This window comes from Thermoanaerobacterium aotearoense (assembly GCF_009905255.1).
Lineage (GTDB): Bacteria > Bacillota > Thermoanaerobacteria > Thermoanaerobacterales > Thermoanaerobacteraceae > Thermoanaerobacterium > Thermoanaerobacterium aotearoense.
Genome location: NZ_CP047602.1, coordinates 692,058 through 807,400, shown reverse-complemented (window position 1 = coordinate 807,400; position 115,343 = coordinate 692,058). Strand labels below are relative to the sequence as shown.

The window sequence follows — 115,343 nt, the reverse complement described above, 5'->3', positions numbered from 1 at the left end:
AGTTTGTACAATGGAGATATCCACTAACTAATGAATATTCAAGATTTTATTTTATAGATTCAAATGATATTGAAAAATATAAAGAAACAACAACACTTAATAAAAAAGCTGATCAGTTTTATCACAGTATTTATATCAAAAGCAGTTTATTTAACAATTTTAGTTTTGACAGTGATGATTCTCAGACATGTTTATTTAATAGCAAATCAAGCGATGAATATAAATTTTTAATGAATTCTATAGAAAAATTATTAAAAGAAAAAAGAAAATCATTTTTAAGAAAATCATCTGAAAAACTTATAGATAATTTAGAAAAAGCTAATGCGTATCCCAAGTTTGACAAAGATAATTTTATTGATCAATATAAAAAATCTCAATTAGATGACCTTATATCAGCTCTTTATCAGGCACAGCCTAAAATTTTTACTAGTTTAAATGACATACAAAAAAAGACATTCGTACACTTTTTAAATCTTATTATGGATTCTGACGAAAAAGAACAATTATTCGAAATACTAAATGAAATTATTGAATTAGAAGAAGAAGATAAAACCGAACTGCTAAAGTTACTAAAATATTCTAAACTGACAAATATAATTAAAACAATAAAATTAATAAAGGATAGATTTAAAGCAATTGAAGAATTAAAATGTTTAGTATTTAATAAAGATTTGAATGCAAATGAAATACCTCATCTACAAGCTTTTATAGAAAGTCATTATTGGATATTTGGAGAACAATATCACTTAGTGACAGCAGCAGAACCAAATTTTGAAGAAGCGTTAAGAAGATACTGTTATATATTAACAGGTGAAACAGAAAAGAAAAAAATTGAGCATGAAAATAAATATAAACAAATGGATATTTTTGCCGTAAGGCAAGACATACAAAATGATATTATAAATAATATTGTTGTTGAATTAAAACATCCTAATATAAAGCTAGGCACAAAACAGTTTTATCAAGTTCAAGAATATATGGATGTTATACTTAAACAACATCAATTTAATGCACCAAATATGTTTTGGGAGTTTTATTTAGTTGGTAATGATTATGATAACTATATAAGCGGATTATTAAAAAATGCACAACCACACGGTGAAAGATCCTTAGCCTATAAAGTTGATAATTATAAAATTTATATAAAAAAATGGAGCGAAATAATTGCCGAATTTGAAATTAAGCATAAATTTTTAAATGAAAAACTTGAATTAGAAAGAAAAAAACTTATTGATAAAAATTATATTTCTGCAGACGAAATAATTGATAATATATCTAACAATACGGCAGTACAACCAAAAGAAATAGTAATGCCTAGCTATTAGCATATATAAAAGGGGGCTTTATTTTGGCTATCGACTTTTTAGACAAGCCTCTTGTGAAGGCTCTTTTAAATCAAGAAATCCCATTCTATGAGCTTATGACAGCGTATGATATACAAGTATCTATTGCAAATATTGATACTTGTATATACGGCTTTACATATGTCAGCCGACAAGGCAATTATTATTTAATACTTAATGGTAATACAGATTATGAAACACAATGCAAAGTCTTTATACACGAATTAAAACACATCTTAGAAGATTGCCCAAAGCAAAGTTATTACATAGGTTTAGACATGCAATATAAGTATATAGAAATTGAAGCTGATAAGGTTGCGGAGGATATTGTAAAGTATTGCAGATAAAAATTAATATAATTTGAAGATGTCTATAAATGATTTCCAACTTGTTAGTTTTTAGTCTACCTATGAGGGATTGAAACTATGTTTTGAGTGTGGAAATAAAATCTTTAGATTAAAAAACAGCAAATAGGAGGAGGTATTATCTATGCGTGGCCATATTAGAAAGCATGGCGATGGCTGGCAATATGTTGTTTATATTGGCAAAGATCCTATCACCGGCAAGAAAAAATACAAATCAAAAACATTTAAGAGGCAATCTGATTGCGAAAAGGCTATGAACAAATTAATTAGGGAGTTGGAAACTGGACAATTTGTAGATTCCAGAACTATGACTTTAGCAGATTATCTCGATTATTGGCTTGAAACATATGCAAAAGTCAATGTCACAAGTAGCACTTATAAAAGATATGCTGAATTTACAACTAATATAAAAAATCATATTGGTATTGCAAAACTTCAAGATTTAAAACCAGCACACATACAACAATATTACAGCAAACTTGTTGATGAAGGTACATTATCTAATAGTACAATATTGAAGATACATAGAATGCTGCATCTAGCCTTAAAACATGCTGTAGGCTGGCAAATGATATATAACAACCCATCTGATTCCGTTACACCACCTAAAGTAGCAAAAATCGAAATGAAGGTATGGGATGAAGATACCGCAAAAAACTTTTTAGACTTTATAAAAGATGAAAAAATATATCTTCCGGTTAAAATAGCATTAGAAACAGGTATGCGTGAAGGCGAAATATCCGCACTTAAATGGGAAAATGTTGATTTAATTAATGGAATTATATATGTCACATCAAATATGCAATATCTATATGGAACATTAACTTTAAAAGAACCAAAAACAAAAAAATCCAAGCGCAAGATTGTATTATTTAAAACGACAATAGAAGCTCTTAAAGCACAAAGGAAAAAACAAATTGAAAATAAATTACTACTAGGTGAATTATATAATGATAACAATTTTGTATGCACTCATGAAAATGGAGATCCTCTCATTCCACAGTACATTTCTAAAAGATTTCAGCTATACGAAAAAGCTTATAACAAAGAGAACAACAAAGCTCCTATAGAAATTATCCGTTTCCATGATTTAAGGCATACACACGCTACATGGCTATTAAAGAAAGGAATAAATCCTAAAATTGTAAGCGAAAGATTGGGCCATGCTAATGTAAGCATTACTCTTGATACGTATTCGCATGTATTACCAGATATTCAAAAACAAGCTATAGAATCAATAGAAATTATGCAATAAAAATCTCGGATTGTCATGGGATTGTCACGGATTTATTTTTAGAAATTAAACAAAAAAATAAAAGCCATGAAAGGCTTGATATCGCTTGAATAAATATGGAGGCGGCATCCAGATTCGAACTGGAGATAAAGGTTTTGCAGACCTCTGCCTTACCACTTGGCTATGCCGCCAAATTTTGGAGCGGACAACGAGACTCGAACTCGCGACCCTCACCTTGGCAAGGTGATGCTCTACCAACTGAGCTATGTCCGCTTAACTTAATGGTGCCTCGAAGTGGAATCGAACCACTGACACAGGGATTTTCAGTCCCTTGCTCTACCGACTGAGCTATCGAGGCTTTTTAAATTTTATGGCGACCCAAAAGGGGCTCGAACCCTCGACCTCCAGCGTGACAGGCTGGCGCTCTAACCAACTGAGCTATTGGGCCATAATGGTGGTCGCAATAGGGCTCGAACCTATGACCCCCTGCTTGTAAGGCAGGTGCTCTCCCAGCTGAGCTATACGACCAATTTCCGTGACAAGTATTAGTATACATAAAAAACGCCGATTCGTCAATATCCTTTTTTAATTTTTTTCGCATCTCGTCAAAATATACACTGCCATATATCTCAAAACCCTAACATCGCTGTTAGGGTTGATTTTCTCCATTAGGAAACTTTTTTAACGTTAGCGGCCTGTGGCCCTTTTTCAGCCTCCACTATATCAAACTCAACTTCCTGTCCTTCTTCTAATGTCTTAAAACCATCCTGTTCAATTGCTGAGTAATGAACAAATACGTCCGAGCCACCTTCTCTCTCTATGAAGCCATAACCTTTCTCAGCATTGAACCATTTTACTTTACCTCTTACCATTATATCTTCCTCCAAACGTGATAAATAATTTACCTCTTTATAATAGCACTGAAACATATACATTGTCAAATGAATTTTAGCCTTATTGCACTGTCTTTAAGTATCTTACGATTTTACTTAAAGCTTCACCTGCCGATTCTCTTATGACTGCATCAGCCCTTCTATCTTCTGGCGTCTCTGATTTATTTATTATGACAAGATGCTTTGATAAGCCCGGCAGGAAGTTTACAGGTGATACGGTAAGCGATGAACCAATGACTATCATTAAATCGCTGTCTTCTGCTTCATGCCATGCCTTTTCAAAATCTTCAGGCATCTGATCTCCAAACATCACAACATCTGGTCTTAAAACTCCGTTGCATTTGTCGCATTTAGGTGGGATTTCCCCTTTAGACACTTTCGCCTCCAGCAAATCAATTGAGACTACTTCGCCACAATTTGTGCAGCTTCCTGTCCTTGTCTGACCGTGTACTTCGTACACTTTTTTCGACCCAGCTTTTTGATGCAAATTATCTATGTTTTGAGTAATTACGCATGATATAAACCCATCCTGCTCCAGTTGGGCCAATATGTAGTGTGCTTTGTTTGGCTTTGCATCTTTCATTGATAGCAAAATTTTAAAGCCGCTTTTGTAAAATTTTTTAGGATCATTGTATAAAACTTTTGTAGACAGCGCTTCCATAGGGTCCATCTTTTCCCAAAGCCCAGTTCCCGGACTCCTAAAATCGGGAATGCCGCTTTCTGTAGATATTCCAGCTCCTGTCAATATAACGGTTTTTTTAGAATTCTCCATCAATCTTGCGACTTTTTCATATACGTCTTCTTGAGCCATTTGTCTCACCTCAAATACAAGTATACCACTACAACAAAAATTTTACATGGCAGATTTATATTTTTTCTTTTTTACAATGGCTCCAATTTTTCCGGTTTCTTGTGCTGTCAAATTTGACCATCCTACTTTATGTACCTTATCTAATAGTCCCAATTCTTTCGCCGCCTCTATCTTTAATTTTTCATCCATCGTATCATCTCCTAATATCCTTTTTCAAATTCATTTATGGATATTTTTTGTTTAGTCAACGCATCCACTATTAAATCCATCGTAGGCAAACGGTATATTGGCTTAAGTCCATATTTGCTTGTATACAAATAACAAAGAGATGGTTTCTCATCTATTAATATGTTTCTTGCAATGCTTTCATTCAAAATATCTCTTGTTGATGGTTTATCAGCTTCATCCCAATTTAATGAGACATTTATTATTTTACCGTTTTTATCTGTTTTAATTCTCACATAATTATCCAAAACTATTGCATCATTGTAAACCCGATAAAACATGTACGTATAATCATCATTCCCTACGACAGGTTTTTTTAAAAGATTCAGCTTGCAATCTTTTCCTCTCAAAATTTTCTTAGCAAAATCTATTATCCTATCTAAATTGCCATATGTATCGAATAACCCATCATCATCAGAAATATCTACATTCTCACTCATTATAATTCCGCTTTCTTTGTCGACTGCTATATTTGCATTAACTATTAAGCTTTTATCAGTATGATTCATATTAAATGTATACGCTGCCTTTTCAGTGAGAAAATACCTTTCAATTGTCTTGCTGTCTAATACTTTAATATCATTTATCCGAAAGTTATTCATTTCATTCATTGCTATTTTCAATGCCTCATCGTAAGACACCATGTTACCTGAATTTTTTAGCTCGTTAGTACAACCCTTAATTGTTGCGACATCATCGTACAGCTTATCACCACTAAAATCTACCAAATCGCCGTTTAATGCGTCAACTCCAACAAGATTATAGTCGATGCTTAAAGCATAGTACAGCCGATATTTTGGAAAATCATCGTCATTGTTCTTTAAATACACAAGAGTAGGATTAAGTTTGCTATTAAATGCCTTTAAGGCATCAACACTGCCAATCGTCTTTATGTCTTTATTATAAGATGATTCATCTATACTTTGTCCTTTTAATTTCAATATATCGCCGCTTTCGGAGTCAATGTAAACATAAGCGTCTAAATTGTACACAGGCACATCATCAACTAAATTTTTGTAACGAAATTTGTAAATTATTGGTCTTTCTAAAGCATCATCGATGTACGTTGAATCATTAACCTCTGATACATATTCAAATTTTTCTCCAAAAACATTTTCCAAAAGTTTTTTGCCTATTATTTCAGCATCGTCCTTCCCTATTTTTGATTTGCCGCTTTTGTCAAATAAGTATTTCATTTGATCAACATAATAATCTGCGCTTTTAATCTGTCCATCGTTTAATACAACATCAAGGGTTTTGTATATGTCGCCATCGCTTTTCATGTTTATTTCGATAGAACCATCGCTATTTTTTCTGATTTGATCTACTGACATATCACTTGTAAATGGCATCTTATCTTTCAACAATTTTAAGTAATCTTGATTTTGAATATCGTTGGGAAAAGCATATGAAAAGACGTTTAAGCTAAATACCATTATCAACGTCAAAGTTAATAGAAAAAACTTTTTAATCATACATAGAATACCTCCATTAAGTAAAATATTACCATATATAGTATTCTATGTATTTTTGAAAAATCCTTTTTTTGGCATAAAAAAATCCGGTTAATTCCGGATTTTTTATCTTTAAAGAGCAACAACTTCCTTTACTTCAGGTATTTCTTCTTTTATTGCTCTTTCAATTCCTTCTTTCAATGTCATTACTGCAAATGGACAGCCGCCGCAAGCACCTGTAAGCCTTACCTGAACTACGCCATCGTCAGTAACGTCGACGAGTTCTACATCTCCGCCATCTGCTTGAAGAGAAGGTCTTAAAAGCTTTAAAACTTCTTCTACTCTTTCTCTCACGATATGCCCTCCTTTTTAAAATCTACAACATATATTATAACACGAATTGAGGAAAATAGAAATAAAGCAATCTTAATGAATACGTTTTTGCCTGTAAAATAACTTTTTATTTAATAATTTTTATTTTTGCAACCTAAGTGGTAATATATATCTTGAAAGGAGATGTTCTTATGTTGTTTACACCTATAAAAATAAAAGACATTACAATAAAAAATAGGATTATGATGTCTCCAATGTGTCAGTATTCTGCAGGTAAAGACGGCCTTGCAAACAATTGGCACTTTGTTCACTACGTCAGCAGAGCCGTCGGCGGTGTAGGGTTAATAATGATTGAAGCCACAGCAGTAGAAAGTCGAGGGCGAATAACTGATCGCGATCTGGGTATCTGGAACGATCAGCAAGTAGAATCACTCAAAAAAATTGTTGAAGAGTGTAAAAAATACGGTGCTACAATGGGCATACAATTAGCCCATGCTGGCAGAAAATCAGAAGTGACAGATGAAACGCCTGTGGCGCCTTCGTCGATAAACTGGAGCGATGATTATAAATTGCCACATGAACTTACGAAAGAAGAAATAAACACCATCGTAGAAAAGTTTAAAGATGCGGCAGCAAGAGCTCTTGCCGCTGGTTTTGATGTAGTTGAAGTACACGCAGCACACGGTTATCTGTTACACGAATTTCTATCGCCTCTTTCAAATAAAAGAAGCGATGAGTACGGCGGTGATGTCATCAACAGAGTGAGGGTACTTAAAGAAGTCATAGAAGCTATAAAAAAAGTATGGCCAGAAAACAAGCCTTTATTTGTAAGAGTTTCATCCGATGATTACATTGAAGGCGGCATCGATATTGACGAAATGATAAGAATTTTATCGCATATAAAGCCATTAGGCGTTGATGTAATAGATGCAAGCAGCGGAGGACTTTTAAATGCAAAAATCGATCTTTATCCAGGCTATCAAGTCAAATACTCTGAAAAAATAAAAAGCCAGCTCGGTTTTAAAACAGCGGCAGTAGGCTTAATAACAAAAGCTGAAATGGCTGAACAAATACTTAAGGATGAAAAAGCCGATATCATCGCTTTAGGCCGTGAGCTTCTGAGAAATCCGTATTGGCCACTGTATGCAGCCCACGACCTTAAAGAAGATGTAGAATGGCCAAAGCAATATGAAAGAGGAAAATTCAGGGTTTAGCGGCCAGCTCCACCTCCACCGGTGGAACCGCCGCCAAAACTTCCACCTCCTCCGCTGCCAAAGCCTCCTCCAAAACCACCGCCGCCAGTTCCAAATCCGCCGAAACCACCGAATCCTCCAGGGCCAAACCCGCCAGGACCACGCCACCACCAACCACGTATATTAGAAAAAATAATAAGCAATATTATCATGGCGATTACAGAAATTATTCCTTCCGCTTTGTTACTGCCATTGTCATTTTGCTGAGCATACTGGCTTTGGTCGACATTTTTTAAATCCACGTTGTATTCTTTGGCGACCAATGCCGCTATTGCTTTATATCCTTCTACAATGCCTCCTGAATAATCTTTATCGTTCCATTTAGGCAATACGTAATCGTCCAGAATCCTTCCTGCGACAGAATCTGGAATAGCACCTTCCAACCCATACCCGACAGATATAAAAACTTTACCGCTTAATCCTTCTAAAAGCCTTTTTTTATCTACCAAAAGAAGCACGCCATTATTTTTGTCTTTTTGTCCGATTCCCCAGCTTCTAAATAAATTTAACGCATAATCCGATATTTGATAGTCTCCTATGTCATCAACCGTCACTACGATAATCTGAGCCCCAGTTAAGCTTTCTATTTCTTTCCCTATGCTTCTTATCGTATCAATATCGCTTTGGTTCATAATGTTGGCATAGTCGTACACATAATCGTACTGAGATGGTTTAGAAGGAATTGTGGCAGCAAATATTTGACCAAAAATTAATATAGAAAATAATATCAGCAAAAATAACGTTTTGGCATATTTTAACACCACATAACCTCCCTATTTTGAAAAATCGACTTTTGGAACTTCCGATGCTGAAGCTTGTGCTTTAAAATACTGTTTCTCCGTAAACCCAAACATCCTTGCTATGATGACATTAGGAAACTGCCTTATGCTGGTATTATACTGCTGAACAGCATTGTTGTAATCCATTCTGGCAACAGCTATTCTATTTTCTGTGCCTGCCAATTCATCGCTTAACTGCCTGAAATTCTGGTCGGCTTTTAAGTTAGGATAATTCTCTGATATGGCCAAAAGCCTTCCTAAAGCCGTCCCAAGTTCATCGTTGGCATTTGCTTTCTCCTGAACCGTATTTGCAGCAAGAAGCTTCTCTCTGGCTTTATTTACGCTGTCAAATACAGACTGTTCATGAGCGGCATAACCTTTTACAGTCTCAACGAGATTAGGAATCAAATCCGCCCTTCTTTGAAGCTGATTTTCTATTTGGCTCCATTTGCTATTTACATTTTCCTGCTGACTTACAAGCCCATTATAACTTGAAAAAAAGTAAACAACTATTAATAGCACGACTGCTGCTACTGATATCAACACAACAGAAGATCTTTTCATGTGATTTCTCCTTTCTCAGTTTTCTTTGATATTATATGTTCGTTTTTTTATTTTTTTACCGACTATTTCTGCCACACCTTCCAAAAATGCTCTGTCATCATCGTCAAAGGCTGCTTTTTCATCGCTATCTATGTCAATTTCACCGATTATCTCATCGTCAACTCTTATAGGCACTACTATCTCAGACTTTGTCTCAATGCTGCAAGCTAAGTAATTGTCCTCCTTTGTCACATCATCTACGACGATTGTGGCATTTTCAGCCACAGCTCTGCCACATATACCTTGACCAACTTTTATCTTTACATGTTCTGTTGGCCTTCCTATGTATGGACCAAGTTTCAACATTCCATCTTCCATGAAGTAAAAGCCTGTCCAATTGTAGTAAGGTAAATTGCTGTCCAGTATTTTCACAACCTCATTGTAAAAATCATTTAAATTATCTATCTCACTTGATGATTTCTCTATCATCGAAAGCAATTCTTTAAATAATTCCTTTTTCTCCATCACAATCTCCCTCTCTCGTTTTTTATTATATAAAAGACCCGCGTAAAGCAGGTCAATAATTCACTTTCTTATTTTCTGGATCATTTAATACACGCCTCATCATCCAATATGCCAATATAAGTATAAAAGGAGTTGCAATCTGCGTCAAAGTGAAAAAGCCGATTCCTAGGTGCTTATTCAGATAAACTGGCCAAAACAGCGGATTATCTCTTACAGTCTCTTCAATAAGCCCCCTCATAAGCTGATAGTAAAATATAAAAGACCAGAACTGATACCCGTACGGCATGTGTTTTCTCTCGATGTAGAAATAACGTATTAAAAGAATAAGTCCCATTGCTACACCAACTAATTGTGCAGGCCATCTTCCAAAAGCAAAGTCAGTCTGTCTTCCCAAAACCTCTTGATTAAATATATTTCCTATTCTTACAAGCATATTTCCTATAGCCAATCCTATGACGGCGTAATCTTCCAAAGGATTTATTTTGACGTTTTTCTTATGGCAGTAATAAAGACCTGCAAGGAATCCTCCTAATACAGCTCCATGCCACGACAATCCACCTTGATAAATCTTAAGAATCTGTATCGGATCTTTGTAAAACCAATCAATGTCATTTGCCAATACAAACATCAATCTTGCTCCTACTATTCCGGATATAACAACAATCATCAAGAGATTTAGCAAGAAATCTTCATCGTAGTTAAGCTCTTTCGACCTAACGTACAGGTAATAGGCACCAGCGGCTATAGATAAAGCCATGAAAATTCCATACCAATGTACAGCAATCGGTCCAATTTTAAATGCATACGGGCTAATAGATGGTATATACATAACTAACCTCCAATATGTTTATTTGTCATGATTTGATTATATTATTCTTTTAACGGTAAGTCAACGTTTTATTGAGTTTGCAAATGAATCAAAAACCACCCGCTATGCGAGTGGCTGCTAACTTACTTTGCTCCAATCTTTTTGGCTATAACCTGCCAAAACGACGGTGTTTCAAAACCAATTCTCCATATGCAAATGCCGTGGATGCCGTATTTCTTGGCTATATCTATTTTCTCAGCCATTGTAGTAGAATTTTCAAACCATACCTGCCTTGTGGCACCATATGTGCTGTCATAGTACGTGTAGTATGGCTCTTGATACGTATTGCTCCACTGTACTGTCACGCCTTTTTGCTGAGCATTCTGAAGTATCGTCTTTGTTGGGGCAGAAAAACCACCTGACTTATTTGCAGGCCAATCGTATCCATACGTTGCAACACCAAGGCAAATCTGACTTGGCTTAAATCCCTCTTTTAATGCATCCTTTACATTGTTCTCAACCCACTGCTCCGGAGATACTGGTCCCGGTGGCGATGAGGCATTATGCCTATCGTAAGTCATCAATGTCACATGATCAACCAATGGTGCCAATTTGTGATAATCGTAAATCCCAGATATATCAGGCGAAACCTGATAATGAGGAATCACAGACATATCTAAGATTTTACCCTCTCTTTTCATCATCGTCCTAAAAGTACCCATAAATGCCGTAAGGTAGTCTTTATCTTTAACATAATTTTTTGTGCCATGTGGAATAAACTCAAAATCTATGTTGTACCCGTCAAATCCATGTTTTTTAAGAAGACTTATAAGCTCATTCATTGTCTCAGTCTTCACTTTAGAATCAAGCAAAACCGAATCCTTGCTGTCAGCCACATTTACAAGTGGAACGACTTTTAAACCGTTTTTCTTGGCAAAGTTTAAAGCTTGCGGATTCGTTGAATCTTTAACTGATCCATCGCCTTGAACAGTAAGCCAAAGCGGTGAGACCGTATCCATGTACTTTGCGTATTTTACAAGCGAATTGTACGAGTTGTCGTATCCAGGTGAATCAACATAGAATCCAACAACATTTAAACTTCTTTTAGAAGTAACTGGCTTTTTAACTGAGCTTTTGCATCCGGCTAATGATACAGTTGCAAGTACCATGACAAAAATCAACATCATCGCAATATATCTTTTATATTTTTTCATGAGATATAACCTCCTCATAATTCTTTCTGGTTATATCTTTTCATGAAATCTACATATTTATGTAACAAAAATCCGCTTTTAGTTTTTTTGTCCCGGCGTGTAATCGCCTGGTTTCACATTAAACGAAATATTCTGCCCATCGCTTGAAGCAACTATCGTACCGCATTCATCCGTCCTATAAACTGGTATATTTCTATTTTTAAGCTTTTTTAATGTAGAACTATGAGGATGTCCGTAGTCATTGCCTTTTCCACAGGAGATTACAGCGTATTTGGGACTGACATCATCTAAAAAGCTTGCAGTAGTTGATGTTGAGCTTCCATGATGTCCAACTTTAAGAACATCCGATTTCAAATCATACCCTTTTTCAATCATCTCTCTCTCCGATTCAGCACCAGCATCGCCTGTAAACAAAAACGATGTGTTTTTATAAACAAGTTTTATAACTGCACTGTATTCGTTAAGATCGTCGTATTTAGAGCTATTTGGTGCTATCATTTCAGCGCTGACAGAATGTCCAAGATCCAAAGTCACTCCTGCTTTCGCCACATCTATCTTCAATCCCTTATTTTTCGCTGCGTTCAATACATATTCAAATGTCCTCGTGTTTGTAGTCACCTTTGGCATGTAAAACTTCCCTATTTCAAAGCTTTCTATCACTCTATCCATGCCACCAATGTGATCTTCATGTGGATATGTACCAACCAATATGTCGATTTTTGTTACACCTAAGCTTTTTATGTAGTCGACGACCTTTTTCCCCATTTCTGGAACACCAGCATCGATTAGCATCGTCTTGCCACCAGGAGACTCAATAAAAATGCTATCTCCTTGTCCCACATCGATAAAATGCACTTTAAGGAGTCCATCTTCAGATTTAACTGTAGCATTTTGAACTTCATTTTGTGACTGATTGAAATTTGTAGTGCTTGTAGCACAACCTGCTAAAGAAAAAAAGAGAACAAATATTAAACCGAAAATTGCTATTTTCTTAAACATGATGCACCTCTCTACTCTCTAAAAAGTTCGTCTGCCAGCCTTTTCATTTTCTGGCTTCGCTTAAATGTCTCTTTATCGTCAATACGCACATCAAACTTTATTACATCGCCTTCTTTTGAATCTTTTGGCAAAAGAGTCCGAGGAAAATTAAATGTGACACGTCCATACTCAATTACAGCATAATCACCTTCGAATCTGTCAATTATGCACATTTCATTCATAATCATCCCTCCCAATTTATTATATCATCGGAACCTTTTATTCCATTCGCCTAAACGCAAAAAAATAGATAATACTTTTCATGGCGCTAATTTGGCACCAAAAAAGGGTTTTGGCACTAAGTGAAATGCCAAAACCCTTCATTTTTCTAAGTGGAGATGAAGGGATTTGAACCCTCGACTCCCACAATGCGAATGTGGTACTCTCCCACTGAGTTACATCCCCATCAGGAATAATTATATCATAAGATGGCGATGATTTCTACTTTTTTTGTCAAAAAGTTGAAATCATTATCTAAAATGTGATAACATAGTTTACGATATCATATCGTCAATTTTAATAGAGGTGATTTAATATGTTATTAAAAGATGGTGATGTAGTTTTATTTCAGGGTGATAGCGTAACAGATGCTGGGCGAGATCGAGAAAACCCTGACGATTTAGGATTTGGGTACCCCAATATCATTGCATCAATGTTTTACGCATTACATCCTGAGTTAAACGTAAAATTCTTAAATAGAGGCATAAGTGGAAACAGAGTTAGAGATCTAAAAGAGCGCTGGCAAAATGACTGTATAGATTTAAAGCCAACAGTCGTGTCAATACTTATTGGAATAAATGATACATGGAGAAATTACGACAATAGCGACTACACATCACCGGAAAAATTCGAAGAAGACTATAGATACATACTTGAAAAGACAAGAAAAAACCTTGACGCAAAAATCATCATCATGGAGCCTTTTGTCCTTCCAGTACCGGAAGACAGAAAAGAATGGAGGGTCGACTTAGATCCAAAAATCCATGTAGTCAGAAATCTGTCAAGGGAATTTGAAGCATATTTCATCCCGCTGGATGGCATCATGGCAAAATATTCAACTGCAAAAGATCCGGCTTTTTGGGCTTCAGATGGTGTACACCCAACAAATGCGGGGCACGCCATAATTGCGAAAGAATGGCTTAATTTAATCAAAGCTTTCTAATTTTAAAGCCGCCTCTTAAAGGCGGTTTTTTGCAAAATAAAAACAGCTTTATAAGCTGCACATTTCAGATTGGTGGGGTTAACAGGATTCGAACCTGTGACCTCTACGATGTGAGCGTAGCGCTCTAACCGGCTGGGCTATAACCCCACTTAAAATCCATATTTAAATTTTAAATCAGCCAAAATGGTGGGGTTAACAGGGCTCGAACCTGTGACCTCTACGATGTCAACGTAGCGCTCTAACCAGCTGGGCTATAACCCCACTTGCCTTACATGTTTAGTATATTATATTTTTAGCTCTGTGTCAACATCACTTTCTACACGTAAGACCTTATAATGATGCAATTGCCAGTAACTGTGTATTTGCCAATTTCTGCAGGTATCAAAAGCGATTCACCGCTTTTTAAATCGAATTCTCCATCTTCGTAAAGTATTTTTCCTTCGCCTTCTACCATCACCAATGTATTAAAAGTGCCGTTAGTCTCCATATCAACTGTTGACTCAACGTGAATCACGTCTGTTTTAAAGTATTTTGACTGAACAACATTGGCGATGCTTCCTCCAGATATATTTTTATATTCAGGAACTATTTTATCGCTTTTTAAATTAAAATCAATTACATCTAAAGCTTTATCAATGTGAAGCTCCCTTTTGTTTCCATTGTCATCTACCCTGTTGTAATCATAAACTCTGTAAGTTAAATCTGAATTCTGCTGTATTTCGCAGATTAATATGCCTTCTCCAATGGCATGTACCATTCCTGAAGGTATGTATACCACATCTCCCCGCCTTACCTCTATTTCATTAAGGCAGTCTTCGAGACTTTCTTTTTCAAGCAATGATTTGAATTGTTCCTTCGTCGTTCCTTCTTTTAAACCGCAGATAAGTGTAGCACCAGGCTTTGCATCGATTATATACCACATTTCTGTCTTGCCTATGTCACCATTTTCATGATAATAAGCGTAATCATCATCTGGATGCACTTGAACAGACAGCTTGTCATTAGCGTCTATTATCTTTATAAGCAATGGAAATCTGTCGTACGATTTACCTTCTCCATAAAGCTCATCTCCATGCTTATTTGCAATTTCTCTTAATTTAACTCCATCGTAAATACCGCCATCTACTTCACTTACTGCAGTTTTATTGTCAGAAATGCACCAAAGCTCACCTATCTTTTTGCCGTCAGGGACATTAAAGCCGTATTTCGTCTTCAAGGCATCTCCACCCCATATCCTCTCCATGAATATGGGTTTAAACTTTAGTGGTTGCATTTTCATCACTCCCACATATTATTCAGCAATGTTTAGAGCAATTTCTATCATATCGTTAAATGTCTTCTGCCTTTCTTCCGCTGATGTAGCATGACCCGTAACTAAGCTATCGCTTACTGTCAATATAGTAAGAGCGTCTACACCATACTTAGCGGCTAAAGTGTAAAGACCTGCCGTTTCCATCTCAACTGCTAAAACACCAAACTTAGCCCATAATTTCCAACTATCTTTATCATCGTTGTAAAACGTATCTGACGAAAGTATATTTCCTACTTTTACGTTGATGCCTTTCTCCAAAGCCGCATCATAAGCCTTTTTCAAAAGCTTAAAGCTGGCTGTAGGAGCATAATCCATCCCATTAAATCTGATCTTATTTATAGCAGAATCTGTCGATGATGCCATTGCTAATATTACATCCCTTATGTTTATATCTTCTTGCATCGATCCGCATGTGCCTATCCTTATTAGATTTTTTACGTTATAGCTTTGAATAAGCTCGTTTACATATATAGATATAGATGGTATACCCATCCCTGTGCCTTGAACAGATACCCTTTTGCCCTTGTAATAACCAGTAAACCCGTACATTCCGCGGACTTCGTTGTAACAAATTACGTCCGTCAAAAAGTTATCAGCAATGTATTTAGCCCTCAATGGATCTCCAGGCAACAAAACTGTACTTGCAACTTCTCCATCTTTTGCACCTATGTGAATACTCAATTCGTCCATCTCCTTTTAATATTTTACAATTATATAATATCAAAAATGATGTAAACCTTCAATTGCTTTTTATATCAAGGCTTTCTTATCTTTATATATGGTTTCTATCACACCGCCTCCAAGGCAGTATTCGCCATCGTAAAATACGACAAATTGCCCTGGCGTAACAGCTCTCTGAAGCTTATCAAATACAACTAAATAACCATTATCCTTCTTAAAGACCATCACATCTTGATCAGGCTGTCTATACCTGAATTTTGCTTTGCACTTAAGTTCATCAAAGTCCATGTCACCGTCTATCCAATTTACATCTTTTGTAAACAAGCCGTACGAATACAATGCAGGATTTTTCTCACCTTGTGCAACGTAAAGTACATTGTTTTCAACATCTTTGTCAACCACAAACCAAGGCTCTCCTGTGCCTACGCCACCTATGCCGATGCCCCTTCTCTGTCCTAATGTGTAAAACATAAGCCCGTCATGACGTCCCAATACGCGTCCCGACAGATCCCTTATTTCCCCCGGCTTTGCAGGCAAAAACTGATTCAAAAATTCTTTAAACTTCCTTTCCCCGATAAAGCAAATACCTGTGCTGTCTTTCTTATCAGCCGTTTTGAGACCTGCCTTTCGTGCTATCTCCCTCACTTCTAATTTATCAAGGTGTCCTATTGGAAACATGGTCTTTGACAACTGCTTCTGCCCAAGCTCACATAAAAAATACGTCTGATCTTTGTTTTTGTCTACACCTTTCAGCATCCTGTAGTGCCCATCTGTATGCTCTATCCTTGCATAGTGGCCTGTTGCAATATAGTCTGCTCCAATTTTCATCGAAAACTCCAAAAATGCCTTAAACTTTATCTCTTTGTTGCACATTACGTCTGGATTAGGTGTTCTACCGCTTTTGTATTCATTTAAGAAATACCGAAAAACTCTGTCCCAATATTCTTTTGTAAAGTTTATCGAATAGTAAGGAATGCCTATAGTATCACAAACCCTTACAACATCTTCGTAATCCTCTGCTGCCGTACAGTACCCAGAATCATCTTCTTCATCCCAATTTTTCATAAATATGCCTATCACGTCGTATCCCTGTTCTTTAAGAAGCAGCGCAGATACAGAGGAATCTACTCCTCCAGACATTCCGACCACGACTTTTACGTTTCGATTCTCATTAGCCATTTAAAATTACAACCTCTCTCATAAAAAATTATTTAAAAAAAACTCAATGCCACATGACATTGAGTTTTTGCCTTTTAATACGAGCAAGTCTATAAGCCGAGTTCTGTTTTAGATGGTCATCTATCTACGATATCAGTTGCCTGATACCTCCAGCGGTTTTACCCGAGGGTCAAGCGGGCCACTTGTATTTCCCTCCTATTCTACCTTGCTCCAGGTGGGGTTTACAGAGCATTCCAGTCGCCTGGATGCTGGTGAGCTCTTACCTCGCCTTTCCACCCTTACCCACCACCAATCCGCATTGACGAATTAGTGATAGGCGGTATATCTCTGTTGCACTTTCCTTGGAGTCACCTCCACCGGGTATTACCCGGCACCTTGCCCTGTGGAGCTCGGACTTTCCTCGTACATAATGTACGCGACCATCTGGCTTACTCGTAAATATTACTCTCCAGATATAGAATGATACCACTATCAAATAAGTTTGTCAAATGGCAATTATTACATGAATATAAACGGATCAGCTTGTATTTCACTGGTGATGACGTCTAAGTCTACATTCATTTTTTGCGCTTCATCCCTTATGTATTCAGCAATGAAATTTACAGAAATCTTCTCTGTGCCAAAATGACCCGCATCTATTATAGCCAGTCCAAGATGTCTTGCGTCTACTGCATCATGGTAGCCAACATCACCTGTTATCAAAACGTCGGCGCCTTTGAAAGCAGAAATCGATACAAAGCTGCCGCCACTGCCACCACATACAGCCACTTTTTTAACTGCCTTGTTTAAATCGCCTACGACCCGTATGTTTTTTAAGCCAAGTTTTGCTTTTACATCATTTGCAAGGTTGCCTAATGTAGTGTCTTTTATTAAGCCTACTCTTCCTATTCCATATTCGTCGTACAACGTCTCAACCGGGTATATATCGTAAGCTACCTCTTCGTATGGATGAACTTTAAGCATGGCGCTTATGATCCTGTTTACCAATTTATCTGGCGCTATAGTCTCTATTCTAACCTCCTGGGTATTCTCCACTTTTCCTATCTCACCTATAAAAGGATTTGTTCCTTCTAACGGTTTAAAGCTTCCTATGCCCATCGTTTGAAACGTGCAATCGCTGTAATTTCCTATGTAGCCTGCCCCTGCATTGCACATGGCTGTCTTTACTATCTCCTCATATCCAATCGGAACGTATACTACAATTTTCTTATAGCCTTCCTTATACGTAACTTGCAAAATCTCCTCGTCGTATATTCCCAGTATGTTGCAGAGGATATCGTTCATTCCGCCTTTTGCAGCATCAAAGTTGGTGTGTGCCGAATACACAGGTATGTCTTCTCTTATGAGCATCGTCAAAACTTCCCCTAACGGATTATCAGTACGCAAGTTCTTAAATGGTTTAAATATTATAGGGTGATGCGTTACAATCATGTCGACTTTTTTTGATATGGCTTCTAATACAACCTCTCTCGTGGCATCTAAAGCCACCATGACAGACGACACATCTTTTCTGGGATTACCCACAAGAAGTCCAACATTGTCCCATTCTTCGGCACATTTGTGCGGTGCAAGTTTGTCAATCATTCCCGCTATTGTCTGGCATTTCAGACTCATACAATAACACCTCATATTTTTTTATTTTATTTAAAATATCCTCTTTCAGCAAACCACTTTCATTGCTTTTCGAGACTTCATCAAGAATCCTTTTTAGCTTCCCTATCTTATATGATATATAATCTTTAAGCAATGGGTGACGTTTTTGAAAGAGTTTTTCGCCGATTTCATAAAAAATTTCGTCGTGGACTTTTCCCTTGCCATGTTCTACAGCCATTATCTCAAAGAACTTTCCTTTCTCAAAGACTAAATCTTCATCAACAATCAAATACCCATTCTCATAAATGTACCTGCGAAGATGGTCAGATGCCGTCATAGGCTGCAAGATAAACCTCTCTACAGTTGAAGCAATGCTTTTATCCCTTTCTAAAATATCTGAAATCAAAATGCCACCCATGCCGGCTATTACAGCAGTATCAACTTCATTTGGTCTTAAAACACTTAATCCATCGCCAAGCCGTACAATTATATTTTCTGACAGATTGTACTTTTTAATAACATCAATTGCTTTATTGAGAGAAGCAGATTTTACATCTGATGCAACTATGTAGTCTGAAATGCCATTTAAGTAAAGGTAGACTGGTATATATCCATGATCTGTACCTATATCAGCAACTTTAGAATGAAGTTTTATCATCTTAATGATAGAATTTAATCTCTGTGACAGCTTCATACTATAAAATAAAAAGCATTTGTAAAATCAAATGCCTATCCTTTCATCATTATATGGTGGGCCTTCAGGGACTCGAACCCCGGACCAATCGGTTATGAGCCGACCGCTCTACCAACTGAGCTAAAGGCCCTAAATATGGCTCCTCAGGTAGGGCTCGAACCTACAGCCTACCGGTTAACAGCCGGTTGCTCCACCATTGAGCTACTGAGGAATATATTTATTATTATACTACATTTTTATACGCTGTCAAGCAGTGTCAATCCAAAAAATCTTTTAATTTCTTGCTGCGGCTTGGATGTCTCAATTTCCTCAATGCCTTTGCCTCTATCTGCCTTATTCTCTCTCTCGTAACATTGAATTCTTTGCCTACTTCCTCCAATGTCCTTGCTCTGCCATCATCAAGCCCAAATCTCAGCCTTAACACCTTTTCTTCTCTCGGCGTCAAAGTATCCAATACATCTATAAGCTGCTCTTTAAGCATTGTAAATGCCGCTGCTTCAGCAGGCGCTGGAGCATCTTCGTCTGGTATAAAATCGCCAAGATGGCTGTCTTCTTCTTCGCCTATAGGAGTCTCTAACGATACTGGCTCTTGAGCAATCTTCATTATCTCTCTGACCTTGTCAACCGACATGTCCATCTCTTTAGCGATCTCCTCTGGTAGAGGGTCACGTCCTAATTCTTGCAAAAGTTGTCTTGAAACCCTTATAAGCTTATTAATAGTCTCTACCATGTGGACAGGAATGCGTATCGTCCTGGCCTGATCAGCTATAGCTCTGGTGATTGCCTGTCTTATCCACCACGTAGCGTATGTGCTAAACTTAAATCCCTTTCTGTAGTTAAACTTTTCAACAGCTTTCAAAAGGCCTAAATTTCCTTCTTGAATCAAATCGAGAAATAACATGCCTCTTCCAACATATCTTTTAGCAATGCTTACAACAAGCCTCAAATTTGCCTCCGTAAGCCTTTTTTTAGCTTCTTCATCGCCTTTTTCTATCCTCTTTGCCAATTCTATCTCTTCATCAGGAGATAGAAGAGGTATCTTTCCTATTTCTTTTAAGTACATTCTCACTGGATCGTCAATATTTATACCTTCAGGGATAGACAGATCCAAATCCAGATCTTCCTCTGGAATCAATTCATCCTGCTGCGGTTCCTCTCCAACAATCTCTATACCTAATTTTTCAAATGTGTCATATACTTTTTCTATCTGATCCGCATCCATATCAATATCTTCAAGAGAATTCATTATTTCATTGTACGTCAACATGCCATTCTTTTTGCCTTTATCGATTAGCTCTTTTATAGAATTTTTTACTTTTTCTTTATTCACGGGTGTCCCCTCCTTTTGGGCAACCTTTTTCTCAGCCATTTTTTAAATTCAGCATCTCCTTTTCATATTTCTGTAATTGTATCAAAAGTTCTCTTTCTTTTTCCATGTCACCAGCATTATATGAATCGTCAATTTCACGCTTAATGTTCGCTATTTTTTTTCGTATGTCATCTTTGATTATCTCTTTTACACAGTCATCCACTATCTTCTCGCTTGCCATTTTCTCGCTATACAGCACGTTGAATATATCGTTAAATTCGTCTTTTAAATCAGCATTGTCCAGCATAAAGCTTAGGTCTTTTACATCCACATGTCCTCCATCTTCAAGTCTCTCAAAAACATAAGACGCTACAGCCTTTAAATGCTCATCTTCGATGTCATCTGCAGAAATCTTCCCTTTTACTCTGCTGTAAAGCTTGTTGTCAATCAAAAGCAGTGCAATCAAGTATTTAAGAGACGGTATCTTTTTTGCTCCACTGTATTTAATATTATGCCTATTATTGCCAACTGTATACCTAATTTTTTTATTATTTTGCAAAAAACCCTTGACAAATTGGTCTATTTCTGCTCTAATAGTATTTTCAGGTATTTCGGCGTCTTTTGATACGATGGAGATATACACATCTCGCTTTACTTCGTCTTTCAATGTGGCAAGATCCTTGCACACCTTTTTGATGTACTTTATCCTATCTGATGGTTTTTCTAAATCCAAATCTTTTTTGTACTTCTTTATCTTATATTCTATCAATGTATCTGTCTTTTGAAGAAGTTTTTTAAACGCATCAAAACCTTCTTTTCTGACAAATTCATCGGGGTCCTTGCCATTAGGCACTGTCAGTATATTTACATTTAGGTCAAGTTCATCCAAAAGATTTAGACCCCTCATAGTCGCTTCAATGCCTGCTTCATCTGCGTCGTATGAAATGACAACAGTATTTTTGTACTTTTTTATAAGTCTACCTTGCTCTATAGTCAGTGCAGTACCCAACGATGCAACGACATTGTCAAGTCCGCTTTGATACAATGCAATGGCATCCATATATCCTTCAACGATAATAAGCATATCTTCTTTTGATTTTTTAGCGTAATTAATCCCATACAATGTCTTTCCTTTTTTAAAAACAACCGTCTCAGGAGTATTTAAATACTTTGGTTTTACATCATCCATGACTCTGCCGCCAAATCCTATTACATTGTTTTTTTCATCTATTATTGGAAACATGACTCGATTTTTAAATCTATCATAATATGAACCGCTGCTGCCTTTTAAGACAAGACCCGCCTTTAAAAGAACCTCAATACTATAGTTTCGGCGCTTTAAATAATTAAACAATTCAAGTCCATTGGCTGGAGAAAGCCCCAATCCAAATCTTTTTATTGTAATGTCGTCTATGCCTCTATCGTAAAGGTATTTTAATGCAGCCTGTCCAAATTTAGAATAAAGGTATTTGTGGTAAAACAAAGCAGCTAACCTATTGACTTCATATATTTCATCCTTCAGCTTTTTTTTCTGATACTCCAAACTTGACAAATTTTCTTCTTCAATCTCTATACCAGCTCTATCTGCCAAGAACTCAACGGCCTCCTTAAAACCTACATTTTCAATATTCATTACAAAGGTAATGACATTTCCGCTGGCTTGACAACCAAAACAATGATAAAGCTGCTTTTCTTGGCTTACATTGAAAGATGGTGTTTTCTCATGATGAAACGGGCACAATCCCTTAAAGTCCCTGCCAGATTTTTTAAGCGAAACATAGCTTGAGACAACATCTACTATATCATTTTCTTCTATTACTCTATCGATCACGTCTTTTGAATAAGACATAAACACCACCTTAATTAATAGTTCGACAAAAAACAGGAAAATCCTCTTTTTTAAAAACAATTATAAAATTTTCATGGAATTAATATATTCGACACAAATTCCTAAAATCCTTCTTGAAATTTTTACATTTTAAAAATTTTTATCTTCCCATGGCGATGGAAGAAAAATCTCTTTATACTTTGTTATAGCGTATTTATCAGTCATTCCTGCTATATAATCGGCAACTGCCCGTTCTTTGCCATATTCATGCGTTAATTCGATAAATTCCGCAGGCATGTCTTCTACATTTTCACAAAAATAATAAAAAAGCTGTTCAACAACTTTTTTTGCTTTTGCCTCTTCGCTTTTCGCCTTCGAACCTATATAAACCTTTTTAAACAAAAAATCTCTAAGGCTGTAAGTAGCATCATAAATCTCACGGCTCATGGAGATATTATCTTTTCCCATGCTGTTTTCAATTATGTCCTTCACCATTGTATTTATCCTCTTGCTGTGAGTATCTCCTAATATCTGCCTTAAATCTTTTGGTATATCATCATTTGTCAATACCTTGCCTCGGATTGCATCATCAATGTCGTGATTCACATAGGCAATCTTGTCTGCCAATTGAACGATTTTACCTTCTAACGTCCCAGGACTGCCGGATGTGGAATGGTTTAAGATGCCATCTCGCACTTCCCACGTCAGATTAAGCCCTAAGCCATTATTTTCTATCACATCTACCACTCTTAAACTTTGAACGCTATGTCTAAAGCCATCTTTTAAAAGCCTATTTAGAACATCTTCACCTGAATGGCCAAAAGGAGTATGTCCTAAATCGTGGCCTAAAGCTATGGCTTCTGTCAAATCTTCGTTAAGCCTTAATGCCCTCGCAATAGTCTTTGATATTTGTGCAACTTCTAAAGTATGTGTAAGTCTCGTCCTGTAATGGTCGCCTTCAGGAGATATAAAAACCTGCGTCTTATGGCTCAATCTCCTAAAAGCCTTACAATGTATGATTCTATCTCTATCCCTTTGGTAATCTGTGCGAATATCGCACTTTTCCTCGTCTTTCATTCGTCCTTTTGATTCTCTGCTGTGTGCTGCGTACGGTGATAGTATTTTATACTCCATATCCTCAGATATTTCCCTTATTTTCATCATATCACCTTCTCACAAAAATAAAACCCAATAAGGGTTTTATTTTATATAGACGATATTATTTTCCCATCAGCAACGTCAATATCAACGAAGTAATTATGAAAACTACAGCACTTATCGTAGTAAGCCTCTCCAAAGTGCCTTCCATCGTTCTGGCCTTATTTTTGCCAAAGAAAGTCTCCGCACCACCTGCAATCGCGCCGGATATACCTGCACTTTTACCTTGCTGCAATAGTATAACTGCCATCATAAACAAACTAACAATAATATGAACTATAAGTACTATTATTTTTAGCATATGTTTAACCTCCGAAAATCATATTTGCACTATTGTATATTATATAACAATAGCATATTTATATCAAGCATTAATTTTCTTCATCAGGAATCGATTCGCTCATCATGCCATGCCTATGACAATGTCCATGGTGCGGTGCGTCCTCACCGTAGACTTTGTAATTGCCGCCTTCCACTCTTATGGCTTTGCCATTTACAAGTGCATCTGCAACTTTTTCACGTGCCGACATTATGATCCTAAAAAATGTAGGTCTTGAAACTTTCATCCTCTCCGCACAATCTTCTTGTTCTAATCCCTCTAAATCTTTTAGGCGTATGGCTTCAAATTCCTCAACTGTAAGCACGACTTCACTCAATGAGTGCATAGGAATCCCTACTGGTTTAAAATAGTTTATGTTTGGTTCGCACTTTACCCATCTGCATTTTTGAGGTCTCGGCATTTTATCACATCCCATTTCTTTTTTGCATAATCATATTACTATTTTATCACTTATAAGCTAATCATATCAAGATGCTTTTAGATACAATGTACACATAATCAAGATATAATGAATAGCATAAATTAGTCAACAATATATGAAGGATGATTTTTATGACGCCATCTTCCATTATTCAAGAATTATCGTCTGGAAGCTCTTTGGCAACAGCTATCGGTTATATACTTTTTGCAATAGGAATAAATGGCAATGTAAAAACAAAAGAAAATCTTGTACTTTCTGGTAGATGGATTATTTTCATAGGAACTTTTTTGTTGTACGCCCTAAATATAATATCGCTAAGGCAAAATGAAAATAAAGATGAAGCCACCATTGAAAATCCTGATTTGCTTATTTTAGCCGGCAGCTTTATGATTGCATCAGGCGCATTTGCAGACGCAGTCGGATTCGAAGTCAAAAATTTAAAAGAAGCTCAAGTATGTTGATACTGAGCTTCTTTTTTTGCATAGACAATTACTTTACGTTGTAAAATGCGTCTTTTCCAAGGTATTGTGCTATTCCGCCTAATCCTTCTTCTATCCTCATCAATTGATTGTACTTGACGACTCTATCTGTTCTGGAAGGAGCGCCAGTCTTGATCTGTCCCGCATTGACAGCAACGACAAGATCTGCAATAGTTGAATCTTCTGTTTCACCTGAGCGATGTGATACGACAGCAGTGTACCCTGCTTTCTTCGCCATCTCTATCGCGTCAAGAGTTTCAGTCAATGTACCTATCTGATTAAGCTTAATGAGGATAGAGTTTGCAACACCCATCTTAATTCCTCTCGAAAGCCTTTCTGTATTTGTAACAAAAAGATCGTCGCCAACTAATTGGATTTTCTTGCCTAATCTTTCTGTTAAGAGTTTCCATCCATTCCAATCCTCTTCTGCCAAGCCATCTTCAATTGAAACGATTGGATATTTATTTACAAGCTGCTCCCAGTAATCCACCATTTCTTCTGATGTCCTTACAACACCTTCACCATCGAAATGGTATTTGCCGTCTTCTTTGTACATCTCAGATGAAGCTGGGTCAAGTGCTATCGCTACATCTTCACCAGGTACATATCCTGCCTTTTGGATTGCCTCCAATATTACCTGTATTGCTTCTTCGTTTGATGTAAGGTTTGGTGCGAAACCACCTTCATCGCCAACTGTAGTGCTTAATCCTTTTGATTTAAGCACTGATCTTAAATTGTGGAAAACTTCAGCACATGTCCTTAAAGCTTCATGGAAGCTTTGTGCGCCAACAGGCATTATCATGAATTCCTGTATATCTACGTTGTTGTCAGCGTGCTTTCCGCCGTTTAAAATGTTCATCATTGGCACAGGAAGCACTTTTGCATTTACTCCACCTAAGTACTGATAAAGTGGCAAGCCAACTTCCTCAGCAGCAGCTTTAGCAACTGCCAATGAAACGCCTAAAATTGCATTTGCACCCAAGTTTGATTTATTTGGAGTTCCATCTAAATCGATCATGGCTTTGTCTATTGCCACTTGGTCTATTGCATCCATTCCAATTATTTCTGGAGCAATCTTTTCATTTACATTTTCTACAGCCTTCAATACACCTTTTCCTAAGTACCTGTTGTTGTCGCCATCTCTCAATTCAACAGCTTCAAACTGACCTGTTGAAGCACCAGATGGAACAGCAGCACGACCTACAGCGCCGCTATCTAATTCCACTTCTACTTCTACTGTCGGATTTCCTCTTGAATCAAGTATTTCTCTTGCATAAACATCAACAATTATAGACATAAACATTCTCCTTTCGTTTTTTATCTTCCTATTATGAGGGACTTACCTGTCATTTCCTGTGGCTTCGGCAGCCCCAATATGTCAAGCACCGTTGGTGCTATGTCTGCTAAAATACCATCGTTTCTAAGCGTTATATCGCCCTCCCCTATCACTATAAATGGCACTGGATTTGTAGTGTGAGCAGTCTGTGGCTCTTTTGTCACTGGATCAATCATCTGCTCAGAATTTCCATGGTCAGCAGTTATAAGAATAGTACCGCCAACTTCCTGACAAGCCGTCACTATTCTGCCAAGGCACTCATCAATTGCTTCTATAGCTTTGACAGCGGCGCTAAATACGCCTGTATGACCTACCATGTCAGGATTTGCAAAATTAAGCAGGATGAAACCATACTGTTTGGATTTTATTTTTTCAACTACCGTATCTGTAACTTCGTATGCACTCATTTCTGGCTTTAAATCATACGTGGCTACTTTAGGAGATGGTATAAGTATCCTGTCTTCTCCTTTATTTGGCTCCTCTACGCCACCATTGAAGAAGAATGTAACATGGGCGTATTTTTCTGTTTCCGCTATTCTAAGCTGTTTTATGCCTTTATCGCTTAGATACTCACCGAGGGTATTCTTTAAGTTCTCAGGCTTATACGCCACATGTATATTCTCAAATGTTATATCGTACTGCGTCATTGATACGAAGTAAACGGGAATATATCCTTTTTCTCTATCAAAAAAGTTAAACACTTCATCGATAAAAGCTCTTGTAATTTGTCTTGCCCTATCAGGCCTGAAATTAAAGAAGATTATAGAATCATTGGCATCTACAGTCGCAGTTGGTTTTCCGCCATCTAAAATAACCGTCGGCTCTACAAATTCATCTGTCTGATCTTTGCTATATGCAATATCAATCGCTTCTTCAGGCGAATTAGCAAAAACGCCTTTTCCCAATGCTATAGCATCGTAAGCTTTTTTAGTCCTTTCCCATCTTTTATCGCGATCCATCGCATAGTATCTTCCAGATATCGTGGCGATTTTGCCGATCCCAAGCCTATTCGCTTCATCCTCAAATGCCTTTATGTATTCTTTTGCACATGCCGGAGGAACATCTCTTCCATCTAAAAATGCATGAAGGTATACTTCGTCTAATCCTTCCTCTTTTGCAAGTTTCATAAGGGCAAAAAGATGGGTAATATGGCTGTGAACGCCGCCATCAGACAGAAGCCCAAAAAGGTGCAATTTTGAGCCATTCTTCTTTACATTTTGTATGGCGTCAAGAAATTCCTGCTTTTTGAAAAAAGCACCTTCTTTAATCTCTTTGCTTATCCTTGTAAGCTCCTGATAGACTATTCTGCCGGCACCTATATTAAGATGTCCTACTTCCGAATTTCCCATCTGTCCTTCAGGAAGCCCTACAGCTAAGCCACTTGGTATAAGCTTTGTATTTGGATAATTTTTGAAATAATAATCTAAGTTTGGTGTATTAGCTGAATAAATGGCATTTCCTTCTTTGCTGTCAGAGATGCCAAATCCATCTAAGACAACAAGCATCACAAAGTTTTTGGGCATGCAATCCTCTCCTTAATAATTTACAATTTTAGCGAAATCCTGCGCTTTAAGGCTAGCTCCGCCCACTAATGCACCATCAATATCGCTTTCTGACATAAGCTCTTTAGCATTATCAGGTTTAACACTGCCACCATATTGTATTCTTACCTCATTAGCGATGTCTATACTGTATATGTCTGCAATGGTCTCTCTTATGACCTTTATTACATCATTCGCATCTTTCGATGTAGCTGTTTTTCCTGTTCCAATAGCCCAAATAGGCTCATAAGCTATGACGACATTCAAGACATCTTCACTTTTAATGCCATCCAATGCTTTTTTTGTCTGTTCTCTTACTACATTGAAAGCTTCCCCTGCTTCTCTTTGAGATAATGATTCGCCTACGCATACAATAGGCTTAAGTCCATGACTTAATGCAGATTTGACTTTTTTATTCACAGTCTCATCCGTCTCCGCAAAATACTGTCTTCTCTCTGAATGGCCGATTACGACGTATTCTACGCCTATCTCTTTAAGCATAATCGGTGAGACTTCTCCTGTAAATGCGCCTTTTTCTTCCCAGTGCATGTTCTGTGCACCTAATTTTATATTAGAAGCATCTATGGCCTTTTTTACGTCAACAAGATCCACAAATGGCGGTATTACTACAACTTCTGCTTCTGCACCAGACACTAAAGGCTTAAGCTCATTTACAAGATTTACAGCTTCAGATGGCGTCATGTACATCTTCCAATTACCTGCAATAATAGGTCTTCTCAATCAAAACACCTCTTTATTTGTCGTTTAATGCAGCTATTCCAGGCAATACCTTGCCTTCTAAGAATTCTAATGACGCACCGCCACCAGTCGATATATGTGACACTTTGTCTGCATAGCCTAATTGTTCTACTGCCGCTGCAGAATCTCCGCCACCGATTATAGTAGTGCCACTGCACTCGCTCATGGCTTTTGCGATTGCCTCTGTTCCCTTTGCAAATTCTCTGATTTCAAATACACCCATAGGACCATTCCAAACTACTGTCTTCGCATCTTTTATGACTTTTGAAAATTCTTCAATTGTCTTTGGTCCAATATCTACGCCGATCTTGTCATTAGGCATCTTATCTATATCAACCACTTCATAAGGAACACCTGATTTTAATTCTGCACTGACTACCGTATCAACTGGCAAAAGCAATTTAACGCCTTTTTGCTTAGCCTTTTCGATCAAGTCTTTTGCAAGCTCTAATTTGTCTTCCTCCAAAAGTGATTTGCCTATTTCATAGCCTTCAGCCTTTATAAATGTGTATGCCATACCGCCGCCAATCAATAGGCTGTCAACTTTGTCTAAAAGGTTTGTGATAACACCGATTTTATCTGAAACTTTTGCGCCGCCCAGTATTGCCACAAAAGGTCTTTCTGGATTTTCCAAAGCGCCACCCATGAAGTTTAACTCTTTTTCAATTAAAAATCCAGATACTGCCGGTAGGTAACTGGCGACTCCTGTCGTGGACGCATGAGCTCTATGAGCTGTACCAAACGCATCGTTGACGAATACGTCAGCCAATGATGCCAATTCTTTTGAAAAATCAGGATCATTTTTCTCTTCTTCAGCGTGGAATCTGACATTTTCTAAAAGCAATACTTCACCGTCTTTTAATGCACTGGCTTTTGCCTTAGCATCTTCACCTATTACATCATCAGCTACAATGACTTGTTTCCCGAGCAGCTCTGAAAGCCTTTTTGCAACAGGCTTCATAGAATACTCCATGTTAAACTTGCCTTTTGGCCTTCCTAAATGAGATACCAATATCACCTTTGCATTATTGTCTAAAAGATATTGAATAGTAGGCAATGCCGCTTTTATCCTCGTGTCATCAGTGATGTTTTTTTCACTATCCATAGGTACATTAAAATCTACCCTTACAAGGACTCTCTTGCCTTTTACATCGATATCCCTTACAGTCTTTTTCATGATATACCTCCTATCGATATATTTTAGGACAAGGTTATAAGCCTTGTCCTATGATATTACAGTCTATCTGCTACATACTTAGCAAGGTCAACAACCCTGTTTGAATAACCCCATTCGTTGTCATACCATGAAACAACTTTTACCATATTGCCTTCCATAACCATCGTTGACAAGCCATCAACAATTGATGATCTTGAATCGCCTTTGAAGTCCATTGATACTAATGGCTCATCTGTATATCCGAGAATGCCTTTAAGCTCGTTTTCTGCCGCTTCTTTCAATGCTGCATTTACTTCTTCTACAGTTACGCTCTTTTCAAGCTCTGCAACAAGGTCGACAACAGATACGTCTGGTGTTGGAACTCTCATAGCAAAGCCGTTTAATTTTCCTTTTAGTTCAGGCAATACAAGTGCAACAGCCTTTGCAGCTCCTGTTGTTGTCGGAATAATTGACATTGCTGCTGATCTTGCTCTTCTTAAATCTTTATGAGGAAGGTCCAGTATCCTCTGATCGTTTGTGTATGAGTGAACAGTTGTCATTAAACCTCTCTTGATTCCAAATTTGTTATGTAAAACTTTTGCAAATGGTGCTAAGCAGTTTGTCGTGCATGAAGCATTTGATATAACGTGATGTGCATTTGGATCGTATTTGTCCTCGTTAACACCCATAACGATTGTTATATCTTCATTTTTAGCAGGTGCAGAAATTATTACTTTCTTTGCTCCAGCTTCGATGTGTTTTACTGCATCTTCCTTGTTTGTAAATCTACCTGTTGATTCGATAACTATGTCAACACCTAATTCCTTCCAAGGTAATTTTGCAGGATCTGTTTCTTTTAATATTTTTATTTCCTTGCCATTTACAACAAGTGAATCTTCTTTTGCGATTACTTCGCCTTCGAATTGACCGAATGTTGAATCGTATTTTAATAGATGTGCTAATGTTTTTGCATCAGTAAGATCATTGAATGCAACAATATCAAGATCTACATTTTTCTTTAATGCTGCTCTAAAAAAGTTTCTGCCTATCCTACCAAAGCCATTAATACCTACTTTTACTGCCATAATATTTCCTCCTTTAATTTTTATTTTTATATTAAACACCTTTCGGTGTATTAACAACTTTTTAATATCTCGAATGCCGCGCCTTCATCAGTTATGAGAACATCCACCATACCACTTATACAAGTAGATATGATCGCATCGGCTTTGCTTTTGCCGCCTGAGACAGCTATCAAATTTTTGACGTTTTTTAAATCATCCTTTGTAAGAAAAATGCTTGGCGTTTCATAAACTGTTTCACCGTTTATGTTTAAGTAAAAACCTAATGCTTCTGACGTGGCACCAACACTCTTAAGATACTCTTTAGTCGATGAAGGTAAATTTCGCCTGTCAGCCATCACATCTGCACGCCCTATGCCAAAAAGCACTACATCAGCTTCTTTCAGTATGTCAATAACGCTTTTTATGTCTGGTTCATTCATAAGAGTCTCTATGGCTTCTTTGCCTATGTTGTCAGGAATATGAAGCATTTTGTATGAACCGCCTAACTTTTTTGCAAGGACTGACGCAATTGTGTTTGCCTGTTTTTCAACTTCGCGTCCCAAGCCACCTCTTGCAGGCACTACCATTATATCTGATTTGGTGTAGCATTGAGGCATTTCATTTGCAACTTCCATCACACTTGAACCGCCAGTCAAAGCAATGATGCTGTCGTTTTTAATTATGCTTTTAAGGTAAGCTGCAGCAGATTTGCCCATATCTTTTTTTATAAGCCTGTCACTATCGACATCACCCGGTATCACTATGACTTTTTTCAGTTTCAGGCGCTCCTTTAAAGTTTTTTCCATGTTGTTTAAGCCTTTTAACTCATGGATAAACTCTTTAAGCTCCTCCAAAAGCTTCTCGCCGTCTTTAGTCACAGTCATGCCTAAAGGATTTATGTCGATAAGACCTTGCCGCTTCAAAAAAGATACCTCTGTCCTTATTATCCTTTCGCCAATATTAAGCTGATACGACAAAGCTCGCCTTCCTATTGGCTGGCTGAAATATATGTTACGCATTATAGTATACCTTTTTTGCAGCAGTTCTATTAGCTCAGGCACAATTTTCTGTTGTAATGATATTATGTCGTTCATGTATCAAAACCTTCTTCAGGACTTTTATCGACCCGTTGTATTATAACTGTCCCACCAAAACATTAAATAAATATTTTTACCTTCAATACTATTTTATATTAAGACTTCTAATTTTTCAATAGACAATATGACAAAAGAGAGCATTTTATAAAATTATTGCTCTCTTTTGTCAATATCTTTTTCTCTTGCTGGACGATGGAATATTCATCTCTTCCCGGTACTTAGCAACAGTCCTTCTGGATATCGTCACGCCTTTTTGAGATAAAATCTCAGCTATTTTTTGGTCGCTTAAAGTATCTTGAGGGTCTTCTTCGCTTATCAATTGCTTTATCATCTCTTTTATCATTTCCTGTGAAAACATCTCGCCGTCACCATTGCCGATGCCGCTTTGGAAGAAGTATTTGATTTCAAAAACACCTAAAGGTGTATCGACGTACTTTCCGTTTACTGCCCTGCTTACCGTCGATTCATGAACTCCTACTGCCTCGGCAATCTTCTTTAAATTCATAGGTTTAATGTATTTCTGCTCTCTGTCAAAAAATGACCTTTGCTCTTTCACTATCGCACTTAACACTTTGTACAAAGTATCTCTTCTCGACTCAATGCTTTTTATAAGCCACATGGCTGACTGAATCTTATTTGACAAGTATTTTTTTGTATTGTCGTCATCGGTGGCAGTCAAAATGCTTTCATAAGATTTATTTATTCTTAAGCCAGGATACAAAGATTCGTTTATAAGCACGACATAATCCCCGTCTATCTTCTTTATATAAGCATCTGGAACAACGTATTTAATATCGTTGTAGCTCGAAAAACTGCTTCCCGGCCTTGGATTCAGCTTTTTTATCTCATCAACGGCATTCTGCACTTCTTTAATGTCTACATTTAACTTCTTTGCTATAAACGAAAGCTTGTTGTCTGCAATTTCTTCTAAATAATTTTCTACTATTTCTTTTATTACGCCATCATACATATTTTTGCTTTTTAGCTGAATCATGAGACATTCTGTCAAGTTTCTCGCTGCGATGCCTGGCGGATCAAATGACTGCACTACATTTAAAGCCGCCAAAACATCCTCTTGGCTGTAATTGTAATCTTCACTGAGCTTTTTGACATCATCGTTCAGATAGCCATTACTGTCAAGATCGTAAATTATAACTTTGCATATCTCTTTTATCTTCTTCGCAAGAGGTGTTATATGAAGTTGAAATAGCAAATGGTCTGTAAGGGACGTATCAGTTGAGACCATGTTTTCAAAGCTTAAGTCGTCTCTTTCTTCGTCATCGGCGCTGTAATTGTACTTATCAAGGTCGCTATTCTTATTTAATTCGCGGTAAATCTCAATGATGTCTTCCTTATCTTCGTACGCCTCCAACATAGGATTTGTTTCCAGTTCACTTGTGATAAGCTCATTTAGCTCATACGAATTTAGCTGCAAGATCTCGATGGCCTGTTTCAGTTGAGGCGTCATCAATAATTTCTGTACTTGTTTTAAATTAAGTCCCATATCCAGCTTCATATTCTACACCCTCGTATACATCAATATTCATATTTCAATTATATCATATTTGTAACCGTTTATAAAATGGATATTTTTAGCCTGTCAGCATCATTTTACATTATTTCAAAAGAACGATACAATCCTTGGTAGTTCTCCCATTTTTGAGCTATGCTTTCTACCCTTGCCCATCTTAGTCCGTTTTTTATGTAATCGATAAGCATGTTTATGTCTTCTTCATCGCCTTCTGCTACAATTTCAACGCTTCCATCGTATAGATTCTTTGCGTATCCAGTTATATTAAGCCGCATAGCCATGTTGTAAACAGAATACCTAAGCCCGACTCCTTGCACCTGGCCTGTCAAATTAAGATGGACTGTTTTTTTCACAAGAACTCCTCCTTTTAAAAGTAAATCTGCTTACAAGATAAATTTATTTATGACGTAAGCGACGCCGTTTTCCATGTTTGACTTTGTAATAAAGTCTGCCGTTTTTTTAAGTTTATCTATGGCATTTTCCACCGCCACACCGAGACCTGCATACTCAACCATCTCTACATCATTTTCACTGTCACCTATTGCCACCATTTCTGATCTGTCAATACCTAAATATTCTCCCAATATCTTGAGGCCGTTTCCTTTATTTACACCTTTATTTAATATTTCTATATTATTGTGAAACGAGCTTGTAGTCTCTAATCTGTCGCCTTTTTCGCAGTCTATCGTTTTTCTCACTGCTTTTATTTTTTCTGAATCTTCGTCAAACATTACAAATTTAACAATGCTGTCTTTCAACTTGCTTTCAAATTCTTCATAAGAAGGTATATTCTCCACTTCTACCTTTAATGTTTCAGCGTACAATCTATTCCACTCTCCATACTTTTGATATTTGCTGGTAATCTCTGGGGAATAGACAATTTTATCGCTGTAAAAATGATAGTAAAGGTCATTCTTCTTGGCCAAATCTATCAAATACGTCAATATGTCTATATCAAGCACGCTTTTATAAATTTCCTCATCATTGTCGTCTATCACCATGGCTCCATTGCTGGCGATGATGTACGGTTTGAATCCTAAAAATTCCGAGTATGCGTAAGCGGAAGCGTAAATCCTTCCTGTGGATATGACAACATAAACACCTGCATCGCGGGCTTTTTTTAAAGCTTCTAAGTTTTCTCTCGAGATCTGCTTGTCGTGAGTCAAAAGTGTATCATCCATATCTATTGCAACTAATTTATATGCCATCGTAGTCCCCCATTCATCAGAATATTTTTTCAATATTACTATACCATTACTGACAGACAACTTCAAGTTTTCACGATTTTTCACAATGGAATTTTAAAAAATGATTGACAGCATGAAATCGCGATAGTATAATGTAACTATAAATATTACAAGAGAAATCTTATTAATTAATATTTCATAGAAAGAAGGGATATGATGGACGATATCTCGTCAATCCTGAAAGAAAAGGGATTAAAAGTTACACCTCAAAGACTTGCTATAATTAACATGCTTAAAAATACCAAGGAACATCCAAGTGCTGAGACCATATACAAGACGTTGTCGTCCGATTTCCCAACAATGAGTTTGGCTACTGTCTACAAGACACTTGAAATGCTAAAGAGTATAGGCCTTGTGCAAGAACTTAATGTTGGTGAAGGTAGCTTTAGATACGACGCAAATGTCAATTCACATCCGCATTTGATATGTTACGGATGCAACAGGGTAGATGACCTTGATGACTCAGCGTTAGATGATCTTCTTGGTGAAGTAAGCAAATACAAAGATTACCTTTTGATGGATCAAAAGCTGTATTTTTATGGCTACTGCCCTGATTGCAAAACGAAGATGACAAATTAAAAAAACGAGCGATGCTCGTTTTTTTAATTTGTAGGATTTATGTTTTGAGGTTTTCCATTTAAATCCTCTGTAGATACATTCTTTTCATCAATTTGGCTTTGAACACTTTCATTGTTACTTACCTCGTCTTTTTTCACACCACGCCTTATGACGCCGTCAACTGGCTTGTATATATCTGTATACAAAAATTCCTTTTTCACCAAAACGTTGTTCTCATAAATAAGCCTGTAAGTATTCACCTTGTATCCTGTATGCTTTTCCACATCTACCTGAGTGACTCCCTCAGGCAGTGTAGGATCATCAACGTATGTCACCTTAGGATCGTACTTCTCCACAATTTCAGAATATATATCGATCCGTTTCCCTGGATCTTCCGAATATCCGTAAAAGTTCACTACAAAATTGTTTCCACTTATATACGATTCAATGTATATAGGGTATTTCGTTGGATTTTCAAACTTTAAATCGAGGACGTCACCCGAGATCGTAGCATCTTGGCCCGGCGACACATAGCCAACCGGAAATGTATGATGGTATCTCTCATCGATTTTCATATCTGCCCTTAGTGCGGCATTGTAAAGGGTAGTGGCGACTTGACAAACCCCACCACCTATATCGGGAACAAGCTTGTTGCCGATTATCACAGGCGCTTCTTTATATCCATTCTGTATGATTCTTGGCCCTAACGTTTTATTAAGTGAAAAGACTTGCCCCGGCATAAGCAGCTTGCCGTTTACAGCTTTTGCAGCTACAGCAAGATTTTCTGACCTATTTGCGTCACCAGTATTAAATTGTGTAGAAAAGCTGACGATTTTGCTTTTTATCATGCTGAGTTCTGACGCTTTTATGTCTGCATCGACTTCTTTAACTGTAACAGGAATTTCTACATAGTCTTTATCGCCAGATATGATCACGCTCTTAACCGCACTTTTTATACTTTCAATTGTCTTATTTGCATCGACTTTTAAACCAGAAATATCATTTGTAATGTTTATCTTACCGTCAGATACGTATATTTTAGCGTCAACAGGATTTTTGTCTATGCTTTTCGATATGTCCATCACAAATTTATCTAAACCGTTAAAATCGGCTGTAGGCCTATATTCGAGATATTTACCATTTTTTGAAACATCATATATCGTCTTTATGCGATTTATGAAATTCCCACTTTTGCCTATAGAATAAGCTTCATTGACGATAGCATCATAGTCGTAGCTTATTTTAACGTCACCGCTCGGAAGCACAAACTGCTTGTCGTTGTATTTTAAAGCGACTTTTAAATTGTTTACCGCCTTAAGGTTATCTTGCAGTTTTGCATACGCTTCAGATTTAGTAAGCCCACTGAGGCTTATACCATTTACAAAAACACCTTTTGCAATAGTATTTTGATTCATGACAGAATAAAACATCACAAATGAACCGGCAAATACAGTGATTATTAATAAAAGAAGAATGATGTAAAAATAATTGCTTTTGCTTTTTATGGTTTTTGTGTCCTTTGTCTCCATTTTGATCTCCCCATTATTTAGTTTTTTTAACTTAGAACAATTTAATTATATTACAAATACTTTGCAAATAAATTACATACTGATTAATTTTTTATAAAATTTTTATAAAACTTACAAATATGATTGATGGGGCAAATATCGCACTTAGGCTTCCGTGCCGCACAGATGTTTCTCCCGTGGTATATAAGAAGATGATGAGACAAAGACCACAAATTTTTAGGAATAATATCCATAAGCTGATACTCTGTCTTTAAAACATCATCGCTTTCAGCAAGTCCAATCCTATTTGATACCCTAAAAACATGTGTATCGACAGCAATCGCATCTTTTTTGAAAGCATTGCTTATAACCACATTTGCTGTTTTCCTGCCAACACCCGGTAGCTCCATAAGCTTTTCCATATCATCAGGGACAGTACCGCCGTACTTGTCGCACAAAATCCTGCAAGTGTTTATTATGTTTCTGGACTTGTTCCTGTAAAGACCGCAATCCTTTATTTCTTCTTCAAATTCTAATGGGTCAACATCTTTTAAGTCAAATGGCGATTTGTACTTTTTAAAAAGTTTTTCTGTAACCATGTTGACCCTTTTATCGGTGCACTGTGCTGACAATATTGTGGCTATCAAAAGCTCAAAGGCATTTTTAAAGTGTAAACCAGGTTTTGCATCAGGATATGTCTTTTTAAGAATTTCCAGAACCTCCAGCGCTTCATCTTTCGTTATCCTCAAAAGTCTCACCTCTAATATTCATCATGGCTTTCTTCATGAACTCTTTTGCAGTTTCATCTTTTTCATTTAGATAAGCTTTTTCAATATGCGGAAAAGCATTTTCCTTATCAAGAATGCTTAATGCGTATGCACTATATCCTCTTATATAAGCACTTTCAGAGCTTATAAGTTTTCTCAATTGTTGGATTGAATCCTTGTCATTTAAGTTGATAGCCGCAATTATAGCATTTCTTATTATAGTATTCTTTCCTCTCCAAGATGCCGAAGTAGCACCAAACAATTCTTTGAACTTTTTGTTGTCAAGGCACAGAATATCTTTCAAATCGTGTTTAGGTTTAAGGTTTTGAGGCGTGAACTCACGCCTTGTGACTTTCTTCGCCTTTTCATTGAAAGGACAAACATCTTGGCACGTATCACAGCCATATATGCGAGTACCTAATCTTTTTAATGTGCTATCGCTTAAATATCCTTTTTGAATTGTAGCATACGACAAGCATTTGTTTGCATCTATTTTGTATTCTTCAATCAACGCTTTTCCAGGACACGCTTTAAGGCATCTTGCACAACTGCCACATTTCGACTCAACTTTGGAGTCTGGTTCAAATGGCACGTTTATCAGCATCTCTCCCAAAAATAAATATGATCCATATTCCTCATTTATTATCATATTATTTTTCCCGAAAAATCCAATGCCTGCATTATAAGCAATAGCTCTCTCCAAAAGCGGATTGTTGTCAACAAGCAAAACAGTTTTGACGGCACCGCATTTAGATGAAATGAATTTTTCCAGATTCCTAAGCAAATCAATCATGACTTTATGATAGTCTACACCCCATGCAGTCTTTGAAATAGTGCCATATCCAGACTTTGGAGGGTCAAATTTATAATCTACATTGTACGATATAGCGACAGATATTATGGTCTTGACATCATCAAGCAGATAATAGGGATTTATCCTTTTTTCTGCGTCCTTTTCTTCAATATTGCAATTTAAACCATTGTTGAATCTATAAAGCAATAAATCCCTATACTCAAAAAGGCAGTCAGGACTTGCAAAGCCTATCACGTCAATGCCAGACTTATATGCAAACTCCTTAATTTCCTCTTTTGTGACACAAGCCACATCAAACATTCCTTTCTTTATCAGATGACTTTTCTTTTGTCAGTATGTCGTAAAACGATCTTAGCTTGTTTTTCACCCTTTCGTTTATATCACTCATCTTGTGGCCTGTCAATATTTCCATACCTTCGTCTATCGTATTTACAGTGTATATGTGAAATTTACCCATCCTGCATGCATCTATTATTTCATCGTCCAAAACAAGGTTTATGGCATTTTGCTCTGGAATTATGACGCCTTGCCTACCTGTCAGTCCCTTTACTTTGCATAACTTATAAAATCCTTCGATTTTATGTGTTACGCCTCCTACAGGCTGTATGACTCCAAATTGATTGACAGAGCCGGTTACGGCTATTTCCTGTCTAATAGGAATGTCTGACAAGCTTGAAAGGAGTCCGTAAAGCTCTGTGCTGGAGGCACTGTCTCCTTCTACGCCTTCATAAAGCTGCTCAAAGCATATTCTGGCCGATAAAGTAAGCGGAAAATCCAACGCATATCTATTACCTATAAATCCTGTTATTATCATGACCCCTTTGTCGTGAATGTGACCACTCATTTTGGTTTCCCTTTCGATGTTTACTACGCCTTCTTCGCCAGGGTAAGTAGTAACCGTTATTCTGGAAGGCTTTCCAAATTGGTAATCACCTAAATTTATCACAGAAAGTCCATTTACAATCCCAACTTTTTCACCATCTACATCCATCAAAAACGTTCCATCTTTAAAGTATTCTATATACTTCTCCTCTATCATGTTGACCCGCTTTGTCTTTTCCCTTATAGCCTTTTCCACATTGTGAGCCATGACAACTTTGTTTCCTTCTATTTCCGCCCAAATGTTTGATTCGTATAGAATCTCTACGATATCATTAAACTGTGTCGATAATTTGTTTTGATCTTCTGATATCCTTGTTGAATACTCAATGACTTTTGCCACTCCAGTCTTGTGAAAAGGTCTCAAATTTTCCTCGACACAATGTTTCTTTATAAAAGAAGCCATTTTCAAGATATTTTCTTCGCTTAAATCCATCACATCGTTGAAGTCAACCTTAACTTTAAAAAGCTTTTTAAAGTCATCATCATAGTTATAAAGGATATAGTATAAATACGGCGTCCCTATGAGTATTACCTTCACATTCAAGTCAATTGGCTCAGGCTTTAGTGATGATATGGACAAAAGGCCGTATGATGATGCAACATTCTCTATGACTATTTTATCTGTCTTCAGTGTACGCTTAATGGCATCCCATACGTATGGATACGTTAAGACATCCTTAGCTTGCAGAATAAGATATCCTCCGTTTGCCTTATGAAGAGCTCCTGCTTTAATCTTTGTAAAATCAGTAATTGCCACTCCAAAATCACTTTCATATTCGATATTTCCCAATACATTGTTGTAGTTTGGATTGTACTCTACCACAACAGGTGCACCATTTGTGTTGCTGTTATCAACAAAAAGATTTACACTGTACTTTTTAAAAACATCTTTTTTATTTTTTCGCATGATGAATGGAAATTGACTGTCTTCGTCATCATCGCTTCTAAAATTATCGATATTTTCCAGTATATCTCTTTGAAGGCTGTCAAGGTATCTCATTACGCCGTCATATTGAGCGTATTTATCTCTTAAATCATCGATCAGATGTCCAACGGCCATAAGCCCTACGTTATTGTCAAGCTCGTGAACAGCATCTCTTGTTTCTTTGTCTATATTTTGTATATCCTTCCATATCTGCAGCGCCTTTTCTTCAAAATTTGCCGCTTTGGCTTCTATCTCTTTCCTTTTCTCATCATCCAATAGTTCGTATTCTTCGTTGCTTATCTGTTTTCCATCTACAACAGGTATGCTTACTATGCCAGTCTTTGTCTCTTTAAGCACAAAGCCAAAATTCTTTGCTAAATCGTTTAGCTCTTGGATCAATTGATTCTTTCTATCCTGAAATTTCTTCACGATTTCATTTTTTTGCAAGTCGTATGCCTTTGAATTAAATGCCTTAGGGATTTCTCTTTGAAGCTGCTCCACAAAATCTTTCATGTCGTTTTTAAATCTTTTGCCATCACCTGGCCTCAAATTTATGGCAATAGGCTGTGATGGTTTATCAAAATTAAAAACGTACACCCAATCATCTGGTACCTTCTCCGACGATGCCACTTCTGAAACGCTGCTTACGGCAAAGCTGGATTTACCTGTGCCAGTAAGCCCAGTAATGAATATGTTGTATCCTTTTTGCTTGATTTTTAAACCAAACTCCATGGCATCTTTGGCTCTTTCCTGCCCTATAAGATCTTTTAAAGGTTCAACATCATCCGTCGTTTCAAAGCCAAGCAAATCTGGATCTATATGCCTTTTAAGATTTTCTGCTGTTAATTCCCTCATTCAAAGCCCTCCTTTATAAATAAGAATTCGACATAGACTCTTTTTTCCCTTCTTTTAAATTACTGATGATTGCTTCATTATATGATTGAATTTACCTATAAATATTAAGCTGAAGGACATCCTTCAGCCTAATATCAATCTATCTTGCCGTCTTTTTCATCCATCTGTTTTTCAGCGTACTTAATCATCTTTTTAACCATATTGCCGCCAATTTTCCCGACTTCTCTGGTGGTCATATTTTCATAGCCTCGTCTTTCAATGTCATCATCAAGGTGCAATTCTTCAGCAACTTCTTCCTTTAAACTTTCAAGCTCGTCTTCTGCTTTTCTATAAAGCTTTTTTCCCTTTGACATAGAAAAAACACCTCCGCTTTTATTTTTCCTCCAGCGAAGGTATATATCCAAAATTGTATTTTACTCAAAAATCATATTTCTTTTATTGCCTCAGTAGGGCAACCATCTATAGAATCACGGCAAGCCTGCTCTTCTCCTTCAGGCACTTCATCGACTATTGCCTGTGATTTGCCTTCATCATTCCAATCAAAAACTGCTGGGCACGTGTCGATGCAAAGGCCACAAGCTATGCACAAATCTTGATCTACATATACTTTCATAGTTTTACCTCCTATGCTATTTTATACATCTAATATAACATATTTTTGCAAAAAACAAAATATTTATTTTATTATATAGTAACACGCTTCCAAATCGTCATCTGCAGCGTTTACAATCCTGTTTTTAAACTTGTCAATAGTTTCTTCATTTACCTTAGCACCTTTATCACCTAAAATCCGCGATACTACCATTTGACTGGCCATAGATTCTTTGTACCTTTCCACAAAGTCCATTATCTCACTTATCTCTTTTTCTCTGTTCATAAAAGCACCTCCTAAATTTAGTTTCTTAAAAAAAACTTTTATTATACAAAAAAAGACCTAAACGGTCTTAAATGTACAAAAGCGATTCTTTTAAAAAGTTATTCAACAGTGTCTTGTCATTTGTGCTTAGCTCTTTTATATATTTGTGAAATATATTGACTTTCTCAAAAACTTTTCTGCTTTCACTGGATAAATGATAATCGATGTAAAATCCAATTACGATTCCCACAAACAAAATCACAGGCGCTTCACTGCCATTAATATTTATGGAATTTTTTATATTTTCAATTACTGCTACATCAAGTGTCTTAATCTGTAAAAGCAGCGTTGTCAATGCGTAAGCACAAAACTTAAGAGGCTTTAAAGCAGCTTTTTTTTCGTTTATAAAATCATCTACTGATATGGAATCATCGTTTTTTTTGATAACATTCAATAAGACTTCTTTTACGCTGTTCCACTCGTGTATGCTGCTTTTATTCACAACATCATAAGCGCTTTCATTAGGCATGTAAACCAATATAGATCTGCCTATAGATTTATCTTCGCCAATAAAATACTGCCGTTTCACATATCCCAATTCTTCTAATTCTGTCAACATATCATAGGCAGTCCATTTGCTTATGCCCATAAAATTTGCGACGTCAGCATAGTGTACGGGAGCTTTATCCTTGTCATAAAGCTTTATAAGCGTTTCCAAAAAGTCTACCTTTCTTTTAGTTAAAGGCACACAAACACCCCATTTCTCTTACATATAATAGGGTATTTTGCCTTCGCAGTCAAGCTTCTTTTTTGACTGATGCCTTTGAATTCCAAATATCATCCGCTACTTCTCCCCATCTTTCTGCAACTTTCTCTAAATCGCTGTACAAATTTTCAATATGCGATGCATCGCTGTTTTCCGTATGCTTTGCCTTGGATTCCCTCACTATATTTAAAAGCTCTTCTGGGTTGTCTATAAGCGGGCATGGCCTCAAATGATTTTGATTAAACGGCATCCTCTTTCTGTACGCTTTCATAATAGGAGACATAAGGGCTTCCTTCAAACTTACGTCATTTATGTTTACATTGGCGTAATGGATAAAAGCACATGGTTCAACATCCCCTGCTGCATTTATGTGAAGATACCTCTTACCTCCTGCTATGCATCCTCCGCTGAACTCACCGTCATTCCAAAAGTCGATAGCAAATAGCTCTTTCGTAGCTCTTATATAGTTAATCCTTTCATAAGCGTATTTCCTCTGCTCAGGTGATACCATGAATTTTACATCCGGATCTTTCCCAACAGGAATGTAAGTAAAGTACCATGCAAAGTAAGCACCTTTGTCTATCATCGTGTCTACAAATTCATCGCTGAATATTTCTTCAATATTAGTTCTGGTGTATGTAGCAGAATAACCGAATAATACTCCATTTTCTCTCATAAGGTCCATGGCTTTCATCACTTTATCAAAAGTGCCTTTACCTCTTATTTCGTCATTTTTGTCTTTTAAGCCGTTAATGCTTACTGCAAATGTTATATTTCCCACCCTTTTTACTTCTTTTATCATTTCCTCATCTATAAGCGTACCATTTGTAAAAAGGTGAAATACCTGATTTCTGTGATTTTCGGCAAGCTTTATTATGTCTTTCATTCTGACAGTTGGCTCACCGCCAGATAGAACTATGAAATAGACTCCCAATTCTTCTGCTTCTTTGCAAACTCTATCCATGGTTTCAAATGATAGATTGTGTGGATTGTACTTCCCTGCCCAACAGCCTACACAATTTAGATTGCATGCTTCAGTAGGATCCATCAGTATGGCCCATGGAACATTGGCATCTAATTTTTGCTCCCACTCTTGCTGTTTTGGAATGCCTTTAAGGCTGGCATTTACGAGAAAGTTTATCATGAGCGTCTTTAAGATGTTCTTGTCGATATTTTTTATCCCTTTTACTGTAAACTTGTACCAGTTGCTGTCCTTGTCGTCTAAAAACGACTTTACGCTTTCTATTTGCTGTCTGTGATTCGGCAGTACCGCTATCTTTGACATTAGATTGGCCATTGCTTGAAGGTTTTTCTCTGGGTCTTTGTCAATGTAATTGATAATAACTCCAACAACTGGGTCAATGATATTCATAACATCTCCTCCTTATACCAATAAATTTAAAAATACCAAAAAAACCAAAATTCTTCTTAAAAAAATATTAGCACTAATAATATATTAATTCAATACCCTTTTAGAACTTTTACACATCTAAACAGCTTCCTCCAATGAATTCTTTCATCAGAGAATTTGGAGGTATGGCAGATTCATCTTCCAAATTCACAAAGTAACTCAATATCTCCAAAAGCTCCTGTGCAACTGAAAATGCCTTACTATCTTTATTTATCTTTCTTAAAAGAGGCTCAGCGTACTTTTTTATAACAGGCAATTCATAAGGAAGGGAAGAATTAAACATGATGTCCGCATCTTCTTGATACGGGAAAATATAGTTTTCCTCACCTTTCCTTACAGAAGGCCACATAAGAATTGTCTCTTCGGCATCGCTGGAGCGAAACTGATTATCCCTCACGATCCTTCTTAAAAGCCTCGTCTCAGTAGTAGATATTCTGTTGTGTTCATCAAGATTTAGCTGCGTCAAGGCGCTTATGTATATCCTGTACTTGCTGTCTTTTGGTATATCTTTTGTAAGCTTTTCGTTTAAACCGTGTATGCCTTCTACGAGGATTATGTGATTTCTATCAAGTTTAACTTTTTTCCCTATTTTTTCTCTTTCTCCTTTTTTGAAGTTGAAAATCGGAAGCTCTACTTCTTCACCCTGCATAAGCTTTATTATGTGATCGTTAAAAAGCTCTAAATCCAAGGCATCGATCGTTTCAAAATTGTAGTTTCCAAATTCGTCTTTTGGCGTCAATTCTCTCGGCAAAAAATAATTGTCAAGAGATATTGGAAGCGGTTTTAATCCATTTACTCTAAGTTGAACACTTAATCTGTGAACAAATGACGTCTTGCCAGATGAGGAAGGACCTGCAATAAGGACTAACTTTATCATCTTATTTTGATATATGTGATCTGCAATAGTGGCAATCTTCTTTTCATGAAGGGCTTCAGATATTAAGACAAGCTCTCGCCCATTGCCGCTTTTAATCATATCGTTTAAAGATGCCACATATCCTATATTAAGTATATTTGCCCATTCCTCAGCTTCTTTAAATACAGATGCTAACTTAGGAACATCCTCAAATACAGGAAGCACATCTGGTCTTTTTGGTTCAGGAAATAAAAGTATAACTCCCGGAAAGTAAAGTATAAGATCGTATAGCTTCAAATATCCTGTAGATGGGACACATGGACTGTAGAAAAAGTCTACAACATCTTCGCAAAAATAAACAGGGATTTTTTCTTTGTCACTGTATTTAAAAAGGCTTACTTTTTCTTCTAATCCTTCTTTCGAAAACAGATTGATAGCACTTTCTTTGTCTAAATACTTTTTTATTATCGGATAATCTGCATCAATTATCTCTCTCATCCTATGCTTTATATCATGCACGATTTTATTGTTTACAGTAGAGCCGTGAATCTCACAGTACAAACCTTTACCTAAAGAATGCTCAATTGTAACTTTTGAATCCGGCAAAATGTCTTTAACCGCTTTAATCAGGACAAATGTAAGGCTTCTTCTGTATACCATCATCCCTTCTTCTGTTGACATATCAACAAATTGTATCTCACAATCTCTATCTACCTTTGTAGACAAGTCAACCATGACATTGTCAACTTTTGCCGCAACTATCCTATACTTATGGTTATTCTTAAAATGCTCCGATATTTCTTCCAGAGTCACATGATCTGGAAAAGTGCAGACAGTACCTTCTACATTTAGATTCATAAAATCACCTCTCTCTAAATTATATTACAAATGAAGATCTTTTTAAATCTGCCAACTAAAAAAACCGGCAATTGCCGGTTTTTTTACATCCAATCCATCCCGCGAAGCCGTTCGGCTATGTTTTCAAGCCCGCTTTTAAAGTGGGTATCCTGTCAATTGCTTCTGAAGTCCCATCAATGTAGGCTTTTCATACGCAATTGAACCCAAATTCCCGTTGTCATGGTGTTGGTTGAAAACAAATTCACCGTAACTAAACTCCTCAGGACCATCTTGTTGATTACAGTATATACCTAAATGCTTTACATTGCAATAGTAGATTGCTGGAAAACAGCGAAAATTCATCTCTTGATGTTAAACACGCTAAGCGCAGCTTCAAGTCCAACTCTTTTGCTTTCAGGTACCGTCTGGAAAAATATTTCCACGCCATGATTTTTTTCAAGGTCTAAAAGTGATTCCGTTTCTTCCTTGTTAAGACTTACAGTCGGTATTATGAATTTTCTGTCAGCGCTTTTGGCTATGCCGCCAATGTTTAGCTTCTTTATGGGCAAGCCTTTTTCAATGGTGTCTTTAACTGTCTTTATATTTTTAAACAATAATATAACTTTAAATCCGTCGTAATGATCTTTTTCCCATAATTTTATTGAATCATCGACGGTCAATATTTTCAATGTAATATTAGCAGTAGATGCAGACATGATATAAATATTTTTCATGAATTCATCCTTGGCTAACTGGTCATCAATGACAAATATGGAGTTGCAATTGTACCCTTTTACCCATTTCGTCATTACTTGGCCATGTATCAGTCTATCATCTATTCTGGCAAATATGATTTCTCCCATAATGAACATCCTTTCTCATGATTTAAAATAGAGGTTTAGCTAAATCGCCATTAAAGGCGATTTAGCTAAACCATGAATATTATAAAAGTCCTGTAAAACCTAAAACTGCAAATATGACTATTAGCCATAAAAGCACTTTCACTATTTTTAAACCTTTTCTTGAGAAATACCAATATACAAGCATAACTGTCAGCAGTGGCAACAAGCCAGGCAATACCTTATCTAAAATATCCTGCAATACGAATTGTTTTCCTGACAAAGTCCATTTTAATGATGTAGTAACCGTCACATAAGAAGCCGCCAATATTCCCATCATAAAAGTACCTAAAACAGACAATCCATCAATAATTTTTCTAATTCTTGCACCACTGACAATTTCCACGACTGCAGAACGTCCAAGCCTGTATCCCAATTCAGTAAAATAATATCCGTATGTGAATGTCAATGCAACAAACAATATCCAAGGAAGAAGAGCCCCCAATGCACTGCCGGCTTTTGCCCAAGGTAAGAATATACCAATCAAAATATACTGTACCGTTCCTGAATCTATTGCATCGCCTATGCCTGCCAAGGGTCCCATCAAACCGACTTTCGTGCTATTTATGATCTCTGGATCAACTGCTTCATCGATTTTGCCTTCATTTAGCTTTTTAGCCCTTTCCTCCTCCAATGATGCCGTTATTCCAAGTATTGTGCCGCCACCCCAAATTGCTTGTGTATTGTAAAACAAAAGATGCCTTTTATACGCTTCTTTAAGATCCTCATTCTTTTTGTATATTTTCCTTAAAATAGGCATTAAACCAAACAAAAGCGAGGGTGCCAGCATTCTATCAAATGTATGAGGTATTTCATTGGCGTACCACCATCTAAACCATCCTAAAAGCAAATCTTTTCTTGTGATCTTTTTGCTGCTGTCATCAATTTCTGCTGAATTTGCACTGCTTTTCGCTTTTACATCTTCCATGCCACTTACCCCCTTCAAATTTGTTGACTATCTGCTTCTTTACTTGTAAACATTACGTAAAGATATGCCATTATTCCTCCTAAAACAGCATACGTCACAGTATTTACGTTTAAGGATTTTAGTATTACAGCCATAAAGTATGCCAAGAGGAAAAATACTACAAATTTTCTCTTGCCTATAACTGTAAGTGTCAATGCAATTCCTAACGCAGGCAATCCTCCACCTATTACCGTCAAGACATGGAATAGCTTGCCGGCTGTAACGGTCTTTATCAAAGCCGCTATCAATGGAGTCCCTTTGTAGAGCGCTATAAATATGGCTGGGAAGAACAATACAAGGCTAACTAAAATAGGTAAAACAATTATTGTCAGCGTCAAGCCTCTATCGTTTAATTCTTCTGCATACTTATCTGTAAGGCGTAGTACAAACGTATTCAAGAGAAATCTAAAAGAATACAAGTATGATCCTAATAGTCCTACAGGCACTGCGATTGCAATTGCTGCTGATGGATCGAGGTTTGCCATAACTGCAACCGGAACTGCTATAGAAGCCGCGACTGCTGGCTCACTTGGCAATGTCCCGCCAGGCGCTATTAACCCCATGTAGATTAGCTGTATGGCAGCAGTAACTACCATGGCTTCCGGTACATTGTGCATAACGATGCCTACTACAAGGCCTGTCATCAATGGCGTGAAGCGAAGCATCAATGTTGAATAACCAAGAGCACGTGCCTCAACTATAGCTACCCATAAAGCAATGATTGCAGCTTGTGATGCACTAATACTTACATGCATATAAAGTCCTCCTTTTTTTATTAAGTTTTTATATTTAAAGATAACTCTAAAAGAGCCATCTTTATTGCGGCGTATAAATTTACTTGCTGAGAATTTCTTTATTCATGTTTCTAATCCCTTCAATTCCTGATTTATAACACATATCAGCTAACATATTGACGTCGCAGCTATGCCTTGACGACAATGCTTCAATAAGCATAGGCAAATTTACTCCTGTCAAATAATTAAAAGTCAATTCCTTCAAGTTGGCTGACGTCACATTAAAAGGACTTCCTCCAAACATATCTGTCAAGACCAGCACACCTTCTCCTTCATCAAGCTCAATGATGCCTTGCCTTACTTTATCTTTTAGTTTTAAAACATCATCACCTTCATTTAATCCTAAACATATGACATTTTCCTGTTTCCCTAATATTAATTCAGCACTTTTTAATAATTCCTTGCCAAACTCACCGTGTGTTACGACTAATATCCCTATCAAGATCATCATCCTTTCAAAATGTGATGTTTTGTCTTTCATAAATTTTATATTGCAAAAACCATGCCATAAAAATGACCTATCTGCAAATGAATGTCTCTTAGGAGAGACATTCACCGTCTTTAAAATGTGTGCCATGAAAACACTTCTTCATGTAAATGTTTTTATCCAATCAAATGTGTGTCATGTCCCTAATATCAAGTGTGTCAATATATGTGTCAATCATTTCTGCTACATAGGCGTACTCACTATCTGGAATCTCTATCCCAAAGAGATTTTCTACAGCCTCAAAATGCTTTTTTATCAATTGAAACGAACCATTGTTGCGATTTTTTATTACATCCAAATCGCTATTTGGCAAATAGTCCTTTCTAATCGCCCTCTCTATCAAACAAGCACAATGAAATAAAAATTTTATCCATATCTCGTCCTCTACTTTTTTATCCTTCTCATTGAGAATATCATTTAAAATTCCTTTTAAGACAGGATAAACCTTATCAGGATTTAAAAAATTTAATGTCTGTGATAAAAGGTCTTTTAAATTCTTTTCATAAAGCGAAATATTGGTGGTGCCTGAATTCATATCACCCATGGTGCTATCGCCACTTAATAATGGATGCAAAGATACTATTTCGTCTACCAAATTGTCTATATCCATATCTGGAGTCAAGGCCTTTCTTGTAGCTTCAAGCACTAATGGAGTGCTGACCATTTCAATCGTCCTGGTTTTTATACCGGTTTTTTCGGTAATAATATCCGAAAAAGTTCTTAGAAGCCCCATATCAACCAGAATCAGCACACCTTTGCCTTGATCGATTTCTTTTATAATGTTTATAGCCTTGTCAAGAGTTACCTCTGGTTTTTCTTCCAGTGGCATATCCAACGCTCTTACATGATCAGTGCCAAGAAGTCTATTTGTAACTTCTGCAATACTGCTGGCAGTGCTATTTCCATGCGCCATAACCAATATTCCAATCTTGCTGCTGTTTTTCCCATACTGCAACGCCTGTAAAAACATGGCTATAAAAGCAGTCTCATCTTCAGGAATTTCAATATTTAATTTTTCCTCAAGCCGTTCTTTTATCAGATTTGCAGCATGGTAAGCAGATTTATAGCTTTTTGCTATGCTTTCTCTATCAGGATGCGAAATAGCAATTCCTACTTTAAGCCTCTCAATCATTGTCTTTATGTGAAATGACAGCAGATAGATGGCTTTCTGCGTTATGACTCCATCAAAGCTTTCACGAACAGCATTAAAAGCATATTCCACAGCAGTTAATATATACGGATCGACAAATTTAAACAAGACACTTCTGTTGACGCCATCAGTATCCTGTTCAATTGGATATAAATAATTTTTATAGTACAATTGTATCTGATTTTCTATGTTTTCCCTTATGTGCTCTGATGGCATCCCTTGTCTATTGAATTTTTCCCAATTGTCCATTATGAAGTCATATAAATCATCATCTGCGCTATACGAGCTTTTTAAAAAATTAATGTTCAATTTATCCTTTACGTCCATGGTGTTTTTGTTAAATACTATATCTCCATTATTGCTGATTTCCCTAAATACTATTTCTTCCCTTAAATTGTGAATTTTCAAAAGGCCTTCTTTTACATTTTGCGGCAAAGTTGATAGACAGACTTCTACCATCTCTTTTTCCTCAATGATATAATCCAAAAATGCTCTTGCGCAGATTAACTTTATATCACTTTTCAATTGTCCAATATTTCCCGGACAGTCATAAAGCATTATTGCTTTTAACGCATCATTTTCTAATTTAATGGGTACATTTAGCCTCTCATATTCCTCATAAAAAAACTGATATGTGAATAAAAAGCGCTCAATCAACGTTCTTTTATCAAGGCTTGGCAATTGAATCACCATCGGAATGCGCCTTAAGAAAGTGTGAAGTAAAGCCGAATGCGGATTTTCAGTTGTAGCAGCAATAATCAAAACTTTTACACTTCTAACATTTTCAGTCTCTCCCAACCGTCTGTATTTCCCATTGTCAATAAGGGTAAACAACATCTCCTGTCCTTCCGGCGGCATTCGGTGAATCTCATCCAAAAATAATATGCCGCCATCAGCTTCTTCAATAAGGCCTCTTTTTTCTCTATCTGCTCCAGTAAAAGCACCTTTTATATGACCGAATAGTTGGGACATAAGCAATTGAGGATTTTGAGCATAATCGGCACAATTAAATATTACAAAAGGAGAATTGCTTTTAAAAACTTTCGCTTCCACTCCAAACTTGTACATCATTTCAGCAAATGTAGATTTTCCAACACCTGTAGGTCCAATTATCAACGTATGAAGCCCATTTGGAGGATATAATATGGCTGCTTTTGCCTTTGAAACTTGCTCTTTTAAGCTGCTTTTAGCACCGATGATATTATCAAGTATGCTTTCAGAATATTTATTGCCAATTTTTTTGGCATTGATAAGTTTATTTTGATTATGTGAGTTAATCTGAAATGCTTCTTTTTTCATTATTCCTGCATTTGTTAATGTATTCACAAAATCTTCCCTATCTTCAAAAACAGACTTTGTAAAGCGGTAACTAAAGTTTTCCTTAAAATACAACTTATCTAAATACAAAACTGGCTTACCTTTTATTTTTATCGCTTTTCCTGATTTTAATAGCTTGTTAAGTTCCCTGCTGGTATTGCTTCTGGATATGTTTAGTAGCTTTCCTATATATAAAGCATCATATCCTAAAGGACCGTTAAAATCATTAAGATTTAAAGATTCCGTCAGCTCCTTTAATTTTTTATAGACTTTATCACTTCTTTTTATGCTTTCACTATTTTTGAAATCCATTACTTATACCAGCTCCTTTTACAATTCAACATAACGGTTTAAAAATTTGATGCAACGCTTTAGAGAAAAAAACGAAATTCATAAAATGATATTAAAATTTTATCACCGATGATCATTTTGTTCAATCCGAAATTTTAGCTGGTTTCTTTTAAAAAACGCGATTACAGACATAATAGAGCCAGATAACAAGTTTTTTGCATTTTATCGTTTCAGCTTTAGACATTATGCGTATACAAATTTAGGTTCTTTGCCTTCTAAAACACTTTTAAGACCCTCTACAGCCATCATATTCATTTTAATTATTGCGTCTTCAGTTGATGCGCCACAATGTGGAGAAAGTATTACATTTTCCAGTTTAATCAATTTACTATTATAAGGAGGCTCTATTTCAAACACATCTAATGCTGCACCAGCCAATCTCTTTTGCTTTAAAGCTTCGTACAGAGCCTCCTCATTTATAAGCTCTCCACGTGAAGTATTGACTATAAATGCAGTACTTTTAATCATATTTAGTTTTTCTCTATCTATAAAATGGTACATATCTTTTGTAAATGGTATATGCAATGTTATATAATCAGAATCTTTTAGCAAAGTCTGTAAATCAACATATTTCATGCCTATCTGCCTTGCAAAGTCATAATCAGGCTGCATATCGTAACCCAATATTTTCATGTCAAATCCTGTAGCCCTTTTTGCAACGCTTTTGCCGATATTCCCCGTTCCGATTATCCCGATGACCTTTCCGTATACTTCCCTGCCAATGACTTTATCCCATCTATTATCTCTCACAATTTTATCCATCTTAAACAGTTGTCTGCTAAGTTCTAATATCATCGTAAACACCAAATCAGCAACAGATTCTTTATTTGCACCAGGCGTGTAAGTTACCCTTATGCCTAACCTTTTAGCGTATTCTATGTCAATATTATCTAATCCAACGCCGTACTTTGTGATAACCTTTAATTTTTTAGCCTTCTCCAGAATTTCTCTCGTTATTTTATCTACACCTACGATAATGCCATCAACATCCTGTATAAGCTCCTTTAATTCATTTTCATCAAATGGTCTTCCAGTTTCATTGATTAGAACCTCATAATCCCTTAGCATTTCAACTATATCGTTTTTCCTATGGCACAAAGATCTCGGTGTTATCAAAACTTTGCCTTTCATTGGCTCTCCTCCAATCAAGATTGTAATTTAGACAAGACAATCTTCCCCAATATATGAAGTGCAAATTTGATGCCAATGTTGCGACACACAGCAAAATAAATTCTTATGCTTATTATAAAAAATGTGTGCAGTAAAACACATTACGAGAAATTCATTTAGATATGGTTCAAATGTGTGTCAATCCGATCATGATCATGTGTGCAAAATTAAAAGGAAGGTTATAAGCCCTTCCTCTTTAAAATGACACAAACTTCGTTTTTTCTGCTCCACAGACAGGACATTTCTCGGGTATAGGTCCTATCGTAGTATAGCCGCAAATACTGCAAATATGTACTTCATTAAAGCTTACGTCTTTTCCCATGTCCACTGACAGCTTTGCTTCTTTAAAAAGATCAGCGTGAATTTTTTCAGCCTCTCTTGCCCATGTAAATGACTTTAAAGCTTCCTGTTCTTGTTGAAATTCTGCTGTAGCGATGTAAGTTGCGTACATTTCGTTTACCTCAAAAAGCTCTCCGCTTATGGCTTTACCTAAATTATTAGACGTATTTCCTATGCCGAAACCAGCCATTGCCGGCACTAAAAAGTCTCCTTCGATATCTCTATGTGCTTTAAAATGATTTCCTGCATGAACTTCCTCTGCATACGCTATGGCATTAAAGAGCTTTGATACATTCTTAAAGCCTTCTTGCATGGCAATTTTACCCCACGATTTGTACCTTTGATATGCCATGCTTTCCCCGCCAAATGCAGAGCGCAGATTAGCTGCTGTCATATTATTTTTCATAAATACACCCTTTCTTTATCAGTTTGTCTATATTTTTTATCAATTTTGCTATTTTATACAATACATCACCATTTGTATGAACGTATATATCATTTTTCTCATAAATTGTATTGGGGGTTATATCATGGTTAATATAAAAAGCATATTAAATATGGCAAAAAAGCTATTTAAAAGAAGCAAAGGGTACGATAAAATAACGTTAAGGCTGTACGGCCTTGATGTAGAGATAGAAAGGAAGACAAACATAGATGTACCTCATGAGGTCACAGTAGTTGTGCCAAGGGTAGAATTCAGAAAAAAAATAAAAGACGGTGAAGAAGACGTAGAAATAATCATGAACAGCATCACTGTAGTTCATTCACCGCGCCACAAAGAGCTTGGTACATCTTCCCAACCGCCAAACATCCCTAAAAGGATTAACCGTGAATAAGAGCCGGAAGGCATCTTACACAGACTTGTTTTATCTCTCCTTTGTATTTATACGTCAAAATTGGTGCATCATCGTCGCTGTTGCCACAATATGAGCATGTGTCTTTGCTGATTTTTGCCTTATGCTTAAGTGCAGCTTCTTCGTTGAAAGGCATGGCTTCCCTTTCTTCGATAGACAAAGCACCTGTTGGACACACATTCAAACATACACCTGCGCCATCGCAAAGCTCTTCACTTATGACTTTGGCTTTTCCATTCACTAAAACTATTGCGCTTTCAACACATGGTGAAATACAAAGGCCGCATCCATTGCACTTTTCTTCGTCAATCTTTACTATCTTTCTTTTAACCATCTGATAACCTCCATTCATTTCTGTCCAATATATACTATACAACAAAAACAACATAATGTTTGTGATAAATATCACAGATTTTGAATTAATCCTCTATAGAATCCAATACAGAATCTAAAAAATGCGAATTTATTTTGCCGTTAACTATCTTGTAAGATTTATAGCTGTTTATGTTGTTATACCAATTAAAAAAGAATAAATGATAAGTCTTAGTGGTTGTTACAGCGACATCAATATATTTCTCATTTGTTACACTTATTCCGATTCTTTCATCTTTTTTGTCAGTATAAAATACAATATCATAAGAATGATTGTTTGCATCACTATATTTGCCATCATACTGTAGAAGTTTAAATCGCTTTAAATACGCTATCAAGTCATTTATTACCTTTGCATCACTGGTACTTTTTACGATGCCGTTCTTAGTATTGTCAGTATTTTTAACCAACATAACCGAAACGATCTTTGAATTGTGGAAGTTACTTAAAACCAGCGAATTAAACGACCCTATTCTAAAATAGTCTAAGTAAAAATGAATTGCAAGAAGTATACATAGAAAAAACGCTACAGTATACCGTATCTTTGGCCTTTTAAATTTTGGATGTTTTGAAGAAATAATCAAATATATTGTCACTATTGCAAAAATCAATGTGATAAGCAAACAAATTGACCCCCTTTAGATTATTTATGGTTAATTGGTTTGTTGATTTCTAAGCATCCATTAACTATCTTAATGCATCCTGCCATTCTTTTGGCAAAGGATAGCTTTTAGTAAAAGCTTGACCATGATATACAGGAATTACACCAGCTTCAACAGCGGTCTTTAAAGGGACATGCTGTGCAATTATTACAGAACCTGGCGGTATATCCCCAAACATCGGTACAGAGCACCAATACCTTCCGTCAGGAGGTAAATACAGAAAGACAACGCCTTGCAATGTTATATATAAAAATTTATCATTAGCTCCATTGCTTATGGATTCAGGATCGGTTTTGTCACTTTCAGAATAAATATATTTTTGCCATACTTTAGGCACTTTCCAAGAAGTGAATGAAGATGGTTTTGTACCTAAATCCTGCCAAGCGTGACCATAGATATCTGAGCCTACAACTGGTATTTGCGACATATCAAAAGCAGAACTTGCTTCTAATTGCTTCAAAATTTCTTTTTGTGATATCGGATTTCTCATATCAACACTTTGAACATTTTCAGATGCTCCATTGCCATTGACATCGTAAATGCTTGTATGTCTTGTCAACATTTGAGATAACAGTATTCCAACCATTATTCCTATTGCAAATATCATTACACTTTTTGCCTTCATACAAAGCCCCCCTCTTTCTCTTGTTTTCAGACTTACTTCTGTATAATGATTAATATGCAAAAGTGAATACTTTGCTTTTATCCAGTGAAATGACATTTATTGCGTTTCTATCCCATTGTATCAGTGAATTTTGCATCGTTACATCTTTCTCTGAGATTTCACCTAATGTATTTATCTTATGAGTTTTTATTTCATAAAGCTTCAAAAAATGACTGCCATTAGGGCCATTTATTTCTGCCGATGGCAAAAAAGCAAACTCATCTTCATTATTGGGGTTAAATGAAATTCTCATCATGCTTTCTTTTTTTGATTCATCATACCACAGTATGTTGCTTTTATTTGTGTCAGTATCAACAATGACACTAATTGGAACGTCTTGAGAAAATTCCAAAACAATATATCTTCCTGACGGAGAAGCAGTTATATAATCAATGCCGTTGAACAAATCGTACTTTAACGCGTATGAAGTTAAATCAATAGTCTTTATGACATTGTCCTTTGCATAACTAAGCTTTATATAACTTTTATCACCGTTATAACTTTCTTTTAAATCACCATTTTCAACAAATAAGAATTGATTCACCCAAACTGATACATGATCACCGTTATATGTGATAAGTTGTGGAATATGTTGGTTAATATGTGGTGTATCTATATTCTTGCTATCATTTTTTGCTGTATTTGAAAATTGAGCCTTTTGCAATTTACTGCTTGTTTTACTTCCACATCCACTTAAAAATAAAGTTAAAATCAACAAGCTTATAAAAAGTCTTTTCATATACATATACATACCTCCATAAAATCTCTAACAATATTATATATCTAACTAATCTGGTGAATATTACATAAGCTGCTAATCGATTAATCCCTTACCTGTATCTGTCCAACGCCATTCTGCAAATATACGCTCTGATAGAGGATTAAAAATATCTGCGGATTCAGTAGTAGAATGTGTAAGCACATAAAAATATCTTTTATTGTAGTATCCTAAGGCAATAGTACCATAGATTCCATTATATTGAAGTATTGCCCATTTACGTATGTTTTGATTTTCGTTGAGATTATATTTGTTTGAAAGATTTTTTATTAATTCTATTGCAGCATTTTTCTGTGTTTTTAGGATAATAAAAAATTTGAATATAATTATAATCGTGCAATGTTTCCCCTTCTTTTGATGTTTCATAAATTCGAATAACAGTACTACCATCACTTGAATTACTTAATTGAGTTTTCATAGACTCTGGAATGTATGTTAAAAAACCTGGAGATAATTTTGAACAGTCAAAAAGCTTATAAGATACTTTATACTCTATTCCTTCCTCTTTAATTATTTCCTCTTTGAATGATGGCATTTTATTTGAATTTTTAAGATTGTCTAAATTTGTTTGTGCTGTAGTAGTATCGCTAATTACCTTATTATGCTTATTTGGATTTATATTATTGTTTTTAACATCGGTAATTCCACATCCACTTAAAAATAAAGTTAAAATTAACAAGCTGATAAAAATCTTTTTCATATATAATCCCTCCCTACAACTTTTAACAATATTATACAATAAATTGAATATTTTTTATTAAAATAAACTATTAAACATTTTGATCACGTCCATATCACTGGCATGTGGATATAACCAATAATTGTAGCCTGCTTTTGATGTCCATTTTATATATTGGAAAGAGTTATTTTCAATAAAAATTTCTCCTTCTTTTATATCACTTTTAAATAATCGAAAATACGATAAATAACTTTTAACTTCTTTTACCATATCATTATTATCATAGCCTCGTATATAAATATCCCAATTATTATATTTTGTATATGCTAACTGTCCAGGAAAATTTTCACCTGTTAAAAATTCTACATCGTCAATTACTATCTTTTTAAATGTTTTATTAGGTTTAATTATTGGATATTTAATCTCATCTTTAAATTTGTTTTCACCAGCCGAAAGCAAAAAAAATGTGAGAGGGTCTAAACCGACTGGAATATAAGTTAAACGTTCATCGTTAATAGGAATAATCGCATTTATAGTATCTATAGCGATAAAATAATAATCTTTATTAGCTTCATATTTAATGGCATAGTATTTATTATTTCTGACAGAAGAACCCAGAAAATTAAGTATTTCAATTGTTGGAACATAGGTTGGCAATATGACTGGCACATTTGTGGCTTTCTGTATCTGAGGTTTAATTGTTTTTAAAACATCATAAATATTACTATCATCTATATTAGACTTTTGCAAATCTGCTTCTTTAGAATTAATTTTTGAAGTTGAGTTAATACCTGCTTTTACTTTACTATTTAGAGAGCTATTTTTTGAGTGAATATTTGCACTATTATTACTTCCACACCCACTTAAAAATAAAGTTAAAATCAACAAGCTGATAAAAAGTCTTTTCATTTTCACACCTTCTCTGAAATTTTTAACAATATTATGTAGTAAAAGGTAGGGCAGTAACCTGCCTTTATTTCATAATAGATTTCTCGCTATTTGCTGACCAAGTGTTTCCTCCATCATCTGTCACATAAGTCACAGTGTGATTTTCAGCTTTGCCATTGTTTGTCCTATAAAAATCGACGTTTAATGTTCCGTTTTTATCGTCTTTAAATACAGGTACTGAAGCCGACAAGATACAATATTTTTCATAGCCTTGTGGTATAGGAACTGAAACTTTACTCCACGTATTGCCTCCATCAACCGTTCTATACAAGATCACATCCGCTGATACCGGATTTGATACACCTACCCATCCATTATCTACGCCATAAAATATCATATCAGTTGATGTCCCTACAATTGGTAAACCTGAATAGGAATCTGATGAAGTAACATTAATTTTTTCCCACGTCTTACCTCCATCATTTGTTTCAAATAAATATTTAATTTGCTGCTCCGCTGCGCCATCAGACACAGCTAAAAGCCATCCTGTATTTTGCGTTACAAATTGGATTTTCGAAATGCTTTGTGATAATTGCGGCAGTTTATAACTTAGTTTGCTCCACGTTTTGCCTCCATCTGTCGTTTTAATCATATACAATATTGTATCGCTATTATTTATCCATGAAATCCAACCATTATCAGAGTCTAAAAAATATGGGACAACATTTTCCACATAGACGTCACTATATGCATCTTTTGGAAGAGTGTTTATAGGTAAATTTATTTCAGTCCATGAATTACCTTTATCTGTCGACTTGAAAATCTGTAAATTCTCTAATGTTTTATGATTGTTTTTAAAAGACCATTTCCACATAATATCAGATTCATTTGATTTTGAAGAATTAATTGCATTGATTTGTTTTGCAGCAATTCCACATCCAGTTAAAAGTAAAGCTAAAATCAATAGACCAGCCAAAAATCTTTTCATGTGATCATCCTCCCTCACAATTTCTAGCACTATTATACATCTAATCAATTTGTCAAATATTACATAAATATTAAAAATGATTAAGAAAAAATTAAAATTTAAAACAGTTTTTCCCATGAAGATCCACCATTATTACTGTAATATAAATGTGTATCCAATTGTGATTTAACTAAAGCCCATCCATTTTTAGAATCTATAAATTGTATTTGTACTGTATTCTTAGGAGGCTTAATTTTATTCCAGGTTTTACCGTTGTTATTTGTAATAAACAGCGAATTATTTGTTAAAATAATCCAATTATTTTTATCTACTAAATTTATCTCAATCGGTTTTTCTTTTATTGAAAATGACGATAATTCTTTCCATGTTGAGCCATCATCACTACTGTTCATAAAAATTATTTGATAGTCATTATGCTTAATATCGTAAATACAAACCGGTAAAATTACGATAGTTTCTTTTTCGCAATCAAAAAAATTAGGAGAATAAAATAAAATGCTATCATCTTTGAATTTTGAAAGTAATGGTATATCTTTTTTATTCCATGTATAGCCACTATCACTGCTTAAGTACAATCCATATTTTCCCGGTATACGATATTCTACTGTGATAATGCCAGTCTTAGCATCAGGTAAAAAAATGAAAGATGTCTTTTCGCCTTCAAATGAAATTGAATTATCATCTTTTAACGAATTGTTTGGCATTTTCCCTTTGCTAATAAGTTTCCATTTACTATCTATTAATTTATACACGTCAATAGGATTATCTCCAGAAGCCGGCCCATATTCTTTTAACATCCAACCATTTAATCCATCTTTTTTTTGAAGAAAAAATAACTTGCCCATTGTAAAAGGAACTTTAGAACCAACCCAACTTTTGCCTCTATTTCTGGTCTCATGTAAAGTTCCATCTGAATAAAGCACCCAAGAATAATTTTCGTTTAAAAAGTACCATGAAAAAATGTTATTTTTAGTAGCAGGTGATACATCAATCCATGTCTTACCTTTATCGCTAGTAATATAAATTTTATTTTCTCCTAAAGCCCAACCATTGTATTGTGTCATCATTTTAATATACTGAAAATCATATGTTTGCTTGGCATTGTTATTCTTTATAACATCATTTGTTTTGCTTACACAACCACTTAAAAATATTGTCAAAACCAACAAGCCAATAAAAAGTCTTTTCATGTAATCTTCCTCCTACTTAAAACTTTTAACAATATTATACAACTAATCATCTCCTTATTTATTACGCAAATATTACAAATTATTAAAAATTATTAAAATAAATTACATTAATTTAAAATTATGTTATAATATGTGCAATATAATAGATTTCAATGGGGAACAGGGCAAATAAATTGTTAGGCCCTGTTTTTACTTTCTTACCTATATGATTGTTTTTCCTAAAAACTACAATTAATGGGTTGTATTTTTAAAATCATGTACTTTTTAATAGATAAAGAGAAAATAGATAATTTTAAACTTTTTCTTTGATGGAGGTGTTAGAGTTGCAAGAATTTTTCAATTATACATCTCTTAGCACGTTGGCAGGTAAGGACATCCCCCTGTATTTATTAAATTCCATATTGGCTGCATCTTCATCTATAGGTACTCATTAGAAAAAAAATAAAAAAAATCTAAAGAGTTGAATCACTTTCTCTATCACATGGTCTTTTTTAAATTTATTCCAAACGCGAAATAATATTGTTTTTGATTATTCCTTTTTTCATGGTAACCAATATGACATAAATGGTATTTTCATTTATGCCTGTAGTCTTTTTAACAATACCGGTTGTATCAGTGTAAATATATAAGTATTTATTATTCACTTCAATATTTTTAATATAAAATTGTGGAACATATGTCGGTTTCGGTGGATATATTACAACACAAATGAGATTTTTGTTTGTAGTATCGAGAGAAATATTAGGAAATTGATTATTACTTAAAAATTCAACATCCTCAAAATGCTCTTTTTTAAATTCATCCCATTCTTTATCATATTTAAACACATATATTCCTTCTTTTGGAGATTTAGACATATCTGTATAAGTTAGAAAATTACTATATACAGTATAATATTCTATAGGCGTTAAATTTTTATAATTTGAATTTATATTATTATTTTTAATATTACTTCCACACCCACTTAAAAATAAAGTTAAAATCAACAAGCTGATAAAAAGTCTTTTCATTTTCACACCTTCTCTGAAATTTTTAACAATATTATGTGGCAAAAGGTAGGGAAGTAACCTGCCTTTACTTCCATATAATAGATTTCTCAAGTGATTTTATATCTTCTGGATTTAATTTATTGATAACTGAATATTTGCCATTTTTCAGATCAATAGTACATAGTTCAAAATCACTATTCTTTTCTCCTATAAAAGAAATGCGATCACCATCGCAATTCCAAAAAATTTTCGCAATATTAATATAAGGAACATGAAAATTCTTATAAAAATTATTTTCAGCATCGTACAAATATACTCCACCTTTACCTATTGTACCGGATGTAAAAGCCAATTCATCATGGTTAGGAGACCAAACCCCATTAGTCGCGCCTCCATATCTATCACCAAATTTAATAAACTTTCCATCATTAACCTGAATAATTATGCTATCAGTATCTTCAGGCAAATTAAAATTAACATATATGAGTTTATTATCATAAGACAGAGATACAGTTTTTACATCAGCAACACTTGTAATTTTGTAATCCTTCATTATTACATAATCCATCAAGTCAAATTTTTTAATCTCACCTTTTGTCTTTAATTTTACAAATATATGTTTATTTTCATCATACGCGTATACATTTGCTGACCAAGTGTTTCCTCCATCATCTGTCACATAAGTCACAGTGTGATTTTCAGCTTTGCCATTGTTTGTCCTATAGAAATCGACGTTTAATGTTCCGTTTTTATCGTCTTTAAATACAGGTACTGAAGCCGACAAGATACAATATTTTTCATAACCTTGTGGTATAGGAACTGAAACTTTAATCCACGTATTGCCTCCATCAACTGTTCTATACAAGATCACATCCGCTGATACCGGATTTGATACACCTACCCATCCATTATCTACGCCATAAAATATCATATCAGTTGATGTCCCTACAATTGGTAAACCTGAATAAGAATCTGATGAAGTAACATTAACTTTTTTCCACGTCTTACCTCCATCATTTGTTTTAAATAAATATTTAATTTGCTGCTCCGCTGCTCCATCAGATACAGCTAAAAGCCATCCTATATTTGGTGTTACAAATTGGATTTTCGAAATGCTTTGTGATAATTGTGGCAGTTTATAAATTAGTTTGCTCCACGTTTTGCCTCCATCTGTCGTTTTAATCATATACAATATTGTATCGCTATTATTTATCCATGAAATCCAACCATTATCAGAGTCTAAAAAATATGGGACAACATTTTCCACATAGACGTCACTATATGCATCTTTTGGAAGAGTGTTTATAGGTAAATTTATTTCAGTCCATGAATTACCTTTATCTGTTGACTTGAAAATCTGTAAATTTTCTAATGCTTTATGATTGTTTTTAAAAGACCATTTCCACATAATATCAGATTCATTTGATTTTGAAGAATTAACTGCATTGCTTTGTTTTGCAGCAATTCCACATCCAGTTAAAAGTAAAGCTAAAATCAATAAACCAGCCAAAAATCTTTTCATGTGATCATCCTCCCTCACAATTTCTAGCACTATTATACATCTAATCAATTTGTCAAATATTACATAAACATTAAAAATGATTAAAAAAAATTAAAATTTAAAAATACCTTTAAAAAAGGTTGTATTTTAAAAATAAAATACTCTTTTCTATATAGAAGGGTAAATCGGCCGATGAATTCCTTTCAAACAAATAATAAAAGCGAGGTGAAAATAATGACATATCCTTTTACGCGTACATTAACTGAGGGCAATACGGGACAAGATGTGTACAGATTACAATATGCATTAAATGCCGTCGGCAGATACTATTTAATTTCAAGCTGTAACTGCAAAGCAGATGGCATATTTGGACCAGAAACTAAAAATGCTTTAATGTCTTTTCAAGCCTGGGACAATATAACTGTAGATGGAATTTTCGGAAATATAAGTTCAGATCACCTTGTAAAAAGATACAATGCTGGTCCAGTTGCAGTATGGGGTGAAAAACCGTTAGATCAGGTTTTTCAATCTTAAACATAAGTGAAATAAAATAAGCGTATGAGCGAGAATATATTTTCTCTCACTCCTACGCTTACTTTAAATATCATTTATTATCTAATTTATGTCAATAAAATATATTTGCCTATTTATTCAAATCATCCTTCAATCGTTTTAATACTTCGTCATTTAAATTTGACATAATATTTACAGTTGTCTTATCTTTATGGTATTCTTGTATAAATATAAATTTTGTAAAATCCTCGTTGTAGTAGTCAAGCTCAATGGCATTTTCATTTTTATATTTCCATACCTCAAATAGCTTAAAACCTTTAGGAATCTTATCTGGTACAATTATATCAAAATTTACAGCTTTCTGGGCATCACTAATTGAACGAAAAATATTAAAATCACTTAGTCTATTAATTACAGGAACGTTTGAAGGAAAATTAGGTTTTAAACTTTCCTTGTCAACGTCAGAAGCAAAGTCTGTCTTATACGTTATTACAGTTTTAATATCGTTATGGCAAGTTTCTTGTTTTAAAATGAAATTTGTCTTTTTATCTATCCAATAAGTCTCTACCCAGTTATCATTCTTAGAATTACCTGATCTTACTTCAATTACATTGGTATCAATTCCATCTATTTTTTCGCTGCCTACCAATTTATAACTATCATTTTTTGCTATATCATCTATTTTTGATTTAAGGGCTAAGAAAGGTGAGCCAGATGGATCTGAAGGAATTATTTCAATCCGATTCAAGTCTTTATAATAATTCCATGACTTATCACCATTTACGACTCTTATAAAATCAGGCATTTCATATCGATAGTTTAATGGGCCAGCATATATTTCTTTCCAGGAATTATTAGATAAAACCACATTTGTCTTCATGTTTTTTGATATTTCTTTGCCCTCAATTACAATAGTTTTAATATTGTCATAAGTTTTTTGCATAGCATAGACAATATTATATGATGTACTTAAAGTAACCTTAGGAGCAATTTCATTTTTCTTACTTGATCCTAAAAAATGTATATTAACAAATATTACTGATAAAGACATCAAAATAGCCGCTGCTATGAATGATGTCAACAAATAATTCCATACTGATCTTTTTTGACACTCTTCGCTTGTATTTTCTGTATTTTCGTTTAAAGGTGCTTTCAATACCTTTTCTAATACATCAGGCGTATGCTCATTAGCATACTTGCGACATTCCTCATAAAAGTTATACAACTTCATAATACCATCTCCTAATATTTTTTTAATAATTTACGAAGTTTTTTCTTGATTATGGAATATTTCCACCGTACAGTACCTTGTGGAATATTCAAAATCTCACTAATTTCTCTATGTGTATAACATCCAAAGACATGCAGCGAAAATATTTCTCTCTCATCATTACTGAGATAATTCAGCATATCATTTATCATTATAGAATCCGTCACAAACTCATCAACATTTACAGCTTCTTCAACATTAGCATTTATTTCTTCATAATTTAATAATTCAAACTTTCTATCCCGCAAACAATTTAAAGCAAGATTCCGAGCAATTTTCATTATCCATGTTCGTAAATTATTAATAGAGCCATATTTATAGATGTTTGTTCTCACTCTTATGAATGTTTCTTGCATGATGTCTTCTGAAAGTCCAGCATCTTTCAGGATAGATAAAAGATAAAAATACACAGGTGTTTTGTACTTCATATATATTTTTATAAATTCATCGTCATTTTTTTGTTTTTCGTCATGCAATTTTTTACCTCCTCAATCTGAACTAATACAATCTATAGACACTTCGTCGATTCATTTTGTTGGCAAAAAGTTATAATTTAACCATAAGTTTTAAAGAAATTTTCACACTTTGTTTATACACTAAATATGATAAAATACTTATGAGGTGTTTTTAATGGTATCACAAGTATGCAATATATGTCCGAGAAATTGTAATGTTGATCGCAGTACAAAAGTAGGCTTTTGCGGCATGTTAAGTGAAATACATGTAGCAAAAGCATATCTTCATGAGTGGGAAGAACCTTGCATAAGTGGCAGCAGAGGGTCTGGGACGGTATTTTTCACAGGCTGCAATTTAAGATGTGTATTTTGCCAAAACTACAAAATCAGTCAAGAAAATTTTGGAGTAAGTGTTTCACCAGAAAAACTGGCAGATATTTTTATGAATTTAGAAAAAGCAGGTGCTCACAATATCAATCTCGTAACACCTACAATATTTATTCCAAAAATAAAAGAAGCCATAATAACAGCGAGAAACAATGGGCTTAGCATGCCTATCGTTTACAACTCAAACGCTTATGAGAATTTAGAATCTTTAAAGACTTTAGATGGACTCATAGATATATACCTGCCTGACCTAAAATATTACAGTGATGAAGTAGCTGTAAAATACTCTAATGCACCGCATTATTTTGAATTTGCCACAAAAGCGATTTTAGAAATGTATCGTCAAGTAGGCAATCCCGTATTTGACAACGACGGCATAATGAAAAAGGGGATAATTATACGCCATTTGATATTGCCAGGGAAATTAGATGAGACAAAAAAGATCCTTAGATGGATAAAAGATAATCTCCCTAAAGAAGTATACGTAAGCTTGATGGGACAATATACACCATTTTACAACGCAAGTAAATACAAAGAGCTAAATAGAAGGATAAGCAAAAAAGAATATGAAGAAGCGATAGAATACTTCTTCGAAATAGGATTGGAAAACGGGTTTGTACAGGATGATGAAAGTGCATCAGAAAATTTCATCCCTGATTTTGACTTAGAAGGCATCTTTTAAAACATCCTTCATATCGTCCGGAATAGGTGAATAAATAGATATACATTTCCCAATAAAAGGCTGCTTAAATGTAAGTCTATAAGCGTGAAGGGCCTGCCTCTTTATATAAGAAGTATCTGAGCCATATAGCGTATCACCAATGATAGGATGTCCTATATGGCTTAAATGAACTCTTATCTGGTGAGTTCTGCCAGTCTTTAACTCTAACTTTACAAGGCTTAGCTTTTCTCCCCTTTTTAGCAAACGAAAATGTGTCACCGCCATATCTCCTTCATCGTCTACCATTCGCTCAATTGTGCTGCCTGGTTTTCTTTTTATAGGCAAATCTATCGTTCCTCTGTCATCCATATCTCCTTCGACTATTGCAATGTACAATTTTTTCATAGGGCAGACGATCTGAAGATAATTTTGCATAAAGGGATTTTTGGCAAAAATGATTAAGCCAGATGTATCTCTGTCAAGCCTGTTGACTGGCCTTATCGGCACCTTAATATTATTTTTTTCGTAATACCAAGCTACACCATTTGCCAGTGTGCCATCAGGATGCCCGGCTGTAGGATGGACAACGATGCCGGCATCTTTATTGACAACCAATATGTCATCGTCCTCATAGCATATATGTAAATCCATTTTTTCGGGCCTTACTGATGTGTTTTCATCATCCAAAAAAAGCTCTACAATATCTCCTTCAAAGACGATTCTATTAACTGTAGAAGCTTCTCCATTTACCATCATTTTCCCGCGATTTTTGTACTTTCTTATTAAAGTTGGAGAAAAGCCCTTATTTAGTAAAAACTCCTTCAATGTCAAATTATCATCTTGTTTATTTACAATTATTTTCATTCACTTACACCTTAAAGATCACGCTTTAATAAGTCCAAAAAATGATTTTCTTTCTTCTTTTTTCAATATTTTATCCAATACTTCTGTGTCATAATATTTAGCACCACATTTTTGACAAACATAAGTCGGAACTTCTTTATAGACTACCGTCTTTTTCCCCTTAATCAATTCATAATCTGCCATCTCTATCTTTACATCTCCCCCACAGAAGCATCGATTCAGCATTATTGACCTCCTTACATTGTTAAGTTAAACGTTCATACATTATATCGAAAATATGACAAAAAATTTTAATATTAGACATAAACATTATATCATTATTTGTAGAAACAAGGAATATTTTATACCGTAACAAAAATATTTTTTTATCATAATATGTTATTGTATCTGTTCCCATTTATATAAAAAGGGGGTATTGTAATGGCTGGAACTGACTGCAAGAAGAAACCAAAAGACGACTATTACTGGGTATGGATAGTTTTGATAATCGTCATAATACTGCTTTTAGTACCAGGTGTATTTGTACTCGATAAACAAGAGCCTACAGTATAATATTAAAAAGGCGCGGCTTCATGCCAACGCCTTTTTAAATATCATCGCAAAACACTTTTAATAAAATGTCCATCTTTATAGAAAAGTTCACCATCAGCGTATATTTCTCCGCCTTGTCTCATATCACAAAGCATATCCCAATGAATGGCAGAGCGATTTTTGCCGCCCGCTTCAGGCATAGAATCCCCCAATGCCATATGTACTGTGCCTCCTATTTTTTCATCAAAAAGCATATTTCTCGTAAATTTTTGTATGCCATAATTGGTGCCTATGGCTACTTCACCAAAACGCTTAGCACCATCATCTGTATCCATCAAAGCGTGCAGCAAATCCTCGCCTTTTTCTGCAGTAGCTTTAACGACATGCCCATCTTCTACTTCCAAGTATATGCCTTCTATGCTTTTACCCATGTATATTCCTGGGAAACTGAAAGTGATATGACCATTGATTTTGCTTTCAACAGGTGATGTAAAAATCTCTCCATCAGGAAAGTTCTCTGTGCCACTGCAGTTTATCCACTTCCTGCCTGATGTATTGACGTATATGTCAGTTCCATCTGATACAATGTGCAATTCTGACTTTTTGTCGAGATAATCAACCCATATATCTTGCTCCATGCGTATCTTTTGCCACAAAGATATAGGATCATCGCTGTCTAATAACCCTGCACCATAGACAAAGTCCTCGTATTCACTTAGGCTCATTTCAGCTTCCTGTGCATCTGCCTGTGTTGGGTATTGCGTACCGCACCATCTTAAAGAACCATTGCCCATTCTTTCAGAGTAGACTTTCCTCCATGAAGATGCTCCTTTTGCCGCCAATTTAAGCTTTGCAGAATCTACATTTGAATTAGCCTTTGTATTCTTGTTAGCCCACGCAGTAAGCCATACGTCCGCTTTTTCAAGAGCGATTCTTTGAATATACTTTTCCATGAGAAGTTGTTCATCAGTAGAGTTTTTCAAGATAATCTCTGACACGTCAGGAATGTCAACCAGTGTCTCAACATGAGCCCCTGCCTTCACTGCCTCCCTAACTACTTCGTTTATCCACGGTATAGCAATATCCCCTGCTTGAACCAATACAAAATCTCCTCTTTTAACCTTTGTTGAGTAATTTACCAAAAGATTTGCAAGTTTTTTTAACCTCGGGTCTGTCATTTACCCACCCCCCATTAAATAATACTTAACCATATTATTACATATTACAAACAAAAATCCAATACTATTTGCAAATTTTGTTGTAGGAACACATACTGCAATATTCACTTTTTCGCTTGACATATTCTTCAATCCCTTTGGTGCCTAATAAAAATGGTGCAGCCTCACGTATTTTCCCTAATGTCTCCATGACGTAAAAATCTGAAATATCAACTTGAATATATTTTCCCACATCTAAAAAGTACAAAAAAGCACCTTTCAAAATTGGTGAAAAACCACCGATGGTTTTTAATCGCCGTAAAGCATACGAATAAACATGAATCTGTGGTGTATAATGTCTTGCTATTTTCTCCAAATCATCATTGCTATCTATTTTATTTGTCTTATAGTCAAAAATGTATGCTTCAATGTTTCCATCATTTTCGTATATGTCGATTCTGTCGATTACTCCGTTTAAATTTATGTTGTCGTCTATGGGCACCCTAAATTTATACTCCTTTAATCTTTTTAGTAGTCTGCCGTTTATCCTCTTTCTACGTTCATCTTCCAGCATGTAGTAATTGTCAAGATACCTTTTGATGCTTTCATCACTGGCACTACCTGCATCAATAAAGTCATCATCATCTAAAGTTTCAAGTATCTTATGAATAATCGTCCCTCTCTCTAAAGCACTTATTTTCTCATCATTTTTTGAGTAAATATCATCGCTGTTTTCATCTGATTCCACATATTTATCATCAAGCGACGCAATACATTTATAATAGTAAAGCATAGGGCACATCAGATAATCAATATATGCAGTTACAGAAACGTTGCCTTTAATGCTAAGAGGTACTTTGTCTACCAATTCATCAAATAATTTTATTTTGTTTACATCTTCATCCAATCCTTTCACATCATAAGGTTTGTTTTTTGCACATGATTGTAAACAGCTGCCATCAATGTAGTCTATATTAGAACACCCATCTTTAATCGCAAACATCAACTGTTTCATAAATGAGTTAAGTTTGCTGTCTTCGTCAATGTCATCTACATTGTCTTTCTCTTGTCCTATAAAAGACAAAAATCTCTTTGCCCTCGTAGAAGCTACATAAAAAAGCCTCCTGCTCTCCATATTTTCCCTTTCAAGATACTTGTCATATTCCTCTCTATATAAACTGTTTGCCGATTTATCCAAATCTCCATCATCATTGACGCCTATACCAAAAATGTAGCCTTCTTTATTTAACATAAATAAAGGAGCCTTCCTCACAGATATGCCATCAGTAGCTTTATCCATGTCAGGTATTATTACAGCATCAAATTCAAGCCCTTTTGATGAATGAATAGTCATAATCTTAACGGCATTGCTTTCTTCCGTATCCAAAAAAGCTTCAGAGTCAAGCCCTGATGACTCTTTCAAAGCGTCTAAATACCCAATCAAATCTTTTGGATGGAGTATGCCTTTCTCTTCAAAGCTTTTGATTATGCTCTCCAATTTCTCCACATTTCTAAATTTTTGATATCCATTTGGCAAAGAAATCAAAAGTTTTTTATACTCTGTGATTTTCAAAATCGTCTTGAATATCTCGTATGGACTGTATACACCCCTCATTTTCGAAATCCTATCAAAAATGTTGCAAGCTCTTTTTATGACCAATTTATCGTCGCAAAACATGGAAGAAAAATTTTTTAAGGCTTCCAATAAATCATCTACAGATTCGCCATTGTATATATTCATGAAAGCAAATAAATCATCATCGCTAAATCCAAAAATAGGCGATCTTAAGGCTGTAAGAAGCGCAACTTCATCCGATGTATCAAAAGCCAATTTGTAAACCGAAATGATGTCGGTAATCTCCCTCTTATCCCAAAATCCAATCCCACCTATGATGCAATATGGTATGCCACAATTCGCAAGTGCGCCTTCAATGCTTTTAAGACTTGACCTGCTTCTTAAAAGTACAGCAATATCCTTATAATCAAATCTTTCGTCCACAAGCTTTAAAATCCTGCCTGCTACAATCATGCCCTGAAAATCCTTTCTTGAATTAGCCAAAGCTCCGTCTTCCATCAGCAGATCGTTCAGCTTTTCTTTATTGGCATCGTCTTTCAAAAGTTGTTTTATCTTTTTATATCTTTCATTCTTTTCATTAACTACATCATCTTTTTTATAAGTAATGAGCTCTACTTTAGGACCATCGTCGGCAAAGCTTTGGAACTTCAATTCTTCATATGGCTCAATCAAATTTTTAAAAACCTCATTGACTGTTGATATGATGTTTTTTGTGCTTCTGTAGCAATTGCTTAGATTAAGCACCTTTCCGCCTGATTCTATTCTTCTGCAAAATTCATCAAATATCCTAAAATCCGTCCCCCTAAAGCCGTATATTGACTGTTTTATATCACCTACAATAAATAATTTGCCATCCGGAATTTTCCCATCTTTTTCAGATAGCTTTAAAATAATCTCTTTTTGAATCGGATTCGTGTCTTGAAACTCATCTATGAGAATGTATTTGTACCTTTCAAAATAATCATTTCTTATGATATCGTTGGAAAGAAGTCTTAAAGCAATCATCTCTAAGTCGTTAAAGTCAAGCAAATTCTTGTCTGATTTGAATTTTCTATAATTCTCATCTATCTTCTTTAATGTAGCAAAGGCCAAAGTTTCCATGGCTTTTGTTGATTCATCGCTGTCACAAGACAATCTTATGTCTTCAACTGATATCCCAGCCTCTTTTATGCGGAAATATAAGCTTACTATTTCAGCTTGAAACATTTTTCCCGTAAATATTTTTGAAGGGTATTTTTCTAAAATAGTCTTTATAAGATATTTGTTGTTTTCATCATTTACCACTTCATCTATCGCAATTTCGGCTATCTTTTTAACTGCCGTACTGACATCCGCTTCATCCATAATGGAAAACATGGGATCAACTGAAGCTTCAGCAAAATTATCTCTTATCATTTTCTCGCAAAAGCCGTGAATTGTATCAATATTGGCAAATATCAGTGAATCTCTAAACGCCGTCCATTTTTTGCTATCCTTATCTAATTTGCACAGTGATTCTATCTCTTTTCTTATCCTTTCTTTCATTTCAGCAGCGGCTTTTCGAGTAAATGTTATTGCGACAATATTGTCAATCTTGATATCAGCTACATCATTCAAAAGCTTTATATACCTTTTAGTCAATACTCTCGTTTTGCCAGAACCAGCGCCAGCCCTTAGTGCTACGTTTTTGCTTATATCAAGAGCTTTTGATTGCTCTTGGCTTAGATCTTCTTCAATCAACATGCTGTACACCATTTTCACCTCTTTTGTTTTCACGTCTATCATACCTGCATATTGATGCATATGGACATCTGATATTAGAATCGTCATATGGACATACTTCAGGCAGATTAAAAGAACCCGTCATCATTCTGTCTGCATTTTCAATCCCCTTTTTTTCGATCCAATCAATTATCACATCAAAGCTTTCTTTGCTTAATACATCTCTCGGGCCTGCATTTCCTTTAAATAGGTATTTCTTGTATTCATCCAGCAAGATCCCATTTCTTTTGACATTTTCCACACTGTAGTACAGCAAGCCTAAACAGGATGGATTTTCGATGCCAAGCTCATTACTAAGAATTTCTTCTGCAGCCATGTAATACGTAGGTAATTGAAAATCCAAACCATCTATGCACTGCCTTAGCCCTCCTATCGTACCCAATTTGTAATCGTATATGAGGTATTTTCCTGTCAAATTGCCATCTATGCTTCGCTCTAAATCGATTCTATCTATCTTGCCGTAGAGTCTGTAACCGCCATAGTCTATCTCAAATTTCTTTTCAAACATCGAAGGAATAAGCTCAGCACCAGCCTTCTTGTAATAATTAAGCCTATTTGATATATCATCTGTTATAAGCTTAAATAAAGTGTCATACATCTCTTTTTTAAACTTTTCAAGTATGACATTATTTTTTATGCCATCTAATTTCTCACAAGTTTTATCAATCACATCTTTAAGTTTTTCTTCATTCACATCGTAGAGATCTTCATTTTTGCTGTAATACTTCATCAAAATCTCATGATATGTAGAGCCGATGTTTTTCTTGAATTCAATTGACTCATCTAAAATTTTGATGTCTAAAAGTGTCTCCACAAAAAAACTAAAAGGGCAAGCAACATAACTGTTTAAACCTGATGCGCTTAAGTGAATTCCATCAAGTATCTTTAAATTTTCCTCTTTGCGTATTTTTCCTGTGTACTCATTCATCTCATTGCTTGTCACTCTTTTTCTCTCTAATGATGACAAATAATTAATATGTTGGTACGTTTTTGCAAGGCTTGTCCTACCTGACAGAATGTTCAAATCAGCATCATCGCATTTCGAATTTGCCAAATAATACATGATTTCATCTTCGCTGGATAAATCATTTAGCTTATAAGCAAATCTATCTTTCATGTAAACAACAGGAGCAACTACTTTTTTCAGTGACATTTTATCAAAAAGACTTTCAATCTCATATACAAATGGTGATTTAATCATTTTATTTCCTTCTTTATCTGTCGTCCTATACGATATATAAACATCTCCTAAAGAAGAAGCTATGCATGAATTGAATCTTATTTTTTCCCTTTCTATTTCAAAGTTTCGACTAAATACATAAAGGTGGCTATTTCCCAAATAGGCTTCATCCTGTGAATCAAAAATCGGATTGGCAGAAGATGTGGTTGGAAAATCCCCTTCATTTGCACCAAGGATAAACACTACATCGTATCTCTGACCTCTTGCCAAGTCCGGATTTATCACTTTCACACCTTCAATGTCAAGATTTTTAATCATTATATCGCAGTTTTCCATCATGTCTAATAAGTCCTCTTGAATAGTCTCAATATCATCAGAGGAAGTTTTACCATACCGCCTTTTTAATTCCATAACATTCTTTAGAATTTGTTTCATAGCTTCTAACGCTTTTAAACTGTATACGAAATTCCTTCCGTCTATCACGCCTGATTCATACAATGACATTATGTTTAAGTCGATTTTAAGCATCTCTATGATATTTAAAATGCTTTCCAGAAACTCACTTATATCTTTATACTGCTTTTCTACAAGCATATTGATGCATTTTTTTAATTTTTCAAACTCTCCATCGTTTAATGCAGATAAAATTTTTTCTTCATAATCGTTATAAGATTCATCTATCAGCTTTGATGCTTTATTGTATACGTCTATTATTTCATTAGGCATCAGATACTTTGATTTCATTATACTGTCAAAGCTCTTAAAATCGCGATTTATCTTATATGTAATCAAACTGTAAATATCACTGGCAATCATCACTGACATTAATTTCTTTCCATCATTAAACCTTAAAGGAATGCCCATCTCGTCAAAAATGTCAATTATGCTTTCTCTGTAGTCATCAATATTCTTTACAAACACAGCAATATTTTCAGGTTTTACTTTTTCAAAGACTATCTTCTTCTTTATTAACCTTGCAGTTTCTCTTACTTCATGCTCAATCGATGGACTATTCAGCATCATAATAGTGCCATCTACGCTTTTAATAATCTCTTTTCCTGAATACAGGTATTTAGAAACTTTCTCTGCATTGCTGCCATCTGCATTTTCTTCCGTTTCCATTATTTCATTTAACCTAAATCCGATATCTAATAAGTCTTTCACGATGCCGTTTTTTATGAAGATTTCATTGTGCTCATTTTTAAATGGAATATTCACATAAATATCATGATCGCTATTTAGAGCCATCTTCTTCAATAATTGCATATTCACACCATCTAAATTTATAAAGCCATCTACAACGACAATTCCTATTCTGCTAAAGTAATTTGAAGTATCGACATATTGAATGGCGTTAACTGAAATGTCATCTACATCAATCAATCCATTCTTATTCTTGTAATCCTCATAATTAATGTAAATTTCCGCTAAATTATTCAACTTTTCCTTTAGCACATTTCTCTTTAAGCTATTGGCAATCTTTTTAATATCATTTGGGTTTAACATGTTTCTCTTTGCTGTCTTTATGAAGCTTAAGACAGATTCTAAAAATCCTGCCTTGTCTTTTACATTTTGATAGTACCCATTGTAATCAGACTTTTGCAAGATGCTTCTCAAAATTTCTTTCATCTCATAAGTCGATATTACTGTGTGATTTTTTATAAAATCGCCGCACAAAAGCTTCGCTATATCTTCAAACACAAATATATCCGCATCTACGATGCCGCCATTTAATTTGATGAACTTATCCCTTACATCAAACATAGCCTCACGGGAAGGCAATATGTATAAAACCCTTTTCCCATTTCTAATAGTTTCCATCGACTTTTCAATAAGCATATCTCTAACATTGTTGCAAAAAGGACCAAAAAATATCTCCTTCAATTTATCAGCTCCCACAAACTAAATCACATATTTATTTTATTACATATGGTAAGGCGTCTCAAGGTAAAATTGCGTATTAAAAAAGACTGATGCACCATGAACTATTCAGTCATTTGTGCAGCAGTCCCTTTTTCGTCATTTTTTATTAAGCTTATACTCTATTGAATCTACAAGCGCTATCCAACTGGCATCTATTATATCTGTCGATACGCCAATGGTGCTCCAGACTTCGTTTCCATCGGACGACTCTATTATTACCCTTACTTTCGCTGCTGTAGCAGAATTAGAGTCCAATACTCTTACTTTGTAGTCTGTAAGTTTCATCTCCTTGACTTCCGGGTAAAATCTTTCTAAAGCCTTTCTGACTGCCTTATCAAGTGCGTTTACAGGTCCGTCGCCTTCTGCAGCGGTTATTTCTTCTTGCCCGTCTACTTCTATCTTTATGAGGGCAGACGAATTTACATCATCAACAGATGGTTCATTGACTATGACTTTAAATTCTATAAGCCTAAATGAGGGTTTATACAGTCCCAAAGTCTTCAATATCAGAAGCTTTAACGAGCCTTCAGCGCCTTCGTACTTATATCCCTTAGATTCCATTTCCTTTAGCTTGTCTAATATCTCTTTCGTCTTATCAGAGTCACGGTCTATTGTTGGATCAACTTCATTCACTATGCCTATCAAAGCGCTTCTGCCGGCTACTTCTGACAATAAAAGCACTCTTTCATTGCCGACAAGCTCTGGATCAATGATTTCATACGATCTCGTGTTTTTGCAAACAGCATCTGAATGCATACCAGCCTTATGGGCAAATGCATTTCTCCCTACGTACGGTGCTCTTTCATCCGGCGCCGCATTGGCTATTTCGCTTACTCTTCTTGAAAGCACTGTAAGCTCTCTCATTTTGTCGTCTTCAACGCATTTTATTCCTTTTTTAAATTGCAAGTTTGGCAAAATTGTGCACAGATTCGCGTTTCCACATCTTTCACCATATCCATTTATCGTTCCTTGGACTTGTATTGCACCTGCTTCTACAGCCATTATAGAATTGGCAACAGCCATACCATTGTCATTGTGAGCGTGTATGCCTATCTCACAATCAAATTTATCTACAACCTTTTTGGTTATATCATATATTTCTGTAGGAAACATGCCACCTTTTGTATCGCAAAGGCAGATGCTGTCTGCTCCTGCATCATACGCCACCTGAAGGGTTTTCAATGCGTAATCAGGATTTTCCACAAAGCCATCATAAAAATGTTCTGCATCGAATACGACTTTTTTACCCCGATTTTTCAAGTAATTTATCGTATCATATATCATATTGAGATTTTCATCTAAAGTCGTTCGCAATATCTCGCTAACATGGAAGTCCCATGATTTTCCAAATACTGCCACATACTCTGTCTCTGCCAATAAAAGCGAACTGACATTGGCGTCTTTCTCCACCGGCGTGTTTGCCCGCCTTGTGCTGCCAAATGCTATCAACTTGGAATTTTTCAAACTTTTTCTTTTTATAATATCGAAAAACTCCATGTCTTTAGGATTGGAACCAGGATTTCCAGCTTCAATGTAATCTACGCCAAAGTCGTCTAAAAGCTCAACAATCTTTATTTTATCTGATACTGTAAAGGAAATCCCCTGTGATTGAGCTCCATCTCTCAATGTAGAATCATAAATAACAATGTTTTTCACTTCAATGTCCCCCTTTGAACATATTCAACTATATCTATATATAAAGATATTTTATCAAATCAAATCATCAAAGTGAATAACTTGTTTGAAAAATTTCATCTGTGCTTTTTAAATAGCCCACAATAATTTGATTTAAACGAGGGTAATCGCCCACATCTTCATCTGTCTTAACCAAAACCTCGTCATTAATTACGGCTATAACTTTCATGTCCTTTACATTTTTGTTTGCACTTAGTATCCTATGCTTTTGTTTCGCTTCATCTATTGAATCGGTGTAAATTATTCTCCCGTTTTTTATAATAGCAAAGCTTGAAGCGTACTCCTCCAACTCGTATATCTCGTGTGAAGAAAGCAATACAGTTCCTTTTTTGTCATTGACATATTCTTTTATCATTTCTATAAGCTCAAATCTTACTGCTGGATCAAGGTGTTGAGTTGGTTCATCGAGAATAATGAGTTTTGCATTTGTAGAAAAAGCTAAAATCGACATCAAAATCGTCTTTTGTCCTTCCGAAAATTTTTGCATCTCTTGTTTTAAATTAAATCCATATCGCGATATGAGGCTTTTAAAAAAGTTGTCATCCCAATTTGGGTAAAGCGTCTCATATATCTTTCGATAATTTTCTAAACTTAAATTAGCAAAAACCTTTCTGTTTTCTGAAACAAACGCCATATCTGTTTTAAGTTTTGTGCTAAAAGGCTGCCCAAAAATGAATATTTCGCCTGCATCTTTTCCTATAATGCCCATTATACATTTTAATGTGGTGGTTTTCCCTGCACCATTAGGCCCAACAAGTGCGATTATTTCTCCTTCTGCCACAGAAAAGCTTACGTCTGATATAATTTGTTTGCCATCAATTTGTTTGCTTAAATTTATTACTTCCAAAGCTTTCATGGTGGTTTTCACCATCCTTTCGCGTATATACTAAATAGCTAATAAAACAAATCAATATTGAAAATACCAGTGACATAGCCAAATTCCCTTGCTTTGAAAAACTTATCAAACTGTAAGGATTAAAATTAGAACTATTTATATCAGGTGTGCCAAAATTGCCTAAAATTGCATCGAAAATCACTGCAATAAAGCTAAAAACTACTGCGTCAACATTAAATTCGGAGAGTATAATCTGAATCCCAAATATTGAAAATATTAAAATCAAACTTCTTAAAATAAAGTCTAATTTTTCAATAATTGTATTGCCCAATAAAATTTCTCCAAAAGCAGAAGTGGCAAAAACGGCAAGACACAAAAAAATCAGGTTGAAATTAAACAATTCTTTTTTGGAAAAAGGCAAAGAATACAGAAGTTCAGCATTTTGATGCCGTATATCATATATCAGCAGCGATGATGATAAAAACAGTATTGCAAACTCCTTGACAAAAAAACTTGGCAATAAAAGTATCAACATCAAAATTGCAATTCTTCCTGTTTTTTCCGTTAATTCTTTTTCAAGATAAACGTCCATCTTTTTAAGCTCTAAGGTAAAGCTGCTTTTATAGTCACTCATTTTTCCAGACCTCCTCAAATATCAATATGGCCGTATAATAATCTATACTATTGTCTTTTAACTTAGCTACACATGTTTTTATTATCTCTATAACCTTTTTATCTACATCAAAATCTTTTTTAACAAAGTATCCTACACCTTGTTCAGCTTCAATATACCCTTCTGATTTTAACTTTTCCAATGCTTTTAATACAGTATTTATATTCACATCAAAGATTTGTTGCAATTCACGTATTGAAGATAGCTGCGATCCTTTTTGAAGGTTTCCAAGCAAAATTTCTGATTTTATCATATTCGTTATCTGCAGATAGGCAGGAACTCCACTGTGTTTGTCTACTTTTCTCAACATTTTGCAATCACTCTTTAGTTATTTTTATAAAACCGGAAGTATTGATGTCTACAGGTGCTTTATTCTTATTTATTACAGTTAATGTCCCGCCTGTCGAATTTACAGTAAGATTTCCTCTTTCATTGCTGCTGTTTAAAATAGCGATTCTACCGTAAAGTCCAGTTGCATTAATATTTAGCTCACTAAATCTCGACATCTCATTTATAGCTAAACCTGTTGAATTAACAATTATTTTGTTAAAATCTAATTCTCCATTCAGAGTTGTACCAGAACTATTAATGTTCAAGACCTTTCCCTTTAAATTCCCGGTCACTTTAAGTCCGGCACAACTTAAATACACATCATTATTAGAAGATATATTGCCATTTATTGAAGAACCTGCAGAATTTAAACTGAAATTATTGAAATTACCGCTTCCAGTGATCTCAATACCTGCAGATCTTATATCTACAGCCTCATTTGGATTAGTTCCCAATTCGATCACATAAGTGACGTTTTGCTTTGGAGTTTTTTCAAAAACTGTCAAATTTCCATTATCGCTTTCCACATTCAATTCGGATGGAATGTAAATAGTGTCATCATTTGTAAACTTTATTTCTATTCCACCTTTTACTGATAAGTTGACATTCTTTACATCTTTTAATGATATTTTCTTATCAGGCATTATTCTTTCGCTTCCATCAATGCGTAGGCTATTATCCACTGTGCTCTTTACGTCTATTGGAAAACTGTTTGTTATCCGCAATACGCTATTTGATACGCTCCCAACACCTTGATATGAGTATAGTCCTACAAGCCCTAATGCAACAAGTCCAAAAAGTATAACCGCAATCCCTATTGATATAAGGGAAGAGCTCCTTTTAATGGGAAAGATGCTTATTAAAAGTCCAAAAGCCCCGATAGCCATCAACATCTTGACAGAAAACCATGGCATAATCCAAGCTAAAAATATACATACCAATGAGAAGATCAGCCTCACCATTCTGCTTTCATTAAATCTCTTAAGCAATTGCATATTAAACGTCTTTTTAGAAATGACAACTGCAAACCCAACAAGAATCACGATAATCGATAAAAGGAAGACAATTGCTTCAATCAAATTATTTCTCATAAAACAACCTCCTTAAGTTTTATACTGTTATATAATTATATAACACTATAATACATAAATGTCAATAGCCTTTACAATGTTTTATAAAAATAAAATAGGCGGAAACATCCGCCGTTTAGTCATTTAATCCCTTTCCGCTTAAGATTTTTCCTATATATTTATCAACTCTTGCCTCTCTCGTCTTAGATTGCTTCGGTTGCGAAAAATAAATAATGTACGCCCTCTGCCGCCCAGGGGTCAATGCAAAAAAAGCTGATTTTAAAATAGGATCTTCATCCAATTTAATCTGAAATTCATAAGGTATTTTAGTCTCATCGTTCTTTTTAAAATCTACTTTCATTCCCAGCTTTTCAATTTCAATCGCTTTAGTGATGTATTCCTTTAAAACATCCTCTTTCTCGGCAATTTCTTCAATGCTTTTAAACCTGATCTGTCGAGATGCCTGAGAATTTTCGCCAGGTTTAATTAAGATTCCTTTTTCATCATTTAGCAAAGAGCCCTTGAAGAATGAAATCGCACAGTATTCCTTAAATCCTATCAATATGGCTATATTGCTTTTATTGTATGAATAACATGGCTTACCCCATTTTAAATCTTCCTCTAATTGAAACTCCAACATTATTTCTCTTAACTTTTCCAACTCATCTTTCCAGTTTGAAACTTTTTCTAAATACTCATCAACTTTAGGATTTGTCATAAAATTACCTCATTTCTATCTTTTCATATCAGCTTGCTTTATACACTTCTGGCACGTTCTTTAAGTCTTTGCATCCAGTGAGGATCATGGCCTGATACAGCTCGTCAGCAACCTTGTTGAGATAAAACTCTATGGCTTCTCTTCCTCCTCCATGTGCAGCAATCATTATAGGTCTTCCTATTAAGACGGCTTTTGCTCCCAATGACAGCATCTTTAAAACATCTATGCCTGTTCTTACGCCGCCATCCACCAATACATCGATTTTGTCACCAACAGCTTTTGTAATGTCAGGTAGGACATCGGCAGTTCCCATCGTGTGATCTAATACTCTTCCTCCATGATTTGAAACGACAATTGCCTTTACACCTGCTTCTGCCGCAATCATCGCCTCTTCTGCCGTCATGATACCCTTTAATATTAAAGGAAGCTCAATATTTTCAACTATCATCTCGATCTCTTTTCTCGATTTTGGACCCACAAACTGACCGCTTTTTATCATCATGATAAGCCCTGCTCCATCCACATCAACGCCAAACGCCACAGCTCCTGCTTCTTTGGCAATCTTCGCCTTCTCTATTATTTCTTCTACTGTCCGGGGTTTAGAAAATGGTATTCCTAAAACACCTGTTGATTTTATAGCATCGATGCCTGCAGGATACATGTCCTTATCATTAGCATCACCAGACATAAATATGGTTCCTACATTTTTGCACGCCTCTGCAACCATCATATCGTATTCACGTTCAGACAAATATCCGCCTGCATTTCCCTTAAGCCCTGTCATTGGAGCAGCTAAAACAGGCATCTTGACTTGAAAGCCAAAAAGTGATGTGGTTATGTCAGGCTTTAGAACATCGTGAAGCGTCTTCAACTTGACTTTCCATCTGTCTAAAGCCTTTACGTTTTCGATAAATCCATTTCCCGTACCTGTACCGCCCATACCAGGGACTTCACCAGCACATGCAATGCCGTCACATCTTTTGCATCCCCTGCAATAGCCTTTCATGTTTTCCCTTGCTTTTTCCCTTATCTCATTCCAATCCATAAAAAGACCTCCAATGCAAAATTTTGTCCACATATATTATACAACTTTTTTCGATCTAATCATATTTCATAGTATGTCTATCCGATTTCTTTGTTTTTCGAAAAACATGTGATATAATTTAGGTGTAATTTCAAAATTAGGAGGAAATATTATGAAAGATTTAAAAGAAGTGTTCGAAGAAAGGCGTTCTGTTAATTTCTTTGATAAGAATAAAGAACTTGATGAGGATACATTAAAAAAAATAATTGACTTAGCAGTTTTGGCCCCATCTGCATTTAACTTGCAACCTTGGGAGATAATCGCTGTAAAGTCAAAGGAAGCAAAGGAAAAACTTTACGATGTCGCATTGAAACAGCCAAAGATTCTTGATGCGCCGGTCACTTTAATCATGATAGGCGATAAAAACGCATATAAGGAAGATAATCCTGCATGGTGGTACATGAGAGACGTGGGAATTCCTGATGACAAGATACAAGGCAGCATCGATTTTGCTAAAAACATGCTGTACAATACAGACCTAAAAGCAAACAATTTTGCCGTCAGAAATACATCACTCTTAAGCATGTCCATAATGTACGCTGCAAAATACTACGGAGTTGACTCACATGCGATGATCGGCTTTGAGGAAGATAAGTTAAAAGAAGCCTTTGGTATACCTGATGACAAGGTCGTAGTGATGCTTATATCTATCGGGTACTTTGATGAAAGCAAAACGCTTTATCCAAGGTTAAAGAGAAATGGATATGAAAAGATAGTAAAAGTTGTATAGATATGATTAAAACCACCTATTTAGGTGGTTTTAATTTTTGATTTCAATTATCTTATTACCTGTATCTATGTCTAAAATATAGATGCCATTGTCATCAATTATGCTTATAGTGTTTATTCTATCGTCTCTTTTGCTTAATGATGTAGAACCTGGATTTACAATGATGCAATCGTCATGTTTCTTCAACACCGGAATATGAGTATGTCCAGTAATAAAATAATCAAGCTTGTACCTGAAAATTAAATTCTGTATTTCGTCTTGACTTATATGATCACCGTGCTGTACTAAAAACCTTTTATTTTCAATCATTGCAAAGACGTAAGGCGATTGAATAGGAACATTCAATACCATTTGGTCTACAGATGCATCACAGTTTCCCCTCGAAATCAAAATAGGTATTTTGCAATCATTTATGGCATCAATAAGTTTCTTAGGATTATATCCAGATGGAATATCATTTCTGGGACCATGATACAAGACATCCCCTGCATGCAGTATCAAATCAGCATCATGAAGATAGCTAATGGCTTTTTCCCATGATGCATAATCGCCGTGTGTATCGCTTATTATCCCGATTTTCATGTATTGCATCTCCTTTAGCGCCAACTGATATCTATATTATATCACAAAATCACCTGTTATCCACTTTTTCAGGATACATGTCGTGGTAAAAAAGCCTTTTTTGAGCCACATCTTCCCATTTCGTTCCAGGCTTTCCGTAGTTGCAATATGGATCTATCGATATTCCACCTCTTGGCGTAAACTTGCCCCAAACTTCGATGTATTTTGGATCCAACAGTTTTATTAAATCTTTCATGATTATATTTACGCAGTCTTCATGAAAATCACCGTGATTTCTAAAGCTAAAAAGATAAAGTTTTAGAGATTTACTTTCAACCATCAGTTTGTCTGGAACATATGAAATGTATATTGTAGCAAAGTCAGGCTGTCCAGTCTTAGGGCAAAGGCTTGTGAATTCAGGACAATTGAACTTTACAAAATAGTCATTCTCTTGATGTTTATTAGGAAATGTCTCAAGCAAAGATGGATCGTAATCGAAAATATATTTAGTCTCTTTATTCCCTAATTGAGATAATCCGTTAAGCTCTTTCTCATCTCTCGGCATGATACTCACACTCCATCATAATTTGTTTTTCAACTGTTTGACTAACAGTACACCTACAATTCCCGGTATAATCTGACCTACTGTAACGCTTATAGCCAATATGTGATACGGTATTTTAAGCAAAACAGAAAGCCAAATTGGCACTATAAGGCCTGGAAATAATATTATAGGAATAGAGATAAACCAATCGTTTAGACGATACTTTCTAATAAGGTAAACTGCATACGACGTTAATATGCCTACGAAAAAGCCTCCAATCATATCAGGAAGCCCTAAGCCTCCCATTAAAATATTGCTAAGCATATTGCTTAACCCCATCGGCAATATCAAAAATGGGAAAATAGCAGACAATGCATAAATCGATGTTGCTATTCTTATCTGGTACTGGCCAAAAGCGAAATTTTGTGTAAAGTACATTACAACAAGGTACAATGCCATTACCAATCCAGATATGGTCAATTTTTGAGTAAGACTGTACTTCTTTTTTAAAAATCCTCCGTTCACACTATACCTCCTAAAATTTCCAGTTATCACATCCTTCCATAAACATAATGAAAAAAGAGCACAGCCCACCTGTGCTCATATATGCAAACTTTTGATTTGCAATGCCCGTAGTTTTGTTTATAGACAGGATGGTTTCGAACTGTCTTATTCAATTACTTATTTATTTTAACATCTCTATAAGATTTACACAAGACTTTTTTATTTATCCATATCATGATTGAACTAAAATTTCTTCGCGATTATCATAAGTGTTTACAATCTCTACAAGATATTTTCTAAATTCATCCTTCAAATCATCTCGCTTTAAGGCGTACTCTATCGTTGCCTTCAAGTACCCCATCTTGTCTCCTACGTCGTACCTTTTCCCTTCGAAATTATACGCGTATATGGCTTCATACTCCAATAGCACTTTAAGGGCATCTGTAAGCTGTATCTCTCCTCCTGCTCCAGGTTTTATATCTTCCAATATCTCAAATATCTTGGGCGATATTATATACCTTCCCAATATCGCCATGTTCGATGGCGCTTCATCTATCCTTGGCTTCTCTATTAAGTTGTTTACTCTATAAAGCCTATCATCAATCATGTTGGCGTCTACTATGCCGTATTTGTCTACTTCGCTCTTTGGCACCTCTTGCACGCCTATTATCGAGCAGTTGTACCTTTCATACTGCTCTATCATCTGCTTTAATACGGGTACTTCTGCATCAACTATGTCATCTCCTAATAAAACTGCAAACGGCTCATCGCCTACAAATGTTCTGGCACAGTAGATGGCATGTCCCAATCCTTTTGGCTCTTTCTGCCTTATATAATGTATGTCAACCATGTTTGTTATGTCTTCAACGAGGCTTAAAAGATTTTCTTTGCCTTTCTTCTTAAGCTCTAATTCTAATTCCACTGATTTGTCGAAGTGGTCTTCTATGGCTCTTTTATTTCTTCCGGTTATTATGAGTATGTCTTCTATGCCTGAGTTTACAGCTTCTTCAACTATATACTGAATCGTAGGTTTGTCTACTATTGGCAGCATCTCTTTTGGCTGTGCTTTTGTTGCAGGCAAAAACCTTGTCCCAAGCCCTGCCGCAGGTATTATCGCTTTTCTTATTTTCATGCGTATTCCCCCATCAAAAAATATTTATTGAAGCAATAACGTATAAAACAAAAAGCATGGCGAGCCGCTACAAAGCAAACTAATCTCGCAATGCTCTATATAAGAATTATAATCACTGATTGTTTCAAAATTATTAAATATTTGTGTGAATCTTATGTGAATTTAATTTGCCGCATTTAACTTTTCATCAATTTTATTCTTATCTCCTACTTTACCCGACAACAAAATTGACAAAAGCATAAATAAAACCCCGAAACATGATAAGATAAATAAATCATGAGCAATCAATCCAATATTAGAGCCTGAAATGGCCTCTCTCAATGCTTGAGTGCCATATGTCATTGGGAAAAATGGATTTAAAATATTAAAGAATTTCGGCTCTAATTCCATAGGGAATACGCCACCAGATGATGTCAACTGCAGCATCAAAAGCACAACAGCGAAGAATTTTCCTGCCATGCCAAGAAGCATTACAAAAAAGCCGATAATAAACACAAAAACCACAGACATTACAGCATTTATAATATAATAGTAGAACAAATTGTTTACAGGCAATTTAAGTGCTTCTATCAACACAAAACCAGAAACTATCGATTGAAAAATGCCTAAAATGCTTAAACTCAAAAGCTTACCTAAAACAATTGAAGCATTGCTAATATCCTTATAGCCGTTTTTATCGTAAATATCAATTATAAAGAATAAAATCAATGCACCAACCCAAAGTGATAAAGGTATAAAATAGGGTGTAAATCCTATGCCATAATTTGCTACTGGATTTAATCTCTTGGTATCAAGAATAATAGGTTCATTTATCATGTTCTTTTTCTCATCACCGGTACCCATCACTTCTATTTTGTCAGTTGCATCCTTAAGCTTTTTGTAAAGAAGATCTTGATTTTTGTATAGTTTCTCCATGTTCAATTGTATCTGCTTGCTGCCATTAGATACCGTCATCAACCCATTATTTAAGTCTTTAGAGCCATTGTATAAACTAAAAGCACCTTGTTTTAACGCATTAAGTCCATCATTAAGTTTTAAAAGCCCAGATGTAATGTCGCCCATCTTTTGATCTAACAATGATATTCCATTTGCATACTGAGAAATTCCATTGCTTAAATTATTTTCACCATTTATAATTTGTGCTGCAACTGACTGCAGCTTAGATACTCCATCATTTAATTTGTCATATCCAATTGCTAAATTATTGGTAGCACTGTCTAATTTTTTAAGAGAGTCATTCAATGCATTCATTTTAGCCTTGTTTGTTTCAAGTCCATTGATTATCTGTTTTAATCCTAAATTAGATTCTGACACAACAGTAATCGCCGTCTTAAAATCCGCATCTGACATGGCCTCAGGATGTTTATCGACATAATTGTTTAATGCAACAACAGCGCTGTCCAAATTTGTTTGAATGCTGTTCAATCCATCGCTTACTGAATCGAATTCTGTTAAAAATGACGATAGACTCTGGTAGATTTGATCATAACCGTTTGTCACAGCAGTTGAACCGCTTTTCAATTGGTTTATGCTATTGCTTATTGCATCGAGGCCCTCTTTCACTCCATTTAAGCCGTTTTTTAGGTTATTCATTCCATTTAAAATCAAATTGCTGTTTTTGTCTACTTCATCTAATTTCTGAGACAAAATCTGAGCACCGTTTGATAAATTTGAAGCGCCATAAGATGCGTTATTTGCCCCAATGCTTAAATTGTACAATCCATCTTTAAATTGATTTGTACCAACTAAAGCTTTGTTAATGCCATCATTTAATTTTGAAACACCGTCATTTAGCATTTTAGCGCCATCCGATAATTGTTTTTCCGCCAAAGAGGCTTGTTTTAAACCATCGCCCATGTTTTTAACGTTTGAAAAAACAGTATCTATATAGCTTTTCCTTATCGTATCAGATATTTTTTGCGTCAAATTTTCTACGGCCTTGTTTCCAAGCTGAGTCGCCAGAAAATTCTTTTTGTCATTTGTCATATACTGAATATGAGCCTTTTCTACAGTATTGCCGTTGACACTTAAAATATTTTTAGAAAAGTCTTTAGGTATCACTATCATAAAATAATATTTATTGCCTTTTAAACCATTTAAACCATCATCGTAGTTTACAAAACTCCATTTAAAATCATGATTATTTTTTAATTCCTTTACAATGTCGTCTCCAAAATTTTTATATTTTCCGTCGTACAGTACACTTTTATCCTGATTCACAACTGCAACTGGAAGTTTGTCTAACTTGCCATATGGATCCCAAAATGCATACAAATAAAGAAAACTGTACAATAGTGGCATAAAAATAATCACTATGACTGCTAATCTAATAAATCTGTTTTGAGCCAATCTCTTGAGCTCGTTAAAGATCACATTTAACATAAATACACCTCCAATACTTTTATACTGACCGGTCAGTTCTAACTTATTATAGTATCTTTGATTTTAAAAGTCAATAAAAAATCCATTATAAAGATTAATCTCTATAATGGATTCCATTAAATGTATATTCAATAACACTATCTGCTATATGTTCCGGGTCTATAATGTCATTATTTCTAAATTGAAAGATAATAAGAGAGCTTATCATTCCAAAAAAGGCAGAAGACAGTAGTTTTTTATCACATCTTTCTATTAGCTTTTCTTCAATTCCTTCATCAATTATGTCCTCAATAATCTTTAAATAATCGTATATTTTTTCTCTAAAGCTATTTTGAATATCTTCTTTTCCCCACAATTGGCTTAGCAATATCAGGACAAAATCTTTGTACTTAAATAAAAAATTCGACTGAACCACAATTATCTCCCTTAGTTTTTCTACAGAATTTTTCATGTGGCTTATCTTCTCCAATATTTGATTCTTTAAAAGCGACAATCCTTCATCTATCAAGAATATCAATATATCGTCTTTGCTATTAAAGTGATAATAGAGGGTTCCTTTGGCTACACCTGCTTTATCTGCAATTTCATCCATTGTAGCCTTATAGAAACCTTTCTGAGAAATTATATCTATGGCCGCATTAAATATCTTTTCCTTTGTCTTATTCATTTAAAACTATCCCTCTTCATTTGATATTATACTATTAATATTATAATGCATTTTTTTAATTTGTGCCGCAATTTTTTAAACTTGTGCCTCAAACCATACGGTAATGTTTGCTCCTTTTCCTGCATCTTTGTTTTTATATGATAGCCTTGAATACTGAGAAAATAAATAAGGTACTAATGCAACTGTTTTTCCGGCATCTAAAATTGTTTCATTGCCATCCTCTATCCACAGATCATCACCAGGACTTATGAGAAGTTTTACTATAGCTGCATTTTCACTTGTATTATAAACAAAGTACGTATACTTATCGTATGATGAACAATCATTCACATCTGTAAAATTTTCATCATCATATACTGTATAGGTAGACTTTGCCTTCACAAATCTTCTCTCATTTAGCGTAAATGGGTATCCTTCTATATAAGTCAGTTGCAACATTGGCCTTAGAGATATGTTTATTGTTTCATCTTTAGAATAAAAACTTTTTGTTTCAAAGTTTTGCACTTCTGGAGTTTTAAGCAATATCCCGTTGTTTTTGTAAATGCCATTTATCCATCCATTAACTATATTCGTTATATTAAATCCATACCAGCCCTCCTTAGTCACAGCCTTTGTAGAGCCGAATACTGTTTCATCAATATTGGGCCCATTATTCCATGTTGCTGTATTTTCATCCCATTCATTCAAAACCAAAAATGGTGTAATATATGCAGCAATTGATGGATTTGTGGCATAATTGAAGTAAAGCTTCAAAATAGCTTCAACCACAATAGAACCTTGTGGCATCATGCCTAAATCAAATTGTATAAGAGCTCTGTACACCGATTTTCCAGATAAACCAATGTAATACCTGCCGATCCAAAGTGTAGGATCACTTCCCCTATTACTGTTTGGGTAACCCGATTCTAATGACGTATCTTTTGTGGATGGCTGTATAATTATAGAAGGCATTCCATCACCCCTACAAACAAAATCAAAACAATCAACTAATTTTGTCTTCCTTTTGCCCACACAAACTGCTTAATATAATCATACCTTCTTCATCGATTATATCAAATAGCTTCATAGAACGTGTCAATTCTTCTTCAGCAAGTTTGTACGCTCCATGCCGATAATAAAGCTTTCCCAATCTCAATAAAACATCTTTCTCATTTACCATATTAAGCATATTTAACGATTTTTCAAATAAATCAAATTCCTGAATCTCAAACAGTTTGTCGAGTACAATAAAAATAACATTTGTATATGTGCCAGTGTCTTCAACGCCTATTGGCAATATCACATCTTTTTTTAGCAACAGATCCAATTTGAAAAATACTTTATAAGCCTCTATAAAGCGTTTTTTTAACAACAACATTTGATTCTTAATGCTTTTTCCAATCAACAAGCGGCAAATAATATCATTAATATGACTATCAAGGGTGTATTCACCGCCATCCACCATTTCAAAACATTCTGCAGCTTCATCATATCTGTGTAGATACATCAATGTTCTTCCCTTTACATAATACGTTATATTATTCTTCAGTGAATTTAGTGCCATGTCTATAAATTTTAGCGATTGCTGATACTTGCCATTTAAAAAGAATATATCGCTTATAATCGTATACGCTTCAGGTGACAAATCAAAATGCGAAACAATTTTCTCTATCGCAGTCTTCTCATCGTATCTGCTGAAATAAGCGTTTGATAATTTATACAGTATTGCTTTATTGGTTGGGTTAAGTCTAAATGAATTTAAAAAACATTCAATGGCATCGTCAAAATTTTTTGCATCCATAAAAACTTCTCCCATGGCAAGGTAAGCTTTAAATCCTCCTACACCTACTATAAATCTATCAATAAGAGATGGTTCACCTATCTCTATGCATCTTTTAAAACAATTTATGGCCTCTTGGTAATGACCAATCCTATGGTATAACATGCCTTTTAAGAACACCACATCAGTTACATTCGGATATTTTTCAATAGACTCATTGCATAAACTAAATGCTTCGTCAAGCTTATTTAACTGATTTAAACAAATGATCATCCTGATAATCAGTTTTGTCGTATAGCCAGTTTTAATGTTTTTTGAAAAATCAAAAGACTTCTTAAAGTAATTATACGCGCGCTCATAATCGCCCAACGCCATGTACTCCGCTCCAATATTGAAATTGTGAAAGGGATTGTCTGGATCTCTTTTTAGCTCCTTTTTCAGTATAGACATGTTCCTGTTTCTTTTATCTTTTTCTTTGATATTTTTGTGCAAATAGCCGTAGTGATAAACTTTTATCGGAACTTCTGCTACATTTCCGCCATGATTTAATATTGAAATCAATATCTGTTCATGAATGGACCCAATAAATCTGTACTCAGCTTTATTCTTAATGATCCTTACATTTAAGTTGGAAAGAGCATCCGATCCTTCTTCATCTCCTACATAGCTTATGGTTTCAAACAAATATGCATCAATTTTATCGTCTTTCAAAAGCACATTTATCATTTTTTTACCATCTTCATCAAGCTCGTCGTCAGCATCCATCAGCAAAATCCAATCGCCTTTTGCCTTATCTAATGAAAAATTTCTGGCTGCACTAAAATCATTATTCCATTTATAATAGAAGACCGTTGCGCCGAATTTTTTCGCTATTTCCACCGTTTTATCAGTACTGCCAGTATCCACGATTATGATTTCATCGACTACGTCGTAAACACTTTTAAGGCATCTTTCAAGATTGTCCTCTTCATTTTTTACGATCATGCACAGGCTTAACATTTGAATCCTCCTTTCGAAAATATATGGGGCATAAAGCCCCATCGTTAAACCTGAGCGTTGTAATAAAATTCTGCAGTGGCTGCGGCACCGCCTGTGTCGTAATACAATCTTGTATACTGCATAAATTTCACAGCAGTCAAGACTGTAATAGATCCGCCTGCCAGACTAATACTATTGATGTCATCAACAAAATAGGTGTCAGTAGTAGTAGGACTTATCTGGAGTTTAATGGAAATAGTATTAGTGCCTGTATTCGTTATATAATAAGAATACATGGATTTGTTGCCTGTATTCTCCATCAAAACAACACCTGTTCCGGTTACACCTGCAATGCTTGTGGAGTCTTCCAAGAATGTCCTGCTTCCAAGTGTAAATGAATCAGTTGAGGCAGTAAGAGGTCTTATATCTAATGATGACGCAGTTACAGTCACTGTTCCAGCAACTGTGACCGTACCACTGCTAATAGTCACAGAATCAGTTGCACCACTTAGCGGTCTTATATCAAGATTTGATGCAGTAACCGTTAAAGTTCCTTGTGCCGTCACTGTGCCTGCTACAGTCACAGAGCCATCAACAGTTGACAAAAGTTTTCCAGTGGTCGAATCTAACAATAGAGGCGTTGGTGTAGTGCCTTGCATTCCATGAATCAAAGTTTTTAACTGTTCCGCCACTGGATTAAAAACTATATTGTTAGGCATTTATATCCCCCCTCTTTCTATATATTATGGAGATATAGCTTTTTTGTTACAAAAAATATATATTATAATATGTATAGAAAAGACTTGTATATGGAAATAGGCTTTTAAAACCGTATCTGCTATTGACATTTTAGTGAATATTAATTATAATACCATTGTTAAGGTTTTTGACTTAAAGATTTATGTGCGGATGTGGCGGAATTGGCAGACGCGCTAGACTTAGGATCTAGTGTCTTTGACGTGGGGGTTCAAATCCCTTCATCCGCACCAAAAGTTATATAGGTTATGATGGAGATTTACATAAAAAGGCGTTAATCGAAATAGATTAGCGCCTTTTTTGTTTTTAAAGCCCTTTCATTTAAACACATTATAAACTTTTTATGAAAAATTAAGATAAAAAAGCAAGTCTGAAAGCTGCATTTTTCTAATGTTCCATTTTCTTTTGTAAAGTTTTATCAATTTATAAGGCAAGTTTAGATTATTTACAAGCTTAAAAAATTCATCGTCAAGCCAAGGTGGTGTCCATGCACCAGATCTACATATATGTATAGCTGCTGTGTATATATCCTTAGGCAATTCATCAATATCATTGTAATATCTAACCGGAAAAAGTTTATTAAAATCTTTAAAGTCTTCTGGCTTTTCAGTCGTATGATGGCTGTATACTATATTAGCCTTTTTTATCCAACCTTCACATAACAGTTTACCCATCCAATTAGCACAATTCAACTTAAAACTTGTTGAACTAATTCCTCCATATCCTAAATCAGCATGCGTATCTAAAGAGTACACTTCTTCACATTTATTATTTATAGCTATATGATATGACAACATGTGAGACTCAGACACGTATACTTCAATGTCTTTTGCAAAGATAAAATGTTCCCTTATCTTATCCCAAAAATCATCCAAACTAAAAGATATGGACACTGATTTTTCTATGTCAATACCTCTCAAAGAGCTTTCTAAATGCCTTTTATACCATATCCACTCTATATTTCTTGGTGTCTCAGTGTATGAATTCAACCACTCTTTTTTTAAAGGAATAAAATAATCCCAATCTATACTTAATAGACTGCGAACCATATCCCTTCATCACCCAAAATGCTTAGAATAGTGGTTTCTCACACTTCACTAATCATTAAAAACAATGAAGGTGATTTCAATACATCATTTTGCTATGTCAAACACCATTTTAATCGCATAAGCTATAGCAACACATACAAGTATTGGTCGTATTAGCTTAGCACCATTTTTTATCGCAACTTTTGTGCCAAACCTGGCACCGACTATCATAGCAATCGCCATAGGGATCGCCGCTGAGTAAATTATCTTACTGTTTACAGCAAACAGTATCAAAGAAGTGATATTGCTGACAAAATTGAGTATTTTGCCATTTCCCGCGCTTAGCTTAAAGTCATATCCTAATAATATTATAAACAAAAATATATAAAATGAACCTGTGCCTGGTCCAAAAAAACCATCATAAAACCCTAATACGATGGATATAACAAGGCCTATTATTACCGCCTTTCTATTTACTCCTTTGAATTTATTTACATTTCCAACATTTTTCGATAACAGTGTATACATTGCCACAAATATCATCAATATTATTATGATGATTCTTAATTTTGAACTGTCTAACAGCAAAACTGCTTTAACTCCTAAAATTGCTCCAAATAGTGTCCCAAAAGCAAGGTATTTCAACAAATCTATATCATACACTTTATATTTCATGAAAGTTATAGAACTGGTAAAAGATGCACACGTAGATGCAAATTTGTTTGTGCCAAGAGCATATGCTGGAGGCACTCCTAAAACCATAAGCCCGGGAAGGCTTATTATGCCGCCACCGCCTGCTATAGAATCAATAAACGCGGCAGTAAAACCTATAACGCATAATGATAAAATGTATTCTAACGTCAAAAATATCTTCCTCTCTCTTTTTCAAATTCCCTTCATTATTATATCACAATAAGCGTAGTAATTAAGTTTATTTTCTTTCTGCTTGTATACAATGGGAACTTCATCGTCACAATATGATGATATGCTTCATGATTTCCTTAAGGAAAACATTTTTGACATATTAACAATAGTTTTGATATAATTTACTCGTGATTTCTATTAATGAAAGAATGATTTAAATGCAGTCAATGGGATATCGTGGTAAAAGATTTTACAGAGAAACTGATGAAAAACCTCACATCACAAAATCATTCATTTTGCGCATACTAAAGTATTTTATGCCGTATTGGAAACTAATGATAGTATTGTTTATGACTGTTATTTCCACATCCATATTAGGCGTAGTTCCATCTATACTAACCAAAAACGTAATAGATATTGCGCTGCCACAGAAAAATTTGAAGCTTTTAGTTACATATATTTTTTTGTCATTTGCAACAACATTACTGCTTAATATTATTGCTGTTAGACAATCATATTTAAACAGCATTGTCTCAAAAAGCATAATCAGAGACCTAAGATCCATCATGTACAATCATTTAGAGCACATGTCTATAAGCTTTTTTTCTAATGCAAAAACAGGTGAAATAACCTCCAGAATCAATAATGATATTGGAGGAATAGAAAGTGTATTTTCAAACACGTTTATTCAACTTTTATCTGGTATATTTGTCTTTCTAACAACTGCAGCAACTTTGTTCTACACAAATTGGATGCTTGCCATCGTCAGCCTTCTGACATTGCCTTTGTTTGTAATACCTACAAGAAAGGTTGGCAAAAAGCGCTGGGAAATAGCACTTAAAACCCAATCGAAACTTGCAGAATTGACAAACATAATAACTGAAACTTTAAATATAAGCGGTATGTTTCTTATTAAGCTCTTTACAAAAGAAAAAGAAAAATATAGAGAATTTGAAAAAGTAAATAATGAAGTGACACAACTTCAAATAAGGGCGACGATCATTGGCAGATGGTTTTTTATGACAATACAAACTTTTATTGCAATAGGGCCAATGCTTATATATTTGGTTGGAGGGATAATACTTATAAGATATAATACTATTACAATAGGCGGAATAGTCATGTTTGTATCGCTGGTATCAAGACTATACGGTCCAGTAAGTACATTTTCAAATATACACGTAGATATTATTAGATCATTAGCATTGTTCGAACGCATTTTTCAATATTTAGATTTAAAAAGCGAGATTTATGAAAAAGAAAATTCAATCGTTGTTAACAGTGTAAAAGGTAACATCAAATTCAAACATGTCTATTTTTCTTATGATGGTTTCCACGATACTCTTAAAGATATCAACTTCGAAATAAAGCCTGGTCAAATGGCAGCTTTAGTTGGGCCAAGCGGAGCTGGAAAAACTACCATTACTTATCTTCTTCCCAGACTTTATGATGTGAAAATGGGAGGAATCTTTTTGGATGGAATAGATGTAAGAGATATCTCACTTAGTTCTCTAAGAAGCCATATAGGAATGGTTACACAAGATACATACCTTTTTAATACAACTATAAAAGAAAATCTGCTTTTTGCACGCCAAAATGCCACAGATGAGGAAATAATAAGTGCGTGCAAAGCAGCGTATATTCACGATTTTATCGAATCTCTTCCTAACGGCTACGATACAATAGTAGGCGATAGAGGTATAAAATTATCTGGCGGTGAAAAACAACGCATATCCATTGCCAGGACATTACTAAAAGATCCCAAGATTATAATATTTGATGAAGCTACATCAGCACTCGACTCCAATTCTGAGTTTTATATACAAAAGGCATTAGAACCTCTTTTAAAATCCAGAACCAGCTTAGTCATCGCCCATCGTCTATCCACCATAATTGCTGCAGACGTAATATTTGTTGTAGTAAATGGTGAAATAGTTGAAAAAGGAAGCCACGAAGAACTTTTAAAAAAAGGAGGCATCTACAAAGATTTGTATAACACCCAGTTCAAAATAAAAAATGCCTAAATCTAAAGCACACCTTATTAGATAATTTTTTAGCCTTTACTTTATTTATATTTGACATTTCCACTTAATGGAATCTTTCTATTAAGATGATATATTTGCCGTACAGAACGTTAGTCCATCAGAAGAAAAAATGTATCACGATATTCTAAAGAACTTCTCAAAAAAGAAAATTTGCCCAACATAAGATTATATGACTTAAGGAATACATGTACTGCCAGATATGCAAAAACCAGCAACAGATAAGCTTGAAAAAATGTTGTTTTAATTTCGCATACAAAAAGGGTATCGATAAAATCTCGATACCCTTTGATTGCTTAAATACTAGTGCGCCATTAGGGACTCGAACCCCAGACCCGCTGATTAAGAGTCAGCTGCTCTACCAACTGAGCTAATGGCGCATGTTGTATGGAGCGGACAACGAGACTCGAACTCGCGACCCTCACCTTGGCAAGGTGATGCTCTACCAACTGAGCTATGTCCGCATTATATATGGTGCGGGAGAAGGGACTTGAACCCATATGCCATGACTGGCACTAGAACCTGAATCTAGCGCGTCTGCCAATTCCGCCACTCCCGCATTAACGCCAGATTGTTTCTCTTTCAATATCTTTTTAAGTGACCCATCCGCGATTCGAACGCGGGACACCCTGCTTAAAAGGCAGGTGCTCTGCCGACTGAGCTAATGGGTCATGCTGGCTGGGATGGCAGGATTCGAACCTACGAACTGCCAGAGTCAAAGTCTGGTGCCTTACCACTTGGCTACATCCCATCAATGGGGTGGGTAGTGGGGCTCGAACCCACGACCTCCAGAGCCACAATCTGGCGCTCTAGCCAACTGAACTATACCCACCATATTATAAACATAAATCATATTCTCCAAAAAATGGTGCGCCTGAAGAGATTCGAACTCCCGACACACGGATTAGAAGTCCGTTGCTCTATCCAACTGAGCTACAGGCGCATATTGGAGCGGGTGATGGGAATCGAACCCACGTAGCTAGCTTGGAAGGCTAGAACTCTACCATTGAGCTACACCCGCATATACAGTTGTCATCGCTTGTTTCTGCCTCATCGCTCTGACAGTTTTAAATTATATCAGGAATATTTATCTTTGTCAACACCTAAAATTCAAATTTTGTTCCACTTTTTTTATTTCCAATGTATTCCTCCATGTCGTCTATGTTTATTAGTTGCGGCACAATGATGCCATCCTCTATATTTACTATGGATACTGTCCGTGATGACCCTTCACGTGGCATTGAGGGGCTGCCAGGGTTCAATACAAGCATATCACCAGCCCTATATATTAGCGGCACATGAGTATGTCCATAAAACACAGCATCAACGCCATATTCCCTGGCTTTTTCTATTATGATACTTTTTTCAAATTTGACGTAGTACTTATGTCCATGTGACAAAAGTATCTTTTTACCTGCTAATTCAATAATCTTTTCATACTTCTCTTTGTCGCCAAAATCGCAATTGCCATATACATATACAGTTGGTATTCCAAACTCTTTATTCAGCGCCTCTGCGTCTTTGTAATAGTCCCCTAAATGTATAACATAATCAATATTTTTAATATTTTTTAAAATATTTCTCACTGATTGTAACATTCCGTGAGTATCACTTGTAACAAATAGTCTCATCTGCGATCCTCCAAATTATTTTTTATATATTCTTTCAATTTTTTCAAAGCATTTGCCCTATGACTTACTTTGTTTTTTTCTTCTAAGGTAAGTTCTGCTAATGTCTTGCCTACCTCATCAACATAAAATACCGGATCATACCCAAAACCGTGTTGTCCTCTTGGAACATCAATTATCCTACCATCTACTTTTCCTTCTATTATAGCTTCTCTTCCTTTGTAAATCAACGCTATAACAGTTTTAAAAGTAGCTTTCCTCTTTTCCATCGGAACACCTTTTAATAAGTTTAAAAGTTTGTTGTTGTTGTCTTCGTATGTGGCGTTTACACCGGCAAATCTTGCAGTATAAACACCTGGTTCACCATCTAAATAGTCCACAAACAAACCTGTATCATCAGCAATCACCAGTTCATCGGTTAAATTTGCTATAGACCTGGCCTTTAATAAAGCATTTTCCTCAATAGTCTTACCTGTTTCTTCTACTTCATCATATGATCCAATGTCATCTGCCGACAACACCTCATAATCTCCTTTAAAAAATTCCCTTATCTCATCCACTTTATACTTGTTGTGGCTCGCTACAACTATTTTCATCGCTTTCAACCCCGATTTCTAATGATATATCTCCTAATGATTCTTTTTGAATCTGTATGATTTTATTCAATCCTTCCTCTGCCAATTCTAAAAGCTCTGAAAAATCACTTTTGCTAAATGGCCCACCTTCACCAGTTCCTTGTATCTCGATGAATTCGCCTTTATCCGTCATGACGATGTTCATATCAACGTGTGCATTGCTATCTTCTAAGTAGCATAGATCTAAAAGTTTTTCATTGCCTACAATTCCAACGCTTACAGCGGCAACAAAGCTTTTTATAGGAAGTTTACTTATGGCCCCCTTTTCCTTAAGCTTATTCATGGCATCTACAAGTGCTACAAACGAACCTGTGATAGAAGCAGTCCTGGTTCCTCCGTCTGCCTGTATTACATCGCAATCGATCCATATCGTTTTTTCTCCTAATGCATCTAAGTCCACAACAGCCCTTAATGCTCTGCCTATAAGTCTTTGGATTTCCATCGTCCGCCCTGACTGCTTGCCTTTTGTAGACTCCCTCTGAGTTCTGGTTTCAGTAGCTCTCGGAATCATTGAGTACTCACTTGTAATCCATCCTTTGCCAGTCCCCTTTTGAAATGGTGGCACTTTATCTTCAATTGATGCAGTGCAAATGACCTTTGTATTGCCGACTTCTATCAAAACAGACCCTTCAGCATATCTGTTGAAATTCCTGGTTATCTTTATGGGTCTTAGCGATCTCGAATCTCTTCCATCTATTCTTTTCATTTCTTCAGCTCCTTTATATTTTATACTATAATTTTAGCCTTATTTAATTTTTGTTATCCAGAGCGTAAACCATAATATTATTTTAAAACCTTTTAGATTAATTTACAAGAAAGCATATAAAAAAACAGGCGATTTTTTGCCTGTTTTAATTGCTGCCATATACGGAATTTGAAACTGTCGTACTTATGCTGCCATTAGATAATTTGTCAAAATAATCGACAATTCCATTGTATATTCCTTGTGCGACTTTCCACTGGAAATTTTCGTCAGTCAAAAGCTGAGCATCCGTAGGACTTGTGACAAATCCCGTCTCCACTAAAACAGCAGGCATCTTCGTCTGATTAAGAACTACTAAATTTGGCCTTTCCGAAAGTCCTCTGTCAGTGGTATTTATCTGTTTCATGAGATCATCATGAATTATCTGTGCAAATGTCTTTTCGTCTCTTGTATCGCCATTATAGCCATTTGGGTAATACAAAACAGTAGTGCCATTTGCTGAAGGCGATTCAAAAGAATCAGAATGGATGCTTACAAAGACATCTGCTCCAGCATTATTCGCTTGTGAAGGCCTGTCATAAAGACCTACGTCAGTATCAGTCGTCCTGGATATCATAGTCCTATATCCTCCATTGTCCAACAGCGCCTTTAATTTTAATCCAATGGCAAGGTTGATATCTGCTTCGTGTATCCCTCCGACCCCTATAGCACCTGGATCAGAACCTCCATGTCCTGGATCTATGTAAACTAACTGCTTTTTATTAGGGTCTGGTTTTGTTATTGTAAGCAATACACCCTGAGGAGTTGGTTGAACATTAAAATCTGCTTTAAGACTGGTATCTGCAACAATCCTCACTGTATTTGGATCAAGCTGAGAATATCTAATACCTGTAACGACATTTCCACTGTAAGATATGGTGCCTGTTAATTTACCATCTGGCATCGTCAAGCTTGCACCTGTCACATCTATAATGATCTTGTTATCACCATATCTGGATGGACTGAAGTGATCAGCATCTGTACCTATCGTTATCTGATCTCCATTATTTACCTTAGCAGCTAAAATATTCGTCACTTTATTTTGTCCTATTTTAAACGATATGTCGAATTCTTTTTTATCTTGTGACTGTGTTATAGTATACGGCATTGAATAGTCCATATTTACAACAAGCCTTGTTACTGCTGGCTGTAACTTGTTCTGTCCTATATAAGCTTGATTTAAGCCATTTTTGTCTATCGTTATCTGCTTATTAGTAACAGTATTTATCGCATTGTTGAAGTCAAAATAAACTCTGATGTTGCTGTCATCATTTACAGAACCACGCGTATACGTTAGAGGTCCATCGCCTTTAACAGTTATGGTGTACGTACCATTTGTGTAATTTGATGTAAAACTTACAATATTGACGTTGTTTGCAGAGGGAGGATCTGCTTTTTTAGTAGCTTGAATTAGATATTTGTCTGCAACCCATTTCACATCATAACCTAAGTTTTCAAACAAAAACCTCATCGGCACATAAGTCGTATTGTTGTTTATAAGCCTTGCTGGAACATCCAACGATACATTATTGCCATTTACTGTAGCGTAATTCTTCCCTATAACCAATTTAATTACTTTATCCTTTGAAGTCACAGTAACTGTCTGAGTCTTACCATCCCAATCGACTTTTTGGCCTAATCCCTCACTTATCGCTCTAAGTGGCACTATCGTGCTATTGTCAATGATAAGCGGCGGATTATTCCCGGTGTCAAATTTAGCTCCATCGACAGTAATCGACACATCAGGCACATTGTAGCTTATAGGCTTGTTATCAAGTACAATCGTAGCTTTATATGCATAGGCAGTTATGTAAAACGTGGACAAAAGCAGTAAAAGCGCAAAAAAAGCGATGACTTTTTTCAACATTTTCCCCCCTTTGCATATAAAATCGGCATTTTTTTCATCATATTTATATATTATTATACATATATTACAGGCAAGTTACAAACATATTAAGATTTTATTAAGATGTTAAACGTTATTACTTGGAAAATTAAAACTACAATACAAAAAAATAAAGCACTCCAATGAGTGCCTTATTTGTCAAATAGATGACATGCGACGAAATGCCCGCTTCCAACCTCTTTTAATTGTGGAGTGACTTGGCCACAGATGTCCATAGCATATTTACACCTTGTTCTGAATTTGCAGCCTGAAGGAGGATTAATTGGGCTTGGCACATCTCCTTCAAGTATAATTCTCTCCCTCTTTCTCTCTACTTCTGGATCAGGAATCGGTACAGCAGAAAGAAGCGCTTGTGTGTATGGATGCAATGGATTTGCATACAGCTCGCCACTTTGTGTAAGTTCTGCAATTGATCCTAAATACATTACAGCAACTCTATCGCTTATATGCCTTACCATGCTTAAATCATGAGCGATAAAGAGATATGTCAATCCCTTTTCTTCTTGCAAATTCATAAGCAAATTGACAATCTGGGCTTGTATAGACACATCTAAAGCCGATATAGGCTCATCGCATACTATAAACTCTGGTTCTATCGCCATCGCCCTTGCTATGCCTATCCTCTGCCTCTGTCCACCAGAAAATTCATGAGGAAATCTATTGGCATGCTCTTTATTAAGCCCTACCATCTCGAGAAGGCTGTATATCCTTTCTCTTCTCTCTTTTCCAGTGTACAATCCATGAATGTCTATGCCCTCTCCTATGATATCGCCAACAGTCATACGAGGATTCAACGATGCGTAAGGATCCTGGAAAATCATCTGAGCCTTTCTTGCAAATTTCTTTCTTATTTCATTATTCATCTTATGAACAGGTATATCATCAAATATTACCGAACCACCTGTAGCTTCATAAAGTCCTATGATAGTCCTGCCTGTAGTAGACTTTCCACATCCTGACTCGCCAACAAGCCCCAATGTCTCACCTTTCTTTATGCTAAAACTCACATCGTCAACAGCTTTTAACACACCGCCGCTGACGTGAAAGTATTTCTTCAAATTCTTAACTTCAAGTATTACATTATCTTTCACCGGCGTACGCCTCCTTTTCAAAAGGATTCTTAACCTTCGGCGCGTATGGATGCTTCAACCAGCAGGCAACCTTATGTGTATCAGTTTCATTTGTATACTCTGGTTGCGCCTCATAGCAAACCTTCATGGCATAATTGCACCTTGCAGCAAATGGACATCCTACAGGAGGTGCAAACAAATCTGGAGGCGTTCCTACAATTGGCACAAGTTTCTCTTTATTCTGAGCATCAAGTCTGGGAACAGATTTTAAAAGTCCCCATGTATATGGATGCTGTGGATGTTTAAATATCTCATCAGATGTGCCTGTCTCTATAATTTTACCAGCATACATTACTATTATTCTCTCTGCTATATCTGCAACAACACCTAAATCGTGCGTAATCATGATTATAGACGTATTGAATTCTCTTTGAAGATCTTTCATCAAATCAAGAATTTGCGCTTGTATCGTAACATCAAGTGCAGTAGTAGGCTCATCAGCAATAAGAAGCTTTGGCCTACACGCCAATGCAATGGCGATCATTGCCCTTTGCCTCATACCACCTGAAAATTCATGAGGATACTGATTTATACGCCTTTCAGCATTTGGTATGCCTACTACATCCAACATCTCTTTGGCTTTTTTCATCGCTTCAGCTCGTGTAACTTTCTGATGCTTTAAAATTACTTCGGCAATCTGCTTTCCAATTGTCATTGTCGGGTTTAAAGATGTCATAGGATCCTGGAATATCATGCCTATTTCTGATCCCCTTATTGCCTGCATCTGCCTTTCATTGAATTTTGATATTTCTTTTCCATCAAATATGATTCTTCCACCTTTAAATCTGCCTGGCGGCTCAGGATTTAACCTCATGACAGCCTGCATTGTAACTGATTTTCCACATCCTGATTCTCCGACTATGGCTAACGATTCACCTTTCATAACTTGAAAGCTGACATCCCTTACTGCCTTTACTTCGCCTGCATACGTGTCAAATGAATATTCCAAATTTTGTACATCCAACAATACTTCTCTATCTCCCAAAATACTTACCTCCTTTAACGGCGAAGCCTTGGATCTAATGCATCTCTCAAGCCATCACCAAGCATGTTAAATGCCAGCATTGTTATGCTTATGAAGAAGCCTGGTATAAAAAGCTGCATTGGATACATTAGCAAAACTTGTGTAGCATCATTCGCAAGCGTACCCCAGCTTGCCAGAGGTGGCCTTATGCCAAGGCCGATGTAACTCAAAAATGCTTCTGCAAATATAGCATTAGGAACATCAAACGTCATTGATACTATTATTGGGCCTAATGCATTCGGTATCAAATGTCTCAATATTATCCTGCCTGGACTTGCTCCAAGCGTCTTGGCAGCCAGGACAAACTCCTGCTCTTTAAGCTGCAACACTTGACCTCTAACTATTCTGGCCATGCCTACCCAGCCTGTCATTACCATTGCAGTGATGATGGTCCACAAGCCTTGACCCATTACAACCATCAAAAGAATTACGAGTATCAAGTAAGGTATGCCATAAAGTATGTCTACAATACGCATCATAATATTGTCGACTTGCCCGCCAAAATAGCCGGCTATACCGCCATACGTAACACCAATTACCGCATCAAGCAAGGCAATCGTAACACCGATAAACAGAGATACCCTTGCGCCCATCCAGACTCTTACAAAAAGATCCCTTCCAAGGTAATCTGTTCCAAACCAGTGAACTTTCGAAAATGGTTTATTTGTATTAAACAAGTCCTGATGTGCGTAGTCAAAAGGCCTTAAGTGGGGACCTATTATCGACATTATAACGAGAAGTATCAAGAAAACCAAAGATGCCATTGCAACTTTGTTCTTTCTAAGCCTTCTCCATGCATCTTGCCAGTAGCTAATACTTGGTCTTACAATCGACTGGCTTTCAGAAGCATTTGGTCCGACTATTTCAAATTTATCTTTGCTTATATCCACCATTCTACTTTCCTCCCTTTGCCAGTCTTACTCTCGGATCTATAAGTCCATAAGCAATGTCTACAACAAACATCATAACAACCAATATTATGCTGTAAAATATGGTCGTGCCTAATATCATAGAATAGTCTTCATCATAAATACTTTGCACAAAGAACTTTCCAAGACCTGGTATGCTGAAAATCTGTTCAATGACAAACGTTCCCGTTACTATTCCAGCAAATAATGGTCCTAATACTGTAACAACAGGCATAATAGCATTTCTAACCATATGTTTCCATATTATCTGTAGCTGTGAAAGCCCTTTCGCTTTTGCTGTCTTTATATAATCCTGCCCAATGACGTCTAACATGCTTGTTCTCATCATACGAGAAATTATGGACAGTGTAGCAAATGACAATGCTATAGACGGCAATATAGTGTATTTAAATGAACCCCATCCCGACACAGGAAGCAATTTTAGCTTAGATGCCAAAAGAAGCTGTAAAAGCGTCGCTATTATAAAGTTGGGGACAGAAATTCCAATTATCGCTAAAAACATAGAAAAATAATCCCAACCGCCTCCACGCTTCAATGCTGCAACAATTCCAAAAAACAATCCAAAGACAACACCAAGGAAAATTGATTGTACGCCAAGCTGGAATGAAGCTGGAGCAGATTGCTTAATTATGTCATCTACTGTTCTATTTAAATATTTGAGGGAAATTCCTAAATCACCATGCATTAGATTATCTAAATAATACCCATATTGTACAATGAGGGGCTTATCGAGATGATATTTTGCCAACATATTTTGCCTTATTTGTGGCGGAACCTTTTTTTCACTCGTAAAAGGATCGCCTGGTATCATGTGCATCAAGAAAAATGTCAATGTTATGATTACCCATATTGTAATAAGCATGTACACAAATCTTTTAATTGAATAATTTAGCAACAAAAACACCTCCTATGAATATTCGTTTACAGTATATATGTTAACTAAATTTGAATTCAATACCTGTTTATCATTGTCGCTATTTAACGCACTGCTTGCAGCACTCCCCCACAGACTGCAACAACTGTGCTCACTGGTTGTGATATGCTCTTATGTCTTTTCATCAATTTTCCTCCTACAGTCAATAAAAGTGAAAATAAATAGTGCTCATCCCCAGCTATACCTAAAAACACCCCCCGCTATTTGTATTTTTTGATTTATATGATAATTGAATTTTTTATATACATAAATTTTATTACATTTAAATTTATTAATCAATAACAAATTTTTACCCTTTACATTTGCAAAGAAACGCCATAATTTACTTATTTTAAACTATAAAAAATTTTGTCATAAAAACCTCATAAAAATATTGTTATTTGTAAACTAAATACTTTTTAAGTATAGCACCATTGACAATCAATCTCAATATTTTAAAGTATTTCGGCAATTTTTTGAGCTAATTAAAATCTTTGTTGAATTGCACGAAAATTTGCAAACATGCAAAAACCGGGGAATTGACCCCGGTTCATTCACATTGATGAATTTCTATTGGTTTTTCCCTTCTATATATGCCCACTTAAGTTCAAATTCTGTACCAAATGTCGGCACAATCAAATCTTTCACATAGCTCTTTGTAGCTAATGCATAAGCTTGGAAGTAAAGTGGAACTATAGCCATGTCGTTCATGGCAATTTTCTCTGCCTGTATCATATCATCGTTTCTCTTCTTCAAGTCTGGCGTCGACTTCGCATCATCAATCAACTTGTCGTATTCTGGATTGCTGTAGAAGGCAGTATTGTTGCCATTGTTTGTCTCCCACATATCAAGGAATGTCATTGGGTCATTGTAGTCTGCACCCCATCCAGCCAATACCATATCGTAATTTCCTTTATTCATATCATCTATTCTTATCTTGAATGCTTCGTTCTTTATCTGCACATTTACGCCAAGATTTTGATTCCACATTTGCTGCAATGCCTCTGCATTCTTTTTAGCTGCACTTGTATCATCTGCTGTAAATGTAATTGTAGGCAATTCTTTTAAGCCTAACTCTTCAAGCCCTTTCTTCAGATAATCTTTTGCAGCTTGCACATCATTGTCTTTAAAGAATGGTGAACCATCCTGCTTTGAAAAATCCTCGCCGTTATATCCAGGTACACCTGGCGGCACTATCGATTCTGCCGGTATAGAACCATCCTTCAAAACCTGCTCCGTAAATGCCTTTCTGTCTATAGCTAATGTAAATGCTTTTCTGATATTTACGTTTTTAAATATTCCTTTCTTATCATTGAACTGTATATACCAGTTTGTAGCTACAGGCTTTATTGAAAATTCTTTTGTATTCTTGTACTTATCCATTAGATCGCTTGGAACCCTCATCTGATCAAGCGTACCATTATCATAATTTTGTGCTTGTGTATTTGCATCTTTTATTATCAAAAGATTAACTTTCTGTAACTTTACACTGTCTTTATCCCAATAATCAGGGTTTTTCTCTAAAACAAGGTTTTGATCGTGATTCCACTGTTTTAATACAAATGGACCACTGTACACCAACGTATCTGGGCTTGAACCTAATTTATCGACGCCTACTTTTTCTACAAATGATTTCTCCTGTGGCAAATATGTTCCAAATGCAGTAAGACCTAAAAACTGTGGTGCAGGCGCTTTTAACTTGACTTGCAAAGTCTTATCGTCAAGTGCCTTTATTCCTACTTGATCAGCACTACCTTTGCCAGAGTTGTACTCCTCAGCACCTTGGATGTAATAAAATTGATATGCATACTGTGATGCTGTCTTAGGATCTAATACTTTCTTCCAAGAATACTCAAAATCATAAGCTGTTATTGGATTTCCATCGCTCCACTTTATCCCGTCTTTCAAATGGAATGTATAAGTGAGACCATCGCTTGATATGTCCCAGCTTTTTGCAAGGCCGGAACCTGGCTTAAGCTGTCCATTCTTATCATACCTCGTTAATCCCTCAAGAACATCATTTAATACATCAAACGAAGCAATGTCCGTTGAAGTAAATGGATTTAAGTTTGGCGGATCTGCTCTTAAGTTTAAAGTCAGAACCTGCTCATCTGTCTTTGCAGTTTGAGTACCTGAGCTACTATTGTTTTTGCTTTGAGAGCTGCTGTTATTATTTGCTGAACACCCTGCCAATAAAGCAGAAAGTGCTAATACCAATGTCAACAATAAAGCTAACCAATTTTTTCTCTTCATCAAAAATTTCCTCCCATCAAAATATAATTATTTTTGATTTTACTCCCCCCAAAAATAAGTCCTCATCTCTCACCCCCAGCTATGTATGATTTATTTGAAGAACTTCTTTGGCAACACAAAATTTTAATTTAATGTTACAACTAATGAAAATTAAAATCCACTGCACGTTTAAAAACATTTTACTCATAATATACTATGCATGCGATATTTAGATAAATTTACTGTTCATAATTTTAAAACAATTTATGAGGATTTTTATTTATTATATCATTAGATGTTTTGCTATACAAGTATATATTAAAAATTCAGTGAAAATTGTTTATATGATACTACTATCTTGTATTTTTTAGTATATTCTGAAATAATATTAAACTTAAAAGGCATACACTCCATCAATAGTGTATGCCTTTTTTTTAAAAATAGTAATATTTATTTTGAAAGCTCTTCTAACAAAATTTTATTTGCCAATTGCGGGTTTGCTTTCCCCTTTGTCGCTTTCATTATTTGTCCTACTAAGAAGCCTATTGCCTTGTCTTTGCCATTTTTATAGTCTTCAACAGATTTTGGATTATCCTCGATGACCTTTAATGCGATTTCCCTAAGTTCATCTTCATTGCTAAGCTGCTTTAAACCCTTCTCCTCTACAATTTCCTCAGGATTTTTACCTGTTGCAAACATTTCCTCAAAAACTGTTTTAGCGATAGAACCTGTGATGGTACCATTGTCTATCAAGTTCAAAAGCGAAGCCATTTGATGAGGCTTAATCAAAACTTCTTCGACTTCTTTTCCTGTTTCCTTCAAAAGCCTCATCATTTCACCCATTATCCAATTGCTTACTGTTTTGGCTGATGAATACTCCAAAACGCACTTCTCAAAAAAGTCTGCCAATGGTTTTGATGAAGTAATTACAGATGCATCGTATTCTGGAATTCCGTATTGTGTGACAAACCTTTCCTTCTTGTGCTCAGGCATTTCAGGAAGGGATTTCCTTATTTCTTCCTTCCATTCATCAGAGACTATTATTGGCACAAGATCTGGATCTGGAAAATACCTGTAATCATGTGCTTCCTCTTTAGAGCGCATCGACTCAGTAATGCCTTTTTGCTCGTTCCAGCGGCGAGTCTCTTGTACTATCGTCTCGCCATTTTCCAAAAGCTTTATTTGCCTTTTTATTTCGTATTCCAATGCCTTCTGAACAGCTTTAAACGAATTTAAGTTTTTAAGTTCGATCTTTGTTCCAAACTCTTTGCTTCCAGCAGGCCTTACCGATACGTTTGTATCAACCCTTAAAGATCCTTCCTGCATTTTGCAGTCAGAAACTTCTGAGTACTCAAGGACGCTTTTCAATTTAGTCAAGTACAGGTACGCTTCCTCAGGAGTACTCATGTCTGGCTCGGACACTATCTCAATAAGCGGCACACCTGTCCTGTTGTAATCTACTAATGAACCATCTACATTCTCATGCATTAGCTTGCCGGCGTCTTCTTCTATGTGTATCCTGGTAAGCCCTATTTTCTTTTTTGCCCCATCAGATGTCTCTATTTCTACATATCCATTTTTGCATAGAGGAAGATCGTACTGTGATATTTGATAAGCTTTTGGCAAGTCTGGATAAAAATAATTTTTTCTATCCATTTTGCTAAATTTAGATATTTCACAATTTAATGCAAGTCCTGCCTTTACAGCATACTCTACAACTTTTTTGTTTAAAACAGGCAAAGTGCCTGGCAATCCTAAACACACTGGGCAAACATGTGTATTTGGTTCACCGCCAAATTCAGTAGTACAATTGCAGAATATTTTCGTCTTCGTAAGAAGCTCTGCATGCACCTCAAGTCCTATGACTGCTTCGTAATTCATCATTTAGCACCACCTTTAAAACTTGGTTTTGCAGTAAAATTGCACGCCTTTTCAAATGCATATGCTGCGTTCAATATCGTTCCTTCATCAAAATGCTTACCGACGATCTGAAGACCTACAGGAAGCCCTTCTGAAAGTCCGCACGGCAGCGACAATCCCGGGAGTCCCGCTATGTTAACTGGAACTGTATATACATCAGCCAAGTACATTGCCAATGGATCTTCCACTCTTTCGCCGATTTTAAATGCTACCGTAGGCGATGTCGGCCCTACAATTACATCCACATCTTGAAAAGCCTTTTCATAGTCCTGTTTAATAAGCGTCCTTACCTTTAACGCTTTATTGTAGTACGCATCATAATACCCAGAGCTTAATGCGTATGTGCCTAACATTATCCTTCTTTTTACTTCTTTGCCAAAGCCTTCGCTTCTGGATACCATGTACATGTCGATAAGGTCCTCGTATTTTTCTGCTGCGTGGCCATACCGTATGCCATCATACCTTGCCAAATTTGAACTTGCCTCCGCAGACGCTACTATGTAATACGCCGCCAGCGCGTAATCCATGTATTTAAGGCTTATCTCTCTTATTTCAGCTCCTAATTCCTCAAATGTCTTTAGCGCATTTTCAATGGATTTTTTTACTCCTTCGTCAAGCCCTTGTCTAAAGAATTCTTTTGCATATCCTATCTTCATTCCCTTTATTTCGTCTTTTAAGAATTCCTTATAATCACTTTTTCTAACATTGTCTACAGAGGTAGAATCTTTTGGATCATGGCCTGTTATGGCATTTAGCACAATAGCGCAATCTGTCACGTCCTTTGTGATAGGGCCTATCTGATCTAATGATGATGCAAACGCCACAAGTCCATATCTGGATACAAGACCATATGTAGGCTTCATGCCGACTACACCGCATAATGACGCAGGTTGCCTTATAGAACCGCCTGTATCTGAACCAAGCGAAAATGCACATTCATCAGCAGCAACTGATGCAGCAGAACCACCAGATGAACCTCCAGGCACTCTTTCCAAGTCCCATGGGTTTTTAGTCGTCTTAAAAGCAGAATTTTCGGTAGACGAACCCATCGCAAATTCATCCAAATTGGCTTTTCCCACCATTACAGCGCCAAGACTGTTAAGGTTCTCTACCACTGTTGCATTATAAGGAGGAATGAAATCTTCAAGCATTTTCGATGCGCACGTAGTTCTTATGTTCTCTGTACACATGTTGTCCTTTATGACAACAGGTATACCTGTCAGGTCATTTATATTTCCGTCCCTAATCATTTTGTCAGCTTCTTCGGCTTTTTTAATGGCAAAATCCGCTGTTTCACATATTAACGCATCTACCTTCGGTTCCACTTCATTTATTCTTTTTAAATACGAGTTTGTAACTTCTACAGCGCTTACTTCTTTTTTCTTTAAAAGGTCATTAAGTTCATGTATTGTTAGCTCATGCAATTCCATCAATATCACCTCACTCGATTATCTTTGGCACTTTAAAGCATCCGTCTTCTTTTTCTTTAGCATTCATAAGGATTTTTTCTCTATCCATTGATGGGACAACTTCATCTTCACGGAAAACATTGCTTATTGGGACAATATGAGCTGTAGGCTCTATGTCATCTGTATTTAGCTCATTTAACTTGTCCACATATTTTATAATGCTATCAAGCTGATGAGAAAACTTCTCTAACTCGTCATCAGAAAATTTAAGCCTCGCCAATTTTGATACGTGGATAACTTGGTCTTTTGTAATTGACATGCATACACACCCTTTCAACTCTTAAATACTAATAAAAATCATCATTTAGTTAATTTTATCATTGTTTCAGCATGTTTTCAAACTCTTCTTCATTTAAAATTTTTATTCCAAGCTCTTGCGCTTTTGAAAGCTTTGAGCCTGGATCTATGCCTACAACCACATAATCTGTCTTTTTGCTGACAGAACCTGTCACTTTTCCTCCTCTTTCTTCTATAAGCTTTTTAGCCTCATCTCTTGTGTATTTTTCAAGTGTTCCAGTTAAGACAAAAGTAAGTCCTTCAAAATCGTCATTCACATTTATTGCATCTTTCTTGCGCATATTTACGCCAGCAGCTTTCAATCTGTCTATTATATTGAGATTTTGCTTTTCCTTAAAAAAGGCCACAACACTGTCTGCCATCTTAGGACCAATTTCCTCTATTTCAGTAAGCTCCTCAAAAGTAGCTTTCTCAAGAGATTCCATCGTCTTGAAATGGCTGGCTAAAATGCCGGCAGCTTTGCTTCCAATAAGGTCAATGCCAAGCCCGAAAATCAATCTGTCTAAATCTCTGCCCTTGCTTTCTTCTATAGCATTGATGAGGTTTTTTGCTGATTTATCCCCCATCCTGTCAAGTTTTAGCAAATCGTCGTACTTCAAATAATACAGATCTGATATATTGTGTATAAGATGGTTGTCAAGAAGCTGTCCTATTACAGCCGGTCCTAACCCATCTATGTCCATGGCATCTTTAGATGCAAAGTGTATTATGCCTCTTTTTAGCTTTGCAGGACAGTTTAATCCTGTGCACTTAGTAACAGATTCGCCTGGAAGCCTTACCGTTGCAGCACCGCATTCAGGGCACACTTCCGGCATGATAAAAAACTTTTCGCTGCCATCTCTTTCTTCTACTACAACACTTACAACTTCAGGTATGATTTCACCTGCTTTTTGGATTATTACCGTGTCACCGATTCTTATGTCCTTTTCTTTTATGTAATCTTCATTGTGAAGCGTCGCTCTTGACACGATCGAACCTGCAATCTTCACAGGTTCTAATATGGCAGTTGGTGTCAGCGCACCGGTCCTTCCAACCTGAACTACTATATCTTTGACTTTCGTCTTTTGCCTTTCTGCTGGATATTTGAATGCAATTGCCCAGCGGGGATCTTTTGCGGTAGACCCCAAAATTTCCCTTTTGCTCAAATCATTTACCTTGACAACCGCTCCGTCCGTTTCATAAGGCAAACTATCCCTTATGTCCCTTATGTAGTTTATGTCTTCAATGACTTCGTCTATATTTTTGCATACTTTAATATGAGGGCTTACTTTAAATCCTTGATATTTCAAAAATTCTAATGCTTCAGCATGTGTTTGCAATTTTATCCCATCTATTCTCTGCAAATTAAATACGAAAATGTCCAGATCTCTTTTAGCCGTTATTTTTGGATTTAATTGCCTAAGCGATCCGGCAGCAGCATTTCTCGGATTTGCAAAAAAGCTTTCTCCATTTAATTCTCTTTCTTCGTTTAACTTTTCAAATGAAGCCTTAGGCATGAAAACCTCGCCTCTTACGATGAGGTTTAAATCATCTTTAAGTCTCAAAGGTATTGATCTAATAGTTTTTAGATTGTTTGTCACATTTTCGCCTATAATTCCGTCACCTCTCGTAGAGCCAACGGTAAAAAAGCCATTTTCATATATGAGCTCCACAGACAAACCGTCAATTTTAAGCTCTACTACGTATTCTACATCACCGACAGACGCTTTTACTCTCCTATCAAAATCCCTAAGCTCCCCTTCAGAAAAAGCATTAGCCAAGCTCTGCATCGGCACTACGTGAGTAAATGGCTCAAATTCTTTCAAAGGTTCACCGCCAACCCTTTGAGTCGGCGAGTCAGGCGTCTTAAACTGAGGATACTTTTCTTCTAACTCAATGAGCTCCCTCATCATCATGTCGTACTCATAGTCGGATATTTCAGGCTTGTCCAATACGTAGTACATGTAGTTGTGATGATTAAGTTTATCTCTCAATTCCTTTATCCTGTCTTCTACCGTCATAAATACACCACCTTACGATATAGCCCTGATTGGAGCGTATTTCAAGGACAACCTCTTTATGCCAACATTAGGAAATGCAACAGTCAATTCTTTGTCATCGCCGTTTCCATCCACACTCACCACAGTTCCAATACCCCATAATTTGTGTTCAACCTTATCTCCAGGATTGTAGTTTTCTTTATTATTCGCTTTCCTTGCAAAAGTATTTATATACGACGACACTGAAACATAGTCATTTCTTTTAACATTACCTTTGTCGTATTCGATGACCAAATCCCGAGGAACTTCGTTAATAAACCTTGAGGCTGTATTGTACTGTGGCTTGCCGTACAAATTTCTATTTCTCGCATAAGTCATAAAAAGCCTTTCTTTTGCCCGAGTTATACCCACATAGCACAGCCTTCTTTCCTCTTCCAATTCATGCTCGTCAACAAACGACATAGAGTTTGGGAATATCCCTTCTTCCATTCCTGCCATAAATACGACAGGAAATTCGAGCCCTTTAGCCGAATGCAGCGTCATTAAAACTACGCTTTCACCGATTTCGCCTGTCGTATCAATATCGGATACCAATGTTATGCCTGATAAAAAGGCTTCTAAAGATTTATCCTGTGAGCTTTCCATGAATTCACGTGCTGCGCCGATAAATTCATTTATATTTTCTATTCTTCCTTCAGATTCTTCAGTGCCATCTGCTTTAAGCTCCTCTATATACCCAGTTTTATCAAGTACATAGTCGATAACTTCAGTGACAGTCATAAAGTCAAGCTGGCTTATCAGATCGTCAATAAGCTCTTTAAAGCCATCAAGCGCCTTTCTCGTTCTTCCACTGACCTCAACATGAGGAATCGCGAAGTACATGCTTGTATCGTGGTCTAAAGCGTATTTTTCTAAAGAAGCTACGGTAGACTCTCCAATGCCTCTTTTAGGCACATTTATTATCCTCTTTAGTGACACATCATCGTACGGATTTACAAGAATCCTTAAATACGCGATAATGTCCTTTATCTCTTTTCGATCGTAAAACCTCAATGCCCCAACCAATTTATATGGTATGTCATTCGCCATACAAGTCTCTTCAAATATACGGGACTGAGCGTTCGTCCTGTATAAAACCGCAAAATCTGAATACTTTCTTCCCTCAGAAATCAAGTTTTTTATCGTCTCTATGATAAAATTAGCCTCATCTCTCTCATTCTGTGCTTCCCATATGACAATCTTTTCACCGTTTTTATTATCTGTCCACAATTTTTTTCTCTTTCTTTTAACATTGTTGTCAATGACGCTGTTGGCTGCATCAAGTATAACCTGCGTTGAGCGGTAATTTTGTTCAAGCTTTATAACTTTTGCCTCCGGATAGTCTTTCTCAAAATCTAAAATATTTTTTATATCGGCTCCTCTCCATCCATATATGCTTTGATCATCATCACCTACGACGCAAAGGTTTCTGTACTTTTTAGCCAATAGATTCACAAATTCATACTGTGGCCTGTTTGTATCCTGATACTCATCTATCATTATATATCTGAATTTATCTTGATAATATTTCAGTATATCTTCGTTTTTCTTAAAAAGCTCTATCGTCTTTATTATTATGTCATCGAAATCCAGTGCATTGTCCTTTTTGAGTTTCTTCTGGTACAATTTATAGACGTCAGCTATTTTCTTATTTCTGTAGTCATTGCCAAACTCTAATAGAAAGTCATCTGGTGATATCATCTTATCTTTGGCTTTTGATATGGCGGATAACACGCCTTTTGCCGTGTACTGCTTGTCATTCAAATTCAATTCTTTTATACAGTCAGAAATCAGCGTTTTTTGATCTTGTGTATCGTATATTACGAAATTCCTGTCATACCCTATTTTTTCAATATCCCTTCTCAATATGCGGACACATGCCGAATGGAATGTGGAAACCCAAATATCCCCTACATATCCCAGCAATGATTCCACTCTATCCTTCATTTCCTCTGCCGCTTTGTTTGTAAAGGTAATGGCTATGATATTTGCTGGTGACACATTTTTTTCTCTTACAAGATATGCAATTCTATGCGTCAAAACTCTCGTCTTGCCGCTGCCTGCACCAGCCAAAATCAAAACAGGTCCTTCTGTAGTGACAACTGCCTCCTTCTGTCTGTCATTTAGTCCTTCAAGAATATTCATCCAATTCACTCCAAACAAATTATTTGTACCTAAACTTACGATTATATTGTATATGTAACTTTTTAATTAATCAACCATTTTATCATCATGTCCATAATCAAATAAAATCTCGGCTTTACCGAGATTTCTCCTTTAATCTATCTAAAATCAAATTGTATCCATTTGCTCCATAATTAAGCGCCCTGTTGACTCTGCTTATTGTGGCGGTGCTGGCACCTGTCTTTTCGGCTATTTCTATATACGTCTTTCTATCTCTTAACATTTTAGCCACTTGAAGCCTTTGAGCCAGCGACTTAACCTCGTTTATGGTAGCTATATCTTCAAAAAAACGATAACATTCTTCCATGTCTTTAAGCATTAAGATCGCTTCAAAAAGCTTGTCCACGTTCTCGTCCCTTATTTTAGAATCGTACATCGACAATCCCTCTCTCTTAAAATTTTTTATAAAATGTCCATCTCCATTGTACAAAATTTGCACAAATTATTCAATACTTTAAAGCAAAAAAGATAAAAAGCATCTTTAGACATATCTTGATGGCAAAATTAAAAGGTGAGGATGACTCACCTTTTAATTCAATGTCTATTTTACTTTCTTTTCAAGGGCATCTAACCTCTTGTAAAGTTCTATAAGCCTTCTTATGAGATTCTTTTCTGCAAGAGCCGTCATAAGCTGATCTTGAGCGTGTATAACAAGGAAGTTAGGTGCTTCGCTTTGTTCACCTTGCACTAATGCGTTTTGATAATCATGACCTGCGTAAAATTCTTCATCAGCCTTTTCTAGATGCTTCTCGGCAGATTCAAAATCCCCTTTTTCTGCTGCATCTAATGCTTCATACGCCTCGCCTCTGGCGTTTCCGCCGTGCAAGACCAAATTGTATATAATTTGCTCTAATTCCATCAAAGGGTTTCTCCTTATATATTTTTAATTATTTTTCCTCAATCTCTC

112 protein-coding genes, 19 tRNA genes and 2 other RNA genes (1 of these 133 only partly in view) are annotated in these 115,343 nt (G+C 35.7%); 14 read left to right on the top strand and 119 right to left on the bottom strand.

The window, feature by feature from the left end; genetic code table 11:
- The 3 genes from GSH73_RS04005 to GSH73_RS03995 form a co-directional block, all read left to right on the top strand.
- Positions 1 to 1,325, top strand: the 3' portion of a protein-coding gene (locus tag GSH73_RS04005) for an ATP-binding protein (RefSeq protein WP_014759288.1). It extends 673 nt beyond the left edge of the window; 1,325 of the gene's 1,998 nt are visible here — the last part of the coding sequence; its start codon lies beyond the left edge, outside the window; the stop codon is at positions 1,323 to 1,325.
- A gap of 23 nt (positions 1,326 to 1,348) precedes the next feature.
- Positions 1,349 to 1,690, top strand: coding sequence for a hypothetical protein (locus GSH73_RS04000; protein ID WP_014759289.1), 342 nt, complete (start codon positions 1,349 to 1,351; stop codon positions 1,688 to 1,690).
- 142 nt (positions 1,691 to 1,832) lie between these two features.
- Complete coding sequence (locus GSH73_RS03995; RefSeq protein WP_014759290.1) at positions 1,833 to 2,963, top strand: site-specific integrase; 1,131 nt, start codon at positions 1,833 to 1,835, stop codon at positions 2,961 to 2,963.
- Between the two features lie 96 nt (positions 2,964 to 3,059).
- Here GSH73_RS03995 and GSH73_RS03990 read toward each other — a convergent pair.
- The 10 genes from GSH73_RS03990 to GSH73_RS03945 all read right to left on the bottom strand — a co-directional run bounded on the left by GSH73_RS03990 (position 3,060) and on the right by GSH73_RS03945 (position 6,679).
- Positions 3,060 to 3,133, bottom strand: a tRNA-Cys gene (locus GSH73_RS03990).
- Positions 3,134 to 3,139: 6 nt separating this feature from the next.
- A tRNA-Gly gene (locus tag GSH73_RS03985) sits at positions 3,140 to 3,215 on the bottom strand.
- Between the two features lie 9 nt (positions 3,216 to 3,224).
- Positions 3,225 to 3,300 (bottom strand) — tRNA-Phe (locus tag GSH73_RS03980).
- Between the two features lie 13 nt (positions 3,301 to 3,313).
- A tRNA-Asp gene (locus tag GSH73_RS03975) sits at positions 3,314 to 3,390 on the bottom strand.
- A gap of 4 nt (positions 3,391 to 3,394) precedes the next feature.
- Positions 3,395 to 3,470 (bottom strand) — tRNA-Val (locus GSH73_RS03970).
- A 140-nt stretch (positions 3,471 to 3,610) separates the two neighbouring features.
- Positions 3,611 to 3,814 carry a cold-shock protein gene (locus tag GSH73_RS03965; RefSeq protein ID WP_013298441.1) on the bottom strand — a complete coding sequence of 68 codons (204 nt, stop codon included), beginning with the start codon at positions 3,812 to 3,814 and terminating at the stop codon, positions 3,611 to 3,613.
- An 82-nt stretch (positions 3,815 to 3,896) separates the two neighbouring features.
- Positions 3,897 to 4,646 carry an SIR2 family NAD-dependent protein deacylase gene (locus GSH73_RS03960; RefSeq protein WP_014759291.1) on the bottom strand — a complete coding sequence of 250 codons (750 nt, stop codon included), beginning with the start codon at positions 4,644 to 4,646 and terminating at the stop codon, positions 3,897 to 3,899.
- Between the two features lie 42 nt (positions 4,647 to 4,688).
- On the bottom strand, positions 4,689 to 4,835 hold the full coding sequence (locus tag GSH73_RS03955) for an alpha/beta-type small acid-soluble spore protein (RefSeq protein ID WP_014759292.1): 147 nt from the start codon (positions 4,833 to 4,835) through the stop codon (positions 4,689 to 4,691).
- Positions 4,836 to 4,846: 11 nt separating this feature from the next.
- Entirely contained in the window at positions 4,847 to 6,346 is a 1,500-nt protein-coding gene (locus GSH73_RS03950) for a hypothetical protein (RefSeq protein ID WP_014759293.1), read from the bottom strand.
- Between the two features lie 111 nt (positions 6,347 to 6,457).
- Entirely contained in the window at positions 6,458 to 6,679 is a 222-nt protein-coding gene (locus GSH73_RS03945) for a NifU family protein (protein WP_013787627.1), read from the bottom strand.
- A gap of 170 nt (positions 6,680 to 6,849) precedes the next feature.
- Here GSH73_RS03945 and namA point away from each other — a divergent pair, with 170 nt between their 5' ends.
- Positions 6,850 to 7,872 carry an NADPH dehydrogenase NamA gene (gene namA / locus GSH73_RS03940; RefSeq protein ID WP_014759294.1) on the top strand — a complete coding sequence of 341 codons (1,023 nt, stop codon included), beginning with the start codon at positions 6,850 to 6,852 and terminating at the stop codon, positions 7,870 to 7,872.
- On the opposite strand, the gene GSH73_RS03935 is transcribed toward namA, so the two are convergent.
- The 8 genes from GSH73_RS03935 to GSH73_RS03900 all read right to left on the bottom strand — a co-directional run bounded on the left by GSH73_RS03935 (position 7,869) and on the right by GSH73_RS03900 (position 13,223).
- Positions 7,869 to 8,672, bottom strand: a complete 804-nt coding sequence (locus tag GSH73_RS03935; RefSeq protein ID WP_014759295.1) for a TPM domain-containing protein — start codon at positions 8,670 to 8,672, stop codon at positions 7,869 to 7,871. The genes namA and GSH73_RS03935 overlap by 4 nt on opposite strands.
- Before the next feature lie 12 nt (positions 8,673 to 8,684).
- Complete coding sequence (locus GSH73_RS03930) at positions 8,685 to 9,254, bottom strand: LemA family protein (RefSeq protein ID WP_013787624.1); 570 nt, start codon at positions 9,252 to 9,254, stop codon at positions 8,685 to 8,687.
- Positions 9,255 to 9,269: 15 nt separating this feature from the next.
- Positions 9,270 to 9,758 carry a GAF domain-containing protein gene (locus GSH73_RS03925; RefSeq protein ID WP_014759296.1) on the bottom strand — a complete coding sequence of 163 codons (489 nt, stop codon included), beginning with the start codon at positions 9,756 to 9,758 and terminating at the stop codon, positions 9,270 to 9,272.
- A 52-nt stretch (positions 9,759 to 9,810) separates the two neighbouring features.
- Complete coding sequence (locus GSH73_RS03920) at positions 9,811 to 10,587, bottom strand: prolipoprotein diacylglyceryl transferase (RefSeq protein ID WP_013787622.1); 777 nt, start codon at positions 10,585 to 10,587, stop codon at positions 9,811 to 9,813.
- A 122-nt stretch (positions 10,588 to 10,709) separates the two neighbouring features.
- Complete coding sequence (locus GSH73_RS03915) at positions 10,710 to 11,780, bottom strand: glycosyl hydrolase family 18 protein (protein WP_014759297.1); 1,071 nt, start codon at positions 11,778 to 11,780, stop codon at positions 10,710 to 10,712.
- Positions 11,781 to 11,858: 78 nt separating this feature from the next.
- The gene (locus GSH73_RS03910; protein ID WP_014759298.1) at positions 11,859 to 12,779 is read right to left on the bottom strand and encodes a ComEC/Rec2 family competence protein; all 921 of its coding nucleotides are present in this window, start codon (positions 12,777 to 12,779) and stop codon (positions 11,859 to 11,861) included.
- Between the two features lie 11 nt (positions 12,780 to 12,790).
- Positions 12,791 to 13,000 (bottom strand): DUF3006 domain-containing protein, encoded by a 210-nt coding sequence (locus tag GSH73_RS03905; RefSeq protein WP_014759299.1) that lies wholly within the window; start codon positions 12,998 to 13,000, stop codon positions 12,791 to 12,793.
- Positions 13,001 to 13,151: 151 nt separating this feature from the next.
- Positions 13,152 to 13,223: transfer RNA gene (locus GSH73_RS03900), tRNA-Ala, on the bottom strand.
- Positions 13,224 to 13,353: 130 nt separating this feature from the next.
- On the opposite strand from GSH73_RS03900, the gene GSH73_RS03895 reads away from it, so the two are divergent.
- Positions 13,354 to 13,980, top strand: coding sequence for an SGNH/GDSL hydrolase family protein (locus GSH73_RS03895; protein WP_014759300.1), 627 nt, complete (start codon positions 13,354 to 13,356; stop codon positions 13,978 to 13,980).
- Between the two features lie 70 nt (positions 13,981 to 14,050).
- Here GSH73_RS03895 and GSH73_RS03890 read toward each other — a convergent pair.
- From GSH73_RS03890 to GSH73_RS03820, 15 genes are all read right to left on the bottom strand, one after another.
- Positions 14,051 to 14,127: transfer RNA gene (locus tag GSH73_RS03890), tRNA-Val, on the bottom strand.
- Between the two features lie 37 nt (positions 14,128 to 14,164).
- Positions 14,165 to 14,241 (bottom strand) — tRNA-Val (locus tag GSH73_RS03885).
- Positions 14,242 to 14,296: 55 nt separating this feature from the next.
- Entirely contained in the window at positions 14,297 to 15,253 is a 957-nt protein-coding gene (locus GSH73_RS03880; RefSeq protein WP_014759301.1) for a type I phosphomannose isomerase catalytic subunit, read from the bottom strand.
- A gap of 18 nt (positions 15,254 to 15,271) precedes the next feature.
- The gene (deoD, locus tag GSH73_RS03875; protein ID WP_014759302.1) at positions 15,272 to 15,973 is read right to left on the bottom strand and encodes a purine-nucleoside phosphorylase; all 702 of its coding nucleotides are present in this window, start codon (positions 15,971 to 15,973) and stop codon (positions 15,272 to 15,274) included.
- A gap of 69 nt (positions 15,974 to 16,042) precedes the next feature.
- The gene (gene mnmA / locus GSH73_RS03870) at positions 16,043 to 17,152 is read right to left on the bottom strand and encodes a tRNA 2-thiouridine(34) synthase MnmA (RefSeq protein ID WP_014759303.1); all 1,110 of its coding nucleotides are present in this window, start codon (positions 17,150 to 17,152) and stop codon (positions 16,043 to 16,045) included.
- 76 nt (positions 17,153 to 17,228) lie between these two features.
- Positions 17,229 to 17,587: RNase P RNA component class A (rnpB, locus tag GSH73_RS03865), an RNA gene on the bottom strand.
- A 63-nt stretch (positions 17,588 to 17,650) separates the two neighbouring features.
- Positions 17,651 to 18,766 (bottom strand): Nif3-like dinuclear metal center hexameric protein, encoded by a 1,116-nt coding sequence (locus GSH73_RS03860; protein ID WP_014759304.1) that lies wholly within the window; start codon positions 18,764 to 18,766, stop codon positions 17,651 to 17,653.
- The gene (locus GSH73_RS03855; protein WP_014759305.1) at positions 18,729 to 19,439 is read right to left on the bottom strand and encodes a tRNA (adenine(22)-N(1))-methyltransferase; all 711 of its coding nucleotides are present in this window, start codon (positions 19,437 to 19,439) and stop codon (positions 18,729 to 18,731) included. The genes GSH73_RS03860 and GSH73_RS03855 overlap by 38 nt, the downstream gene beginning before the upstream one ends.
- Before the next feature lie 54 nt (positions 19,440 to 19,493).
- A tRNA-Ile gene (locus GSH73_RS03850) sits at positions 19,494 to 19,569 on the bottom strand.
- A gap of 6 nt (positions 19,570 to 19,575) precedes the next feature.
- Positions 19,576 to 19,650 (bottom strand) — tRNA-Asn (locus GSH73_RS03845).
- A gap of 45 nt (positions 19,651 to 19,695) precedes the next feature.
- Positions 19,696 to 20,769: an RNA polymerase sigma factor RpoD gene (gene rpoD, locus GSH73_RS03840; protein WP_014759306.1), complete on the bottom strand. Its 1,074-nt coding sequence runs from the start codon at positions 20,767 to 20,769 to the stop codon at positions 19,696 to 19,698.
- A 31-nt stretch (positions 20,770 to 20,800) separates the two neighbouring features.
- Complete coding sequence (gene dnaG, locus GSH73_RS03835; RefSeq protein ID WP_014759307.1) at positions 20,801 to 22,597, bottom strand: DNA primase; 1,797 nt, start codon at positions 22,595 to 22,597, stop codon at positions 20,801 to 20,803.
- Between the two features lie 129 nt (positions 22,598 to 22,726).
- Entirely contained in the window at positions 22,727 to 23,737 is a 1,011-nt protein-coding gene (locus GSH73_RS03830; RefSeq protein WP_014759308.1) for a deoxyguanosinetriphosphate triphosphohydrolase, read from the bottom strand.
- Between the two features lie 58 nt (positions 23,738 to 23,795).
- A complete protein-coding gene (secG, locus tag GSH73_RS03825) occupies positions 23,796 to 24,035 on the bottom strand; it encodes a preprotein translocase subunit SecG (protein ID WP_014759309.1) in 240 nt (79 codons plus the stop codon).
- A gap of 70 nt (positions 24,036 to 24,105) precedes the next feature.
- On the bottom strand, positions 24,106 to 24,474 hold the full coding sequence (locus GSH73_RS03820) for a DUF134 domain-containing protein (protein ID WP_014759310.1): 369 nt from the start codon (positions 24,472 to 24,474) through the stop codon (positions 24,106 to 24,108).
- Between the two features lie 152 nt (positions 24,475 to 24,626).
- Here GSH73_RS03820 and GSH73_RS03815 point away from each other — a divergent pair, with 152 nt between their 5' ends.
- A complete protein-coding gene (locus GSH73_RS03815; protein ID WP_014759311.1) occupies positions 24,627 to 24,956 on the top strand; it encodes a hypothetical protein in 330 nt (109 codons plus the stop codon).
- A gap of 28 nt (positions 24,957 to 24,984) precedes the next feature.
- Here the strand turns inward: GSH73_RS03815 and eno are convergent, their stop codons facing one another.
- The 9 genes from eno to GSH73_RS03770 all read right to left on the bottom strand — a co-directional run bounded on the left by eno (position 24,985) and on the right by GSH73_RS03770 (position 34,666).
- The gene (gene eno / locus GSH73_RS03810) at positions 24,985 to 26,271 is read right to left on the bottom strand and encodes a phosphopyruvate hydratase (protein ID WP_014759312.1); all 1,287 of its coding nucleotides are present in this window, start codon (positions 26,269 to 26,271) and stop codon (positions 24,985 to 24,987) included.
- A gap of 20 nt (positions 26,272 to 26,291) precedes the next feature.
- Entirely contained in the window at positions 26,292 to 27,833 is a 1,542-nt protein-coding gene (gpmI, locus tag GSH73_RS03805) for a 2,3-bisphosphoglycerate-independent phosphoglycerate mutase (protein ID WP_014759313.1), read from the bottom strand.
- A gap of 12 nt (positions 27,834 to 27,845) precedes the next feature.
- Complete coding sequence (tpiA, locus tag GSH73_RS03800) at positions 27,846 to 28,592, bottom strand: triose-phosphate isomerase (protein WP_014759314.1); 747 nt, start codon at positions 28,590 to 28,592, stop codon at positions 27,846 to 27,848.
- A gap of 13 nt (positions 28,593 to 28,605) precedes the next feature.
- Positions 28,606 to 29,787 (bottom strand): phosphoglycerate kinase, encoded by a 1,182-nt coding sequence (locus GSH73_RS03795; protein WP_014759315.1) that lies wholly within the window; start codon positions 29,785 to 29,787, stop codon positions 28,606 to 28,608.
- Positions 29,788 to 29,843: 56 nt separating this feature from the next.
- Positions 29,844 to 30,851: a type I glyceraldehyde-3-phosphate dehydrogenase gene (gene gap / locus GSH73_RS03790; protein ID WP_014759316.1), complete on the bottom strand. Its 1,008-nt coding sequence runs from the start codon at positions 30,849 to 30,851 to the stop codon at positions 29,844 to 29,846.
- Between the two features lie 50 nt (positions 30,852 to 30,901).
- Positions 30,902 to 31,924, bottom strand: coding sequence for a sugar-binding transcriptional regulator (locus GSH73_RS03785; protein WP_014759317.1), 1,023 nt, complete (start codon positions 31,922 to 31,924; stop codon positions 30,902 to 30,904).
- 169 nt (positions 31,925 to 32,093) lie between these two features.
- A complete protein-coding gene (gene rpoN, locus GSH73_RS03780; protein WP_014759318.1) occupies positions 32,094 to 33,443 on the bottom strand; it encodes an RNA polymerase factor sigma-54 in 1,350 nt (449 codons plus the stop codon).
- Positions 33,444 to 33,538: 95 nt separating this feature from the next.
- The gene (locus GSH73_RS03775) at positions 33,539 to 33,811 is read right to left on the bottom strand and encodes an acylphosphatase (RefSeq protein WP_014759319.1); all 273 of its coding nucleotides are present in this window, start codon (positions 33,809 to 33,811) and stop codon (positions 33,539 to 33,541) included.
- A gap of 30 nt (positions 33,812 to 33,841) precedes the next feature.
- Positions 33,842 to 34,666 carry a Cof-type HAD-IIB family hydrolase gene (locus GSH73_RS03770; RefSeq protein WP_014759320.1) on the bottom strand — a complete coding sequence of 275 codons (825 nt, stop codon included), beginning with the start codon at positions 34,664 to 34,666 and terminating at the stop codon, positions 33,842 to 33,844.
- A gap of 195 nt (positions 34,667 to 34,861) precedes the next feature.
- Between GSH73_RS03770 and perR the strand changes: the two genes are divergently transcribed.
- Positions 34,862 to 35,284 carry a transcriptional regulator PerR gene (gene perR, locus GSH73_RS03765; RefSeq protein WP_038069749.1) on the top strand — a complete coding sequence of 141 codons (423 nt, stop codon included), beginning with the start codon at positions 34,862 to 34,864 and terminating at the stop codon, positions 35,282 to 35,284.
- 23 nt (positions 35,285 to 35,307) lie between these two features.
- Here the strand turns inward: perR and GSH73_RS03760 are convergent, their stop codons facing one another.
- The 18 genes from GSH73_RS03760 to GSH73_RS03675 form a co-directional block, all read right to left on the bottom strand.
- Entirely contained in the window at positions 35,308 to 36,792 is a 1,485-nt protein-coding gene (locus tag GSH73_RS03760; RefSeq protein WP_014759322.1) for a VanW family protein, read from the bottom strand.
- Positions 36,793 to 36,875: 83 nt separating this feature from the next.
- A complete protein-coding gene (nth, locus tag GSH73_RS03755; protein ID WP_014759323.1) occupies positions 36,876 to 37,520 on the bottom strand; it encodes an endonuclease III in 645 nt (214 codons plus the stop codon).
- Positions 37,501 to 38,643, bottom strand: a complete 1,143-nt coding sequence (gene queG / locus GSH73_RS03750; protein WP_014759324.1) for a tRNA epoxyqueuosine(34) reductase QueG — start codon at positions 38,641 to 38,643, stop codon at positions 37,501 to 37,503. The genes nth and queG overlap by 20 nt, the downstream gene beginning before the upstream one ends.
- A gap of 1 nt (position 38,644) precedes the next feature.
- On the bottom strand, positions 38,645 to 41,014 hold the full coding sequence (locus tag GSH73_RS03745) for a Lon protease family protein (protein WP_014759325.1): 2,370 nt from the start codon (positions 41,012 to 41,014) through the stop codon (positions 38,645 to 38,647).
- 134 nt (positions 41,015 to 41,148) lie between these two features.
- On the bottom strand, positions 41,149 to 41,367 hold the full coding sequence (locus GSH73_RS03740) for an alpha/beta-type small acid-soluble spore protein (protein WP_014759326.1): 219 nt from the start codon (positions 41,365 to 41,367) through the stop codon (positions 41,149 to 41,151).
- Between the two features lie 71 nt (positions 41,368 to 41,438).
- Positions 41,439 to 41,627, bottom strand: coding sequence for a ferredoxin (locus tag GSH73_RS03735; protein ID WP_013787592.1), 189 nt, complete (start codon positions 41,625 to 41,627; stop codon positions 41,439 to 41,441).
- Positions 41,628 to 41,690: 63 nt separating this feature from the next.
- On the bottom strand, positions 41,691 to 41,891 hold the full coding sequence (locus GSH73_RS03730) for a hypothetical protein (protein ID WP_014759327.1): 201 nt from the start codon (positions 41,889 to 41,891) through the stop codon (positions 41,691 to 41,693).
- A gap of 67 nt (positions 41,892 to 41,958) precedes the next feature.
- Positions 41,959 to 42,618 (bottom strand): helix-turn-helix domain-containing protein, encoded by a 660-nt coding sequence (locus GSH73_RS03725; protein WP_038069752.1) that lies wholly within the window; start codon positions 42,616 to 42,618, stop codon positions 41,959 to 41,961.
- A gap of 49 nt (positions 42,619 to 42,667) precedes the next feature.
- Entirely contained in the window at positions 42,668 to 44,008 is a 1,341-nt protein-coding gene (locus GSH73_RS03720) for a radical SAM/SPASM domain-containing protein (RefSeq protein ID WP_014759329.1), read from the bottom strand.
- 109 nt (positions 44,009 to 44,117) lie between these two features.
- Positions 44,118 to 45,761, bottom strand: coding sequence for a nucleoside kinase (locus GSH73_RS03715; RefSeq protein WP_014759330.1), 1,644 nt, complete (start codon positions 45,759 to 45,761; stop codon positions 44,118 to 44,120).
- A 92-nt stretch (positions 45,762 to 45,853) separates the two neighbouring features.
- A non-coding RNA gene (gene ssrS / locus GSH73_RS03710) (6S RNA) lies at positions 45,854 to 46,030 on the bottom strand.
- 69 nt (positions 46,031 to 46,099) lie between these two features.
- Positions 46,100 to 46,603: a PTS sugar transporter subunit IIB gene (locus tag GSH73_RS03705; RefSeq protein WP_014759332.1), complete on the bottom strand. Its 504-nt coding sequence runs from the start codon at positions 46,601 to 46,603 to the stop codon at positions 46,100 to 46,102.
- Positions 46,604 to 46,682: 79 nt separating this feature from the next.
- A complete protein-coding gene (locus tag GSH73_RS03700) occupies positions 46,683 to 47,567 on the bottom strand; it encodes a PTS system mannose/fructose/sorbose family transporter subunit IID (protein ID WP_014759333.1) in 885 nt (294 codons plus the stop codon).
- A 14-nt stretch (positions 47,568 to 47,581) separates the two neighbouring features.
- Positions 47,582 to 48,361: a PTS mannose/fructose/sorbose/N-acetylgalactosamine transporter subunit IIC gene (locus tag GSH73_RS03695; protein ID WP_014759334.1), complete on the bottom strand. Its 780-nt coding sequence runs from the start codon at positions 48,359 to 48,361 to the stop codon at positions 47,582 to 47,584.
- 79 nt (positions 48,362 to 48,440) lie between these two features.
- A complete protein-coding gene (locus GSH73_RS03690) occupies positions 48,441 to 48,977 on the bottom strand; it encodes a PTS sugar transporter subunit IIA (protein ID WP_014759335.1) in 537 nt (178 codons plus the stop codon).
- 34 nt (positions 48,978 to 49,011) lie between these two features.
- Positions 49,012 to 51,666 carry a sigma-54-dependent transcriptional regulator gene (locus GSH73_RS03685; RefSeq protein ID WP_014759336.1) on the bottom strand — a complete coding sequence of 885 codons (2,655 nt, stop codon included), beginning with the start codon at positions 51,664 to 51,666 and terminating at the stop codon, positions 49,012 to 49,014.
- A 222-nt stretch (positions 51,667 to 51,888) separates the two neighbouring features.
- Positions 51,889 to 52,836, bottom strand: coding sequence for a phosphoglycerate dehydrogenase (locus tag GSH73_RS03680; protein ID WP_014759337.1), 948 nt, complete (start codon positions 52,834 to 52,836; stop codon positions 51,889 to 51,891).
- Between the two features lie 235 nt (positions 52,837 to 53,071).
- A complete protein-coding gene (locus GSH73_RS03675; protein WP_014759338.1) occupies positions 53,072 to 53,620 on the bottom strand; it encodes a rubrerythrin family protein in 549 nt (182 codons plus the stop codon).
- A gap of 124 nt (positions 53,621 to 53,744) precedes the next feature.
- Between GSH73_RS03675 and GSH73_RS03670 the strand changes: the two genes are divergently transcribed.
- Complete coding sequence (locus GSH73_RS03670) at positions 53,745 to 54,050, top strand: hypothetical protein (RefSeq protein WP_014759339.1); 306 nt, start codon at positions 53,745 to 53,747, stop codon at positions 54,048 to 54,050.
- On the opposite strand, the gene GSH73_RS03665 is transcribed toward GSH73_RS03670, so the two are convergent.
- The 10 genes from GSH73_RS03665 to GSH73_RS13545 form a co-directional block, all read right to left on the bottom strand.
- The gene (locus GSH73_RS03665) at positions 54,037 to 54,402 is read right to left on the bottom strand and encodes an ATP-binding protein (RefSeq protein WP_014759340.1); all 366 of its coding nucleotides are present in this window, start codon (positions 54,400 to 54,402) and stop codon (positions 54,037 to 54,039) included. The genes GSH73_RS03670 and GSH73_RS03665 overlap by 14 nt on opposite strands.
- Before the next feature lie 85 nt (positions 54,403 to 54,487).
- Positions 54,488 to 55,063, bottom strand: a complete 576-nt coding sequence (locus tag GSH73_RS03660) for a hypothetical protein (RefSeq protein ID WP_014759341.1) — start codon at positions 55,061 to 55,063, stop codon at positions 54,488 to 54,490.
- A 64-nt stretch (positions 55,064 to 55,127) separates the two neighbouring features.
- Entirely contained in the window at positions 55,128 to 55,727 is a 600-nt protein-coding gene (locus GSH73_RS03655) for a hypothetical protein (RefSeq protein ID WP_014759342.1), read from the bottom strand.
- Between the two features lie 49 nt (positions 55,728 to 55,776).
- Positions 55,777 to 56,511: a hypothetical protein gene (locus GSH73_RS03650; RefSeq protein WP_014759343.1), complete on the bottom strand. Its 735-nt coding sequence runs from the start codon at positions 56,509 to 56,511 to the stop codon at positions 55,777 to 55,779.
- Between the two features lie 277 nt (positions 56,512 to 56,788).
- The gene (locus GSH73_RS03645) at positions 56,789 to 57,244 is read right to left on the bottom strand and encodes a hypothetical protein (protein ID WP_014759344.1); all 456 of its coding nucleotides are present in this window, start codon (positions 57,242 to 57,244) and stop codon (positions 56,789 to 56,791) included.
- A 57-nt stretch (positions 57,245 to 57,301) separates the two neighbouring features.
- Complete coding sequence (locus tag GSH73_RS03640) at positions 57,302 to 58,132, bottom strand: putative periplasmic lipoprotein (protein WP_014759345.1); 831 nt, start codon at positions 58,130 to 58,132, stop codon at positions 57,302 to 57,304.
- A 64-nt stretch (positions 58,133 to 58,196) separates the two neighbouring features.
- On the bottom strand, positions 58,197 to 59,099 hold the full coding sequence (locus GSH73_RS03635; RefSeq protein WP_160175238.1) for a VPS10 domain-containing protein: 903 nt from the start codon (positions 59,097 to 59,099) through the stop codon (positions 58,197 to 58,199).
- 98 nt (positions 59,100 to 59,197) lie between these two features.
- Positions 59,198 to 60,289 carry a VPS10 domain-containing protein gene (locus tag GSH73_RS03630; protein ID WP_038069772.1) on the bottom strand — a complete coding sequence of 364 codons (1,092 nt, stop codon included), beginning with the start codon at positions 60,287 to 60,289 and terminating at the stop codon, positions 59,198 to 59,200.
- A gap of 497 nt (positions 60,290 to 60,786) precedes the next feature.
- Positions 60,787 to 61,299, bottom strand: coding sequence for a hypothetical protein (locus GSH73_RS03625; RefSeq protein WP_152528721.1), 513 nt, complete (start codon positions 61,297 to 61,299; stop codon positions 60,787 to 60,789).
- Between the two features lie 64 nt (positions 61,300 to 61,363).
- On the bottom strand, positions 61,364 to 62,800 hold the full coding sequence (locus tag GSH73_RS13545; protein WP_235062585.1) for a beta propeller repeat protein: 1,437 nt from the start codon (positions 62,798 to 62,800) through the stop codon (positions 61,364 to 61,366).
- 171 nt (positions 62,801 to 62,971) lie between these two features.
- Here GSH73_RS13545 and GSH73_RS03615 point away from each other — a divergent pair, with 171 nt between their 5' ends.
- A complete protein-coding gene (locus GSH73_RS03615; RefSeq protein WP_014759346.1) occupies positions 62,972 to 63,313 on the top strand; it encodes a peptidoglycan-binding domain-containing protein in 342 nt (113 codons plus the stop codon).
- 109 nt (positions 63,314 to 63,422) lie between these two features.
- On the opposite strand, the gene GSH73_RS03610 is transcribed toward GSH73_RS03615, so the two are convergent.
- Positions 63,423 to 64,523 (bottom strand): LolA family protein, encoded by a 1,101-nt coding sequence (locus GSH73_RS03610; protein WP_014759347.1) that lies wholly within the window; start codon positions 64,521 to 64,523, stop codon positions 63,423 to 63,425.
- 11 nt (positions 64,524 to 64,534) lie between these two features.
- The gene (locus GSH73_RS03605) at positions 64,535 to 65,038 is read right to left on the bottom strand and encodes an RNA polymerase sigma factor (protein WP_014759348.1); all 504 of its coding nucleotides are present in this window, start codon (positions 65,036 to 65,038) and stop codon (positions 64,535 to 64,537) included.
- Between the two features lie 154 nt (positions 65,039 to 65,192).
- Here GSH73_RS03605 and GSH73_RS03600 point away from each other — a divergent pair, with 154 nt between their 5' ends.
- Positions 65,193 to 66,086: a radical SAM protein gene (locus GSH73_RS03600; RefSeq protein WP_014759349.1), complete on the top strand. Its 894-nt coding sequence runs from the start codon at positions 65,193 to 65,195 to the stop codon at positions 66,084 to 66,086.
- Here GSH73_RS03600 and GSH73_RS03595 read toward each other — a convergent pair.
- Complete coding sequence (locus GSH73_RS03595) at positions 66,069 to 66,929, bottom strand: RluA family pseudouridine synthase (RefSeq protein ID WP_014759350.1); 861 nt, start codon at positions 66,927 to 66,929, stop codon at positions 66,069 to 66,071. The two genes, GSH73_RS03600 and GSH73_RS03595, sit on opposite strands and share 18 nt — an antisense overlap.
- An 18-nt stretch (positions 66,930 to 66,947) precedes the next feature.
- A complete protein-coding gene (locus GSH73_RS03590; protein WP_014759351.1) occupies positions 66,948 to 67,154 on the bottom strand; it encodes a YgiT-type zinc finger protein in 207 nt (68 codons plus the stop codon).
- Positions 67,155 to 67,349: 195 nt separating this feature from the next.
- Here GSH73_RS03590 and GSH73_RS13665 point away from each other — a divergent pair, with 195 nt between their 5' ends.
- Complete coding sequence (locus GSH73_RS13665) at positions 67,350 to 67,481, top strand: hypothetical protein (RefSeq protein WP_014759352.1); 132 nt, start codon at positions 67,350 to 67,352, stop codon at positions 67,479 to 67,481.
- Positions 67,482 to 67,522: 41 nt separating this feature from the next.
- Here GSH73_RS13665 and GSH73_RS03585 read toward each other — a convergent pair whose 3' ends face one another.
- The 10 genes from GSH73_RS03585 to GSH73_RS03540 all read right to left on the bottom strand — a co-directional run bounded on the left by GSH73_RS03585 (position 67,523) and on the right by GSH73_RS03540 (position 81,423).
- Positions 67,523 to 68,638, bottom strand: coding sequence for an aminopeptidase (locus GSH73_RS03585; RefSeq protein ID WP_014759353.1), 1,116 nt, complete (start codon positions 68,636 to 68,638; stop codon positions 67,523 to 67,525).
- Between the two features lie 64 nt (positions 68,639 to 68,702).
- A complete protein-coding gene (locus tag GSH73_RS03580) occupies positions 68,703 to 72,002 on the bottom strand; it encodes a UvrD-helicase domain-containing protein (RefSeq protein ID WP_233432488.1) in 3,300 nt (1,099 codons plus the stop codon).
- Complete coding sequence (locus GSH73_RS03575; protein ID WP_014759355.1) at positions 71,905 to 75,018, bottom strand: PD-(D/E)XK nuclease family protein; 3,114 nt, start codon at positions 75,016 to 75,018, stop codon at positions 71,905 to 71,907. The genes GSH73_RS03580 and GSH73_RS03575 overlap by 98 nt, the downstream gene beginning before the upstream one ends.
- Before the next feature lie 135 nt (positions 75,019 to 75,153).
- Complete coding sequence (gene cimA / locus GSH73_RS03570) at positions 75,154 to 76,713, bottom strand: citramalate synthase (protein ID WP_014759356.1); 1,560 nt, start codon at positions 76,711 to 76,713, stop codon at positions 75,154 to 75,156.
- Positions 76,714 to 76,780: 67 nt separating this feature from the next.
- The gene (locus GSH73_RS03565) at positions 76,781 to 77,608 is read right to left on the bottom strand and encodes an ABC transporter ATP-binding protein (protein ID WP_014759357.1); all 828 of its coding nucleotides are present in this window, start codon (positions 77,606 to 77,608) and stop codon (positions 76,781 to 76,783) included.
- Complete coding sequence (locus GSH73_RS03560) at positions 77,568 to 78,221, bottom strand: hypothetical protein (RefSeq protein ID WP_014759358.1); 654 nt, start codon at positions 78,219 to 78,221, stop codon at positions 77,568 to 77,570. Before GSH73_RS03560 ends, GSH73_RS03565 begins: the two co-directional genes overlap by 41 nt.
- On the bottom strand, positions 78,214 to 78,570 hold the full coding sequence (locus GSH73_RS03555) for a GntR family transcriptional regulator (RefSeq protein ID WP_014759359.1): 357 nt from the start codon (positions 78,568 to 78,570) through the stop codon (positions 78,214 to 78,216). Before GSH73_RS03555 ends, GSH73_RS03560 begins: the two co-directional genes overlap by 8 nt.
- A gap of 7 nt (positions 78,571 to 78,577) precedes the next feature.
- Positions 78,578 to 79,681 carry a hypothetical protein gene (locus tag GSH73_RS03550; protein ID WP_014759360.1) on the bottom strand — a complete coding sequence of 368 codons (1,104 nt, stop codon included), beginning with the start codon at positions 79,679 to 79,681 and terminating at the stop codon, positions 78,578 to 78,580.
- Between the two features lie 115 nt (positions 79,682 to 79,796).
- Positions 79,797 to 80,378: a YdeI/OmpD-associated family protein gene (locus GSH73_RS03545; protein WP_014759361.1), complete on the bottom strand. Its 582-nt coding sequence runs from the start codon at positions 80,376 to 80,378 to the stop codon at positions 79,797 to 79,799.
- Positions 80,379 to 80,406: 28 nt separating this feature from the next.
- Positions 80,407 to 81,423: an alpha-hydroxy-acid oxidizing protein gene (locus tag GSH73_RS03540; RefSeq protein ID WP_014759362.1), complete on the bottom strand. Its 1,017-nt coding sequence runs from the start codon at positions 81,421 to 81,423 to the stop codon at positions 80,407 to 80,409.
- A gap of 151 nt (positions 81,424 to 81,574) precedes the next feature.
- On the opposite strand from GSH73_RS03540, the gene GSH73_RS03535 reads away from it, so the two are divergent.
- The gene (locus GSH73_RS03535; protein ID WP_014759363.1) at positions 81,575 to 82,192 is read left to right on the top strand and encodes a nitroreductase family protein; all 618 of its coding nucleotides are present in this window, start codon (positions 81,575 to 81,577) and stop codon (positions 82,190 to 82,192) included.
- Between the two features lie 30 nt (positions 82,193 to 82,222).
- On the opposite strand, the gene yfcE is transcribed toward GSH73_RS03535, so the two are convergent.
- From yfcE to GSH73_RS03490, 9 genes are all read right to left on the bottom strand, one after another.
- A complete protein-coding gene (gene yfcE, locus GSH73_RS03530; RefSeq protein ID WP_014759364.1) occupies positions 82,223 to 82,774 on the bottom strand; it encodes a phosphodiesterase in 552 nt (183 codons plus the stop codon).
- A 49-nt stretch (positions 82,775 to 82,823) separates the two neighbouring features.
- Positions 82,824 to 83,318: a preQ(1) synthase gene (queF, locus tag GSH73_RS03525; RefSeq protein ID WP_014759365.1), complete on the bottom strand. Its 495-nt coding sequence runs from the start codon at positions 83,316 to 83,318 to the stop codon at positions 82,824 to 82,826.
- Positions 83,319 to 83,333: 15 nt separating this feature from the next.
- Positions 83,334 to 83,822, bottom strand: a complete 489-nt coding sequence (locus GSH73_RS03520; RefSeq protein WP_014759366.1) for a QueT transporter family protein — start codon at positions 83,820 to 83,822, stop codon at positions 83,334 to 83,336.
- Between the two features lie 211 nt (positions 83,823 to 84,033).
- Positions 84,034 to 84,933: a UTP--glucose-1-phosphate uridylyltransferase GalU gene (gene galU / locus GSH73_RS03515; RefSeq protein WP_014759367.1), complete on the bottom strand. Its 900-nt coding sequence runs from the start codon at positions 84,931 to 84,933 to the stop codon at positions 84,034 to 84,036.
- A gap of 162 nt (positions 84,934 to 85,095) precedes the next feature.
- Complete coding sequence (locus GSH73_RS03510) at positions 85,096 to 87,315, bottom strand: YhgE/Pip domain-containing protein (RefSeq protein ID WP_014759368.1); 2,220 nt, start codon at positions 87,313 to 87,315, stop codon at positions 85,096 to 85,098.
- A 94-nt stretch (positions 87,316 to 87,409) separates the two neighbouring features.
- Positions 87,410 to 87,982: a TetR/AcrR family transcriptional regulator gene (locus GSH73_RS03505; RefSeq protein ID WP_014759369.1), complete on the bottom strand. Its 573-nt coding sequence runs from the start codon at positions 87,980 to 87,982 to the stop codon at positions 87,410 to 87,412.
- A gap of 75 nt (positions 87,983 to 88,057) precedes the next feature.
- Positions 88,058 to 88,933 carry a DNRLRE domain-containing protein gene (locus GSH73_RS03500; protein ID WP_014759370.1) on the bottom strand — a complete coding sequence of 292 codons (876 nt, stop codon included), beginning with the start codon at positions 88,931 to 88,933 and terminating at the stop codon, positions 88,058 to 88,060.
- 31 nt (positions 88,934 to 88,964) lie between these two features.
- Positions 88,965 to 90,740, bottom strand: a complete 1,776-nt coding sequence (locus tag GSH73_RS03495) for a TPR domain-containing glycosyltransferase (RefSeq protein ID WP_014759371.1) — start codon at positions 90,738 to 90,740, stop codon at positions 88,965 to 88,967.
- Between the two features lie 44 nt (positions 90,741 to 90,784).
- Positions 90,785 to 91,438, bottom strand: a complete 654-nt coding sequence (locus tag GSH73_RS03490; protein WP_014759372.1) for a DUF6385 domain-containing protein — start codon at positions 91,436 to 91,438, stop codon at positions 90,785 to 90,787.
- A gap of 186 nt (positions 91,439 to 91,624) precedes the next feature.
- Here GSH73_RS03490 and GSH73_RS03485 point away from each other — a divergent pair.
- A tRNA-Leu gene (locus tag GSH73_RS03485) sits at positions 91,625 to 91,708 on the top strand.
- 108 nt (positions 91,709 to 91,816) lie between these two features.
- Here the strand turns inward: GSH73_RS03485 and GSH73_RS03480 are convergent.
- Both GSH73_RS03480 and GSH73_RS03475 read right to left on the bottom strand, forming a co-directional pair.
- The gene (locus tag GSH73_RS03480) at positions 91,817 to 92,524 is read right to left on the bottom strand and encodes a hypothetical protein (protein ID WP_014759373.1); all 708 of its coding nucleotides are present in this window, start codon (positions 92,522 to 92,524) and stop codon (positions 91,817 to 91,819) included.
- Between the two features lie 84 nt (positions 92,525 to 92,608).
- Positions 92,609 to 93,367, bottom strand: coding sequence for a TSUP family transporter (locus GSH73_RS03475; RefSeq protein ID WP_014759374.1), 759 nt, complete (start codon positions 93,365 to 93,367; stop codon positions 92,609 to 92,611).
- 218 nt (positions 93,368 to 93,585) lie between these two features.
- Between GSH73_RS03475 and GSH73_RS03470 the strand changes: the two genes are divergently transcribed.
- Positions 93,586 to 95,391 carry an ABC transporter ATP-binding protein gene (locus tag GSH73_RS03470; protein ID WP_201739045.1) on the top strand — a complete coding sequence of 602 codons (1,806 nt, stop codon included), beginning with the start codon at positions 93,586 to 93,588 and terminating at the stop codon, positions 95,389 to 95,391.
- 325 nt (positions 95,392 to 95,716) lie between these two features.
- Here GSH73_RS03470 and GSH73_RS03465 read toward each other — a convergent pair.
- The 24 genes from GSH73_RS03465 to GSH73_RS03350 form a co-directional block, all read right to left on the bottom strand.
- A tRNA-Lys gene (locus tag GSH73_RS03465) sits at positions 95,717 to 95,789 on the bottom strand.
- An 8-nt stretch (positions 95,790 to 95,797) separates the two neighbouring features.
- Positions 95,798 to 95,873: transfer RNA gene (locus GSH73_RS03460), tRNA-Gly, on the bottom strand.
- Positions 95,874 to 95,881: 8 nt separating this feature from the next.
- Positions 95,882 to 95,968, bottom strand: a tRNA-Leu gene (locus GSH73_RS03455).
- A 39-nt stretch (positions 95,969 to 96,007) separates the two neighbouring features.
- Positions 96,008 to 96,080 (bottom strand) — tRNA-Lys (locus tag GSH73_RS03450).
- A gap of 4 nt (positions 96,081 to 96,084) precedes the next feature.
- A tRNA-Gln gene (locus tag GSH73_RS03445) sits at positions 96,085 to 96,160 on the bottom strand.
- A gap of 4 nt (positions 96,161 to 96,164) precedes the next feature.
- Positions 96,165 to 96,241 (bottom strand) — tRNA-His (locus tag GSH73_RS03440).
- 34 nt (positions 96,242 to 96,275) lie between these two features.
- Positions 96,276 to 96,352, bottom strand: a tRNA-Arg gene (locus GSH73_RS03435).
- Positions 96,353 to 96,356: 4 nt separating this feature from the next.
- Positions 96,357 to 96,430 (bottom strand) — tRNA-Gly (locus GSH73_RS03430).
- Between the two features lie 82 nt (positions 96,431 to 96,512).
- Positions 96,513 to 97,040 (bottom strand): metallophosphoesterase, encoded by a 528-nt coding sequence (locus GSH73_RS03425; protein ID WP_014759376.1) that lies wholly within the window; start codon positions 97,038 to 97,040, stop codon positions 96,513 to 96,515.
- Entirely contained in the window at positions 97,037 to 97,633 is a 597-nt protein-coding gene (locus GSH73_RS03420) for an XTP/dITP diphosphatase (RefSeq protein ID WP_014759377.1), read from the bottom strand. The genes GSH73_RS03425 and GSH73_RS03420 overlap by 4 nt, the downstream gene beginning before the upstream one ends.
- On the bottom strand, positions 97,599 to 98,378 hold the full coding sequence (gene rph / locus GSH73_RS03415) for a ribonuclease PH (protein ID WP_014759378.1): 780 nt from the start codon (positions 98,376 to 98,378) through the stop codon (positions 97,599 to 97,601). Before rph ends, GSH73_RS03420 begins: the two co-directional genes overlap by 35 nt.
- 145 nt (positions 98,379 to 98,523) lie before the next feature.
- Positions 98,524 to 100,278, bottom strand: a complete 1,755-nt coding sequence (locus tag GSH73_RS03410) for an N-acetylmuramoyl-L-alanine amidase family protein (protein ID WP_014759379.1) — start codon at positions 100,276 to 100,278, stop codon at positions 98,524 to 98,526.
- A gap of 173 nt (positions 100,279 to 100,451) precedes the next feature.
- The gene (locus tag GSH73_RS03405) at positions 100,452 to 101,411 is read right to left on the bottom strand and encodes an ABC transporter ATP-binding protein (RefSeq protein WP_014759380.1); all 960 of its coding nucleotides are present in this window, start codon (positions 101,409 to 101,411) and stop codon (positions 100,452 to 100,454) included.
- The gene (locus GSH73_RS03400) at positions 101,401 to 102,435 is read right to left on the bottom strand and encodes an ABC transporter ATP-binding protein (protein ID WP_014759381.1); all 1,035 of its coding nucleotides are present in this window, start codon (positions 102,433 to 102,435) and stop codon (positions 101,401 to 101,403) included. The genes GSH73_RS03405 and GSH73_RS03400 overlap by 11 nt, the downstream gene beginning before the upstream one ends.
- A gap of 14 nt (positions 102,436 to 102,449) precedes the next feature.
- Positions 102,450 to 103,367 carry an ABC transporter permease gene (locus tag GSH73_RS03395; RefSeq protein ID WP_014759382.1) on the bottom strand — a complete coding sequence of 306 codons (918 nt, stop codon included), beginning with the start codon at positions 103,365 to 103,367 and terminating at the stop codon, positions 102,450 to 102,452.
- Position 103,368: 1 nt separating this feature from the next.
- Entirely contained in the window at positions 103,369 to 104,298 is a 930-nt protein-coding gene (locus GSH73_RS03390) for an ABC transporter permease (protein ID WP_038069787.1), read from the bottom strand.
- A 588-nt stretch (positions 104,299 to 104,886) separates the two neighbouring features.
- Positions 104,887 to 106,569, bottom strand: a complete 1,683-nt coding sequence (locus GSH73_RS03385) for a peptide ABC transporter substrate-binding protein (RefSeq protein WP_014759384.1) — start codon at positions 106,567 to 106,569, stop codon at positions 104,887 to 104,889.
- 429 nt (positions 106,570 to 106,998) lie between these two features.
- Positions 106,999 to 108,429, bottom strand: coding sequence for an Asp-tRNA(Asn)/Glu-tRNA(Gln) amidotransferase subunit GatB (gatB, locus tag GSH73_RS03380; RefSeq protein WP_014759385.1), 1,431 nt, complete (start codon positions 108,427 to 108,429; stop codon positions 106,999 to 107,001).
- Positions 108,429 to 109,898: an Asp-tRNA(Asn)/Glu-tRNA(Gln) amidotransferase subunit GatA gene (gene gatA / locus GSH73_RS03375; RefSeq protein WP_014759386.1), complete on the bottom strand. Its 1,470-nt coding sequence runs from the start codon at positions 109,896 to 109,898 to the stop codon at positions 108,429 to 108,431. The genes gatB and gatA overlap by 1 nt, the downstream gene beginning before the upstream one ends.
- A 10-nt stretch (positions 109,899 to 109,908) precedes the next feature.
- A complete protein-coding gene (gene gatC, locus GSH73_RS03370; RefSeq protein ID WP_014759387.1) occupies positions 109,909 to 110,196 on the bottom strand; it encodes an Asp-tRNA(Asn)/Glu-tRNA(Gln) amidotransferase subunit GatC in 288 nt (95 codons plus the stop codon).
- Positions 110,197 to 110,254: 58 nt separating this feature from the next.
- Positions 110,255 to 112,234 (bottom strand): NAD-dependent DNA ligase LigA, encoded by a 1,980-nt coding sequence (gene ligA, locus GSH73_RS03365; RefSeq protein WP_014759388.1) that lies wholly within the window; start codon positions 112,232 to 112,234, stop codon positions 110,255 to 110,257.
- Positions 112,235 to 112,246: 12 nt separating this feature from the next.
- Positions 112,247 to 114,397 (bottom strand): DNA helicase PcrA, encoded by a 2,151-nt coding sequence (pcrA, locus tag GSH73_RS03360; RefSeq protein WP_014759389.1) that lies wholly within the window; start codon positions 114,395 to 114,397, stop codon positions 112,247 to 112,249.
- Positions 114,398 to 114,512: 115 nt separating this feature from the next.
- Positions 114,513 to 114,812, bottom strand: a complete 300-nt coding sequence (locus GSH73_RS03355; RefSeq protein WP_014759390.1) for a YerC/YecD family TrpR-related protein — start codon at positions 114,810 to 114,812, stop codon at positions 114,513 to 114,515.
- Between the two features lie 165 nt (positions 114,813 to 114,977).
- Positions 114,978 to 115,295, bottom strand: a complete 318-nt coding sequence (locus tag GSH73_RS03350; RefSeq protein ID WP_014759391.1) for a PTS sugar transporter subunit IIA — start codon at positions 115,293 to 115,295, stop codon at positions 114,978 to 114,980.
- Positions 115,296 to 115,343: the final 48 nt, after the last annotated feature.

Coding starts and splice junctions, on each gene's coding strand:
- eno (WP_014759312.1), bottom strand. CDS start 26,271: ATGTCTATAATTGTTGATGTTTATGCAAGAGAAATACTTGATTCAAGA.
- GSH73_RS03655 (WP_014759342.1), bottom strand. CDS start 55,727: ATGAAGGCAAAAAGTGTAATGATATTTGCAATAGGAATAATGGTTGGA.
- galU (WP_014759367.1), bottom strand. CDS start 84,933: ATGAAAATAAGAAAAGCGATAATACCTGCGGCAGGGCTTGGGACAAGG.
- rpoN (WP_014759318.1), bottom strand. CDS start 33,443: ATGAAGCTGGATATGGGACTTAATTTAAAACAAGTACAGAAATTATTG.
- GSH73_RS03630 (WP_038069772.1), bottom strand. CDS start 60,289: ATGAAAAGACTTTTTATTGGCTTGTTGGTTTTGACAATATTTTTAAGT.
- GSH73_RS03645 (WP_014759344.1), bottom strand. CDS start 57,244: ATGAAAAAGATTTTTATCAGCTTGTTAATTTTAACTTTATTTTTAAGT.
- rph (WP_014759378.1), bottom strand. CDS start 98,378: ATGAAAAGAATAGATGGAAGAGATTCGAGATCGCTAAGACCCATAAAG.
- GSH73_RS03670 (WP_014759339.1), top strand. CDS start 53,745: ATGGTTAATATAAAAAGCATATTAAATATGGCAAAAAAGCTATTTAAA.
- yfcE (WP_014759364.1), bottom strand. CDS start 82,774: ATGAAAATCGGGATAATAAGCGATACACACGGCGATTATGCATCATGG.
- GSH73_RS03540 (WP_014759362.1), bottom strand. CDS start 81,423: ATGGATTGGAATGAGATAAGGGAAAAAGCAAGGGAAAACATGAAAGGC.
- GSH73_RS03965 (WP_013298441.1), bottom strand. CDS start 3,814: ATGGTAAGAGGTAAAGTAAAATGGTTCAATGCTGAGAAAGGTTATGGC.
- GSH73_RS13545 (WP_235062585.1), bottom strand. CDS start 62,800: ATGAAAAGATTTTTGGCTGGTTTATTGATTTTAGCTTTACTTTTAACT.
- GSH73_RS03600 (WP_014759349.1), top strand. CDS start 65,193: ATGGTATCACAAGTATGCAATATATGTCCGAGAAATTGTAATGTTGAT.
- GSH73_RS03955 (WP_014759292.1), bottom strand. CDS start 4,835: ATGGATGAAAAATTAAAGATAGAGGCGGCGAAAGAATTGGGACTATTA.
- GSH73_RS03510 (WP_014759368.1), bottom strand. CDS start 87,315: ATGTTAAATGTGATCTTTAACGAGCTCAAGAGATTGGCTCAAAACAGA.
- GSH73_RS03590 (WP_014759351.1), bottom strand. CDS start 67,154: ATGCTGAATCGATGCTTCTGTGGGGGAGATGTAAAGATAGAGATGGCA.
- namA (WP_014759294.1), top strand. CDS start 6,850: ATGTTGTTTACACCTATAAAAATAAAAGACATTACAATAAAAAATAGG.
- GSH73_RS03650 (WP_014759343.1), bottom strand. CDS start 56,511: ATGTATATGAAAAGACTTTTTATAAGCTTGTTGATTTTAACTTTATTT.
- GSH73_RS03995 (WP_014759290.1), top strand. CDS start 1,833: ATGCGTGGCCATATTAGAAAGCATGGCGATGGCTGGCAATATGTTGTT.
- gatC (WP_014759387.1), bottom strand. CDS start 110,196: ATGTCAATTACAAAAGACCAAGTTATCCACGTATCAAAATTGGCGAGG.
- GSH73_RS03730 (WP_014759327.1), bottom strand. CDS start 41,891: ATGAACAGAGAAAAAGAGATAAGTGAGATAATGGACTTTGTGGAAAGG.
- GSH73_RS03740 (WP_014759326.1), bottom strand. CDS start 41,367: ATGTCAAAGGGAAAAAAGCTTTATAGAAAAGCAGAAGACGAGCTTGAA.
- gpmI (WP_014759313.1), bottom strand. CDS start 27,833: ATGCCCAAAAACTTTGTGATGCTTGTTGTCTTAGATGGATTTGGCATC.
- GSH73_RS03695 (WP_014759334.1), bottom strand. CDS start 48,361: ATGCATGTAAGTATTAGTGCATCACAAGCTGCAATCATTGCTTTATGG.
- GSH73_RS03550 (WP_014759360.1), bottom strand. CDS start 79,681: ATGAGAAATAATTTGATTGAAGCAATTGTCTTCCTTTTATCGATTATC.
- GSH73_RS03395 (WP_014759382.1), bottom strand. CDS start 103,367: ATGGTGGATATAAGCAAAGATAAATTTGAAATAGTCGGACCAAATGCT.
- GSH73_RS03350 (WP_014759391.1), bottom strand. CDS start 115,295: ATGGAATTAGAGCAAATTATATACAATTTGGTCTTGCACGGCGGAAAC.
- GSH73_RS03855 (WP_014759305.1), bottom strand. CDS start 19,439: ATGAAGCTGTCACAGAGATTAAATTCTATCATTAAGATGATAAAACTT.
- GSH73_RS03705 (WP_014759332.1), bottom strand. CDS start 46,603: ATGGGAGAAATCATATTTGCCAGAATAGATGATAGACTGATACATGGC.
- GSH73_RS03640 (WP_014759345.1), bottom strand. CDS start 58,132: ATGAAAAGACTTTTTATCAGCTTGTTGATTTTAACTTTATTTTTAAGT.
- secG (WP_014759309.1), bottom strand. CDS start 24,035: ATGCTAAAAATAATAGTACTTATAGTTCATATTATTGTTAGTTTGTTT.
- GSH73_RS03425 (WP_014759376.1), bottom strand. CDS start 97,040: ATGAGACTATTTGTTACAAGTGATACTCACGGAATGTTACAATCAGTG.
- GSH73_RS03925 (WP_014759296.1), bottom strand. CDS start 9,758: ATGGAGAAAAAGGAATTATTTAAAGAATTGCTTTCGATGATAGAGAAA.
- GSH73_RS03895 (WP_014759300.1), top strand. CDS start 13,354: ATGTTATTAAAAGATGGTGATGTAGTTTTATTTCAGGGTGATAGCGTA.
- GSH73_RS03420 (WP_014759377.1), bottom strand. CDS start 97,633: ATGAAAATAGTTGTAGCGAGCCACAACAAGTATAAAGTGGATGAGATA.
- GSH73_RS03480 (WP_014759373.1), bottom strand. CDS start 92,524: ATGGTTCGCAGTCTATTAAGTATAGATTGGGATTATTTTATTCCTTTA.
- GSH73_RS03385 (WP_014759384.1), bottom strand. CDS start 106,569: ATGAAGAGAAAAAATTGGTTAGCTTTATTGTTGACATTGGTATTAGCA.
- GSH73_RS03555 (WP_014759359.1), bottom strand. CDS start 78,570: ATGTTGAGAAAAGTAGACAAACACAGTGGAGTTCCTGCCTATCTGCAG.
- GSH73_RS03785 (WP_014759317.1), bottom strand. CDS start 31,924: ATGAACGACATAATATCATTACAACAGAAAATTGTGCCTGAGCTAATA.
- GSH73_RS03920 (WP_013787622.1), bottom strand. CDS start 10,587: ATGTATATACCATCTATTAGCCCGTATGCATTTAAAATTGGACCGATT.
- GSH73_RS03545 (WP_014759361.1), bottom strand. CDS start 80,378: ATGACAAATCCTAAAGTTGATGAGTATTTAGAAAAAGTTTCAAACTGG.
- GSH73_RS03535 (WP_014759363.1), top strand. CDS start 81,575: ATGAAAGATTTAAAAGAAGTGTTCGAAGAAAGGCGTTCTGTTAATTTC.
- GSH73_RS03820 (WP_014759310.1), bottom strand. CDS start 24,474: ATGCCGAGACCTCAAAAATGCAGATGGGTAAAGTGCGAACCAAACATA.
- GSH73_RS03585 (WP_014759353.1), bottom strand. CDS start 68,638: ATGACAGACCCGAGGTTAAAAAAACTTGCAAATCTTTTGGTAAATTAC.
- queF (WP_014759365.1), bottom strand. CDS start 83,318: ATGCCGAGAGATGAGAAAGAGCTTAACGGATTATCTCAATTAGGGAAT.
- GSH73_RS03565 (WP_014759357.1), bottom strand. CDS start 77,608: ATGAAAGCTTTGGAAGTAATAAATTTAAGCAAACAAATTGATGGCAAA.
- GSH73_RS03495 (WP_014759371.1), bottom strand. CDS start 90,740: ATGTTAAGCCTGTGCATGATCGTAAAAAATGAAGAGGACAATCTTGAA.
- pcrA (WP_014759389.1), bottom strand. CDS start 114,397: ATGAATATTCTTGAAGGACTAAATGACAGACAGAAGGAGGCAGTTGTC.
- GSH73_RS03905 (WP_014759299.1), bottom strand. CDS start 13,000: ATGAATGAAATGTGCATAATTGACAGATTCGAAGGTGATTATGCTGTA.
- GSH73_RS03715 (WP_014759330.1), bottom strand. CDS start 45,761: ATGAATCTAAATGTAGAAGGTACTGTCTGCACTTTTCCAGATCATGTG.
- GSH73_RS03745 (WP_014759325.1), bottom strand. CDS start 41,014: ATGAGGGAATTAACAGCAGAAAATCTTAAAAGGCATATAGATCCAGAT.
- GSH73_RS03930 (WP_013787624.1), bottom strand. CDS start 9,254: ATGAAAAGATCTTCTGTTGTGTTGATATCAGTAGCAGCAGTCGTGCTA.
- GSH73_RS03595 (WP_014759350.1), bottom strand. CDS start 66,929: ATGAAAATAATTGTAAATAAACAAGATGATAATTTGACATTGAAGGAG.
- GSH73_RS03560 (WP_014759358.1), bottom strand. CDS start 78,221: ATGAGTGACTATAAAAGCAGCTTTACCTTAGAGCTTAAAAAGATGGAC.
- GSH73_RS03490 (WP_014759372.1), bottom strand. CDS start 91,438: ATGCCTAACAATATAGTTTTTAATCCAGTGGCGGAACAGTTAAAAACT.
- GSH73_RS03505 (WP_014759369.1), bottom strand. CDS start 87,982: ATGAATAAGACAAAGGAAAAGATATTTAATGCGGCCATAGATATAATT.
- GSH73_RS03500 (WP_014759370.1), bottom strand. CDS start 88,933: ATGCCTTCTATAATTATACAGCCATCCACAAAAGATACGTCATTAGAA.
- GSH73_RS03680 (WP_014759337.1), bottom strand. CDS start 52,836: ATGAAAGGCAAAGTTTTGATAACACCGAGATCTTTGTGCCATAGGAAA.
- gatA (WP_014759386.1), bottom strand. CDS start 109,898: ATGGAATTGCATGAGCTAACAATACATGAACTTAATGACCTTTTAAAG.
- GSH73_RS03700 (WP_014759333.1), bottom strand. CDS start 47,567: ATGGAAGATGTAAAAGCGAAAAGCAGTGCAAATTCAGCAGAAATTGAT.
- dnaG (WP_014759307.1), bottom strand. CDS start 22,597: ATGTCTTATTCAAAAGACGTGATCGATAGAGTAATAGAAGAAAATGAT.
- GSH73_RS03675 (WP_014759338.1), bottom strand. CDS start 53,620: ATGAAAAATAATATGACAGCAGCTAATCTGCGCTCTGCATTTGGCGGG.
- GSH73_RS03880 (WP_014759301.1), bottom strand. CDS start 15,253: ATGCAACCACTAAAGTTTAAACCCATATTCATGGAGAGGATATGGGGT.
- GSH73_RS03795 (WP_014759315.1), bottom strand. CDS start 29,787: ATGAAAAAGACTGTAAGGGATATCGATGTAAAAGGCAAGAGAGTCCTT.
- ligA (WP_014759388.1), bottom strand. CDS start 112,234: ATGACGGTAGAAGACAGGATAAAGGAATTGAGAGATAAACTTAATCAT.
- gatB (WP_014759385.1), bottom strand. CDS start 108,429: ATGAATTACGAAGCAGTCATAGGACTTGAGGTGCATGCAGAGCTTCTT.
- GSH73_RS03915 (WP_014759297.1), bottom strand. CDS start 11,780: ATGAAAAAATATAAAAGATATATTGCGATGATGTTGATTTTTGTCATG.
- GSH73_RS03355 (WP_014759390.1), bottom strand. CDS start 114,812: ATGTACGATTCTAAAATAAGGGACGAGAACGTGGACAAGCTTTTTGAA.
- GSH73_RS03960 (WP_014759291.1), bottom strand. CDS start 4,646: ATGGCTCAAGAAGACGTATATGAAAAAGTCGCAAGATTGATGGAGAAT.
- GSH73_RS03830 (WP_014759308.1), bottom strand. CDS start 23,737: ATGAAAATAAGGGAAATATCTGAGGATATGGAGTATAAAATACTATCA.
- GSH73_RS03610 (WP_014759347.1), bottom strand. CDS start 64,523: ATGAAGTTGTATAACTTTTATGAGGAATGTCGCAAGTATGCTAATGAG.
- GSH73_RS03665 (WP_014759340.1), bottom strand. CDS start 54,402: ATGGTTAAAAGAAAGATAGTAAAGATTGACGAAGAAAAGTGCAATGGA.
- gap (WP_014759316.1), bottom strand. CDS start 30,851: ATGGCAGTAAAAGTAGGTATTAATGGCTTTGGTAGGATAGGCAGAAAC.
- GSH73_RS03950 (WP_014759293.1), bottom strand. CDS start 6,346: ATGATTAAAAAGTTTTTTCTATTAACTTTGACGTTGATAATGGTATTT.
- GSH73_RS03685 (WP_014759336.1), bottom strand. CDS start 51,666: ATGGATTTCAAAAATAGTGAAAGCATAAAAAGAAGTGATAAAGTCTAT.
- GSH73_RS03635 (WP_160175238.1), bottom strand. CDS start 59,099: ATGAAAAGATTTTTGGCTGGTCTATTGATTTTAGCTTTACTTTTAACT.
- GSH73_RS03580 (WP_233432488.1), bottom strand. CDS start 72,002: ATGACGATTCTAATATCAGATGTCCATATGCATCAATATGCAGGTATG.
- mnmA (WP_014759303.1), bottom strand. CDS start 17,152: ATGGCTAATGAGAATCGAAACGTAAAAGTCGTGGTCGGAATGTCTGGA.
- GSH73_RS03470 (WP_201739045.1), top strand. CDS start 93,586: ATGCAGTCAATGGGATATCGTGGTAAAAGATTTTACAGAGAAACTGAT.
- GSH73_RS03625 (WP_152528721.1), bottom strand. CDS start 61,299: ATGAAAAGACTTTTTATCAGCTTGTTGATTTTAACTTTATTTTTAAGT.
- GSH73_RS03760 (WP_014759322.1), bottom strand. CDS start 36,792: ATGGAGACAAAGGACACAAAAACCATAAAAAGCAAAAGCAATTATTTT.
- GSH73_RS03770 (WP_014759320.1), bottom strand. CDS start 34,666: ATGGCATATAAATTAGTTGCAATAGATATGGATGATACACTTTTGACT.
- GSH73_RS03735 (WP_013787592.1), bottom strand. CDS start 41,627: ATGAAAGTATATGTAGATCAAGATTTGTGCATAGCTTGTGGCCTTTGC.
- GSH73_RS03860 (WP_014759304.1), bottom strand. CDS start 18,766: ATGAGTCTGAAATGCCAGACAATAGCGGGAATGATTGACAAACTTGCA.
- GSH73_RS03815 (WP_014759311.1), top strand. CDS start 24,627: ATGACGCCATCTTCCATTATTCAAGAATTATCGTCTGGAAGCTCTTTG.
- GSH73_RS03720 (WP_014759329.1), bottom strand. CDS start 44,008: ATGAATATCATTGACCCAGTTGTTGGAGTTATTATCAATTACATTGAC.
- GSH73_RS03910 (WP_014759298.1), bottom strand. CDS start 12,779: ATGTTTAAGAAAATAGCAATTTTCGGTTTAATATTTGTTCTCTTTTTT.
- GSH73_RS13665 (WP_014759352.1), top strand. CDS start 67,350: ATGGCTGGAACTGACTGCAAGAAGAAACCAAAAGACGACTATTACTGG.
- perR (WP_038069749.1), top strand. CDS start 34,862: ATGGACGATATCTCGTCAATCCTGAAAGAAAAGGGATTAAAAGTTACA.
- GSH73_RS03690 (WP_014759335.1), bottom strand. CDS start 48,977: ATGGCACACATTTTAAAGACGGTGAATGTCTCTCCTAAGAGACATTCA.
- GSH73_RS03615 (WP_014759346.1), top strand. CDS start 62,972: ATGAATTCCTTTCAAACAAATAATAAAAGCGAGGTGAAAATAATGACA.